106 protein-coding genes and 1 pseudogene (1 of these 107 cut by a window edge) are annotated in these 114,518 nt (G+C 61.7%); 68 read left to right on the plus strand and 39 right to left on the minus strand.

Annotated features, from left to right (window positions below; all coding sequences use genetic code 11):
• Positions 1-87: 87 nt before the first annotated feature.
• On the plus strand, positions 88-510 hold the full coding sequence (trxC, locus tag HQ912_RS26190; protein WP_173407460.1) for a thioredoxin TrxC: 423 nt from the start codon (positions 88-90) through the stop codon (positions 508-510).
• A gap of 122 nt (positions 511-632) precedes the next feature.
• On the opposite strand, the gene HQ912_RS26195 is transcribed toward trxC, so the two are convergent.
• Entirely contained in the window at positions 633-1,403 is a 771-nt protein-coding gene (locus HQ912_RS26195; RefSeq protein ID WP_047225935.1) for a ParA family protein, read from the minus strand.
• Positions 1,404-1,761: 358 nt separating this feature from the next.
• Here HQ912_RS26195 and HQ912_RS26200 point away from each other — a divergent pair, with 358 nt between their 5' ends.
• From HQ912_RS26200 to HQ912_RS26300, 21 genes are all read left to right on the plus strand, one after another.
• Positions 1,762-2,481 carry a beta-ketoacyl synthase chain length factor gene (locus tag HQ912_RS26200; RefSeq protein WP_047226187.1) on the plus strand — a complete coding sequence of 240 codons (720 nt, stop codon included), beginning with the start codon at positions 1,762-1,764 and terminating at the stop codon, positions 2,479-2,481.
• Positions 2,457-3,266, plus strand: a complete 810-nt coding sequence (locus tag HQ912_RS26205; protein ID WP_047225936.1) for a lysophospholipid acyltransferase family protein — start codon at positions 2,457-2,459, stop codon at positions 3,264-3,266. The genes HQ912_RS26200 and HQ912_RS26205 overlap by 25 nt, the downstream gene beginning before the upstream one ends.
• Positions 3,247-3,507 carry a phosphopantetheine-binding protein gene (locus tag HQ912_RS26210; RefSeq protein WP_047225937.1) on the plus strand — a complete coding sequence of 87 codons (261 nt, stop codon included), beginning with the start codon at positions 3,247-3,249 and terminating at the stop codon, positions 3,505-3,507. Before HQ912_RS26205 ends, HQ912_RS26210 begins: the two co-directional genes overlap by 20 nt.
• 9 nt (positions 3,508-3,516) lie before the next feature.
• Positions 3,517-3,771, plus strand: coding sequence for an acyl carrier protein (locus HQ912_RS26215; RefSeq protein WP_030140951.1), 255 nt, complete (start codon positions 3,517-3,519; stop codon positions 3,769-3,771).
• The gene (locus HQ912_RS26220) at positions 3,768-4,313 is read left to right on the plus strand and encodes a membrane protein (RefSeq protein ID WP_047225938.1); all 546 of its coding nucleotides are present in this window, start codon (positions 3,768-3,770) and stop codon (positions 4,311-4,313) included. Before HQ912_RS26215 ends, HQ912_RS26220 begins: the two co-directional genes overlap by 4 nt.
• Positions 4,310-5,989 (plus strand): AMP-binding protein, encoded by a 1,680-nt coding sequence (locus tag HQ912_RS26225; RefSeq protein ID WP_107321424.1) that lies wholly within the window; start codon positions 4,310-4,312, stop codon positions 5,987-5,989. The genes HQ912_RS26220 and HQ912_RS26225 overlap by 4 nt, the downstream gene beginning before the upstream one ends.
• Positions 5,990-6,150: 161 nt before the next feature.
• Positions 6,151-6,885 carry a glycosyltransferase family 2 protein gene (locus HQ912_RS26230; protein ID WP_047225940.1) on the plus strand — a complete coding sequence of 245 codons (735 nt, stop codon included), beginning with the start codon at positions 6,151-6,153 and terminating at the stop codon, positions 6,883-6,885.
• A complete protein-coding gene (locus tag HQ912_RS26235; RefSeq protein WP_047225941.1) occupies positions 6,882-7,826 on the plus strand; it encodes a glycosyl transferase in 945 nt (314 codons plus the stop codon). The genes HQ912_RS26230 and HQ912_RS26235 overlap by 4 nt, the downstream gene beginning before the upstream one ends.
• Positions 7,807-9,351 (plus strand): histidine ammonia-lyase, encoded by a 1,545-nt coding sequence (hutH, locus tag HQ912_RS26240; protein ID WP_047225942.1) that lies wholly within the window; start codon positions 7,807-7,809, stop codon positions 9,349-9,351. The genes HQ912_RS26235 and hutH overlap by 20 nt, the downstream gene beginning before the upstream one ends.
• Positions 9,344-9,769, plus strand: coding sequence for an acyl-CoA thioesterase (locus tag HQ912_RS26245; RefSeq protein WP_076382963.1), 426 nt, complete (start codon positions 9,344-9,346; stop codon positions 9,767-9,769). Before hutH ends, HQ912_RS26245 begins: the two co-directional genes overlap by 8 nt.
• Positions 9,766-10,359, plus strand: coding sequence for an outer membrane lipoprotein carrier protein LolA (locus HQ912_RS26250; protein ID WP_047225944.1), 594 nt, complete (start codon positions 9,766-9,768; stop codon positions 10,357-10,359). Before HQ912_RS26245 ends, HQ912_RS26250 begins: the two co-directional genes overlap by 4 nt.
• A complete protein-coding gene (locus tag HQ912_RS26255) occupies positions 10,343-12,682 on the plus strand; it encodes an MMPL family transporter (protein WP_173407461.1) in 2,340 nt (779 codons plus the stop codon). The genes HQ912_RS26250 and HQ912_RS26255 overlap by 17 nt, the downstream gene beginning before the upstream one ends.
• A gap of 8 nt (positions 12,683-12,690) precedes the next feature.
• Positions 12,691-13,836, plus strand: a complete 1,146-nt coding sequence (locus tag HQ912_RS26260; protein ID WP_370695184.1) for a sodium:proton antiporter — start codon at positions 12,691-12,693, stop codon at positions 13,834-13,836.
• On the plus strand, positions 13,823-15,070 hold the full coding sequence (locus HQ912_RS26265) for an NAD(P)/FAD-dependent oxidoreductase (RefSeq protein WP_047225947.1): 1,248 nt from the start codon (positions 13,823-13,825) through the stop codon (positions 15,068-15,070). The genes HQ912_RS26260 and HQ912_RS26265 overlap by 14 nt, the downstream gene beginning before the upstream one ends.
• A 10-nt stretch (positions 15,071-15,080) precedes the next feature.
• Entirely contained in the window at positions 15,081-15,809 is a 729-nt protein-coding gene (locus HQ912_RS26270; RefSeq protein WP_047225948.1) for a class I SAM-dependent methyltransferase, read from the plus strand.
• The gene (locus tag HQ912_RS26275) at positions 15,806-16,288 is read left to right on the plus strand and encodes a DUF3261 domain-containing protein (protein ID WP_173407463.1); all 483 of its coding nucleotides are present in this window, start codon (positions 15,806-15,808) and stop codon (positions 16,286-16,288) included. Before HQ912_RS26270 ends, HQ912_RS26275 begins: the two co-directional genes overlap by 4 nt.
• The gene (locus tag HQ912_RS26280) at positions 16,285-17,481 is read left to right on the plus strand and encodes a beta-ketoacyl-[acyl-carrier-protein] synthase family protein (protein WP_173407464.1); all 1,197 of its coding nucleotides are present in this window, start codon (positions 16,285-16,287) and stop codon (positions 17,479-17,481) included. The genes HQ912_RS26275 and HQ912_RS26280 overlap by 4 nt, the downstream gene beginning before the upstream one ends.
• Positions 17,478-17,945, plus strand: a complete 468-nt coding sequence (locus HQ912_RS26285; RefSeq protein WP_092395582.1) for a hotdog family protein — start codon at positions 17,478-17,480, stop codon at positions 17,943-17,945. The genes HQ912_RS26280 and HQ912_RS26285 overlap by 4 nt, the downstream gene beginning before the upstream one ends.
• Positions 17,942-18,670 carry a 3-oxoacyl-ACP reductase FabG gene (gene fabG, locus HQ912_RS26290; RefSeq protein ID WP_107321417.1) on the plus strand — a complete coding sequence of 243 codons (729 nt, stop codon included), beginning with the start codon at positions 17,942-17,944 and terminating at the stop codon, positions 18,668-18,670. The genes HQ912_RS26285 and fabG overlap by 4 nt, the downstream gene beginning before the upstream one ends.
• Complete coding sequence (locus HQ912_RS26295; RefSeq protein ID WP_047225953.1) at positions 18,670-19,896, plus strand: beta-ketoacyl-ACP synthase; 1,227 nt, start codon at positions 18,670-18,672, stop codon at positions 19,894-19,896. The genes fabG and HQ912_RS26295 overlap by 1 nt, the downstream gene beginning before the upstream one ends.
• A 240-nt stretch (positions 19,897-20,136) precedes the next feature.
• Positions 20,137-24,189, plus strand: coding sequence for a dermonecrotic toxin domain-containing protein (locus HQ912_RS26300; RefSeq protein ID WP_173407465.1), 4,053 nt, complete (start codon positions 20,137-20,139; stop codon positions 24,187-24,189).
• A gap of 91 nt (positions 24,190-24,280) precedes the next feature.
• Here the strand turns inward: HQ912_RS26300 and HQ912_RS26305 are convergent, their stop codons facing one another.
• A complete protein-coding gene (locus tag HQ912_RS26305; protein ID WP_107321415.1) occupies positions 24,281-24,574 on the minus strand; it encodes an addiction module antidote protein in 294 nt (97 codons plus the stop codon).
• Positions 24,575-24,836: 262 nt separating this feature from the next.
• Between HQ912_RS26305 and HQ912_RS26310 the strand changes: the two genes are divergently transcribed.
• Positions 24,837-25,778, plus strand: a complete 942-nt coding sequence (locus HQ912_RS26310) for a lipid II-degrading bacteriocin (RefSeq protein ID WP_173407466.1) — start codon at positions 24,837-24,839, stop codon at positions 25,776-25,778.
• A gap of 455 nt (positions 25,779-26,233) precedes the next feature.
• Here the strand turns inward: HQ912_RS26310 and HQ912_RS26315 are convergent, their stop codons facing one another.
• Positions 26,234-27,136, minus strand: coding sequence for a LysR family transcriptional regulator (locus HQ912_RS26315; protein WP_173407467.1), 903 nt, complete (start codon positions 27,134-27,136; stop codon positions 26,234-26,236).
• A gap of 140 nt (positions 27,137-27,276) precedes the next feature.
• Between HQ912_RS26315 and HQ912_RS26320 the strand changes: the two genes are divergently transcribed.
• Positions 27,277-28,530, plus strand: a complete 1,254-nt coding sequence (locus HQ912_RS26320; RefSeq protein ID WP_256677059.1) for an MFS transporter — start codon at positions 27,277-27,279, stop codon at positions 28,528-28,530.
• A gap of 35 nt (positions 28,531-28,565) precedes the next feature.
• Here HQ912_RS26320 and HQ912_RS26325 read toward each other — a convergent pair whose 3' ends face one another.
• The 12 genes from HQ912_RS26325 to HQ912_RS26380 form a co-directional block, all read right to left on the minus strand.
• On the minus strand, positions 28,566-28,922 hold the full coding sequence (locus HQ912_RS26325; RefSeq protein WP_260990056.1) for a type II secretion system protein M: 357 nt from the start codon (positions 28,920-28,922) through the stop codon (positions 28,566-28,568).
• Positions 28,923-29,099: 177 nt separating this feature from the next.
• Positions 29,100-30,167, minus strand: coding sequence for a uroporphyrinogen decarboxylase (gene hemE, locus HQ912_RS26330; RefSeq protein WP_047225959.1), 1,068 nt, complete (start codon positions 30,165-30,167; stop codon positions 29,100-29,102).
• Positions 30,168-30,406: 239 nt separating this feature from the next.
• On the minus strand, positions 30,407-31,825 hold the full coding sequence (locus HQ912_RS26335; protein WP_047225960.1) for an FAD-dependent oxidoreductase: 1,419 nt from the start codon (positions 31,823-31,825) through the stop codon (positions 30,407-30,409).
• Positions 31,826-31,858: 33 nt separating this feature from the next.
• Positions 31,859-36,307, minus strand: coding sequence for a glutamate synthase large subunit (gltB, locus tag HQ912_RS26340; protein WP_047225961.1), 4,449 nt, complete (start codon positions 36,305-36,307; stop codon positions 31,859-31,861).
• Between the two features lie 349 nt (positions 36,308-36,656).
• Positions 36,657-38,219, minus strand: a complete 1,563-nt coding sequence (locus tag HQ912_RS26345; RefSeq protein WP_173407468.1) for an AAA family ATPase — start codon at positions 38,217-38,219, stop codon at positions 36,657-36,659.
• Between the two features lie 10 nt (positions 38,220-38,229).
• Positions 38,230-39,330, minus strand: coding sequence for a 3-dehydroquinate synthase (aroB, locus tag HQ912_RS26350; protein ID WP_047225963.1), 1,101 nt, complete (start codon positions 39,328-39,330; stop codon positions 38,230-38,232).
• A 147-nt stretch (positions 39,331-39,477) separates the two neighbouring features.
• Entirely contained in the window at positions 39,478-39,996 is a 519-nt protein-coding gene (aroK, locus tag HQ912_RS26355) for a shikimate kinase AroK (protein WP_003196983.1), read from the minus strand.
• 4 nt (positions 39,997-40,000) lie between these two features.
• Entirely contained in the window at positions 40,001-42,073 is a 2,073-nt protein-coding gene (pilQ, locus tag HQ912_RS26360) for a type IV pilus secretin PilQ (protein ID WP_047225964.1), read from the minus strand.
• The gene (locus HQ912_RS26365; RefSeq protein WP_173407469.1) at positions 42,070-42,615 is read right to left on the minus strand and encodes a pilus assembly protein PilP; all 546 of its coding nucleotides are present in this window, start codon (positions 42,613-42,615) and stop codon (positions 42,070-42,072) included. Before HQ912_RS26365 ends, pilQ begins: the two co-directional genes overlap by 4 nt.
• On the minus strand, positions 42,612-43,235 hold the full coding sequence (pilO, locus tag HQ912_RS26370) for a type 4a pilus biogenesis protein PilO (protein ID WP_047225966.1): 624 nt from the start codon (positions 43,233-43,235) through the stop codon (positions 42,612-42,614). The genes HQ912_RS26365 and pilO overlap by 4 nt, the downstream gene beginning before the upstream one ends.
• Entirely contained in the window at positions 43,232-43,798 is a 567-nt protein-coding gene (locus tag HQ912_RS26375) for a PilN domain-containing protein (protein WP_047225967.1), read from the minus strand. Before HQ912_RS26375 ends, pilO begins: the two co-directional genes overlap by 4 nt.
• Positions 43,798-44,862, minus strand: coding sequence for a pilus assembly protein PilM (locus tag HQ912_RS26380; RefSeq protein ID WP_173407470.1), 1,065 nt, complete (start codon positions 44,860-44,862; stop codon positions 43,798-43,800). The genes HQ912_RS26375 and HQ912_RS26380 overlap by 1 nt, the downstream gene beginning before the upstream one ends.
• A gap of 206 nt (positions 44,863-45,068) precedes the next feature.
• Here HQ912_RS26380 and HQ912_RS26385 point away from each other — a divergent pair, with 206 nt between their 5' ends.
• Positions 45,069-47,513 carry a penicillin-binding protein 1A gene (locus tag HQ912_RS26385; protein WP_173407570.1) on the plus strand — a complete coding sequence of 815 codons (2,445 nt, stop codon included), beginning with the start codon at positions 45,069-45,071 and terminating at the stop codon, positions 47,511-47,513.
• A 256-nt stretch (positions 47,514-47,769) separates the two neighbouring features.
• On the opposite strand, the gene HQ912_RS26390 is transcribed toward HQ912_RS26385, so the two are convergent.
• The 3 genes from HQ912_RS26390 to rpmE form a co-directional block, all read right to left on the minus strand.
• Entirely contained in the window at positions 47,770-49,038 is a 1,269-nt protein-coding gene (locus tag HQ912_RS26390; RefSeq protein ID WP_047225970.1) for a malic enzyme-like NAD(P)-binding protein, read from the minus strand.
• 181 nt (positions 49,039-49,219) lie between these two features.
• Positions 49,220-50,005, minus strand: a complete 786-nt coding sequence (locus HQ912_RS26395; protein WP_173407471.1) for a thermonuclease family protein — start codon at positions 50,003-50,005, stop codon at positions 49,220-49,222.
• 41 nt (positions 50,006-50,046) lie between these two features.
• On the minus strand, positions 50,047-50,268 hold the full coding sequence (rpmE, locus tag HQ912_RS26400; RefSeq protein ID WP_047225972.1) for a 50S ribosomal protein L31: 222 nt from the start codon (positions 50,266-50,268) through the stop codon (positions 50,047-50,049).
• 292 nt (positions 50,269-50,560) lie between these two features.
• Here rpmE and HQ912_RS26405 point away from each other — a divergent pair, with 292 nt between their 5' ends.
• From HQ912_RS26405 to HQ912_RS26450, 10 genes are all read left to right on the plus strand, one after another.
• Positions 50,561-52,780 (plus strand): primosomal protein N', encoded by a 2,220-nt coding sequence (locus tag HQ912_RS26405; RefSeq protein WP_047225973.1) that lies wholly within the window; start codon positions 50,561-50,563, stop codon positions 52,778-52,780.
• Between the two features lie 196 nt (positions 52,781-52,976).
• Positions 52,977-54,713 carry an arginine--tRNA ligase gene (gene argS / locus HQ912_RS26410; protein ID WP_107321407.1) on the plus strand — a complete coding sequence of 579 codons (1,737 nt, stop codon included), beginning with the start codon at positions 52,977-52,979 and terminating at the stop codon, positions 54,711-54,713.
• Position 54,714: 1 nt separating this feature from the next.
• Positions 54,715-55,410: an SPOR domain-containing protein gene (locus HQ912_RS26415; RefSeq protein WP_047225975.1), complete on the plus strand. Its 696-nt coding sequence runs from the start codon at positions 54,715-54,717 to the stop codon at positions 55,408-55,410.
• Positions 55,411-55,691: 281 nt separating this feature from the next.
• Positions 55,692-56,222, plus strand: a complete 531-nt coding sequence (gene hslV / locus HQ912_RS26420; RefSeq protein ID WP_003186641.1) for an ATP-dependent protease subunit HslV — start codon at positions 55,692-55,694, stop codon at positions 56,220-56,222.
• Positions 56,223-56,271: 49 nt separating this feature from the next.
• The gene (gene hslU / locus HQ912_RS26425) at positions 56,272-57,609 is read left to right on the plus strand and encodes an ATP-dependent protease ATPase subunit HslU (protein ID WP_047225976.1); all 1,338 of its coding nucleotides are present in this window, start codon (positions 56,272-56,274) and stop codon (positions 57,607-57,609) included.
• Positions 57,610-57,778: 169 nt separating this feature from the next.
• Positions 57,779-58,156, plus strand: a complete 378-nt coding sequence (locus HQ912_RS26430) for a gamma-butyrobetaine hydroxylase-like domain-containing protein (protein ID WP_047225977.1) — start codon at positions 57,779-57,781, stop codon at positions 58,154-58,156.
• A gap of 275 nt (positions 58,157-58,431) precedes the next feature.
• Positions 58,432-60,111, plus strand: a complete 1,680-nt coding sequence (gene phaC, locus HQ912_RS26435) for a class II poly(R)-hydroxyalkanoic acid synthase (protein WP_047225978.1) — start codon at positions 58,432-58,434, stop codon at positions 60,109-60,111.
• A 258-nt stretch (positions 60,112-60,369) separates the two neighbouring features.
• Complete coding sequence (gene phaZ / locus HQ912_RS26440) at positions 60,370-61,227, plus strand: poly(3-hydroxyalkanoate) depolymerase (RefSeq protein ID WP_047225979.1); 858 nt, start codon at positions 60,370-60,372, stop codon at positions 61,225-61,227.
• Positions 61,228-61,339: 112 nt separating this feature from the next.
• On the plus strand, positions 61,340-63,022 hold the full coding sequence (gene phaC / locus HQ912_RS26445) for a class II poly(R)-hydroxyalkanoic acid synthase (protein WP_107321406.1): 1,683 nt from the start codon (positions 61,340-61,342) through the stop codon (positions 63,020-63,022).
• Positions 63,023-63,082: 60 nt separating this feature from the next.
• The gene (locus HQ912_RS26450) at positions 63,083-63,703 is read left to right on the plus strand and encodes a TetR/AcrR family transcriptional regulator (RefSeq protein WP_047225981.1); all 621 of its coding nucleotides are present in this window, start codon (positions 63,083-63,085) and stop codon (positions 63,701-63,703) included.
• A 245-nt stretch (positions 63,704-63,948) separates the two neighbouring features.
• Here the strand turns inward: HQ912_RS26450 and HQ912_RS26455 are convergent, their stop codons facing one another.
• The 3 genes from HQ912_RS26455 to HQ912_RS26465 all read right to left on the minus strand — a co-directional run bounded on the left by HQ912_RS26455 (position 63,949) and on the right by HQ912_RS26465 (position 65,782).
• Entirely contained in the window at positions 63,949-64,821 is an 873-nt protein-coding gene (locus HQ912_RS26455; RefSeq protein WP_076383008.1) for a phasin family protein, read from the minus strand.
• 10 nt (positions 64,822-64,831) lie between these two features.
• On the minus strand, positions 64,832-65,254 hold the full coding sequence (locus HQ912_RS26460) for a phasin family protein (protein ID WP_076383010.1): 423 nt from the start codon (positions 65,252-65,254) through the stop codon (positions 64,832-64,834).
• Between the two features lie 252 nt (positions 65,255-65,506).
• Positions 65,507-65,782 carry a polyhydroxyalkanoic acid system family protein gene (locus HQ912_RS26465; protein ID WP_076383012.1) on the minus strand — a complete coding sequence of 92 codons (276 nt, stop codon included), beginning with the start codon at positions 65,780-65,782 and terminating at the stop codon, positions 65,507-65,509.
• Between the two features lie 155 nt (positions 65,783-65,937).
• Between HQ912_RS26465 and ubiE the strand changes: the two genes are divergently transcribed.
• The 10 genes and pseudogenes from ubiE to HQ912_RS26515 all read left to right on the plus strand — a co-directional run bounded on the left by ubiE (position 65,938) and on the right by HQ912_RS26515 (position 74,017).
• Entirely contained in the window at positions 65,938-66,708 is a 771-nt protein-coding gene (ubiE, locus tag HQ912_RS26470; protein WP_047225985.1) for a bifunctional demethylmenaquinone methyltransferase/2-methoxy-6-polyprenyl-1,4-benzoquinol methylase UbiE, read from the plus strand.
• Positions 66,708-67,332 (plus strand): annotated as a pseudogene (locus HQ912_RS26475) (SCP2 domain-containing protein). Before ubiE ends, HQ912_RS26475 begins: the two are co-directional and overlap by 1 nt.
• On the plus strand, positions 67,329-68,933 hold the full coding sequence (ubiB, locus tag HQ912_RS26480; protein WP_047225986.1) for a ubiquinone biosynthesis regulatory protein kinase UbiB: 1,605 nt from the start codon (positions 67,329-67,331) through the stop codon (positions 68,931-68,933). Before HQ912_RS26475 ends, ubiB begins: the two are co-directional and overlap by 4 nt.
• Before the next feature lie 81 nt (positions 68,934-69,014).
• Entirely contained in the window at positions 69,015-69,413 is a 399-nt protein-coding gene (gene hisI / locus HQ912_RS26485) for a phosphoribosyl-AMP cyclohydrolase (protein ID WP_003196931.1), read from the plus strand.
• Positions 69,406-69,738, plus strand: a complete 333-nt coding sequence (locus HQ912_RS26490) for a phosphoribosyl-ATP diphosphatase (protein WP_003186671.1) — start codon at positions 69,406-69,408, stop codon at positions 69,736-69,738. The genes hisI and HQ912_RS26490 overlap by 8 nt, the downstream gene beginning before the upstream one ends.
• A gap of 24 nt (positions 69,739-69,762) precedes the next feature.
• A complete protein-coding gene (locus tag HQ912_RS26495) occupies positions 69,763-70,050 on the plus strand; it encodes a twin-arginine translocase TatA/TatE family subunit (RefSeq protein WP_047225988.1) in 288 nt (95 codons plus the stop codon).
• Between the two features lie 10 nt (positions 70,051-70,060).
• Positions 70,061-70,480 carry a Sec-independent protein translocase protein TatB gene (tatB, locus tag HQ912_RS26500; protein WP_047225989.1) on the plus strand — a complete coding sequence of 140 codons (420 nt, stop codon included), beginning with the start codon at positions 70,061-70,063 and terminating at the stop codon, positions 70,478-70,480.
• Entirely contained in the window at positions 70,477-71,271 is a 795-nt protein-coding gene (gene tatC, locus HQ912_RS26505) for a twin-arginine translocase subunit TatC (RefSeq protein ID WP_076383016.1), read from the plus strand. Before tatB ends, tatC begins: the two co-directional genes overlap by 4 nt.
• The gene (locus tag HQ912_RS26510) at positions 71,268-71,975 is read left to right on the plus strand and encodes a 16S rRNA (uracil(1498)-N(3))-methyltransferase (RefSeq protein WP_047225991.1); all 708 of its coding nucleotides are present in this window, start codon (positions 71,268-71,270) and stop codon (positions 71,973-71,975) included. Before tatC ends, HQ912_RS26510 begins: the two co-directional genes overlap by 4 nt.
• 134 nt (positions 71,976-72,109) lie before the next feature.
• A complete protein-coding gene (locus tag HQ912_RS26515; RefSeq protein ID WP_409936852.1) occupies positions 72,110-74,017 on the plus strand; it encodes a methyl-accepting chemotaxis protein in 1,908 nt (635 codons plus the stop codon).
• A gap of 147 nt (positions 74,018-74,164) precedes the next feature.
• Here HQ912_RS26515 and HQ912_RS26520 read toward each other — a convergent pair whose 3' ends face one another.
• The 6 genes from HQ912_RS26520 to HQ912_RS26545 all read right to left on the minus strand — a co-directional run bounded on the left by HQ912_RS26520 (position 74,165) and on the right by HQ912_RS26545 (position 84,430).
• Entirely contained in the window at positions 74,165-74,632 is a 468-nt protein-coding gene (locus HQ912_RS26520) for a chemotaxis protein CheW (RefSeq protein WP_047225993.1), read from the minus strand.
• The gene (locus HQ912_RS26525; RefSeq protein WP_173407473.1) at positions 74,625-80,543 is read right to left on the minus strand and encodes an Hpt domain-containing protein; all 5,919 of its coding nucleotides are present in this window, start codon (positions 80,541-80,543) and stop codon (positions 74,625-74,627) included. Before HQ912_RS26525 ends, HQ912_RS26520 begins: the two co-directional genes overlap by 8 nt.
• Before the next feature lie 221 nt (positions 80,544-80,764).
• Positions 80,765-82,825: a methyl-accepting chemotaxis protein gene (locus HQ912_RS26530; protein ID WP_173407474.1), complete on the minus strand. Its 2,061-nt coding sequence runs from the start codon at positions 82,823-82,825 to the stop codon at positions 80,765-80,767.
• A 213-nt stretch (positions 82,826-83,038) separates the two neighbouring features.
• Positions 83,039-83,578, minus strand: a complete 540-nt coding sequence (locus tag HQ912_RS26535) for a chemotaxis protein CheW (RefSeq protein ID WP_047225996.1) — start codon at positions 83,576-83,578, stop codon at positions 83,039-83,041.
• A 10-nt stretch (positions 83,579-83,588) separates the two neighbouring features.
• Entirely contained in the window at positions 83,589-83,954 is a 366-nt protein-coding gene (pilH, locus tag HQ912_RS26540) for a twitching motility response regulator PilH (RefSeq protein WP_047226188.1), read from the minus strand.
• Between the two features lie 47 nt (positions 83,955-84,001).
• The gene (locus HQ912_RS26545; RefSeq protein WP_047225997.1) at positions 84,002-84,430 is read right to left on the minus strand and encodes a PleD family two-component system response regulator; all 429 of its coding nucleotides are present in this window, start codon (positions 84,428-84,430) and stop codon (positions 84,002-84,004) included.
• A 223-nt stretch (positions 84,431-84,653) separates the two neighbouring features.
• On the opposite strand from HQ912_RS26545, the gene gshB reads away from it, so the two are divergent.
• The 7 genes from gshB to HQ912_RS26580 all read left to right on the plus strand — a co-directional run bounded on the left by gshB (position 84,654) and on the right by HQ912_RS26580 (position 90,655).
• The gene (gene gshB / locus HQ912_RS26550) at positions 84,654-85,607 is read left to right on the plus strand and encodes a glutathione synthase (RefSeq protein ID WP_047225998.1); all 954 of its coding nucleotides are present in this window, start codon (positions 84,654-84,656) and stop codon (positions 85,605-85,607) included.
• A 77-nt stretch (positions 85,608-85,684) separates the two neighbouring features.
• Positions 85,685-86,581 (plus strand): energy transducer TonB, encoded by an 897-nt coding sequence (locus HQ912_RS26555; RefSeq protein WP_047225999.1) that lies wholly within the window; start codon positions 85,685-85,687, stop codon positions 86,579-86,581.
• A gap of 178 nt (positions 86,582-86,759) precedes the next feature.
• On the plus strand, positions 86,760-87,329 hold the full coding sequence (locus tag HQ912_RS26560) for a YqgE/AlgH family protein (protein WP_047226000.1): 570 nt from the start codon (positions 86,760-86,762) through the stop codon (positions 87,327-87,329).
• Positions 87,329-87,766: a Holliday junction resolvase RuvX gene (gene ruvX, locus HQ912_RS26565; RefSeq protein ID WP_047226001.1), complete on the plus strand. Its 438-nt coding sequence runs from the start codon at positions 87,329-87,331 to the stop codon at positions 87,764-87,766. Before HQ912_RS26560 ends, ruvX begins: the two co-directional genes overlap by 1 nt.
• Positions 87,767-87,851: 85 nt before the next feature.
• A complete protein-coding gene (gene pyrR, locus HQ912_RS26570) occupies positions 87,852-88,358 on the plus strand; it encodes a bifunctional pyr operon transcriptional regulator/uracil phosphoribosyltransferase PyrR (RefSeq protein ID WP_047226002.1) in 507 nt (168 codons plus the stop codon).
• A gap of 24 nt (positions 88,359-88,382) precedes the next feature.
• On the plus strand, positions 88,383-89,387 hold the full coding sequence (locus HQ912_RS26575; RefSeq protein ID WP_047226003.1) for an aspartate carbamoyltransferase catalytic subunit: 1,005 nt from the start codon (positions 88,383-88,385) through the stop codon (positions 89,385-89,387).
• The gene (locus HQ912_RS26580) at positions 89,384-90,655 is read left to right on the plus strand and encodes a dihydroorotase (RefSeq protein WP_076383024.1); all 1,272 of its coding nucleotides are present in this window, start codon (positions 89,384-89,386) and stop codon (positions 90,653-90,655) included. The genes HQ912_RS26575 and HQ912_RS26580 overlap by 4 nt, the downstream gene beginning before the upstream one ends.
• A 121-nt stretch (positions 90,656-90,776) precedes the next feature.
• Here the strand turns inward: HQ912_RS26580 and HQ912_RS26585 are convergent, their stop codons facing one another.
• Positions 90,777-91,205 (minus strand): NINE protein, encoded by a 429-nt coding sequence (locus tag HQ912_RS26585; RefSeq protein ID WP_047226005.1) that lies wholly within the window; start codon positions 91,203-91,205, stop codon positions 90,777-90,779.
• Positions 91,206-91,454: 249 nt separating this feature from the next.
• Between HQ912_RS26585 and HQ912_RS26590 the strand changes: the two genes are divergently transcribed.
• Positions 91,455-92,066 carry a C40 family peptidase gene (locus tag HQ912_RS26590; protein ID WP_173407475.1) on the plus strand — a complete coding sequence of 204 codons (612 nt, stop codon included), beginning with the start codon at positions 91,455-91,457 and terminating at the stop codon, positions 92,064-92,066.
• Between the two features lie 144 nt (positions 92,067-92,210).
• Here the strand turns inward: HQ912_RS26590 and HQ912_RS26595 are convergent, their stop codons facing one another.
• Positions 92,211-93,245, minus strand: coding sequence for a type IV pilus twitching motility protein PilT (locus tag HQ912_RS26595; protein WP_107321399.1), 1,035 nt, complete (start codon positions 93,243-93,245; stop codon positions 92,211-92,213).
• Positions 93,246-93,299: 54 nt separating this feature from the next.
• Between HQ912_RS26595 and HQ912_RS26600 the strand changes: the two genes are divergently transcribed.
• The 9 genes from HQ912_RS26600 (at position 93,300) to HQ912_RS26640 (ending at position 100,047) form a co-directional block, all read left to right on the plus strand.
• The gene (locus HQ912_RS26600) at positions 93,300-93,986 is read left to right on the plus strand and encodes a YggS family pyridoxal phosphate-dependent enzyme (RefSeq protein ID WP_047226008.1); all 687 of its coding nucleotides are present in this window, start codon (positions 93,300-93,302) and stop codon (positions 93,984-93,986) included.
• Positions 93,987-94,028: 42 nt separating this feature from the next.
• Positions 94,029-94,847, plus strand: a complete 819-nt coding sequence (gene proC / locus HQ912_RS26605; RefSeq protein WP_047226009.1) for a pyrroline-5-carboxylate reductase — start codon at positions 94,029-94,031, stop codon at positions 94,845-94,847.
• 10 nt (positions 94,848-94,857) lie between these two features.
• Positions 94,858-95,448 (plus strand): YggT family protein, encoded by a 591-nt coding sequence (locus HQ912_RS26610; RefSeq protein WP_047226010.1) that lies wholly within the window; start codon positions 94,858-94,860, stop codon positions 95,446-95,448.
• Positions 95,449-95,689: 241 nt separating this feature from the next.
• Complete coding sequence (locus HQ912_RS26615) at positions 95,690-96,829, plus strand: homoserine O-acetyltransferase (RefSeq protein ID WP_047226011.1); 1,140 nt, start codon at positions 95,690-95,692, stop codon at positions 96,827-96,829.
• Between the two features lie 7 nt (positions 96,830-96,836).
• Positions 96,837-97,457, plus strand: a complete 621-nt coding sequence (gene metW, locus HQ912_RS26620) for a methionine biosynthesis protein MetW (protein WP_047226012.1) — start codon at positions 96,837-96,839, stop codon at positions 97,455-97,457.
• A gap of 25 nt (positions 97,458-97,482) precedes the next feature.
• Positions 97,483-97,917, plus strand: coding sequence for a DUF4426 domain-containing protein (locus tag HQ912_RS26625; protein ID WP_047226013.1), 435 nt, complete (start codon positions 97,483-97,485; stop codon positions 97,915-97,917).
• Positions 97,914-98,510 (plus strand): RdgB/HAM1 family non-canonical purine NTP pyrophosphatase, encoded by a 597-nt coding sequence (gene rdgB, locus HQ912_RS26630; RefSeq protein WP_173407476.1) that lies wholly within the window; start codon positions 97,914-97,916, stop codon positions 98,508-98,510. Before HQ912_RS26625 ends, rdgB begins: the two co-directional genes overlap by 4 nt.
• A complete protein-coding gene (gene hemW / locus HQ912_RS26635) occupies positions 98,507-99,706 on the plus strand; it encodes a radical SAM family heme chaperone HemW (RefSeq protein ID WP_260990057.1) in 1,200 nt (399 codons plus the stop codon). The genes rdgB and hemW overlap by 4 nt, the downstream gene beginning before the upstream one ends.
• A 17-nt stretch (positions 99,707-99,723) precedes the next feature.
• Entirely contained in the window at positions 99,724-100,047 is a 324-nt protein-coding gene (locus HQ912_RS26640; RefSeq protein WP_047226016.1) for a DUF3392 domain-containing protein, read from the plus strand.
• Positions 100,048-100,193: 146 nt separating this feature from the next.
• Here the strand turns inward: HQ912_RS26640 and trmB are convergent, their stop codons facing one another.
• The 4 genes from trmB to HQ912_RS26660 form a co-directional block, all read right to left on the minus strand.
• A complete protein-coding gene (trmB, locus tag HQ912_RS26645; protein WP_047226017.1) occupies positions 100,194-100,919 on the minus strand; it encodes a tRNA (guanosine(46)-N7)-methyltransferase TrmB in 726 nt (241 codons plus the stop codon).
• A gap of 9 nt (positions 100,920-100,928) precedes the next feature.
• Positions 100,929-101,723 (minus strand): thiazole synthase, encoded by a 795-nt coding sequence (locus HQ912_RS26650; protein ID WP_003177480.1) that lies wholly within the window; start codon positions 101,721-101,723, stop codon positions 100,929-100,931.
• A gap of 54 nt (positions 101,724-101,777) precedes the next feature.
• Positions 101,778-101,978, minus strand: coding sequence for a sulfur carrier protein ThiS (gene thiS / locus HQ912_RS26655; protein ID WP_160893822.1), 201 nt, complete (start codon positions 101,976-101,978; stop codon positions 101,778-101,780).
• 90 nt (positions 101,979-102,068) lie between these two features.
• The gene (locus tag HQ912_RS26660; protein WP_047226019.1) at positions 102,069-102,440 is read right to left on the minus strand and encodes a DUF423 domain-containing protein; all 372 of its coding nucleotides are present in this window, start codon (positions 102,438-102,440) and stop codon (positions 102,069-102,071) included.
• A 73-nt stretch (positions 102,441-102,513) separates the two neighbouring features.
• On the opposite strand from HQ912_RS26660, the gene mtgA reads away from it, so the two are divergent.
• Positions 102,514-103,236 carry a monofunctional biosynthetic peptidoglycan transglycosylase gene (gene mtgA, locus HQ912_RS26665; protein WP_047226020.1) on the plus strand — a complete coding sequence of 241 codons (723 nt, stop codon included), beginning with the start codon at positions 102,514-102,516 and terminating at the stop codon, positions 103,234-103,236.
• A gap of 199 nt (positions 103,237-103,435) precedes the next feature.
• Here mtgA and rpoH read toward each other — a convergent pair whose 3' ends face one another.
• The 4 genes from rpoH to ftsY all read right to left on the minus strand — a co-directional run bounded on the left by rpoH (position 103,436) and on the right by ftsY (position 107,538).
• Positions 103,436-104,290, minus strand: coding sequence for an RNA polymerase sigma factor RpoH (rpoH, locus tag HQ912_RS26670; protein WP_003177476.1), 855 nt, complete (start codon positions 104,288-104,290; stop codon positions 103,436-103,438).
• A gap of 112 nt (positions 104,291-104,402) precedes the next feature.
• The gene (gene ftsX / locus HQ912_RS26675) at positions 104,403-105,425 is read right to left on the minus strand and encodes a permease-like cell division protein FtsX (protein ID WP_047226021.1); all 1,023 of its coding nucleotides are present in this window, start codon (positions 105,423-105,425) and stop codon (positions 104,403-104,405) included.
• On the minus strand, positions 105,422-106,093 hold the full coding sequence (gene ftsE / locus HQ912_RS26680; protein ID WP_024778908.1) for a cell division ATP-binding protein FtsE: 672 nt from the start codon (positions 106,091-106,093) through the stop codon (positions 105,422-105,424). Before ftsE ends, ftsX begins: the two co-directional genes overlap by 4 nt.
• A complete protein-coding gene (gene ftsY / locus HQ912_RS26685; protein ID WP_173407477.1) occupies positions 106,090-107,538 on the minus strand; it encodes a signal recognition particle-docking protein FtsY in 1,449 nt (482 codons plus the stop codon). The genes ftsE and ftsY overlap by 4 nt, the downstream gene beginning before the upstream one ends.
• 344 nt (positions 107,539-107,882) lie before the next feature.
• Between ftsY and HQ912_RS26690 the strand changes: the two genes are divergently transcribed.
• From HQ912_RS26690 to HQ912_RS26705, 4 genes are read left to right on the plus strand one after another with little or no spacing between them, the layout of a single operon-like run.
• Complete coding sequence (locus HQ912_RS26690) at positions 107,883-109,238, plus strand: M16 family metallopeptidase (RefSeq protein ID WP_047226023.1); 1,356 nt, start codon at positions 107,883-107,885, stop codon at positions 109,236-109,238.
• Entirely contained in the window at positions 109,231-110,721 is a 1,491-nt protein-coding gene (locus HQ912_RS26695) for a M16 family metallopeptidase (RefSeq protein ID WP_047226024.1), read from the plus strand. Before HQ912_RS26690 ends, HQ912_RS26695 begins: the two co-directional genes overlap by 8 nt.
• Entirely contained in the window at positions 110,721-111,332 is a 612-nt protein-coding gene (rsmD, locus tag HQ912_RS26700; RefSeq protein WP_047226025.1) for a 16S rRNA (guanine(966)-N(2))-methyltransferase RsmD, read from the plus strand. Before HQ912_RS26695 ends, rsmD begins: the two co-directional genes overlap by 1 nt.
• 29 nt (positions 111,333-111,361) lie before the next feature.
• Positions 111,362-112,363, plus strand: a complete 1,002-nt coding sequence (locus HQ912_RS26705; RefSeq protein WP_047226190.1) for a hydrolase — start codon at positions 111,362-111,364, stop codon at positions 112,361-112,363.
• Positions 112,364-112,402: 39 nt separating this feature from the next.
• Here the strand turns inward: HQ912_RS26705 and HQ912_RS26710 are convergent, their stop codons facing one another.
• Both HQ912_RS26710 and HQ912_RS26715 read right to left on the minus strand, forming a co-directional pair.
• Positions 112,403-113,257 carry a sulfurtransferase gene (locus tag HQ912_RS26710; protein WP_047226026.1) on the minus strand — a complete coding sequence of 285 codons (855 nt, stop codon included), beginning with the start codon at positions 113,255-113,257 and terminating at the stop codon, positions 112,403-112,405.
• Between the two features lie 33 nt (positions 113,258-113,290).
• Positions 113,291-113,962 (minus strand): TetR/AcrR family transcriptional regulator, encoded by a 672-nt coding sequence (locus HQ912_RS26715; protein WP_047226027.1) that lies wholly within the window; start codon positions 113,960-113,962, stop codon positions 113,291-113,293.
• 148 nt (positions 113,963-114,110) lie between these two features.
• Between HQ912_RS26715 and HQ912_RS26720 the strand changes: the two genes are divergently transcribed.
• Positions 114,111-114,518, plus strand: the beginning of a protein-coding gene (locus HQ912_RS26720) for a coniferyl aldehyde dehydrogenase (RefSeq protein ID WP_173407478.1). It continues 1,023 nt past the right edge of the window; the window shows 408 of its 1,431 coding nt (coding positions 1-408); it begins with the start codon at positions 114,111-114,113; its stop codon lies off the right edge, out of view.

Here is a 114,518-nt window from a genome sequence, read left to right on the forward strand (position 1 = left end):
GCGAGCAGGCTCGCTCCCACAAGTGTTTGCGGTGTGCTCTACACGGTGGTCAAATCTTTACCAATGATCTTTTCTGGAGTTGTCCCAATGCTGATCCCCTGCCCCCACTGCAACGGGCTCAACCGCATCCCCGCCGAACGCCTGGGCGATGAGCCCAAGTGCGGGCGCTGCAAGGCCCAGGTGCTGTTGAGCAAACCGTTCGAACTCAAGCAAGGCGACTACGCCAGCCAGATCAAGGGTGACCTGCCGTTACTGGTGGATGTGTGGGCCGATTGGTGCGGGCCATGCAAATCCTTCGCGCCCGTGTTCGAACAGGCCGCCATGCAACTGGTGGGTAAATGCCGCCTGGCCAAGCTCGACAGCGAAGCCAACCAGCAGCTATCGGCACAGCTGGGGATCCGCTCGATACCCAGCCTGATCCTGTTCAAGGACGGCCGCGAAGTGGCGCGCCAGAGCGGGGCATTGCCGTTGCCGCAGTTGATGAGTTGGTTGCGCGGCCAGGGGATTTGACCTCAGCACTGTGGGAGCGAGCCTGCTCGCGATAGCGGACTGCCTGGCTACCTCTATGTTGAATGTGCCACCGCAATCGCGAGCAGGCTCGCTCCCACAGTGGACTTGTATACGCCAGTCAATCAGGCGCTTTCCAGCAAGCTATGCAACTCCATGAACTGCTGGGTCAGCTTGTGCCGCGGGTCCAGATGGATCAGGGGCAAGCTCGCCTGATGGGATTCTCGCATGCGCACCGAACTGCTCAGGTACACCGGCAAAACCGGCAAGCCTTCGGCAATGAGTTCGTCAAGGATCTGCTGCGGCAGGCTGGCCCGCGCCTGGAACTGATTGACGACGATGCCTTCGACTTCGAGCCCTTCGTTGTGGTCGTCCTTGAGTTCTTCTATTTCCGCCAACAGACCGTACAACGCCTGACGTGAAAAGCTGTCGCAATCGAAGGGAATCAGCACACGATCAGCGGCGATCAGTGCCGAAACCGCATAGAAGTTCAAGGCGGGCGGGGTATCCAGATAGATCCGGTCGTAATCCTCGCCCAGCTCTTCGAGCAACTTGCGCAGTTTGTTGATCTTGTGTTTCGCCTCAAGCTTGGGTTGCAGATCCGTCAGCTCGGCGGTGGCAGTGATGACGTGCAGGTTGTCGAACGGTGTTTCGTAGATATCCACCTTGTTCTTTTTCGAGAAGGGCCCGGACGACAGGGTTTGCTTGAAGAAATCGGCGATACCCATGGGGATGTCGTCGCCGGTAAGGCCCGTCAGGTATTGAGTCGAATTGGCCTGGGCATCCAGGTCCACCAACAGCGTGCGATACCCCTCGCTGGCACTGACCGCTGCCAGATTGCAGGCGATGCTGGACTTGCCCACGCCACCTTTCTGATTGAATACCACGCGCCGCATGTCAAAACCTCCGTGTATCAAAGATTCCCGAGTGTAGTAGGCCTCGATACCCCTTCGCTACCTTCGCTGCGGATGGACTACGACGCCGGAGGTTTTTTCCACCCCTGAAGCATCAACTTGGCGCGAGAGTGACAGAAACGTCCGACAGACATACTCGTCATAATCGCGACAATGGCTCTTGTCTGCGCCTGGACGAACGAACCGGTACATTTCGCTGAGCAAAATGTAACCAGCATTTGCTACAAGCCAACCGCACCCTGATAATGCGCGCCACTTGGGTCGCAAGACCATGCAGGGTTGGACGCGGGTCAAACCACTGAACCGTGACAATAAAAGCCCGCAGGGGTGGGGTGTATTTGTGATCAATTTCAACATCGCCCAATGGCGCGCGTGGGCCCCTGGGCTCGAAAGCGTGGACGACTGGCAGGCATGGAGCCGACAGCCGGTCGTGTTGCCCGCCAGCGATGCCGCCCCTGACGTTTCGTTTCTGCCGGCCATGCAGCGCCGTCGCCTCAGTCGCCTGGCGCGGATGGCCTTCAGCGTGGGCTGGCCGCTGGCCGAAGGCCGGTCGAACCTGCCGTTGGTCTTTATTTCCCGTCACGGCGAAACCCCGCGTACTTTTGAGATTCTCAAGGACCTGGCAGCCAACCAACCGTTATCGCCGACTCAATTCAGCCTGTCGGTGCATAACGCCGTGATCGGCCTGTGGTCGATCCTGCGCGGCGAAACCAGCGAAATGACCGCCCTGGCGGCCACGGGCGACGGGCTGGAACACGGGATCCTGGAAGCCGTTGCGCTGCTGAACGAGGGAGCGGCGGCGGTGCTGCTGGTGATCACCGAAGAGCAGCCGCCCCAGGTCTACGCTCCCTGGGTCAACGATGTGCCCTTCCCCTATGCAGTGGGCTTGCTGTTGACTCCAGGCGACGATTGGCAACTGGACCTGTCCACCCAGGCCGATCAAAGGCCCGCCAGCGACTGGCCCCATGCCCTGGGTTTGTTGCGTACGCTGCTGAACAACCTATCCACCTGCCAACATGCCTGGAAGAATCGTGTATGGACCTGGCAACGCAACCGGTGAACGGCAAACATCGCGACGCCTACTACTGGCGCCTGATCGCGACTGCGGCAAGCTTCGTCCTGTTCGGGCTAGGCGGGCTGTGCCTGCGATTGCTGGTGTTTCCATTGCTGGCCTGGCTGCCCGGCGACGCCCAGGCCCACCGCCTGCGAGCCCGCCGCACTGTGGGGCGACTGTTCTGGTTCTTTATCCGTTTCATGGCCCGCACCGGCGTGCTCACCTATCAGATCGACGGCGCGGAGAAACTCGGTCGCCCCGGGCAAATGATCATCGCCAACCATCCGTCGCTGATCGACGTGGTGTTCCTGATCGGCCTGGTGCGCGACGCCAACTGCGTGGTCAAGCAGAGCCTGTGGGAAAACCCCTTCACCCGCGGCCCGCTGCGTTCGACCCAATACATCAGCAACGACGGCAGCATGGACATGCTTGATGCCGCCAGCGACGCCCTGCAGGACGGCCAGAGCCTGATCGTGTTCCCCGAAGGCACCCGTACTCGGCCAGGCCAACCACCGGCCTTTCATCGGGGCGCAGCGGCCATCGCGCTGCGAGGTGCGAAAATCCTCACTCCGGTGACCATCAAGGTCAGCCCCACCACTTTGACCAAGGCCGAACCCTGGTATCGCATCCCTCAGCGCCGCGTGCACTTCAGTTTCCACGTGGGGGCCGATATAGATCCACAGGCGTTCGCCGCGCTCGGCCCTGCGCCGCAGGCTTCGCGCAGGCTCAACGATTTTCTGCATCACTATTACATCAAGGAGCTCGCCGAAGATGAGCGATCTGCACCATGACATCAAACAGCTGATCATCGACGCCCTCGGCCTGGAGGACATCAGCACCGACGATATCGGCGACCATCAGACCCTGTTCGGCGAAGGCCTGGGCCTGGACTCGGTGGATGCCCTGGAGCTGGGCCTGGCGATCCAGAGGGAGTACGGGATCAAGATCGATGCCGACGCCAAGGACACCCGCAACCATTTCAGCAATGTGGCAAGCCTTGCGGCCTTCGTCACTGCAAATCGCGTAGCCTGAGACCGGACCATGCAAACTCGTGACGACATTTTCAATACCCTGCGCGATGCTCTGGTCGAGCTTTTCGAGCTGGACCCTGAGCGCGTAACGCTGGAGTCGAACCTGTACCAGGACCTGGAAATCGACAGCATCGACGCGGTCGACCTGATCGACCACATCAAGCGCCAGACCGGCAAGAAGATCGCCGCCGAAGAATTCAAGTCGGTGCGCACCGTCAACGACGTGGTCGAGGCGGTCTATCGACTGGTTCAACCGGCCGCATGACCCGGCTGATTGGCCTCGGCCTGCTGCTGGTGGGCCTGTTGTACCCCTTTGCGGTGTATTTCGGCATGGAGCATTTCGCCCCATGGCAGTTCGGCCTGCTGCTGGGTAGCCTGTGGCTGGCCCGGGCATTGCTCGGTAAAAGCGGGCCCGGCAGCCGCTGGATGGCGGTTACGGCAATTGCCTTCAGTGTTTTGCTCGCGCTGTTCGACAGCCCGCTCCTGCTGCGCTGGTATCCGGTGCTGATCAGCGCCTTCATGCTCGGGCTGTTCGCCCTGAGCCTGAAATACGGTCCGCCGATGGTCGAGCGCCTGGCGCGCCTGCGCGAACCGCAGCTACCGGCCAACGCGGTGGTGTATACCCGCCAGGTCACGGTGGTCTGGAGTGTGTTTTTCCTGTGTAACGGCTTGCTCGCCGCCGCCCTCACCCTCTGGGCGCCGCTGAGCTGGTGGATGTTGTACACCGGCCTGATTTCCTACGGATTGATGGGGCTGCTGTTTGCCATTGAATGGCTTATACGACAACGGGTAAGAGGCCGCCCATGAATTGGATAACACTTGAGCAGATGTTGCTCAGCGCCCAGCCGGACCGTGCTGTGGCCGTCGACCCGGCGCTGAGCCACTCGCAACTGCGGGACGCGGCGCTGGGCCTGGCCGCCGGTCTGCAGGCCCGCGGCGTACGGCGCATAGCGGTGCACCTGGAAGACGCCGCCGACCTGGCGGTGGCCCTGCTCGGTGCCTGGCGCGCCGGGGCCAGCGTCTTGCTCCCGGCCGACCTGCAAGCCCAGACCCGCCAGCGCTGGTCGGCGGACGTCGACCTGTGGTTGACCGATCAACCCACGGACATCCGTCTCGACGACCTGCGACAAGCCCCCCTTGAGGCCACTGAACTGGACCTCGATCAGTGCTGGCTGAGCCTGTGCACCTCAGGGTCAAGCGGCGAGCCCAAGCGCATCGAGAAAAATCTGCGTCAGTTGAGCAACGAAGTCCAGGCCCTGGAACAATTGTGGGGCACCGACCTGGGCCCGGCCTGCGTGATCGGCAGCGTCGCCACCCAGCACATCTATGGCCTGCTGTTTCGGGTGCTGTGGCCGCTGTGTGCCGGGCGTACATTCGTGCGCCGGCAACTGGCTTTTCCCGAAGACCTGCAACGCGCCAGCCGTCAGTACCCGGCTTTTGCCTGGGTCGCCAGCCCGGCCTTGCTCAAGCGCATGGGCGATAACCTCGACTGGCCAGCCTTGAGCTGCGTACGCCGGGTATTCTCCTCCGGTGGTGCCTTGCCGACCGAGGCCGCCCAAAGCCTGCACCAGCGGCTGGGGCAATGGCCGACGGAAATCTTTGGCAGTTCGGAAACCGGCGGCATCGCCTGGCGTCAGGGCGCAGGCTTATGGCAGCCCTTCGCCGACGTAAAGCTGAGCCAGGACAGTGACGGCGCCTTGCTGATCGCCTCGCCTTATCTGCCGGCCGGCCATGTGGAACACACCGCCGACGCGGCGCGGATCGCCGGGGATGGACGCTTCGAACTGCTCGGGCGGCTGGATCGCATCGTCAAGCTTGAAGAGAAACGCATCTCCCTGCCCATGCTGGAACAGGCGTTGATCGCCCACGACTGGGTCAGCGAAGCCCGACTGGGGGTGGTCCAGGAAAATCGCGCCTCCCTCGGGGCGCTGCTGGTGCTGAGCGAAAGCGGCCTGCACGCCTTGCGCAACCTGGGTCGACGCGCCGTGACCGAGGCCTTGCGCCGTCACTTGAGCGAACACTGCGAAACCCTCGCCTTGCCTCGGCGCTGGCGCTGGCTGCGGCAGTTGCCGCTCAACGCCCAAGGCAAGCTGCCCCAGGCCGAAGTCGAAGCCCTGCTGATGGCTGCGCGCCCCAAAGCCCCGCAAGTGCTCGAACAGGTCGAAACCGACGGGCAATGGAGCCTGCAACTGCTGGTGCCCCCGGACCTGGCGTATTTCAGCGGCCACTTTCCCACCGCACCGGTCCTCCCCGGCGTGGTGCAGGTCGACTGGGCCTTGAGCCTGGGCCGACAACTGATGGACCTGCCGCCGCGGTTCGTCGGCATGGAAGTGCTGAAGTTCCAGCAACTGATGCGCCCCGGCGATGAAATCCAACTGCACCTGCGTTTCGACCGCGAGCGCGGCAAGCTGTACTTCGCTTATCGCAATGACACGGCGGCCTGTTCGAGTGGGCGGATTGTCCTGGGGGTGGCCGATGATTGATTGCACCGCCCTCCTGTGGCGAGGGAGCTTGCTCCCGCTGGGCTGCGAAGCAGCCCCAAGTGTTTCAAATCGCCGGGCGAGTGCTGCGCACTCGAGCGGGAGCAAGCTCCCTCGCCACAATAAGCGCCCTGTTCACAATGGATCGGTGGAAGGCGCAAACCATGCATAACCCCTGCGCCGTCATCCCGGTCTACAACCACGAAACCGCCGTCGCGACCGTGGTGCAGGCACTGCTCGCCAACGGCTTGCCCTGCGTGCTGGTGGACGACGCCAGCAGCCCGGCCTGCGCGGCGGTATTGGAGCAGCTGGCCGAGGGCGAGCAGGTTCATCTGGTCAGGCTGGCGGTCAATCAAGGCAAGGGTGGCGCGGTGATGACCGGTCTGCGGGAAGCGTCGCGCCTGGGCTTCAGCCACGCCCTGCAGGTCGATGCCGACGGGCAACACGATCTTGGCGACGTAAGGAACTTCATCGAGCAATCCCGCGCTCACCCGGAGGCGGTGATCTGCGGTTATCCCCAATACGATGAGAGTGTGCCCAAAGGCCGCTTGTATGCACGCTACCTGACGCATGTCATGGTCTGGATCAACAGCCTGTCCCTGCAAATCCGCGACTCGATGTGCGGGTTTCGGGTCTACCCCCTGCCACCGGTCCTGACGCTGATCAATTCGGCGAACATTGGCAAGCGCATGGATTTCGACTCCGACATCCTGGTGCGCCTGGCCTGGCGCAATCAACCGATGCGCTGGTTGCGTACCCGGGTTCACTACCCCTTGGACGGGGTTTCGCACTTTCGCCTGTTCCACGACAACGTACTGATTTCCAGCATGCACACCCGGTTGTTCTTCGGCATGCTGGTGCGCTCCCCCCTGATTCTCTGGCGACGGTGGCGAACATGAGCCTTGAGACAGACAAGCAGCACTGGGCTGATCGCCAGGAGCGCGGCAGTTTCTGGCTGATGAAACTCACCGCGTTCGCCGCCAAGGTATTGGGCCGCCGCTTATTGAGCCCGCTGCTCTACGGCATCGTCCTGTACTTCTTCATTTTCGGCCGCAGCGCCCGACAGGCAGCCTGGCAATACCAACAGCGCCTGGCCGACTGGAGCGGCCGCACCGAGCTGCGCCCAAGCCATTGGCGAGTGTTCGGGCAGTTCATGGCGTTTGCCGACTCCCTGCTGGACAAGCTCGACGTCTGGAACGGCAAGCTGAGCCTGGAACAGATCGAAATCGTCGATCCGGCATTGCTGCGCAATCACTTGCGCGACGGCCGTGGGCAGATGCTGGTGGGCGCACACCTGGGCAACCTGGAAATGTGCCGGGCCCTGGCCGAGCTGGGCGAGAAAGTGACCATGAACGTGCTGGTGCACACCAAGCACGCCGAACAGTTCAATCGTTTGCTGGGGGAAGCCGGCGCCACGCATCTGCGGCTGATCCAGGTCAGCGAGCTGGACCCGGTGATCATGCTGCAACTGAGCGAACGCCTGGAACGCGGCGAGTGGCTGGCGATAGCCGGCGACCGCATACCGCTGCACGGCGCACGCACTGTGACCGTGGACTTCATGGGTCGCCCGGCGGCATTTCCCCAAGGGCCCTGGCTGCTGGCCGGGCTGCTCAAATGCCCGATCAACCTGCTGATGTGCCTCAAGCACGAGGGACGCTATCGGGTCACCCTCGAACCCTTCGCCGAGGCCGTGGTGTGGAAACGCAGCGACCGCGAGCAGGTCATCACCCATTGGGCCGGCCTCTACGCCCAGCGCCTGGCGCACTATTGCCTCCAGGCACCGCAACAGTGGTTCAACTTTTACCCTTTCTGGAAGACCGATGACGATGCCCACTCTTGAGCCGGTAACCTTCGGCGAACGCCCCTTGCGCATCGAGGACGTACTGGCCCTGGCCAATCGTCAGGTGCAGACGCGGTTGCAGGATGATCCGGCATTCCGCCAGCGCATCGCCAAGGGTGCGCAATTCCTCGACTCTTTGCTGGACAAGGAAGGCGTGATCTACGGCGTGACCACCGGTTACGGCGACTCCTGCGTGGTGGCCGTGCCGTTGCACCACGTCGAGGCCCTGCCCCGTCACTTGTATACGTTCCACGGTTGCGGCCTGGGCAAACTGCTGGACCCGCAGGCCACCCGCGCCGTGCTGGCCGCGCGTTTGCAGTCGCTGTGCCACGGCGTGTCCGGGGTGCGCGTGGAACTGCTGGAGCGGCTCCAGGCCTTTCTCGAACATGACATCCTGCCGCTGATTCCGGAAGAAGGCTCGGTGGGCGCCAGCGGGGACCTGACGCCCCTGTCTTACGTCGCCGCCACTCTCTCCGGCGAGCGGGAAGTGATGTTCGCTGGCGAACGCCGCCTGGCCGCCGACGTGCACCGCGAACTCGGTTGGACTCCGTTGGTGCTGCGGCCCAAGGAAGCCCTCGCGCTGATGAACGGCACCGCCGTGATGACCGGCCTGGCCTGCCTGGCCTTCGCCCGCGCCGACTACCTGTTGCAACTGGCAACCCGCATCACCGCGCTGAACGTGGTCGCGCTGCAAGGCAACCCGGAGCACTTCGACGAGCGCCTGTTCGCCGCCAAGCCGCATCCGGGGCAAATGCAAGTGGCCGCGTGGCTGCGCAAGGACCTGGCGATCGACGCCCCCACCGCGCCGCTGCATCGCCTGCAGGATCGCTACTCCCTGCGCTGCGCCCCCCACGTGCTTGGCGTGCTGGCCGACAGTCTGAACTGGCTGCGTTCATTCATCGAAATCGAGCTCAACAGCGCCAACGACAACCCGATCATCGACGCCGAAGCCGAGCGCGTACTGCACGGCGGACATTTCTACGGCGGGCATATCGCCTTTGCCATGGACAGCCTCAAGAACCTGGTGGCCAACGTCGCCGATCTGCTGGACCGCCAGCTCGCGCTATTGGTCGACGAACGCTACAACCACGGCTTGCCGAGCAACCTGTCCGGCGCCAGCGCCGAGCGAGCGATGCTCAACCATGGCTTCAAGGCGGTGCAGATCGGCACCAGCGCCTGGACCGCCGAAGCCTTGAAAAACACCATGCCGGCCAGCGTGTTCTCGCGCTCCACCGAATGCCACAACCAGGACAAAGTGAGCATGGGCACCATCGCTGCCCGGGATGCGATCCGCGTGCTGGAACTGACCGAACAAGTGGCCGCCGCGACGCTGCTGGCCGCCAACCAGGGCGTGTGGCTGCGCAGCCGTGCCGAAGATGCCCGACCGCTGCCGCCGGCCTTGGCCGACATGCACGAACAGCTGGCCGTGGATTTCCCGCCAGTCATCGAGGATCGCGCTCTGGAAGGCGAATTGCGCCTGTGCCTGCAACGCATCGCCGAACAACACTGGAGGCTGCATGCGTAGCCAAGGGGTGTTGCACGTCGAAACGCAGATCGTGGTGCCGTTTTTCGATGTCGATTCGATGAACGTGGTCTGGCATGGTCATTACGTCAAGTACCTGGAAGTGGCCCGCTGCGCCTTGCTCGACCTGATCGGCCACAACTACAACGACATGCTCGCATCCGGCTATGCGTGGCCGGTGATCGACCTGCAACTGCGCTACGTGCGCAGCGCCGTGTTCGGTCAGACCCTGACCGTGCGCGCCAGCCTGGTGGAATGGGAGAACCGCCTGAAGATCAATTACCTGATCAGCGACGCAGCCACGGGTGAACGTCTGACCCGCGCCAGCTCGGTGCAAGTGGCGGTGGACGTCGCGAGTCGCGAAATGCTGCTGGCCTCGCCGCGGGTCTTTGTCCAAGCCGTCGAGAGGAAACTACCGTGAAACGCCTGTTCATCTGGCTGCTGCTGTGGGGCCTGGCGCCCTTTGCCCAGGCGTTCGACTTGCAACAGTTGAGCGAACAACTGGCGCGCCCGGACGTGATCCACGGCCAGTTCATCCAGGAAAAACACCTGCGCGCCCTGCCCCAGCCGCTCACCAGCAAGGGCCGTTTCGTATTGGCAAAAAACCATGGCCTGCTGTGGCTGCTGCAAACCCCGCTGCAGCAGGATTACCGCATCACCCCCCTGGGAATCGCCCGGCGCGATGGCGGCACCTGGCAGACACTGCCGAACAAGAGTGCCGGCGCCGAGCAGAATCGTTTGTTCCTTGCGGTGTTACAGGGCGACAGCAGCGGCCTGCAACGGGACTTCGACCTCAGTCTGTCGGGCCAACCGCAGCAGTGGAAGCTCACCTTGACCCCGCGCTCGGTGCTGCTCAAACAAATCTTCAACCAGATCAACATCGATGGCGGCGAACTGGTGCAGCGTATCGAACTGCTGGAAACCCAGGGTGACCGTACCGTGCTGCGCATGCAAAACAGCACCAGCGCGAAAGCCTTGAGCGAAGCGGAGCAACATGACTTTGCCGAGTGAACACAAGCTGCCGCGACTGTTCCTGATTCTGCTGTTGGCGGTGATGGCGCTGGCCGGTTGGCAGTGGCGCAATGGCGCGCCGCTGTCGGCCAACCTCATGGAGCTGGTGCCCGGTACCGCTCCTGATGCGCTTGAACTCATCGCCGAACAACGCATGCAAGAACCCCTCAACCGCGAGGTGCTACTACTGGTCGGGCACACCGAGCGCCAACAGGCGATCGCTTTGGCGCAAACCCTTGGCGAGCAATGGCAGGCCAGCGGTTTGTTCGACAAGGTCCAGTGGACGTTGCAGGCCGACCTGCCGGCCTTGCGCGCGCAATTGCTCAAGGGGCGGCTGGCAATGCTCTCGGCCGCGGATCGGCAACAACTGATCGATCAGCCCCAGGCCTTCATCCAGCAACGGGTGCAGGCGCTCTTCGATCCGTTCAGCGGCTTCAGCCTGGTGCCGAGCCAGGACGACTGGCTGGGCCTGACCGGGCGCATCCAGAACAGCCAGCCCCAACGCGGTGCGATACAGCTGGACGTGGGCAGCGGCGCGCTGATTGCCGAAGCCGACGGCAAAAACTGGGTGATGCTGCGGGCCCGCACCCATGGCAACGCTTTCGACATGGACCTGCCGCTGCAAGTGGCCGACCTGCTGCAACGCAGCCGTGATCAGGCGGGCCTGGCCCAAGGGCAATTGCTGGCGGCCAGCGGCCTGCTGTACGCCGCCAGTGGCCAACAACAGGCTTCGCGGGAAATCACCTGGGTGGGCGGCGGGGCGACAATCGGCATTTTGCTGTTGCTGTTGCTGGCCTTCCGACGCTTGCGAGCATGGCTGGCATTCGTGCCGGTACTGGTGGGTATCCTGTTCGGCGCGGTGGCCTGCGTGGCGCTGTTCGGTCGCATGCATGTCATGACCCTGGTGCTGGGTTCCAGCCTGATCGGTGTGGCGGTGGATTATCCGCTGCACTACCTGTCCAAAAGCTGGAGCCTCAAACCGTGGCGCAGTTGGTCGGCCCTACGCCTGACCCTGCCGGGACTGAGCCTGAGCCTGGCGACCACCTGCATCGGCTACCTGGCCCTGGCCTGGACGCCGTTCCCGGCCCTGACCCAGATCGCGATCTTTTCCGCCGCCGGTTTGATCGGTGCTTACCTGACAGCGGTTTGTCTCTTGCCGGCACTGCTCAAGGGCGTGGACTTACACCCGGCCCAGTGGCCGCTGCGGCTGTGCGAACACCTGCTCAGGGCGCGCGAAGCGTTGCTGGCGCGGGTGCGAACACCGGTCTTGTTAGGGCTCTTGCTGATCTTCTGCGCCGGCGGCCTCTGGCAACTGACCACGAAAAACGACATTCGCCAATGGATCGGCACGCCTGAGCAGTTGACCGACGAAGCCCAGGCCATCGCCCGTATCACCGGCTTCCAACCCACCAGCCAATTCTTCCTGATCCGCGCCGATAATCAGTCACACCTGCTGGAACGTCAGACGGTGCTCAACGAGCGGCTGGAGCAGTTGATTGGCCTGGAGAAGCTGGAGGGCTACCTGTCGCTGAACCAACTGGTCAGCCCGCCCGCCGAACAGCAGAAAGTGCGTGACGCCCTGGCCCGGTTGCCGGCGTTCTGGCAACCGCTGCTGGACCTGGGAGTGCCGGTCGCCGCACTGCAAGCCGAACTGACGCAATTGCAGGCCTTGCCGGTGACCGACATCGATACCGCACTGGCCGGCCCCCTGGCCGAACCGTACCGCACACTCTGGCTCGGCCCGACGGCGGAGGGCGTGGCGGCGGTGGTCAGCCTGCAAGGCTTGAATGATGCAGCGCTGCTCAGGGTGCAGACGCTGGATCTGCCCGGCGTACAACTGGTCGATCGTCTGGGGGACCTGAACCGGGTCTTTGCCGCCACGCAAGTCAGCGCCGCCGAATTGAAACTGGCCTCCTGCGTGCTCATCTTGCTGTTATTGACCTGGCCGTTCGGTGTCGGCGGCGCCCTTCGCGTCGTCGCCCTGCCGTTGTTGGCGGCGCTGTGCAGCCTGGCGAGCCTCGGCTGGCTGGGCCAGCCACTGACCCTGTTCGGTCTGTTCGGTCTGTTGCTGGTCACCGCCATCGGTGTCGATTACGCGATCCTGATGCGCGAACAGATAGGCGGCGCCGCGGTGAGCCTGCTGGGCACCCTGCTGGCGGCAGTCACCACCTGGTTGTCGTTCGGCCTGTTGGCAGTTTCCAGCACGCCGGCGGTGAGCAACTTCGGCCTGGCGGTCAGCCTGGGGCTGGCCTTCAGTTTCATGCTGGCGCCGTGGGCCGGGCATCAGACCCACGCGGCAGCGGTTACGGAGCCGGCCCAGTGATCATCCTGATGTTCTGGCTCATGGCCCTGGGGCTGTTCGCGGTGGCGACAGTCATCGGTCGTCGCTTCGGACTGATCCCGATTGTCAGCCAACTGCTGTTTGCGACGCTTGGCCTGCCGTTGCTGATGTACTTCTGGATCGAACCAGGCTGGCAGCTCAACGGCGCGCAACTGGTGGCGCCGGTGTGGCTGAGCAATCTCTACAGCCTCGCCTTCGCCCTGTTGCTGGGGCACATCCTCAGCGACGTGATCGACCTGCGGCTGGACCGCCAGAGCGTGAAAGTCGCCCTGCCCAGCTTCGGCGTTCCATTCGCCTGCGGTTTGGCGACCGCGCTCTGGCTGCTGCCGCCCCAGCCCTGGATCAGTTCCCTGGCGGTGGGGCTGCTGTTTGCGATCACCGCCATTCCGGTGCTGTACCTGTACCTGCGTCACATCGACTACCCGCCCGCCGCCACACGGCGCCTGGTGCAAACCGCGATTCTGATCGACTTGATCTGCTGGAGCCTGTTCGCCCTGGCCCAAGGCAGCCTGCACCTGGCCAGCCTGTTGCTGCCGTTGGCCGGTGCCTGTGTGCCGCTGCTGTTGCGACTGCTTGGCCTGCGCCAGCCGCTGCTGCACAGCGGGATCTTTTTCGCCCTGCTGGTGGTGGCCGAACACTACCGGCTCAACGCGCTGATTGTCGGCATCGGCTATCTGCTGTGCATGGCCGCGCTCAAGGTGCCGCTGGTGTTGCCGCTCAACACGAACTGGATGCAAGGTTTGCAGACCTACCTGGCGATCCCGCTGATCCTCACCTTCGGCATCGTGCAGATCAACGTCCACAGCGCCCTGAGTCGCCTCGACTGGCTCCAGATCGGCGCATTGCTGCTGTTACCCATCGCCAGCAAACTGCTGGGCAACTGGCTGGGACTGGGCTGGGCCGGGGCCTCGTTCCCCGGCGCCAGTCGCTGGCGCGAAAGTGTCTTGCTGAATATTCGCGGCTTGAGTGAAATCGTGTTCCTCAACCTGCTGTTACAACAACAGCTCATCAGCCCGGCGGTGTACTTTGCGCTGATGCTGATGGGCCTGATCGCGACATTGCTGCCGGCCCTGGCCGGCTTCCACCGTATTCCCTCGATTGCCGTCCCGGCCAGGAGCTCCAGTGCCAACAGTTGAAATGGAACGTCGACAGGTCGTCGTCATCGGCGCAGGTCCCTCTGGCGCTATCGCCGCCGCGCTGCTCAAGCGCAAGGGCCACGATGTGCTAGTCATCGAGCGCCAGCATTTCCCACGGTTTTCCATCGGCGAAAGCCTGTTGTCCCATTGCCTGGACTTCGTCGAAGAGGCCGGCATGCTCGAGGCGGTGAATGCCGCCGGGTTTCAGCGCAAGAATGGCGCGGCGTTCGCCTGGGGCGAGCGCTACAGCGCCTTCGATTTCGGCGATACCTTCAGCAAAGGCAAGCCCACCACCTTCCAGGTGCAGCGCGCCGACTTCGACAAGCTGCTGGCCGATCAGGCGGCGTTGCAAGGTGTCGAGATCCGTTATGGACAGGCCATCACCGGCGCCGACTTCTCACTTGCCAAACCACAACTGGGCGTCCAGCGCGAAGACGGCAGCGCGTATCTCGTCGAGGCCGATTTCGTCCTCGACGCCAGCGGCTATGGCCGGGTCTTGCCACGCCTGCTGGACCTTGAGGCGCCCTCGAACTTTCCGCTGCGCCAGGCGGTGTTCACCCACATCGAAGATTGCATCGATGCCCCAACCTTCGACCGCGAAAAAATCCTTATCACCACTCACCCGACCCAACGCGATGTGTGGTTCTGGACCATCCCGTTCAGCGACGGGCGCTGTTCAGTCGGCGTGGTCGCGGCGGCGGAACATTTCGCCGGTCGCACTGACGATCTTGACGCTTGCCTGCGCGGCTTCATCGACGAAACGCCAAGCCTGGCCGGTGTACTCAGCAACGCGATATGGGACACCCCGGCGCGAACCATCGGCGGCTACTCGGCCAATGTCAAAACGCTGCATGGCCCAGGCTTCGCCCTGCTGGGCAACGCCGCGGAGTTCCTCGACCCGGTGTTCTCTTCCGGCGTGACCATCGCCATGCGCTCGGCCAGCATGGCCGCTGGGGTGCTGCATCGGCAGTTGCAAGGAGAAAGCGTGGACTGGCAAAGCGAATTCGCCGAGCCACTCAAACGTGGCGTCGACACCTTCCGCTGCTACGTCGAGGGCTGGTACGCCGGCACCTTCCAGGACGTGATTTTCTACACCGACGGCTCGCCAGACATTCGCCGCATGATCAGCGCGATCCTGGCCGGTTACGCCTGGGATGAGCGCAATCCGTTCGTTAGCGAACCCAAGCGGCGCCTGCGCATGCTGTCGGAAATCTGTGCGAGCCCGGCACCATGAGAAAGCAGCCATGAGCTACCTGAGCGACAACTACGTCGAAGAGACCCGCTTCGGTTTCTGGTTCCTGCGCAGCCACACCTGGCAGCACCATGTCTTGCGGGTGGCGATCAATGACCTGCGCAACCTTTTCAGCGGCCCGTTGCCGGTGGCTCCGGTGCTGCTCGATGCCGGTTGCGGCCAGGGCAAGTCGTTCCAATACTTGCGCCAGGTGTTCGCGCCACAACGCCTGATCGGCGTCGACGCCGACCCTCACAGCCTGGACCTGAGTCTTGCGGAAGCCGCACGCCAAGGCATGGCCGTGGAACTGGTCGGCAGCGATTGCGCGACGTTGACGGTGCCTGATGACAGCGTCGACCTGCTGTTCTGCCATCAGACCTTTCATCACCTGGTGGAGCAGGAAAAAGCCCTCGCCGAGTTCTATCGCGTGCTCAAGCCCGGCGGCTATCTGATGTTCGCGGAGTCCACGGCGGCCTACATCGATACCTGGGTGATCCGCTGGCTGTTCCGTCATCCCATGCACGTGCAAAAAAGTGCCGCGCAGTACCTGGAGATGATCCGCGATCAGGGTTTCCAGTTCGAAGCCGCCAACGTCTCGTATCCCTATCTGTGGTGGAGCCGCGCCAGGGATTTCGGCCTTCTCGAACGCTTCGGCCTGCGCCGCCCGCGGCCCTTTGGCGAGCGGGAGGAAACCCTGATCAATGTAGTGGCCCGTAAACCCGTTGAAGGGACTGTCGAATGATTCGTGCGCTGCTTTTTGGCTGCTTGCTGTTGCTCGGTGCCTGCGCCAGTCAGGCGCCGCTGCCGGAACGCACACCAACCCTGGCACTGCCGCTGCAGTTGCATATCGAGCGGCAACTGGCCGGACAGCGCCAGGATTGGCTGCTGGTGATCCAGCGCGAAGGCGCCGGTATCCGCTGGTCGATGCTGGACCCGCTGGGCATTCCCCTGGCCCGCCAACGCCTGGTGGACGGCCAGTGGCAAGCCGACGGACTGCTGCCACCCAATGCCGAAGCCCGTGAGCTTTTCGCCGCGCTGTTGTTTGCCCTGACGCCTGAAACCGAGCTGCCGGGCAACTACCCCACCGCCCGGCAAGAGGCTCGGCAACGAACCCTGGGCCAACGCTGGCAAGTGCGCTACAAGCAACCGCTGGATTTTGAACTGGGCCTGCACGAAGGCCCGCACTACCGCATCATGCCGTTGACCGAGAGTACCCCATGACCGCTTATTTGAATGCCCTGGGGGTAATTTGCGCCCTGGGCCGGGGTAAAGATGAAGTGGCGCGCAACCTGTTTGCCGGCGACTGCGGCGGCGTGCGCGTGCAGGATGGCTGGGTGGCCGAACGTAAATTGCCGGTGGCCTCGGTGCCCGGTGAACTCGCTTGCATACCGCAATCTTTGATCGCGCACCGCAGCCGCAACAATCAGTTGCTGCTCGAAGCGGGGATGCAGATTCGCGATGAGATCGATCAGGCCATCCAGACCTACGGTCGCGCTCGCATCGGTGTCGTGCTGGGCACCAGTACCTCGGGCATCGAAGAAGCCAGTCAGGGCATTGCCCATTACCTGCATGAGCAGCACTTCCCCGACGGCTACGACTACCAGCAACAGGAGCTGAGCGCACCGGCCAACTTCCTTTGCGACTGGCTGGAGCTGAGCGGCCCGTCCTATGTGATATCCACCGCCTGCACATCCAGCGCCCGGGCCTTGATGAGCGCCCGACGCCTGCTCGACCTGGGCCTGTGCGATGCGGTGCTCTGCGGCGGCGTGGACAGCCTGTGCAAACTGACCCTCAACGGCTTTTCGGCCCTGGAAGCGGTATCGGGCGAGCGCTGTAATCCGTTTTCGGTCAACCGCAGCGGCATCAACATCGGCGAGGCCGCGGTGCTGTTTCTCATGAGCAGGACGCCGGGACATCCGGCACCGATCGCCTTGCTGGGTGACGGCGCCAGCTCCGATGCCCACCATATTTCAGCGCCGGAGCCCAGTGGTCGCGGCGCTCGCCAGGCCATGGAAAAAGCCTTGCGTCGCGCCGGCCTGCAACCCGGCCAGATCGATTACCTGAACCTGCACGGCACCGCCACGCAACACAACGACGCCATGGAAAGCCAGGCAGTGGCCGGGCTGTTTCCAGCGGGAGTGCCCTGTTCGTCGACCAAGCCCATGACCGGCCATACCCTCGGGGCCGCCGGGGCGCTGGAAGCGGCGTTCTGCTGGTTGAGCCTGAGTACGCAAAACACCGCCCAGGCCTTGCCGCCGCATGTCTGGGACGGCCAGGCCGATCCTGCACTGCCGGCATTGAAGTGGATCACTACCGACACCCGCCTGAACCCGACATCACCGCGCCGCCTGATGAGCAACTCGTTCGCCTTCGGCGGCAACAACGTCAGCCTGATTATCGGAGACGCCCCATGATTGACTGGCCGCTCGCCGAACTCCTGCCCCACGCCGGCGACATGATTCTCATCGACCGCGTCCTGGCGTTCGATGATGAACAGATCCACACCCTCGCCACTGTCAAGCCCGACGGGTTGTTCAGCCGCGACGACGGCGGGCTGCCGGCCTGGGTCGGCATTGAATTGATGGCCCAGAGCGTCGCCGCGTTTGCCGGTTGTCATGCACGCCGCCGCGGCGACGCCGTGGAGCTGGGTTTTTTGCTCGGCACCCGCAAGTTCGAATGCAATGTCGAATTTTTCCCGGCCGGGACCGAATTGACCATCCACGGTTTGCGCTCGCTGGAAGACGACAACGGCATGGGCGTGTTCGAATGCCACATCAACGCCCCGGGCATTCATGCCATGGCCCGGTTGAATGTGTTCCGGCCACCTCAGCCAGCCCACTACCTTCATGAACCGTCCGCAACAGGAAATACGCCATGACTGAATCCGTACTGGTCACCGGCTCCAGCCGTGGCATCGGCCGTGCCATCGCCCTGCGCCTGGCCCAGGCCGGGCACGACATCGTGCTGCATTGCCGCAGCGGGCGCGCCGAGGCTGAGGCCGTCCAGGTCGAAATCCAGGCGCTGGGCCGCAATGCCCGGGTGCTGCAATTCGACGTGTCGGACCGCAGCGCGTGCAAAACCATTCTCGATGCTGATGTTGAAACCCACGGTGCCTATTACGGCGTGGTGCTCAACGCCGGCCTGACCCGCGACGGCGCATTCCCGGCCTTGAGCGAGGACGACTGGGATGTGGTGATGCGGACCAACCTGGACGGTTTCTACAACGTCCTGCACCCGGTGATGATGCCGATGATCCGTCGGCGCGCCGCTGGGCGAGTTGTTTGCATCACCTCCGTTTCGGGGCTGATCGGCAATCGCGGCCAGGTCAATTACAGCGCGTCGAAAGCCGGCCTGATCGGCGCGGCAAAGGCGTTGGCAATCGAGTTGGGCAAGCGCAAGATCACTGTCAATTGCGTCGCGCCCGGACTGATCGATACCGCCATGCTCGATGAAAACGTGCCCGTGGAAGAACTGATGAAAATGATCCCCGCCCAGCGCATGGGTACCCCGGAAGAAGTCGCGAGCGCGGTGAATTTCCTGATGTCCGCCGAGGCCGGCTACATCACCCGGCAGGTCCTGGCCGTCAACGGAGGCCTGTGCTGATGAAGCGCGTCGTCGTTACCGGCATGGCCGGCATCACCTCTCTGGGCAGCGACTGGGAAACCATCGCCGCCAACTTCGCCGCCAACCGCAGCGGCATACGACGCATGGATGAATGGGACCGGTTCACCGAGCTGAACACTCGCCTGGCCGGGCCAGTCGATGATTTCCAGGTCCCGACCCACTGGACGCGCAAGCAACTGCGCAGCATGGGTCGTGTATCGCGCCTGGCCGTCGGCGCCGCCGAGCAGGCCCTGGCCGATGCGGGGCTGTTGGGCGATGAGTCGATCAAGGACGGTCGCATGGGCGTGTCCTGTGGCTCGTCTACCGGCAGTACCGACGAGATCAAGGCGTTCGGCAACATGCTGCTCAACAGCGTGGCCGAAGGGTTGAACGCCAACTCCTATGTACGGATGATGCCCCACACCACGGCGGCCAATATCAGTATCTTCTTCGGGCTTACCGGACGGCTGATCCCCACCTCCAGCGCCTGCACCAGCGGCAGCCATGGCATCGGCTATGCCTATGAGGCAATCAAGTTCGGTCGCCTGCCGCTGATGCTCGCCGGCGGCGCGGAAGAGCTCTGCCCGACCGAAGCGATGGTCTTCGATGCGCTGTACGCCACCAGCCTGAAAAACGACGCCCCGCAGACCAGCCCACGGCCCTATGACAAGGACCGCGATGGCCTGGTGATCGGTGAAGGCGCCGGCATGCTGGTACTCGAAGAACTGGAGCACGCCCTGGCCCGAGGAGCGCGAATCCATGCCGAAATCGTCGGCTTCGGCAGCAACGCCGACGGTCAGCACGCTACCCGTCCCGAACTGAGCACCATGCGCCGGGCCATGGAACTGGCCCTGGAAGATGCGGGCCTGGAACCTGCCGCCATCGGCTACGTCAACGGCCACGGCACCGCCACCGAACAGGGCGACATCGCCGAAACCCTGGCCACCAGCAGCCTGTTTGGCGAGCACATGCCCATCAGTTCGCAGAAAAGCTTTCTCGGTCATACCCTCGGCGCCTGCGGTGCGCTGGAATCGTGGTTCAGCATCGAAATGATGAACCGCGATCTCTACGTGCACACCTTCAACCTCGATGAGGTCGATCCCCAGTGCGGCAAGCTCGACTACCTGTGCAATGAGTTCAGGTCCATGAGCAACGAGTACGTGATGAACAACAACTTCGCTTTTGGCGGGGTCAACACCTCGTTGATTTTCCGCCGCTGGCGCTGAGCTGGATTGATATCCCTGTTACCCGTGATCAAGGAATGAGGGGCTGCGACCGGCATTGATCGGCTTGCACCTGGCAGCCAAAACAATCTGTGGGCGCAAAACTTGCTCCCACAGATGCAGTGGCTTCGACCGTTTCGTTCGTACACCGCCTGACGCCGCTGCAGGCGGTATCTATCTACCACCCTGCCTCCATTCTTCTCCCATAGGTTGCTCCTTCCGAAAATTTCTCAGGAAGAGAACATGCTGGAAGACAACCCGTTACAGACCGACAGTGCCATGGCCCCAAGCGCTGCGCTGATAAACCGGCTCAATGCCTCGCAGCAGCAGATGATCCACCTGAACGGCGCCGTTCCGCGTGCGTCGAAGGTGACAGCCCAACATATGGAGTACTGGCTGGCGAAAGCCTTTCCCAGCCTGGCGAACACTCTGGTAGCCAAAGACATACTGGTGTGCCGGCGGCAGGACGAGCCGACTTCAAAACGAACGGTGGTGCAGACTGTTCCCCTCGATACGCTTTTCTGGCGCGCGATCGCCGGCGAGATCAACGCGCACGAGTTCTTCCTCGAATTGAACAACATCGACATCGTCACGGGTAAGGACGATGCCACGCAAATGCCGGCAGTCCTCAATAGTCGTGACGCAAAGGAAGAGATCAAGCGGCGGATAAGCGTCACGCCCGCGTCTCATGCACGACTGCTGGAGCGGGCGCTGGAGCATTTTTGGGATAAACCTGCCGAGTTCAGCCAAAACCGCAGTGTCAGCGACTGGCTGGCCGATGAGTTCGGCACGCAACTCAAGGCACAGGCGGATCTCCACCGGCAGGACGCTGTGTTGAGCCTGCCAATGCACAAAGCGGTGGCGGACTTCGCCCTGTCGGCGCCGGACGGCGCGTCCCGTGCCAAGCTGGCGGAGCGTGTCCGGCCCGGGGTCTACGGTTTGAATCTGACCCCCGAAGGGTGGGGGTTCAGCGTACCGATGCCGGGGGCGGTTGCGCTGACGCAGCACGATAATGCCGATCATCCGGGGGGCGCGGTGCTATGCAGCCCGGGTAGCCCACTGGAGGTTTACGCTGACTTGACGGCGTTGAAGGCCCGCCTGGTGGAAGACGGCACTCAGGATACGGTGAGCACGGCGTCAATGGCGCAGAACTTTCTCGCTCGCCTGGTCACTGACCTGCGAGCGGCGCAGAAAACCGCCGTGAGCGAGGTTCTATCCAGCGGCCCGGCAGAGGGAGAAAGTCTCACCACCTGGATGGCCAGGATAGATGCGGCGGCGGACCTCAGGCACAAGCTGGATCTGGCTGGCGCCATGGACGAGCGCGAGTTACGGCTGAACCGGAAAAAACTGCACGACTGGCTGCACCGCGACCCTAACGTTATCGGCAGCGACCGTCTGGCCTGGTGGAAGGCCGTGCAGGACTTGCAGCAAACCCTGACAGATTCGCCACCACCGCCGGATCCGGTCACCCTGGCAACCCCTGACGCCCTTCATGACCGGACTCGCACCCTGCTTGCCAGGTTCATCAAGGAGAAGTACCCACCAGTCGATCCTGACCAGGTCTCTCTGAGTATCCGCAAGCATCTGCTCGATCCGCGCGCCCCGACAGGCGAGTCGCCATTCGGCTCCGGGCTCTCGTCGGGCAAGGTGAAGGGCCTATTTGATGACCGCCGCTCCCTGACGCAGTGGGCAATGTCCAACCTGACGCCGGAGGAACGCACGGCCAGCGACACCACGGTGGAAGGTCCGCTGAGTTTTGCGCAGATTGTAGAAGTCATTGAACGGGCAAACATCGGTGCCCGGCTCTCGCCCGCGTTGCAGCTCGCAGCCCGGGAGCAGCAAGCACAGTGGATGTCCCTGAAGGCCAAACAGATGCGGGCGCAGGCGTGGGCCGCCCATATCTCGGGCGACTTTACCCACGACAAGGACAATACCGGGCTGAACCTGGTGCTGGCGGCACTGGACAGCCCGACGCCGCAGGGGCGCAGCAAGGTCAACGGACACGAGGTGGTGGTCCGTCAGATCCAGTGGGGCGACAGCGTACTCAAGGAGTTGTTGGCCTTTGGGGTGAAGACCCTTGGCAGCCGGCCTTCGTTGACCCTGTACACACCAGAAGCACCGGACGGCAAGCAGTTCAGGGACGTCGATGCCGGAAGCGACCGGGAGCTGGAGGCGGCCCTGGTGCGGACGCTCACCGCCACGCCGGAAATGACCCGCTGGCTGATTTCGCACCTGCCGCTGCTCAAGCAAGCCGATCAGCTTGCCAGCCTGGTGCCGTCCGCGGAAAACCTGACCCTCAACGAGAAGATCAAGAAAGTGACGCAACCCACGTTCTCCTGGATCAAGCACAGGGTTCAGGACGACTTCGCATTGAAAGTCTATTCGCCCGTGGTTAAAGGCAACCTTTTCAAAGCGCTGCATGAGACGCAGATCACCCAAGCGATCCAGACGGCGGACCTGCTGACCGTGACCAACGCCGAGCGCGACAGCACAGCGGCACAAGATGGGCGCAGGACTGCAGTCATGCTACTGACGGGGGCGATGTCAATGTTCTATGCAGGCCGGCTGGGTGGGGTACTGGGCCGCGCGATTCTGCCCGTGATGACCGGCGGCGCTGCGGTGTCGGCGATAAAGGATGAAGGGGGCAGCTTCAGCCAGTGGACGAGTGATCTTATCAGCGGGCTCGGTGAGGTACTGGCAGAGGGCGGTCAGGACCTGATCATGTCCCGCGCGGCACGGCGCCGAGGTAAGCCTCGCCCGGCGCTCTCAGCCTTGCCCCGCATGCCGGACCCGGAGCTCGAACCGTTCATCCTCAAAGGGTTCGACGGCAAGGGACTGGTGCCCGAGGGGCGCAATCGGTACAGGGACGCCGGTGGGCAGGGCTATCTGAAGCTGGGCAAGGACTACTGCAAAACCGCCATACAAGCAGGCGAACGAATCATCTACGGGCCGAACAACCGTACCGACCAGCGGACGGTAACCTGGGAAAATGGCCGCTGGCAGATCGAAGAACCAAAACGGCTGCTCGGTGGTGGAGTCATACAAAGCCTGTTCGGTCGGACTCCGGAAACCCCGCAACAGAAAACCTATAACGCGTTGGTAGAGGGCGTCCTCGTCGACCATCAGTGGCCGTCTCGGGCAGTGGTGAATACGGCAAAAAAAGTCATCTACTCGATGCCCGAGGAACTGGCAGAGCGTATCGTGCGCGAGAGCATGAATGACATCCACGTACGCGACATAGACACTTATCGCTCACGAATAAACTGGATAAACAAAGGACACCAGGACCTCACGCAACATAAAAAGGCCCACGACAGCCTGCTGTATAAATACAACGTATGGCAGGCCGTCGACTACTGCACCAGAGACATCGACTCCCAGGCAAGAGGGATCCAGCTGACGGCCGCTCAAAAGATAAAAGTATTCGACATGACCCTGCCGCTGAAAAGGGAGCTTTTCGACAGCGAAGGCAACTTCAAGATGATGATGTCCTCCTTGCCCGACAATCTCACCGGCGCGTCATTCATTACCATCATCCCTGAACAGGGGAAAAAGAAAGCCGCCATGACTAAAATCCAGGACGATATTCATGACGTGGTCGAGGCAGCGGAAAAGCGCGTCTGGGTCGATCTGGGCGAACGGTACTCAGGGACGGGACCCGAGGTGGAAGCGGCCAGGGAACAATATAAACAGAACCCTGAAAATTTCCGGGCGTATAAAAGTAACAAACTCAGCGCGTTCAGGGACGAGATGAAAAAAAGACACAAGCCCGGCCTCCTGACCGAAATCCGCAACCATAAGATTCCTTATGTCATCGTCAACAAGGGCAAGTCGCAGCGGAAAACGTTATTGGTCACCGGCGAGGACATCACGAACTTCAGTAAAAACCTCTCGAACTACGACACGTTTGATATCGAGGTCGTGACCCAAGTCCCGACGAAGAAAGTCACCGGCAAGCCTGCGGCCGCGACCGCCCCCCTCGCTGTTGCGGAAGGCCCGGTTGTCGCAGACAAATTTTCGACAAGCACCAGCCTGCTGGCCGAGTCACAGATGTCATATGACACTTTTACTGAGGCAGCCAAAACGAAAATAACGGAAATCATGGCTGACATTCGTGCAGGCCGGGTCACCACCAAGCGCATCAACCGGTATTACTGGTACGACATGGCGCAACTGTCACCCGGGAGTGGCAGAGGCGCATGGCGCGCTGCCTTTGAACGCAAGGGCGATACCTGGACCCTTCAAGGGTTTTATGACTATCACGTCAATAGGCCTGCGACGGTTTGGGAGGGTTAAGGAATACGGTAAATAGTTGGGCCGATGCTGAGGCTGTAACGAAGAAGGGCGCCTTATGGCGCCCTTCACAAACAGACTGGCTTGTCATTCATCATGCTGACCTGTTCAGGTGCTGGCATGCAGTTTCAGTCCCAACGCTTTGACAACTTTTCAAAATAGTGCCGAACTCAGGATTTCCTTCCCCCGACAAGGCGCGGTAAAGATTTTCCCGGGACAGCCCGGCATCACGGGCCAATTCCGCGAGCTCGTGCAATGGTTCCCAAGGCTTTGCGATGAATGCAGGATCGTCTCCTGCCTCCTCCATGCATGCGTCCAGGTAGTTAGCCATGTCCTCTTCGGTCTTGAGGTACTCGGCAGAGTCCCAGCGAGTGAGTTGTTCGGTCATGGGTTTTGCTCCTGCCAGGATTTCGCTGCGCCTGGTCTGTTTCTCAGGAGGGTACTGAATTCGTCGCCAAGCCTAGGCAGGCAACTTCCGCAACTTTCGTAATCCATTTCCCAAGCGGCCATTAGGTCATTGAGCCAACTCCTGCCCTATGCTTAAGTAAAAGTCCAGACAAACATACAAAACTACAAAACTACAAAACTACAAAACTACAAAACTACAAAACTACAAAACCTCAGACTTTAAACTCAAAAGGATTTGAACCATGAAACAGAAAGAAATCACTTTACCCGCCACTGATATCACGGGCACTTGGAGAGGTTCCTTAGGTGGATACTGGTCTACGGACGGAATTATCATTGACGGAACTTATATATATCCACCTCCTCAACCCGACGTATTGACAGAAGATGATGACCTCTACATAACCGACCTTATAAAAACTCAAACGGGACTGGATGATTTCACCTTCAACCTTAGAATCCTCGACAAAGCCATAAACCATAAAAACGCCTACGGCGCAATAAAAGACATATGGCGAATTGTCGAAAAAGAGCGCGGCTGGGTAGCACCTTACTGGCGTATAAATGATGTATTTTTTAAAAACAAAATGATTAGCTTCAGCCTGGCTGATGCGCTTGAAAGAAGCGGCTTTACGTCTAGAGAAGCCATCATCGCTGTGGCCAACTCAAAATACGCCCGCAGTACAACATTCAAACTCGAAACACCAAAATTATCTGGAGGCACATTCAGCCCAGTAAAAGCATTAGCACACTATTTATGGGGGAAGGGTGAGAAGCTCGAAGTCGACATAAATAGCATTGGCTTACAAATAAAAGAACACAACCTGTCTTTATTAAAACAGACCATTGAACATACCAAGACACCCGGAAAGTATCACCTCGTGGATCCAAAGGTGGGTTATGACACCGGTAGAGACAGTTGGATCAGTGGTGCTTATCTGGGGCGAATCACTCTTCGCGTCGAAGGTGACTTCATTCGCCACAAGGACACCTCCTGGCAATTTCTGGGAACAGTCAAGGCCTACCATGATTTTTATGATTTCAATAAAAGCAATAGACCGCTGGCACTGGAACAATTAACTACCGCCGGCAGGGTTCTACCAGGAAAAAGTTACGAAATCGATATATCAGGCGAACACAAAATACACTTGATAGGGAAGGGTTTCCAGACCCCGAATTTTTAAGCGAAACGCCATGACCATGGGCAACACTTTGTTATCGACAATGAGATAAATCATGAAAACCCACAACTATTTATCGCTCTATTTAATCAGCCTTTCAACCACTCCATTCATCGGCGGCTACAATTTATACTCGAACTTCACAAACAATCTTTACGCTGCCGACCATGATATTATCGCCATCCCATTTTCAGCGATTATTGGCACCCTACTCATATCACTACTATGCCTTCTCTTCCAGCACCCTTATCGCTTGAAAAAAATAAACAATTCGCCCAGCAACCTCCTCACAAAGCTCGCGAGCTACGTCTCCACCGCTTTAACCGTAGCCATATTGGTCCACCATGTAAGCTACTGGACATCCCCACACCACTTGCAGATTTTCAGCATATTCTTAATCACTCTCTGCCTTTACATTTATTACCAACTTCAACTTTATGGAGTCATCGGTACCTACTCTAAGAAACAGACAAATCCACGACATTAGTCAACAACTCCACAAACGCCCTTGCCATCGGCGAGCACTGATCCTTGCGTTGCACCAGCCACACCGCCGACATTGCCGCCGGATCAAGCAGTGGCCGGTAGACCACGCCGTCAATACGCATGCGCTGGTAGGACGCCGGCAGGACCGAGACGCCCAGCCCCGCCGCCACCAGGCCGATGATGGTCATGGCCTCACCGGCCTCCTGGGCGAAGTTCGGGCTGAAGCCGGCGTCGCGGGCCAGGCTCAGGAGTTGTGCATAGAGGCCGCTGCCGTAGCTGCGGGGGAAGAACACGAACGGTTCCTGGGCCAGTGCAGAGAGGAACAGGCCCCCTTCGCTGCCCTGGGCCAGTGGATGCTTGGAACTGAGCACGGCCACCAGCGGCTCGCGGCTCAATTCGATCTCCCGCAGGGAGTCGGGCAGCGGCAAGGGCCGCATGATGCCCACCTCGATTGCCTCGTCCACCAGGGCGTCAGCCACTTGGGTGCTGCTCATTTCCCGAAGGTTCAGGTGTACAGCGGGAAAGCGCTGGCGAAACGTGAAAATCGCCTGGGGGATGGTGGAGTTGAAAGGCGCCGATGATGTGAAGCCGATTTTCAGCTCGCCCAGTTCGCCCAACTCTGCGCGGCGGGCGACATCGGCGGCCTTGTCGACCTGGGCCAGCACCTGTCGGGCCTCCTCGAGAAACAAACGTCCGGCTTCACTCAGTTCGACGCGACGATTGGTGCGATTGAACAGCCGCGCGCCGATCTCTTGCTCCAGTGCCTGGATCTGCTGGCTAAGGGGCGGCTGGGAGATGCCCAGCGCCAGCGCGGCGCGACCAAAATGCAGTTCTTCGGCAACGGCTATGAAGTAACGCAGATGACGCAGTTCCATAAGAAATCCAATAGGTCGTAGAACGTCTTAAACAGGTCGAACAATATATTGGATAGAAACATTAACCGGCTATATGCTTTTTCCATTGCCTGCCTGGTCGTGCTCCTGCGAGGTTCACCGTGAAAACTGCTGTCGCTCCACTGGCCCATGAGATCCCTCCGCCTGCCGATGATGGCGTCACCGGACGCAAAGACATCTACATCGAAAAAGGCACACCGTTGTTCATGCGTACGGTGCTGGCGTTGTTTTGTGGCGGTTTTGCGACCTTCGCCCTGTTGTATTGCGTGCAACCGATGATGCCGCTGCTCTCCGAAGAGTTTTCCATCAATGCCGCCCAGAGCAGTTTGATCCTGTCGGTGGCGACCGGCCTGCTCGCCGTCGGGCTGCTGATCACCGGCCCGATTTCCGATCGCATCGGCCGCAAGTCAGTGATGGTCGCGGCGCTGTTTGCCGCGGCGTTGTGCACCATTGCCAGCGCGATGATGCCGACCTGGCAGGGTGTACTGGTGCTGCGTGCCCTGGTGGGGCTGTCATTGAGCGGCGTGGCGGCAGTCGCGATGACTTACCTGGGTGAAGAAATCCATCCCAAGCACATTGGCCTGGCGATGGGCTTGTACATCGCCGGCAACGCCATTGGAGGCATGAGCGGCCGCTTGATCGCCGGGGTGCTGATTGACTTCGTCAGCTGGCACGCCGCGATGCTGGTGGTCGGTGGCCTGGCCTTGATCGCGGCGGCGGTGTTCTGGAGGATTCTTCCCGAGTCACGCAATTTCCGCCCCCGCTCGCTGCATCCGCGCAGCTTGCTGGACGGTTTCACCATGCACTTTCGCGATGCCGGGTTGCCGCTATTGTTTCTCGAAGCTTTCGTATTGATGGGTGCATTCGTGACGCTGTTCAACTACATCGGCTATCGCCTGCTAGCCGGGCCTTATCACTTGGACCAGGCCTTTGTCGGGTTGCTCTCGGTGGTCTACCTGTCGGGTATCTACAGCTCGGCGAAAGTCGGCGCACTGGCCGACAAACACGGCCGTCGCAAAATGCTCTGGGCGACCATCGCGCTGATGCTGGCCGGTCTTGCGCTGACCATGACCACGCCGCTGTGGCTGGTGATCCTGGGCATGCTGGTGTTCACCTTCGGCTTCTTCGGCGCTCACTCGGTCGCCAGCAGTTGGATCGGCCGCCGCGCAACCAAAGCCAAGGGACAGGCCTCGTCGTTGTACCTGTTCAGCTACTACGCCGGCTCCAGCGTCGCAGGTACGGCTGGCGGGTTAGCCTGGCATCTGGGCGGATGGAACGGTGTCAGCCTGTTCATCGGCGGCTTGCTGGTGGTGGCGTTGCTGGTGGCGGTGAAACTGGCGAAGTTGCCGGTGTTGCCGGGCAACGCTCAGGTTTGAGCGGACACTGTTCAGGCGCTGGCCCGCCGCTCAAGTCATTGCCCCAACACCATCCGCGCGTCCAGGACACCGTTGCGCACTTCCAGGCTCAGCACCTGCAAGGTGGCGCCGTCCCGCTCGTGTCGGTCCAGCCAGTCGAGCAGTCGATTGGCATCGCCACTGACGGCAAGCCGTAACGAATCACCGTCGATCTCCAGCTCCGCCAGCTCCAGCCCCGCGGCCGTCGCACTGTCGTTGATCCTGACGGACAAAGAGCTCGTGGCGGTCGTAGCGCCGGTGGGTTCCTGGCGCTGGATCCGGGCAGCGAGTTCGGCCTGCTGCCAATACTGACGCTCGGCCAGGTCGAGCCGATGTCGGGTGGGCTGCCAGATCGAGGTAAATAGAAGGAACAATCCCTGAATCTATTTTTCCGAGTTCAGAAGAAAAACTTCTTACAGGCAAAGTTAGTTATTAAACAAAAGAAAACAGGCAAACCGATAAAGATAACCAACTTGTTTCATTGAATAATTAACAGGCAAAAAAAAGCCTGCCTGGAACGAATCCCGACAGGCTGGATGAGCGAGCTACGATCAGTCGTGGTATTGCGCCGACAACTCATGCACCGCGCGCAGGAAAGCACCGGCGTGTTCCGGATCGACTTCCGGCGTAATGCCATGGCCAAGGTTGAACACATGACCGCTGCCCTTGCCATAGCTGGCGAGGATGCGCCCGACTTCGGTGCGGATGGCTTGCGGTTTGGCGTAAAGCACAGTCGGATCCATGTTGCCTTGCAGAGCGACTTTGCTGCCGACACGCTCGCGGGCGTTGCCAATGTCGCAGGTCCAATCCAGGCCCAGGGCGTCGGCACCGGCATCGGCGATGCTTTCCAGCCACAGGCCGCCGTTCTTGGTGAACAGGATCACCGGTACTTTACGACCTTCATGTTCGCGGATCAGGCCGCTGACGATCTTGCGCATGTAGGCCAGGGAAAACTCCTGGTACGCCGCCGCCGAGAGATTGCCGCCCCAGGTGTCGAAGATCTGCACCGCTTGCGCACCGGCCAGGATCTGCCCGTTGAGATAGGACGTCACCGACTGGGCCAGCTTGTCCAGCAGCAGGTGCATGGCTTGCGGGTTGTCGTAGAGCATCGCCTTGGTCTTGCGGAAGTCTTTCGACGAGCCGCCTTCGACCATGTAGGTGGCCAGGGTCCAGGGGCTGCCGGAGAAGCCGATCAGCGGCACGCGACCGTTGAGTTCTCGACGGATGGTGCTGACCGCGTCCATGACATAACCCAGGTCCTTCTGCGGATCGGGGATCGGCAGGGCTTCGATGTCGGCCAGAGTGCTGACGACTTTCTTGAAGCGCGGGCCTTCGCCGGTCTCGAAGTACAGACCCTGGCCCATGGCGTCGGGAATGGTGAGAATGTCGGAAAACAGAATCGCCGCGTCCAGCTGCGGGTAACGATCCAGCGGCTGCATCGTGACTTCGCAGGCGAACTGGGGATTCATGCACAGGCTCATGAAGTCGCCGGCCTTGGCCCGACTGGCGCGGTATTCCGGCAAGTAGCGACCGGCCTGACGCATCATCCACACGGGGGTGACGTCTACGGGTTGCTTGAGCAAAGCACGGAGGAAACGGTCGTTCTTCAGGGCAGTCATGTCGGCATCCGGAAAAAAAGTGCGGGCATTTTCTCAGAGCGCGACGCAAAAGGCACGGCAAGAGCCGTGCCTTTTATCTATCGGGGCAATTTGTCGCGGTATCAGGCAACACCTAAACCACTGTGGGAGCGAGCTTGCTCGCGATGAGGGCATCACATTCAACATTTTCGTCGACTGATTCGCCGCTATCGCGAGCAAGCTCGCTCCCACATTTGATTGCATTCCCATTCAGGAAATGATCAGACCCCCAAGTAATCCAGAATCCCTTCCGCCGCATTGCGGCCTTCGAAGATCGCCGTCACCACCAGATCGGAACCCCGAACCATGTCGCCGCCGGCGAAGATCTTCGGGTTGCTGGTCTGGTGCTTGTACTGGCCCTGTTCCGGGGCCACGACGCGGCCCTGGCTGTCGGTCTGGATGCTGAACTGCTCAAACCACGGCGCCGGGCTTGGGCGGAAGCCGAAGGCGATGACCACGGCATCGGCCGGGATGATCTCTTCGGAACCGGGGATCGGCTCAGGGCTGCGGCGGCCACGGGCGTCCGGTTCGCCGAGACGGGTCTCGACCACCTTCACGCCCTCGACCTTGTCTTCACCGACAATGGCGATCGGCTGGCGGTTGTAGAGGAACTTCACGCCCTCTTCCTTGGCGTTCTTCACTTCTTTGCGCGAGCCGGGCATGTTCGCTTCGTCACGACGATAGGCGCAGGTCACCGACTTGGCGCCCTGGCGAATCGAAGTGCGGTTGCAGTCCATCGCCGTGTCACCGCCGCCCAGCACCACGACCTTCTTGCCTTTCATGTCGACGAAATCTTCCGGCGACTTTTCAAAGCCCAGGTTGCGGTTGACGTTGGCGATCAGGAAGTCCAGCGCGTCGTAGACGCCCGGCAGGTCCTCGCCGGCAAAGCCGCCCTTCATGTAGGTGTAGGTGCCCATGCCCATGAATACGGCATCGTACTCTTCGAGCAGTTGCTCCATGGTCACGTCCTTGCCTACTTCGGTGTTCAGGCGAAACTCGATGCCCATGCCGGTGAAGACTTCGCGACGATTGCTCAGCACGGTCTTTTCCAGCTTGAACTCGGGGATGCCGAAGGTCAGCAGGCCGCCGATTTCCGGGTTCTTGTCGAACACCACCGGGGTCACGCCACCGCGCACCAGCACATCGGCGCATCCCAGGCCCGCCGGGCCGGCCCCAATGATCGCCACGCGCTTGCCGGTCGGCTTGACCTTGGACATGTCCGGGCGCCAGCCCATGGCGAACGCGGTGTCGGTGATGTACTTCTCCACCGAACCGATGGTCACCGCGCCAAAACCGTCGTTGAGGGTGCATGCACCCTCACACAGGCGGTCCTGCGGACACACCCGGCCGCAGACTTCCGGCAGGGTGTTGGTCTGGTGGGACAACTCGGCGGCCTGGAGGATGTTGCCCTCGGCCACCAGCTTCAGCCAGTTGGGAATGAAGTTGTGCACCGGGCACTTCCATTCGCAGTACGGGTTACCGCAGCCCAGGCAGCGGTGGGCCTGGTCGGCCGACTGCTGGGGTTTGAAAGGCTCGTAGATTTCCACGAACTCTTTCTTGCGTTGACGCAACAGTTTCTTCTTCGGATCCTTGCGCCCGACATCGATGAACTGGAAGTCATTACTCAGACGTTCAGCCATTGTTAAAACCTCATCAAACTCTTCAGGCGCATATCACTGCGGGTTGGCACGGGTGCTGGAAAGCAACGATTTCAGGTTGGCAGCCTTGGGCTTGACCAGCCAGAAACGACGCAGATAGTCATCGAGGTTTTCGGCGAGTTCACGACCCCACTCGCTGTCGGTTTCCTCGACGTATTCGTCCAGCACGCGCTGCAAGTGGCTGCGGTAGGCTTCCATCGCCTCGCCGCTGATCCGCTGGATTTCCACCAGTTCGTGATTGACCCGGTCAACGAAGGTGTTGTCCTGGTCGAGCACGTAGGCGAAACCGCCGGTCATGCCAGAGCCGAAGTTGTAACCGGTCTTGCCCAGGACACAGACGAAACCACCGGTCATGTACTCGCAGCAATGATCACCGGTGCCTTCCACCACAGTGTGGGCCCCGGAGTTACGCACGGCGAAACGCTCGCCCGCGGTGCCGGCGGCGAACAGCTTGCCGCCGGTAGCGCCGTACAGGCAGGTGTTGCCGATGATGGCACTGTCCTGAGTCTTGTAGACGCTGGCCTTGGGCGGAACGATGACCAGTTTGCCGCCGGTCATGCCCTTGCCCACGTAATCGTTGGCATCGCCTTCCAAGTACATATTCAGGCCACCGGCGTTCCAGACGCCGAAGCTCTGGCCTGCGGTGCCCTTGAAGCGGAAGGTGATCGGCGCCTTGGCCATGCCCTGGTTGCCGTGCTTGCGCGCGATTTCGCCGGAGATCCGCGCGCCGATGGAACGGTCGCAGTTGCAGATATCCAGGTCGAACTCGGCACCACTGAGGTCGTTGATCGCCGAAGCGGCCATGTCGACCATCTTCTCGGCCAACTCACCCTTGTCGAACGGCGGGTTGCGATCAACCTGGCAGAACTGTGGCTTGTCCGCCGGGATGAGATCGCTGCCCAGCAACGGCGTCAGGTCCAGGTGATGCTGCTTGGCGGTCTGGCCCTCGAGCACTTCCAGCAGGTCGGTACGGCCGATCAGCTCTTCGAGCGAGCGCACGCCCAGCTTCGCCAGCCACTCGCGGGTTTCCTCGGCGACGTAGGTGAAGAAGTTCACCACCATGTCGACGGTGCCGATGTAGTGGTCCTTGCGCAGCTTTTCGTTCTGGGTCGCCACACCGGTAGCGCAGTTGTTCAGGTGGCAGATGCGCAGGTATTTGCAACCCAGGGCGATCATCGGCGCGGTGCCGAAGCCGAAGCTCTCGGCGCCGAGGATGGCCGCCTTGATCACGTCCAGGCCGGTTTTCAGGCCGCCGTCGGTCTGCACCCGGACCTTGCCGCGCAGGTCGTTGCCGCGCAGGGTCTGGTGGGTCTCGGCCAGGCCCAGTTCCCACGGCGCGCCGGCATATTTGATCGAGGTCAGCGGCGATGCGCCGGTGCCGCCGTCATAGCCGGAGATGGTGATCAGGTCGGCATAGGCCTTGGCCACACCGGCGGCGATGGTGCCAACGCCGGCTTCTGCCACCAGCTTCACCGAGACCAGTGCCTTCGGGTTCACCTGCTTGAGGTCGAAGATCAGTTGCGACAAGTCTTCGATCGAATAGATGTCGTGATGCGGCGGCGGTGAGATCAGGGTCACGCCGGGTACTGCGTAACGCAGCTTGGCGATCAGGCCGTTGACCTTGCCGCCGGGCAGTTGGCCGCCTTCGCCGGGCTTGGCGCCCTGGGCAACCTTGATCTGCAGCACTTCAGCGTTGACCAGGTACTCCGGTGTCACACCGAAGCGGCCGGTGGCCACCTGCTTGATTTTCGAACTCTTGATAGTGCCGTAGCGCGCCGGGTCTTCACCGCCTTCGCCGGAGTTGGAACGCGCGCCGAGGCGGTTCATGGCTTCAGCCAGGGCTTCATGAGCTTCCGGAGACAAGGCACCCAAGGAGATACCGGCGGAATCGAAGCGCTTGAGCACCGATTCCAGCGGCTCGATTTCGCTGATGTCCAGCGGCGTGTCCAGGGTCTTGACCTTTAGCAGGTCGCGAATCATCGACACCGGACGGTTGTCCACCAGCGAGGTGTATTCCTTGAACTTGCCGTAGTCGCCCTGCTGCACGGCGGCTTGCAAGGTGTTGACCACGTCCGGGTTATAGGCGTGGTATTCGCCACCGTGGACGAACTTCAGCAGGCCGCCTTGCTGGATCGGCTTGCGCGGGCTCCAGGCTTCGGCCGCCAGGGCTTTCTGTTCGGCTTCGATGTCGACGAAACGCGCACCCTTGATGCGGCTCGGCACGCCACGGAAGCTCAGCTCGCAGACTTCTTCGGACAGGCCGATGGCCTCGAACAGTTGCGCACCGCGGTACGAAGCGATGGTCGAGATCCCCATCTTCGATAGGATCTTGAGCAGGCCCTTGGTGATGCCTTTGCGGTAGTTCTTGAACACCTCATAGAGGTCGCCCAGCACTTCACCGGTACGGATCAGGTCACCCAGCACTTCATAGGCCAGGAACGGATACACCGCCGAGGCACCGAAACCGATCAGCACCGCAAAGTGATGCGGATCGCGAGCGGTGGCGGTTTCCACCAGGATGTTGGAATCGCAACGCAGGCCTTTTTCGGTCAGGCGATGGTGCACCGCACCGGTGGCCAACGACGCGTGGATCGGCAACTTGCCCGGGGCGATGTGACGGTCGGTCAGCACGATTTGGGTGCGACCGGCGCGCGCGGCTTCTTCAGCCTGGTCGGCAACGTTGCGGATCGCCGCTTCAAGGCCGACGCTTTCGTCGTAGTTCAGGTCGATGACCTGACGCTGGAAACCCGGGCGGTCGAGGTTGGTCAGCGAGCGCCATTTGGCCGGGGAAATGACCGGCGAACTGAGGATGACACGCGAGGCGTGTTCCGGCGACTCCTGGAAGATGTTGCGCTCGGCACCGAGGCAGATTTCCAGGGACATCACGATCGCTTCGCGCAGCGGGTCGATCGGTGGGTTGGTCACCTGAGCGAACTGCTGGCGGAAATAGTCGTACGGCGTACGCACGCGCTGGGACAGCACGGCCATCGGCGTGTCGTCGCCCATGGAACCGACCGCTTCGTAGCCCTGCTCACCCAACGGACGCAGCACCTGGTCACGCTCTTCGAACGTCACCTGGTACATCTTCATGTACTGCTTGAGCTGATCGACGTCGTAAAAAGCCGAACCGTGATCGTTGTCCTCCATGGTCGCCTGAATGCGCAGGGCGTTCTTGCGCAGCCATTGCTTGTACGGATGACGGGACTTGAGACGGTTGTCGATGGCGTCGGTGTCGAGGATCTGGCCGGTTTCGGTGTCCACGGCGAAAATCTGGCCCGGGCCCACACGGCCCTTGGCGATGACGTCTTCGGGCTGGTAGTTCCAGACACCGATTTCCGAAGCCAGGGTGATGAACCCGTTGGTGGTGGTTACCCAGCGCGCCGGACGCAGACCGTTACGGTCGAGCAGGCACACGGCGTAGCGGCCGTCGGTCATGACGATACCGGCCGGGCCGTCCCACGGTTCCATGTGCATGGAGTTGTATTCGTAGAACGCACGCAGGTCCGGGTCCATGGTCTCGACGTTCTGCCAGGCCGGCGGCACCAGCATGCGCACGCCACGGAACAGGTCGATGCCGCCGGTGACCATCAGTTCCAGCATGTTGTCCATGCTCGAGGAGTCCGAGCCCACACGGTTGACCAGCGGGCCGAGCTCTTCCAGATCCGGCATCAGATCGTTGGCGAACTTGGTGCGACGGGCCAGCGCCCAGTTGCGGTTGCCGGTGATGGTGTTGATCTCGCCGTTGTGGGCGAGGAAGCGGAATGGCTGGGCCAGCGGCCATTTCGGCAGGGTGTTGGTGGAGAAGCGCTGGTGGAACACGCAGATCGCGGTTTTCAGGCGCTCGTCGCTCAGGTCCGGATAGAAGGCGGTCAGGTCCGCCGGCATCATCAGGCCTTTATAGATGATGGTCTTGTGGGAAAAGCTGCAGATGTAGTGATCGGTGTCGGCGGCGTTGGCCACGGACGAACGACGACGGGAGCTGAACAGCTTGATCGACATGTCCTGGTCGCTCAGACCTTCGCCCGCGATGAACACTTGTTCGATCTGCGGCAGACGCTCAAGGGCCAGGCGGCCGAGGACGCTGGTGTCGATCGGCACCTTGCGCCAGCCCACCAATTGCAGGCCGGCGGCCAGGATCTCGCGATTCATGTTTTCGCGAGCCGCTTGGGCCTTCACCGGGTCCTGATTGAAGAACACCATGCCCACCGCGTACTGCTTGGGCAGGGTCACGCCAAACGTTTCCTGGGCAATGGCACGCAGGAACTCGTCAGGCTTTTGAATCAGCAAGCCACAACCGTCACCGGTCTTGCCGTCGGCGTTGATCCCACCACGGTGGGTCATGCAGGTCAGGGCCTCAATGGCCGTTTGTAAAAGGGTATGGCTGGGTTCGCCCTGCATATGAGCAATCAGGCCGAAACCGCAGTTATCCTTGAATTCATCTGGTTGGTACAGACCTGCTTTCATAGACACTTTCTCACCAGGCTGCCTCTTATCGAGGCAAATTTCTTTTCAATTCAGCCAGTTGCGTGCCGCGCCGAACGTACGCCAGCTTTGCGGGGGCAAAAGGGAGGTCATTGTACACACCGACACAAGGGCTCACAAATTTGACGACGAAACGTCGCAAATCCATGTCGCATTTGTGAAAGGTTTAAAGCTATACGCTGTGCTAGTCAAAACTTTTTTGGGTTCGACCGCTGCGACTCAAACGCTACTGTGACGCAGACACCACAAGGCGCGCGGCCTGAAAGGTCGCTCGCCCTTGCGGAAATTTTGAGGTGCCGGGAGAGGCGGCCTGGGTAAGGCCGCCGAATCTTCAGCGAGTTGCTGCCAGTTCCTGTTGGACGCTGGCGACAGTGCGAGGCCAAGGTTTACCAGCCTGAACCTTCGCTGGCAAGGCCTTGATGGCGGAAACGGCTGCATCACGGTTGGCGAAATTGCCGTAGGTGATGACATAAAGCGGTTTGCCGTTGAGCATTTTCTTGAAATAACGGTACTCGCCGCCCTGCTCCTTGACGAACTTTTGCGCAGACGCTTCGGAGCTGGTGCCGAGGATCTGTACCACGTAGCTGCCTGGAGCCTGACCGGCGTACCAGTTACCGCCAGCGGCCTGAGTGGCCGGCTTGGCGGCCGGGGCTGGAGCAGGTTTGGCGGTGGCCACCTGGGCGGGAGCCGGCGCAGGCTTGGCAGCCGGAGCGGGCGCCGGGGCTGGGGCTGGAGTTGGAGTTGGCGCCGGGCCAGCCGGCACACCCGCCGGTGGGGCGCTGGTGGTCACGGTTGGCGGCGTATCGCTGGTGTCATCGATCGGTGGTGGCGCGCCGTCATCACCCTCGGTGATACCGCCAGCGGCCTCAGCCAAGGGACTGCGCATGACCGGTTGCGACTGGCCGACCAGCGGCAGCGGCATCGGCTGGGTGTTACCCGCGAACTCCACCTCCGGGGCAGCGCCATTGGGCTGCGCGGCGTCCTGGCCCAGCGGCAGTTGTGCCTGCTCGTTGGCGGGTGCGCCGGTGGTCGGCGCCTTGCTGCGACCCGGCATCAGCCAGGCGGCGGCGATCGCGACCACGACGACGGCGGAAATCGCCAATACGTGTTTCTTCGGCATGTTGAACCCCATACTTGGACGCTTTACCGCTGAGCGGCTGGCAATCATGACTTCGATGAGAGCATCGCGGGCCACCTGGTTAATATTTCCAGGCCAGCCATCGGAGCTTTCGTGAATCTCAGAGATCTGATCCGCGGTGAAAAGTTCGATGCCCCGACCGGCGCCTTCAAGGCGTTGGGCCAGGTATTCACGGGTTTCTTCTTCGGTGTAGGGCGCCAGCTCAATGACGTGGAAGCGCTCTTGCTCAAGATTCAGCTGCTCCAGATCGGCGATCAGCGACGACTCACCAAACAGGAAGACGTGGGGACGGCCTTCCGGCGCACCGGCAGCCAGAGCCAGCAAGGCTTCCAGGGCCGACTCGTCGAGTTGCTCGGCGTCGTCCACCAGCAGATAGACTTCCTGCCCGGTCAGCGCCAGTTGCACGATCTGATCCAGAATCGCACCGACTTCAGCCTGGGCGACATTCAGCGCCTGGGCCACCTGACGCAACACACCGGCTGCATCACCGGCGCCGCGAGCCGACACCACCACGCTTTGCACCGACTGCTTGTTGGTGCTGGCCACCAGGGCCTGGCGCAGCAAGGTCTTGCCGCTGCCTTGAGGGCCGGTGACCACCAGCAACAGCTGGCTGTAACGCGCCAGGTGATGCAACTGGCCCAGAACCGGTTTGCGTTGGGCGGGGAAAAACTTGAAGCCTGGAACCCGTGGCGCGAAAGGGTCATGACTCAACTGGAAATGGCCGAGGAAAGCCTCGTCGGCATGCAAACTAGTCATCGGAATCTTATTAACCTTTAAGCTGAGCCAGGGCGCGATAATCCGCTCCCAGCGTGGCCTGTAGAACCTCTTTCGGATAATCGTCGGTCACCACAGCTTCGCCCATGTGGCGCAGCAGCACCAGACGCAGGCGACCGTCGATCACTTTTTTGTCGATTGCCATGTGTTCGAGAAAATCGGCTTCGGTCATTTCTTCGGGCGGGATCACCGGCAACCCGGCGCGCTGGAACAGAGCAATACCGCGATCGCGCTCCTGTTCACTGATCCAGCCCAAACGCGCGGACATCTCCAGGGCCATGACCGTACCGGCCGCAACCGCTTCGCCATGGAGCCAGACACCATAGCCCATGTGGGTTTCGATGGCGTGGCCAAAGGTATGCCCCAGGTTGAGCGTGGCGCGCACGCCCGACTCGCGCTCATCGGCACCGACCACCGCAGCCTTGGCCGCACAGGAACGTTCGATAGCGTAGGTCAGCGCAGCCTGATCCAGCGCACGCAGGCGGTCGACGTTTTCTTCCAGCCAGCCCAGGAACGGTTCGTCGCAGATCAGCCCGTACTTGATGACTTCAGCCAGCCCCGCAGACAGCTCGCGGGCGGGCAATGTATTGAGGGTCGCGGTGTCGATCAGCACCACGTTGGGCTGGTAGAAAGCACCCACCATGTTTTTGCCCAGCGGATGGTTGATCCCGGTCTTGCCGCCCACCGACGAGTCCACCTGGGACAACAGGGTCGTGGGGATCTGGATGAAATCAACACCGCGCTGATAGCAAGCGGCGGCGAAACCGGCCATGTCGCCGATCACGCCGCCGCCCAAGGCCACCACCGTGGTGCGGCGGTCATGCCGCGCGGTCAGCAGGCCATCGAAAATAAGCTGCAGGGTTTCCCAATTCTTGAAGGCTTCGCCGTCAGGCAGCACCACGGAAATGACCGAGAAAGCCGACAGGCTGCGGGTCAGACGCTCCAGATACAAAGGTGCGACGGTTTCGTTGGAGATAATCGCCACTTGCCGTCCGGCGATATGCGGCGCCAGCAAGTCGGGCCGGTCCAGCAAACCTTCGCCAATGTGAATCGGGTAGCTGCGCTCGCCCAGGTCGACCTTAAGTGTCTGCATGTGTCCCCACAGTGAAGATGGAATCAGGCGTCCTGCCTGCAATTAACGAAAGTCCACGGTGCCTGTTGTGATGTCAATCGATGGCCATCGGCCACGTCCCGGCGAGCCATGACGGGACGCCGAGGATAGCGCATTTCCCGCGACGCATTAACGGGGTGGCAGTTGCTGCAGGCGATCAAGAATGTCCAGCACCACCATTCGCGGCGGCCGCTCGTCGGTTTCCACCACCAGATCAGCGATCTCCCGGTACAGCGGATCACGCAGCTCCAGCAGGTCGCGCAAGGTCTTGGCCGGGTCGGCGGTACGCAACAGCGGACGGTTACGATCCCGAGCGGTGCGACCCACCTGCTGCTCGACGGAGGCGTGCAGATAGACCACTCGTCCGCCGGCATGCAATGCCCGACGATTGGCCTCGCGCATCACCGCGCCGCCACCGGTGGCCAGCACCACACCGTCGAACGCGCACAGTTCGGCGATCATCGCCTGCTCACGGTCACGAAAGCCGGGCTCGCCTTCCTTATCGAAGATCCATGGGATATTGGCACCCGTGCGCAATTCAATTTCCTTGTCGGAATCTTTGAATGGCAGGCGCAGCTCTTTGGCCAGCAAACGGCCGATGGTGCTTTTTCCAGCGCCCATCGGCCCAACAAGAATCAAATTTCGCACAGAATCAACGACTCACAGCAATCGCCTGGTTATTCATGATACGCGGAGTGAGGAACACCAGCAGCTCGGATTTTTGCTCCGAAACCACATCACGCCGGAAAAGGCGGCCAAGATACGGCACATCGCCAAGAAATGGCACCTTATCTACGACCTTGCTCTGAGTATTTGAGAAAACCCCGCCAATCACAATGGTCTCGCCGTCATTGACCAGCACCTTGGCGTTGACCTCGTTTTTCTTGATTGGCGGCACATCATTCACCTTGTTCAGGTAATCCGGCTCATCCTTGGTGACCTTGACCTCCATGATGATGCGGTTGTCCGGGGTGATCTGCGGGGTCACCTCCAAGGACAGCGAGGCCTCCTTGAACGACACCGAGGTGGCACCACTGGAACTGGCTTCCTGATAGGGAATCTCCGTGCCCTTGAGGATTTTTGCCGTCTCTTTGTCGGACGTCACCACCTTGGGCTGAGAGACGATTTCCCCGTTGCCGGTTTTCTCCATGGCCGTCAATTCCAGGTCCAGCAGTACATTGTCGGTGATGAAGGCGATGCCGATGCCGGAGGTATTGCCCGACGCGCCCAGATCGACAAACGGCTGGTTGGTGCTGGTGCTGCCCGGCGTGCCGATGGTGGTGGAGTCGCCGGTGGTGACCCCTGAAGTGTTCCAGTTGCCTTTGTTCTGGATCGATCCACCCCAGCGCACGCCCAGGCTCTTGTCGTAGTCAACGTTGGCCTCGACAATCCGCGCCTCGATCATCACCTGGCGCACCGGGATATCCAGCTGCGCCACGATCCGGCGCAGTTCGTCGAGCCGGTCCTGGGTCTGGTAGGCAATGATGTTGTTGGTTCGCTCATCGACCGTGATCGTACCGCGCTCATCGGCCTTGGCTTCGGCGCTGGTCACCGACTGGAACAGCTTGGCGATGTCCGCAGCCTTCGCATAGTTGACCTGCAACAGCTCACGCCGTAGCGGCGCCAGGTCGGCAATCTGCTTCTGGGATTCGAGTTCCTGGCGCTCACGGGCCGCGATTTCGTCGGCGGGGGCGACCAGCAGCACATTGCCGACCTTGCGCTTGTCCAGCCCTTTGGTCTTGAGCACCAGGTCCAGCGCCTGGTCCCAAGGCACATTTTGCAGGCGCAGGGTAATGCCGCCCTGCACCGTGTCACTGGCCACCAGGTTGAGGTTGGTGAAATCGGCAATCAGTTGCAGGACCGAGCGCACCTCGATGTCCTGAAAGTTGAGGGACAGCTTTTCACCGCTGTAGGCCTCGCGACTGGCATCGCGTTTTTGCAGATCCTCGACAGTCATGGGTCGGACACTGACGGTCAGTTTGTTGTCCGTCTGGTAGGTGGAGTAATCGAAAGTACCGCTGGGTTCGATGCTGATGGTGGCCCGGTCGGCGCCGGCACTGGCATTGACGAACTGCACCGGGGTGGCGAAGTCCTTGACGTCCAGACGCACGCGCAGCGGTTCGGGTAACCGGGTCTTGGCGAAGTTGAGGATGATCTTGCCTTCACGCTCCTGGATGTCCGGGGCGATCGAGGGGTCCGACAGATCGATCACCACGTTGCCTTCGCCCTGGGTGCCGCGCTGGAAATCTACCCCTCGGATCGCCTTGCCCACCGGCGCACTGGCTCTGGTGGGCACAGCGCTGGGAGCCGCCGGGCGTGGCGCCTGGGCAGTAGCGCTGGCAACCGCTCCCTTGCCGACCACCACGAGCAGGCTGTTGCCCTCCACCCGCGCGGTATAGGGCGCAAGCTGGGTAAGGCCAATGATCAGACGGGTACGATCAGCCGCCTCGACCACCGTGGCGCTTCGCGCATTGCCAGCACCAAGATCATGTCTCTTGTGGGCCAACTGGCTGGTCACCCCCGGCAGATCCAGAGCGATCCGGGCCGGCTGCTCGGTCGTGTAGCCCCGAGGCGCAGGGGGCGGCCCGTCGAAGGTGAGTTTCAACTCGATGCGGTCCCCCGGCAGCGCCGCGACATCCAGCGTTTTCAGATTGACCGCATGAACCATCGGCGACAACAGCGCTATCCATAGCGAAATACCGAGGGCTGAAAAAAACCTGTTCATTGTTCGAGTTCCACTATTGAGTGCTCTTTCAGAGGAATGGTCCGTGGCCGTTCCAGCCAGGCGCCCTCGCCATCAGGAACGATTTCGACCACCTCGACCTGGGTGGCGCTAATGCCGACGATCCGCCCGTCGTTGCGTCCCAGATAGTCACCGATCTTGAGCCGGTGCACCCCGCCCGCGCCGCGCAGCAGCGCGAAGGAGCCGCTGACGTTGGAAATCGTCCCGACCATTTCAAACTGCTCGATGTTGAAGCCTTCCAGGTATTGCTTGACCCGAGTCGGGTCGGGCCGGACGTTGCGTGCACCCTTCTGGCGGCCGGCCTGATCCACCCTGACCTGCCGTGAAAACGGGCTGCGCAGGTCGGCGGCGCTGTAAGTGAAGGTTTCGTAAGGCCTGAACGTCGGCGTTGGCTCGATCTTGCCGGGCGGGCGCAGCCGCACTTCGTTCATGTAGGCGTCCAGGTCGCTGAAGCCGTTATCGTTGTTGCAGCCCGCCAGCACGACCAGCCCCGCCAGCAGGATAATGCGCCAAGCCGGCTTCATGGCTGCACCTCCTGCTCGTTGTACCGGTAGGTCTTGGCCTGGATGCTCATGCGCAGTTTCGCTCCTGCGTCGGGCTCCATCGGGGCGATGTCGAAATCGTGCAGCGTGACGATCCGTGGCAGTCCGGCAACGCCGCTGACGAAGGTTGCCAGGTCATGATAGTCGCCGGTCACAGTAATCTGGATCGGCAGTTCGATGTAAAACGGCTGGGTGACCTCCGGTAACAGCTTGATCTCCTCGAACTCCAGACCACTGCCCAGACCGGTACGGGTGATGTCCTCCAGCAGGCCTGGCACTTCGGTGTCACTGGGCAATTGCCGCAACAGCACGCCGAAGGAGGCTTCCATCTGCTTCATCTGTTCGGTGTAGCGCTCCAGGTTCGCGGCCATGTGAGCTTTGCCCGCAAACTGTGCCTTGAGGGTGTTTTCTTCTCCGCGCACTTGCTGCAGTTGGTTCTCCAGGTCACTCAAGGCAAAGTTGTAGCCCAACCCCAGCACCAGGATGACCAACAGGATGCCGCTCAACCATTTGACCGGCATCGGCCAGGAGCCAATGTTGTTGGTATCCAGCTCACTGATGTCGATCTTGCGCAGCGCTTCGAACCACTCTCCCGGCTTCATTGGGCGTCCTCGACAATGGCCGGACGGGTCTGGCGAACCGTCAGCTGGAAGACGTTGGCCTGATCGAGCTGACCGGCCGTGGTGGCCTTGACTTCCGTCAGGCTGGGCGCATCGAACAGGTCCGATGAGTCCAGGTTACGCATCAGGTCCGAGACCCGGTTGTTCGATTCCGCCGCGCCCTTGATGGAGAGGGTCTTGTCTTCCATCTTCACTTCGGTGAAATACACCCCGTCAGGCAGGGTGCGCGCCAGTTGATCGAAGATGCGCCCGCTCACCGGCCGGTTACCCTGCAAGTCCTGGATGATGCGCATGCGCTCCAGCAGTTGCTGGCGGCGGGCCTTGAGTTCGCTGATCTGCTTGATGCGCTCGTCCAGCACGGCTATCTGCTCGCTGATATGACTGTTGCGAGCCATCTGGTGGTCAATGGCACTGTCCAGGTAGCGGACCGCAATCAGCGTCAGGCCCACCGCACCGACCAATGCGCCCACCAATGCCAGCAAAAAGCGTTTGCGACGCTCCTCACGCAGCTCCTCTCGCCAGGGAAGAAGGTTGATCCGCGCCATCAGTCGAAGCTCCTGAGGGCCAGCCCGCAGGCAATCATCAAGGCCGGTGCGTCACTGGCCAGGGCACCGGCGTTGACCTTGCTGCCCAGGGCCATGTTGGAAAACGGGTTGGCCACCTGGGTCGACGTGCCCAGGCGCTGTTCGATCAGCCGGTCCAGGCCCGCGACCGAGGCGGTGCCTCCAGCCAAGAGGATGTGGTCCACCGCACTGTACTGGCCCGAGGCGAAGAAAAACTGCAAGGACCTCGATACCTGTTGCACCAGGGCCTCGCGAAAAGGTTGCAGGACCTCACCGAGGTAATCGTCCGGCAGGCCACCCTGCTTCTTTGCCTGCCCGGCCTGCTCGGGTGACAGGCCGTAGCGGCGCTGGATTTCTTCGGTGAGCTGGCGACCGCCGAACAATTGTTCGCGGGTATAGATGATGCGCCCGTTATGCAGCACGCTCAGGGTGGTCATGGTGGCGCCGATGTCGATCACCGCCACCGTCAGCCGCTCCTGGGACGCGGCCAGTTGCGTGGCAAGCAGCCCGAAGGCGCGCTCCAGCGCGTAGGCCTCCACATCGACCACCTTGGCCGTGAGCCCGGCGAGCGCCAGCGCAGCCTCGCGAACTTCGACGTTTTCCTTGCGACAGGCGGCCAACAGCACCTCGACCCGCTCGGCGCTGCGCGGTGAAACGCCCAGGACTTCGAAGTCGATGGCCACCTCGTCCAGCGGATAAGGAATGTATTGATCGGCTTCGATCTTGAGCTGGTTTTCCATGTCGTCGTCGGAAAGTCCGGCGTCCATCTCGATGGTCTTGGTGATCACCGCCGACCCCGCTACAGCCACCGCCACGTTACGCAAGGGTGTTCTGGCCTTGGCGAGCACCCGTGACAATGCCTGGCCCACGCCCTCGAGCTCGGCGATGTTCTTTTCGACCACGGCGTTGGCCGGCAACGGCTCGACCGCGTAAGACTCGACACGGTAGCGGTCACCCTGGCGGCTCAACTCGAGCAGCTTCACCGACGTGGAACTGATGTCTATCCCCAAAAGCGTATGGGCTTTTTTATTGAAGAGTCGTAGCACTACCAATTCCCTATGACTATCCGTGAGTTACGGACTCTCTAATATGCGTTGCGTTCAATCACTCCGGCCCGACGGACGTCCGGGTGGCGTTACCGACGAAAAAAAATGCTTATAATGCCCAGCGTTTTTTTCGCTTTGTTGCAAGCACGGGTCCTTCCCTGCACCTGGCGCCTTTTCATTCTTTGCCTGGATATCCAAAAGCCTTGATTCGTCTGCTGAAATTTTTCGGATGGTCCATCCTCGCCGTTTTCTGCGGACTGCTCCTGGGTCTGAGCGGTGCGTTTCTTTACCTTAGTCCGGGATTGCCGTCCGTGGAGGCGCTGAGAAGTATTCAGTTGCAGATTCCATTGCGGGTGTACAGCAGCGACGACAAGTTGATCGCAGAGTTTGGCGAAATGCGCCGCACGCCGATCCGTTTCGCCGACATTCCCCCCAATTTCATCAATGCGTTACTAAGTGCTGAAGACGACAACTTCGCCAATCACTACGGCGTCGATCCGGGCAGCCTGATGCGGGCGGCTAGCCAGCTGATCAAAAGCGGCCATATCCAGTCCGGTGGCAGCACCATCACCATGCAGGTGGCGAAAAACTTCTTCCTGACCAGTGAGCGCAGCTTCTCGCGCAAGACCACCGAGATCCTCCTGGCCCTGCAAATCGAGCGACAGCTGACCAAGGACGAGATCCTGGAGCTGTACGTCAACAAGATCTACCTGGGCAACCGCGCCTACGGTATCGAGGCGGCGGCGCAGGTGTATTACGGCAAGTCGATTCGTGATGTGAGCCTGGCGCAAATGGCGATGATCGCCGGCCTGCCCAAGGCACCGTCGCGCTTCAATCCACTGGCCAACCCGGCGCGCAGCAAGGAACGTCGCGACTGGATCCTGGGGCGCATGTACAAGCTGGGCAAGATCAGCGAGGCCGAATACACCGCAGCGATCAATGAGCCTCTGAACGCCAGCTACCACGTGCCGACCCCCGAGGTGAACGCGCCGTACATCGCCGAAATGGCCCGTGCCGAGATGGTTGGGCGTTATGGCAGCGACGCCTACACCGAGGGTTTCCGCGTGGTCACCACGGTGCCGAGCAATCTGCAGGAGATGGCCAACACCGCGCTGCACGAGGGTCTGATCACCTACGATCAGCGCCACGGCTACCGCGGGCCTGAATCGCGCCTGCCAGGCAAGACCAAAGAAGCCTGGGCCGAGGAATTGACCAAGCAGCGCACCATCAGCAGCCTGGAACCGGCGATCGTCACCCAGGTGGACAAGGACGGCATCATGGTGCTGACCCGCAATGGCGAGCTGGAAGAGCACGTGAGCTGGGAGACCATGAAATGGGCCCGCCCATTCCTCAACACCAACAGCATGGGCGCCAACCCCCGACAACCGTCGGACGTCGCCCAGGTCGGTGATCTGATCCGGGTACAGCGCCAGCCGGACAACACCCTCAAGTTCAGCCAGATCCCGGCCGCCCAAGGCGCCCTGGTGTCGCTTGACCCGCAGGACGGCGCCATCCGGTCGCTGGTCGGTGGCTTCGCCTTCGAGCAGAGCAATTACAATCGCGCGATGCAGGCCAAGCGCCAGCCGGGTTCAAGCTTCAAACCGTTCGTGTACAGCGCCGCCCTGGATAACGGCTACACCGCCGCCAGCCTGGTGAACGACGCACCGATCGTGTTTGTCGACGAATACCTGGACAAGGTCTGGCGCCCGAAGAACGACACCAATACCTTCCTGGGTCCGATCCGCATGCGCGAAGCGCTGTACAAGTCGCGTAACCTGGTATCGATCCGTTTGCTGCAGGCGCTGGGTGTGGACCGTACCATCGACTACATCAGCAAGTTCGGCTTCAACAAGCAGGACTTGCCGCGCAACCTGTCCCTGGCCCTGGGCACCGCAACCCTGACCCCGATGGAAATCGCCACGGGCTGGAGCACGTTCGCCAATGGCGGATACAAAGTCACCCCGTACCTCATCGACAAGATCGAAAGCCGCAACGGCGACACGTTGTTCCTCGCCAACCCACCACGGGTGCCTTCAGGCGAACAGGCCAGCGACGGCGTCGCCGCACCGGCCAGCGAGACGTTCACGGTAGAGGCAACACCAGGTGAAGCCACGACAGCGCCAGCCGTACCGCAAGCGCCGGTCATCGCCGAGCGCATCATCGATGGCCGCACCACCTACATTCTCAACAGCATGCTGCAGGACGTGATCAAGCTCGGCACCGGCCGCCGCGCCCTGGCCCTGGGCCGTACCGACCTGGCCGGCAAGACCGGCACCACGAACGAATCCAAGGACGCCTGGTTCTCGGGCTACAACGGCGATTACGTCACCACCGTCTGGACCGGGTTCGACCAGCCTGAAAGCCTCGGTCGGCGCGAATACGGCGGCACCGTGGCGCTGCCGATCTGGATGAGTTACATGGGCGCTGCCCTCAAGGACAAACCGCCACACACCCAACCGGAACCCGAAGGCATCCTCAGCCTGCGGGTTGACCCGGTCAGCGGCCGAGCAGCCACCCCAGGCACTCCGGGAGCGTACTTCGAGCTGTTCAAGAGCGAAGACACCCCACCGTCAGTCAACGAGCTGGGCAACGGCGTAGCGCCAGGCAGCCCGCTACCGGCGGATGAGGCGGCGCCGATCGATTTGTTCTGATCGGGCTTCTCGCAAAAAGCCCCGCCTTCGAAAGAAGCGCGGGGCTTTTTTCAGGCCCTCAAATTACACACCCCCCTGTAGGAGCCGAGCTTGCTCGCGATGGCGGCAGGTCAGCTTGCATCCATGCTGAATACCAGACTGCAATCGCGAGCAAGCTCGGCTCCCACAGGATTTGCGGTGGTCACACAAAATCGGCAGGTACAAAAAAGCCCCGACTCAAAGAGAGCCGGGGCTTTTTATTGAACGCTACAACGGCTTAACCGTTGAACACGTCATCCACGCTCTTGAGCGGGTAGTTCTTCGGATACGGCAGGGTAGCCACGCCGGTCTCGATCGCGGCCTTGGCCACGGCGTCGGAGATCAGGGTGATCAGGCGGGCATCCATTGGCTTGGGAATGATGTACTCACGACCAAATTCCAGCTTGATGCCGCCGTAGGCATCGCACACTTCCTGAGGCACTGGCAGCTTGGCCAGTTCGCGCAGGGCGTTGGCGGCCGCGACTTTCATTTCTTCGTTGATGCGCTTGGCGCGAACGTCCAGGGCACCACGGAAAATGAACGGGAAGCCCAGTACGTTGTTGACCTGGTTCGGGTAGTCCGAACGGCCGGTGGCCATGATCACGTCGCTGCGGGTAGCGTGAGCCAGTTCCGGGGAGATTTCCGGATCCGGGTTCGAGCAGGCGAACACGATCGGGTTCGGCGCCATGCGCAGCAGGTTTTCCGGGCTCAGCAGGTTCGGACCCGACAGGCCAACGAATACGTCGGCACCGTCCAGCGCGTCGGCCAGGGAGCGCTTGTCAGTGGCGTGGGCAAACACGGCCTTGTACTGGTTCAGGTCGTCACGGCCGGAATGAATCACGCCGGTACGGTCAACCATGAAAATGTTTTCGATCTTGGCGCCCATGCTCACCAGCAACTTCATGCAGGAGATGGCCGCAGCGCCGGCACCCAGGCAGACGATCTTGGCTTGTGGCAGGGTTTTGCCAGCGATTTCCAGGGCATTGATCATGCCGGCCGCGGTCACGATCGCGGTGCCGTGCTGGTCATCGTGGAACACTGGAATGTCGCACTGCTCGATCAGGGCACGTTCGATCTCAAAGCACTCAGGCGCCTTGATGTCTTCCAGGTTGATGCCACCGAAGGTAATGGAGATACGCTTGACGGTGTCGATGAAGGCTTGCGGGCTTTCGGAGTCGACTTCGATGTCGAACACGTCAATACCGGCGAAACGCTTGAACAAAACGCCCTTGCCTTCCATGACCGGCTTGGAGGCCAATGGGCCGAGGTTACCCAGGCCGAGAATCGCGGTGCCGTCGGAAATGACTGCCACCAGGTTGCCCTTGCCGGTGTATTTGTAGGCCAGCTCAGGGTCGCGAGCGATTTCGCGTACTGGTTCGGCTACGCCGGGGCTGTAGGCCAGCGACAGATCGCGGGCAGTAGCGGTGGCCTTGGTGAGCTCGACACTCAGCTTCCCTGGACGAGGATTAGCGTGATATTCGAGAGCGGCAGTTTTCAGATCAGACATGTGGGCATTCCGCTTTTTACTGTGTTGGACAGACGGACCGCCGAGGATACGCGCCTCGCAAAGTCCCTACAAGACTGACCAGTCACCCCTGTCAAGCGCGCCCCCCTACGACTTTGGGCCAAGAGCCGCAGAACACAAGGCCTATATGCATACAATCCGAAGCATAAATGTCTACAATTTTTTATCGAGACGCGCGACTCAACATCCCTGGATCGGTCAACGGCAGTAACCAGCGCGCCTGCCCCGGCTCAAGCCCGCCGCGACGCGAACGGTCGACCACCCAGCCACGCGCTTCGATCCGCTTGCCTTTGAGTCGCTCGAGCGACGCCATATCGAAGCGACTCACCAGATTGGGGGCAACGCGCAATACAACCGGCCCCTCCAACTGGAGCCAAATACCGCCGCGATTGCGCGAGACGTCGATCACGCGACCAGTGAGCACGGCAAAGCCTGGTGCCTTGATATTGTGCGCCTCAAGCACAGGCGAACGCTTCCACACCCCGACGCCCGCTTCCCGCGCCTGGCGTTCGGCAGCGCGCTGACAATGCGCCAGATCGACATTCGGCGCGACCACCACGTGAAATCCCAAGCCCTCGGCGAGCAACTGCGCTTCCAGATTCTGACCGTCGGCGCTGTAGACATGGGCCAGCGTGCGACCGTAGCGATCCTTGCCTTCCTTGCCGGGCACCAACCCCACGCGCCCCGCACTGGCGCCCACCAATGCCTCAAGGCGCCGGCGTGCAGCGACGGCGAACGGCTCATCGGAACGCCCTCGACGCCCCAGTTCAGGACTGTTGAGACCGATCATGCGCACGCTGCGGCCATCAGCCAGGCGCAGGGTATCGCCGTCCACCACCTTCTGGACCGTCACATGGGCCAGGCCAGGTGGCGCCGGGCAGAAGGCCTGCGCGCTGCTCAGCCAAATCGCGGACACAAAAAAGGCGCCCGCAAGGGACGCCTTCTTCATCAGTCTGGAGCAGCCGAAACGACCATCCAAAATGATTAGCCTCAGGCTTTTTTGGTAGCGCCAAAAGCACCGAAACGATCGGCGAACTTCTGAACGCGGCCGCCGGTATCCAGAGTCTTTTGCTTACCGGTGTAGAACGGGTGGCATTCGTTGCAAACGTCGATCGACAGGGCTTTGCCGTAGGTCGAACGAGTTTCGAACTTATTGCCGCAGCTGCAGGTCACGGCAATTTCTGGGTATTCCGGATGGATATCGGTTTTCATGGGGTTTTCCTCAGGCTAGCGTGCCGCCACCCAACACTATTGTTGAATACCGCACGTAATTAGGCCGCGGATTCTACCAGACAACATCAATCACGCAAGCTATGACTTGTACCAACCGTCTGCTAGGCTCCCCGCCTCATGCGCAAGCTCTTCTGTGGGAGCGAGCCTGCTCGCGATGGCGGTGGATCAGCCGCATGGGTATTGGTTGACACTCCGCCATCGCGAGCAGGCTCGCTCCCACAAGGGTTGTGCCAAGCCTTCTGAATTTGTCTGTATATCGAGACCCTCCCGCGTGCCCGACGCCATCCTGCGCCTCGCCCTGCCTTCGCCTCTGCGCCGCCTGTTCGACTACCGGGCCCCGGCCGGAGTCCTGCGTGAGCAGTTGCATCCGGGCATGCGCCTGCGGGTGCCGTTCGGCCGACGGGAGATGATCGGGATTCTGGTCGAGGTCGCCGACCACAGCGAAGTCCCGGCCGACAAACTGAAGCCGGCCCTGGCCTTGCTCGATGCGACGCCGCCGCTGCCCGCCTCGCTGTTCAAGCTGTGCCTGTGGACCTCCCAGTACTATCAACACAGCCTCGGCGACACCCTGAGCTGGGCGCTGCCGGTATTGTTGCGCCAGGGCGAACCGGCCGAGGCACGCCAGGAGCGGTTCTGGTCGGTAGCACCGGGCGCCTCGCTGGACGACCCGCGCATCGCCCGCGCCCCGCGTCAGCGTGAGGCCCTGGCGACCCTGGCCCAGCATCCCCACGGCGTGGCCCATCAGCTATTGAGCAAACTGATGCTCAGCAAGGACAGCCTCGACCTGCTGCTGGCCAAGGACCTGGTCCAGGTAGACATCCGCCGGCACGCTCCGGGTGTTCGCCATGAGCATTGGCTGGCCCAGCCGGAACTGCCGCTCAATGCTGAACAGCGGGCCGCCTGCGAGGCGATTCGCGCCGGTTTCGACAGCTATCACGCCTTCTTGCTGGCCGGCGTCACCGGCAGCGGCAAGACCGAGGTCTATCTGCAACTGATCCGCCAGACCCTGGAAGCCGGCAAGCAGGCCCTGGTACTGATTCCGGAAATCAACCTTGGGCCACAGACCCTGGCGCGCTTCGAACAACGCTTCAACGCGCGGATCGCCCTGGTGCATTCGGCGGTCAACGACCGAGAACGCCTGGAAGCCTGGCTCGCCGCCCGGGACGGTGAGGCCGACATCATCATCGGCACCCGCTCGGCCCTGTTCACACCGATGAAAAACCCCGGCCTGATCATCATCGACGAAGAACATGACGGCTCTTATAAGCAGCAGGAAGGCCTGCGCTACCACGCCCGCGATCTGGCCCTGGTGCGGGCGCGCCAGGAAAACATTCCCATTGTTCTCGGTTCAGCCACGCCGTCCCTGGAAAGCCTGCACAATGCCTACACCGGACGTTACGGGCTCCTGCGCCTGAACGAACGGGCCGGCGGCGCCAAGCAGCCACGGTTTCTGCGCCTGGATGTAAAGAGTCGTCCGCTGGACAGCGGCATTTCCGGGCCGATGCAACAAGCCATCGGCCAGACCCTGGCCGCCGGGCAACAGGTCTTGGTGTTCCTCAACCGCCGGGGTTTCGCCCCGACCCTGCTGTGCCATGACTGCGGCTGGATGTCGGGCTGCGAACGCTGCGACGCACGCATGACCGTGCACCAACGCCACGGCGAGCTGCGCTGCCATCATTGCGGCCACGCCGAACGAGTGCCGAGGCACTGCCCGCAGTGCGGCAAAGTGGACCTGCGCCCGGTGGGGGCCGGCACCGAACGCGCTGAAGAACGGCTGGGCATCCTGTTTCCCGATTACCCGGTACTGCGGGTCGATCGCGACAGCACTTCGCGCAAGGACGCCATGAATCAGTTGTTCGCTACCATTCAGAAAGGCCAGCCGTGCATCCTGGTGGGCACGCAGATGCTCGCCAAGGGGCATCACTTTCCTCGGGTCACGCTGGTGTCGATCCTTGATGCCGACGGCGGACTGTTCTCCGGCGACTTCCGTGCCAGCGAGCGCATGGCGCAGTTGATCGTTCAGGTCGCAGGCCGGGCCGGACGGGCCGAGGAGCCGGGCAAGGTAATTATCCAGACCCACCTGGCCGACCATCCGCTGCTGATACAACTGACCGAACAAGGCTACTTCGCCTTCGCCGAGCAGGCCTTGAGCGAGCGTCGCGGCGCCGGCCTGCCGCCGTTTGCTCACCTGGCATTGTTGCGGGCCGAAGCCCATAAGCCCGGGCAGGCCGAAGCGTTCCTTGACGAAGCCTGCAGCGAGGCCGAACGCTTGCTGGGGCAACAGAACCTCACCGGCATCGAACTATTGGGCCCGGTACCGGCTCCGATGGAACGACGGGCCGGGCGTTACAGGGCTCAACTTCTACTACAGGCCAATGCCCGGGCCCCTTTGCATCGGCTATTAAGTACCTGGCTGCTGGCGCTGGAGCAGATGCCCAGCGGGCGGGCGGTGCGCTGGTCGCTGGATGTGGATCCGGTGGATTTGTATTGATCCAGACATCCTCATCGCGAGCAGGCTCGCTCCCACATTGGAATGCAATTTCCTGCTCGCGATGAGGCCCGAATAGCCACCACACATCCCCACCCGACCCGCTACAGTTGGCAAGCTTGCCTTCGCCACGGATAATGCCCAGTTTTTCCACCAGCGCATCGAAGCGCCGCCGCGCCTGCGGTTGAAAGAGAAGACCATGAAAGACACCATTCGCCAGCTCATCCAGCAAGCCATCGCCCAACTCGTCGCTGAAGGTGTGCTGCCAGAAGGCCTGTCGCCGGCGATTCAGGTCGAAAACACCCGTGACAAGACCCACGGCGATTTCGCCAGCAACATCGCGATGATGCTCGCCAAACCGGCCGGCATGAAACCGCGGGACCTGGCCGAAAAGATCATCGCCGCGCTGCCGGCTGACGAAAACGTCAGCAAGGCTGACATTGCCGGCCCAGGCTTCATCAATTTCTTCCAGAACACCCAGGCCCTGGCCTCACGCCTGGACGCGGCCCTGGCCGACGAACGCATCGGCGTGCGCAAGGCCGGTCCGCTGCAACGCACCGTGGTCGACCTTTCGGCCCCCAACCTCGCCAAGGAAATGCATGTCGGCCATCTGCGCTCGACCATCATTGGTGACGGCGTGGCCCGGGTACTGGAGTTTCTCGGCGACACGGTGATCCGCCAGAACCACGTCGGCGACTGGGGCACCCAGTTCGGCATGCTGATGGCCTACCTGCAGGAAAACCCGATCACCAGCGATGAGCTGTCGGACCTGGAGAACTTCTACCGCGCCGCCAAGCAACGCTTCGACGAGTCGCCCGAATTTGCTGACCGCGCCCGTGGCCTGGTGGTCAAGCTGCAGGCCGGCGATGCCGAGTGCCTGGCGCTGTGGACCAAGTTCAAGGACATCTCCCTGTCCCACTGCCAGAAAATCTACGAACTGCTGAACGTCAAATTGACCATGGCTGACGTGATGGGCGAAAGCGCCTACAACGACGACCTGATCAACGTGGTCAACGACCTCAAGGCCAAGGGCATGCTGGTGGAAAGCAACGGCGCCCAGTGCGTATTCCTCGAGCAGTTCAAGACCGCTGACGGTGAGCCGCTGCCGGTGATCATCGTCAAGGCTGACGGCGGCTACCTCTACGCCACCACCGACCTGGCGGCCGTGCGCTACCGCAACAACGTGCTCAAGGCCGATCGAGTGCTGTATTTCGTCGACCAGCGCCAGGCCCTGCACTTCCAGCAAGTGTTCGAAGTCGCACGCCAGGCCGGTTTCGTGAGCCATCCGATGGAGATGGAACACATGGGCTTCGGCACCATGAACGGCGCCGACGGTCGTCCGTTCAAGACCCGCGACGGTGGCACGGTCAAGCTCATCGACCTGCTGAGCGAAGCCCAGGACCGCGCCTACACCCTGGTCAAGGGCAAGAACCCGGACCTGGCCGAAGACGAACTGCGCCAGATCGCCAAGGTCGTGGGCATCGACGCGGTGAAATACGCCGACCTGTCCAAGCACCGCACCAGCGACTACAGCTTCAACTTCGACTTGATGCTCAATTTCGAGGGCAACACCGCGCCGTACCTGCTGTACGCCTACACCCGCGTGGCCGGTGTGTTCCGCAAGCTCGGCAAGAACTTCGATGAGGTCGACGGCCGGATTGTGCTTCAAGCCCCTCACGAACAGGAGCTGGCAGCCAGACTGGCGCAGTTCGGCGAAGTGCTGAACAACGTCGCAGACAAAGGCACCCCACACACCCTGTGCGCGTACCTGTACGATGTGGCCGGTCTGTTCTCCAGCTTCTACGAGAACTGCCCGATCCTCAACGCCGAAACGCCAGAGCAAATGCAGAGTCGCCTGCGCCTCGCCGCACTGACCGGGCGCACCCTCAAGCAAGGCCTGGAACTGCTGGGCCTGGAAACGCTGGAGCGCATGTAAGTTGGCCGCCAAGAAAAAACCTGCACCCAAACGCGGCGCCAGTCGTTACCAGCCCCCAGCCAAACAGCCGATTCCCGGCTGGTTGTGGATGGCTATCGGCCTGACCGTCGGCGCTTTCATTGTGTTTCTGATGAAGCTGGAGCCGGGCCAGGGCGATGACGTCAAGCGCGTGCGCCAAGAGCAACAGAAAGCCACGCGCATCGCCGAGGCCAACAAGACCCCGCCGAGCCCGACGCAACCGGTCAAGCCCAAGTACGACTTCTACACCCTGCTGCCGGAATCGGAAGTCATCGTGCCGCCCGATGCCGTGCCGGAGAAAACCCTGCCGACGCCACAGGTGCCCACCACGCCGGTAACTCCGGCCGAAGCGGCGAAGATCGACACCGCTCGCGCTCAGGCAGCCCTGGCCGGCATCACGCCGCCGCCGGCTCCGCCCGTGCAGAAAGCCGCTCCGGTGACGAAGTTCTTCCTGCAGGCCGGCTCGTTCCGCAAGGAAGCCGACGCCGACAAGGTACGCGCGCAGATCATTCTGCTGGGCCAGTCCGTGGCGGTGGAGTCCGGCACGGTGAAGGAAGAAACCTGGTATCGGGTGCTGGTCGGTCCGTTCAGCAACCGCGAAGAACTGACAAAAGCCCAAAAACAATTGGCCGGCAGCGGTTTCAGCAACCTGTTGTTACAACAGCGCCAGAGCCGCTGAAGCAGGTGAACGCAGCCCTGTGGCGAGGGGATTTATCCCCGCTGGGCTGCGCAGCAGCCCCTAAAGGCTTGATGCGATAGACCTGCCATACCGCATCGCAGATCTTAGGGGCGCTGCGCGCCCCAGCGGGGATAAATCCCCTCGCCACAGGGGCCGTGATCAGCCCTCAAAGCAAAACAAGCCACTCGTCCCCTCTCCCACCCCACAGTTGAAAAAACCCACGCCACCCCCATATGAGTTCCATCCGGGCATTTTCGCCCCGCTGCGTGGAGACTCTTCCCTTGACCACCATCGTTTCAGTCCGCCGTCATGGCAAAGTCGTCATGGGCGGCGACGGCCAGGTTTCACTAGGCAACACCGTGATGAAAGGCAATGCGAAGAAAGTCCGCCGCCTGTACCACGGCCAGGTCATCGCCGGCTTCGCCGGGGCCACCGCCGATGCTTTCACCCTGTTCGAGCGTTTCGAAGGCCAGCTTGAGAAACATCAGGGCCACCTGGTGCGTGCCGCCGTGGAACTGGCCAAGGAATGGCGTACCGACCGCTCCCTGAGCCGCCTCGAAGCCATGCTCGCGGTCGCCAACAAGGACGCCTCGCTGATCATTACCGGTAACGGTGACGTCGTTGAACCCGAGGATGGCCTGATCGCCATGGGTTCCGGCGGCGCCTACGCCCAGGCCGCAGCCAGCGCCCTGTTGAAAAAGACCGATCTGTCGGCCCGCGAAATCGTCGAGACTGCCTTGGGCATCGCCGGCGACATCTGCGTCTTCACCAACCACACCCAGACCATTGAGGAGCAGGATCTCGCGGAATAAGCCTGGCCCTGTGCCACGGCTCATTCCTGCTTGAGGACCGCCAAATACTATGTCCATGACTCCCCGCGAAATCGTCCACGAACTCAACCGCCACATCATCGGCCAGGACGATGCCAAGCGCGCCGTCGCCATCGCCCTGCGTAACCGCTGGCGTCGGATGCAGCTGCCTGAAGAGCTGCGCGTCGAAGTGACCCCCAAGAACATCCTGATGATCGGCCCGACCGGTGTCGGTAAAACCGAAATCGCCCGTCGCCTGGCCAAACTGGCCAACGCGCCGTTCATCAAGGTCGAAGCCACCAAGTTCACCGAAGTCGGTTATGTCGGTCGCGACGTCGAGTCGATCATCCGCGACCTGGCCGATGCCGCCATCAAGTTGCTGCGCGAACAGGAAATCACCAAGGTCCGTCACCGCGCCGAAGATGCCGCCGAAGAGCGCATCCTCGACGCGCTGCTGCCGCCAGCGCGCATGGGCTTCAACGCCGAATCCGCTGCGACCCAGGACTCCAACACCCGCCAGCTGTTCCGCAAGCGCCTGCGCGAAGGCCAGCTCGACGACAAGGAAATCGAGATCGAAGTGGCCGAAATGGCCGGCGTCGACATCTCCGCGCCGCCCGGCATGGAGGAAATGACCAATCAATTGCAAAGCCTGTTCGCCAACATGGGCAAGGGCAAGCGCAAGAACCGCAAGCTCAAGGTCAAGGAAGCGCTGAAACTGGTTCGCGATGAAGAAGCCAGCCGCCTGGTCAACGAAGAAGAGTTGAAGGCCAAGGCCCTGGAGGCCGTCGAGCAGCACGGCATTGTGTTCATCGACGAAATCGACAAGGTCGCCAAGCGCGGCAATGTCGGCGGCGCCGACGTGTCCCGCGAAGGCGTGCAACGCGACCTGCTGCCGCTGATCGAAGGCTGCACGGTCAACACCAAGCTGGGCATGGTCAAGACCGACCACATCCTGTTCATCGCCTCCGGTGCGTTCCACCTGAGCAAGCCCAGCGACCTGGTGCCCGAGCTGCAAGGTCGCCTGCCGATCCGCGTCGAGCTCAAGGCCCTGACGCCGGAAGACTTCGAACGCATCCTGAGCGAACCCCACGCGTCCCTGACCGAACAGTATTGCGCCCTGCTCAAGACCGAAGGCCTGAACATCGAGTTCGCGCCGGAAGGCATCAAGCGCCTGGCGCAGATCGCCTGGCAGGTCAACGAGAAGACCGAGAACATCGGTGCCCGGCGCCTGCACACCCTGCTCGAACGCCTGCTCGAGGAAGTCTCGTTCAGTGCCGGCGACCTGGCCAGCGCCCATAACGAAGCGCCGATCCTCATCGATGCCGAGTACGTCAACAGCCACCTGGGTGAACTGGCAGAGAACGAAGACCTGTCGCGGTATATCCTGTAAGTCACCGACAGGTTTCCTCGGACCTGTGGGAGCGAGCTTGCTCGCGATGGCGGCGTATCATTCAACCAATGCGTTGACTGTCAAACCGCTATCGCGAGCAAGCTCGCTCCCACATGGACCTTTGTCGTTTTTGCAGATCAAGGCTCCCTTCAGAAACGGATCAGAGGCCATGACCAAACTCCCCAGCGCCATCAACCTGCACAAAGCCTCCAAGACCCTGACGCTCAAATACGCGCCGGACGAGGAGTATCACCTGCCCGCCGAATTCCTGCGGGTGCACTCGCCTTCCGCCGAGGTCCAGGGCCACGGCAAACCGATCCTGCAATACGGAAAAATCGGCGTCGGCCTGACCAAGGTCGAACCGGCCGGCCAGTACGCACTGAAATTGACCTTCGACGACGGTCACGACAGCGGACTGTTCACCTGGGACTACCTGTACCAGTTGGCGGTACGCCAGGAGGACCTGTGGAACGATTATCTTGCCGAACTCAAGGCGGCCGGAAAAACCCGCGACCCGAACGAGTCGGTCGTCAAGCTGATGCTCTAACTCAAGGGCTGGCGCTTTAGGGCGAATTTTCTAGACTCATCTGCTTGAATGCCCCCGCGGCAACGTCAATGACTGGCCTGCTTGCGAAAAAAATTAAACTCGGGTAACCAATGGAGCTGGCAAGTTCCCTGCAAAGGAATCGGCGAATTCCTTGCACATGTTTCCTCATTGCCTCGATGCGGAATTAACGGTCACACGAGCAGCGTACCTGGCATTGGCTATGGGCTTTCTGGCATGGCCCAGGTACTCGTCTGAAGGACAATGGAGCGTCGTAGATGAGCAACAAGAACAACGATGACCTGAAGTACCAAGCCTCGGAAAATACCCTGGGGTTGAATCCTGTCGTCGGCTTGCGCAGAAAAGATCTGCTGGCCTCTGCCCGAATGGTGCTGACCCAGGCCATCAAACAACCGCTGCACAGCGTCAAGCACGTCGCCCATTTCGGCGTCGAACTCAAGAACGTCCTGTTCGGCAGATCCGAGCTGCAACCTGCGGGCGATGACCGTCGCTTCAACGACCCGGCCTGGAGCCAGAACCCGCTCTACAAACGCTATCTGCAAACCTACCTGGCGTGGCGCAAGGAGCTGCACGCCTGGATCGACGAGAGCAACCTTTCGCCCCAGGACATCAGCCGCGGGCACTTCGTGATCAACCTGATGACCGAGGCCATGGCCCCGACCAATTCGGCAGCCAACCCGGCGGCGGTCAAACGCTTTTTCGAAACCGGCGGCAAGAGCCTGCTGGACGGCCTTTCGCACCTGGCCAAGGACCTGGTGCACAACGGCGGGATGCCGAGCCAGGTCGACATGGGCGCATTCGAAGTCGGCAAGAGCCTGGGCGTGACGGAAGGCGCCGTGGTGTTTCGCAACGACGTGCTGGAGTTGATCCAGTACCGCCCCATCACCGAACAGGTCCACGAGCGCCCACTGCTGGTGGTGCCGCCGCAGATCAACAAGTTCTACGTCTTCGACCTGAGCCCGGACAAGAGCCTGGCGCGCTTCTGCCTGCGCAGCAATGTGCAGACGTTCATTGTCAGCTGGCGCAACCCCACCAAGGAGCAGCGCGAGTGGGGCCTGTCGACCTACATCGAGGCACTCAAGGAAGCGGTGGACGTGGTCACGGCCATCACCGGCAGCAAGGATGTGAACATGCTCGGAGCCTGCTCGGGCGGCATCACTTGCACCGCGCTGCTGGGGCATTACGCCGCTCTGGGCGAGAAGAAGGTCAACGCCCTGACCCTGCTGGTGAGCGTGCTCGACACCACCCTGGACACCGACGTGGCGCTGTTCGTCGACGAGCAGACCCTGGAGGCGGCCAAGCGTCACTCCTATCAAGCCGGCGTGCTTGAAGGTCGCGACATGGCCAAGGTCTTCGCCTGGATGCGTCCCAACGATCTGATCTGGAACTACTGGGTCAACAACTATCTGCTGGGCAACGAGCCGCCGGTGTTCGACATTCTGTTCTGGAACAACGACACCACCCGGCTGCCGGCGGCATTCCATGGCGACCTCATCGAGATGTTCAAGAACAACCCGCTGATCCGGCCCAATGCACTGGAAGTGTGCGGCACACCGATCGACCTCAAGCAGGTCACCGCCGACATCTTCTCCCTGGCCGGCACCAACGACCACATCACCCCTTGGAAGTCCTGCTACAAATCCGCACAGCTGTTTGGCGGCAAGGTGGAATTCGTGCTGTCGAGCAGCGGTCACATCCAAAGCATCCTCAACCCACCAGGTAACCCCAAGTCGCGCTACATGACCAGCGAGGACATGCCGGCCAAGGCCGAGGACTGGCAGGAGAACTCCACCAAGCACACCGATTCCTGGTGGCTGCATTGGCAGGCCTGGCAGGCAGAACGCTCGGGCAAACTGAAAAAGGCACCCACGGTGCTGGGCAACAAGACTTATCCGGCGGGAGAAGCGGCGCCGGGCACGTATGTGCATGAGCGGTAACTGGTGCAACTCGTCTGTTGCAGCCGTGAGGTTACTCACGAAAGCATGTCAACAGCCGACATTAATGCAAGGCCCACGCCGCTGGTGAACGCAAACTTGCGTTAACAGCAGATCCAATGTGGGAGCGAGCCCGCTCGCGATAGCGGTGCGTCAGGCAACAGTGATGTTGAATGCAACGGCCTTATCGCGAGCAGGCTCGCTCCCACAGGGATCGGGGGAAAAATGAAAGACAGCGACCCAACCCACAGGGCTTGAAGCATGCCGCAACCGTACATCTTCCGTACCGTCGATCTGGATGGCCAGACCTTGCGCACCGCGGTACGCCCCGGCAAGCCTCATTTGACGCCCCTGCTGATTTTCAACGGCATCGGCGCCAACCTTGAGCTGGTGTTCCCGTTCATCCAGGCCCTGGACCCGGACCTGGAAGTCATCGCCTTTGACGTTCCCGGCGTCGGCGGCTCGTCGACGCCCAGCCGGCCGTATCGCTTTCCCGGCCTGGCAAAACTCACCGCGCGGATGCTCGATTACCTCGATTACGGACAGGTCAACGTGATCGGCGTGTCCTGGGGCGGCGCCCTGGCCCAGCAATTTGCCCATGACTACCCTGAGCGCTGCAAAAAGCTGGTGCTGGCGGCCACCGCCGCTGGCGCAGTGATGGTGCCGGGCAAACCGAAAGTGCTGTGGATGATGGCCAGCCCCCGGCGCTACGTGCAACCGTCCCACGTTATGCGTATCGCCCCACTGATCTACGGCGGCTCGTTCCGCCGCGACCCCAGCCTGGCGGCCAGTCATGCGGCCAAGGTGCGTTCGGCCGGCAAGCTGGGTTATTACTGGCAACTGTTCGCCGGCCTGGGCTGGACCAGCATCCACTGGCTGCACAAGATCCACCAGCCGACCCTGGTGCTCGCCGGCGACGACGATCCACTGATCCCGTTGATCAACATGCGCATGCTGGCCTGGCGCATCCCCAACGCCCAGCTGCACATCATCGACGACGGCCATCTGTTCCTGATTACCCGGGCCGAGGCTGTGGCGCCGATCATCATGAAGTTTCTGGAGGAAGAACGTCAGCGCGCGGTCATGCACCCGCATCCCGCGCCGCTGGGTGGCGGCTGACACCGCCCAAAAGCGCCTGGCAGGACGCCGGATCGCGCAACTACCCGGAACAGCGACTATGTTGTCTGGTTCGGTGTGTTTGTTTTTAGCCTGATGACGAAGGAGTTGACTCATGCGCGACAAACCGGCGAAGGGTTCCATGCCCGCCCCTGCCAACTTCATCAACGCACAAAGTGCGGTCACCGGCCTGCGGGGCCGGGACCTGCTTTCCACCCTGCGCAGTGTTGCCGTACACGGCTTGCGCAACCCAGTGCACAGCGCCCGGCATGCGTTGAAGTTGGGCAGCCAGTTGGGCCGCGTGCTGCTAGGGGAAACCCTGCACCCCACCAACCCCAACGACAAGCGTTTCGCCGATCCCACCTGGGAGCTCAATCCGTTCTATCGTCGCAGCCTGCAGGCCTACCTGAGCTGGCAGAAACAGATGAAGAGCTGGATCGACGAATGCGACATGAGCCCCGATGACCGTGCCCGGGCTCACTTCGCTTTCGCCCTGCTCAACGATGCCGTATCGCCTTCCAATACCTTGCTCAACCCGCTGGCGGTCAAGGAGCTGTTCAATTCCGGCGGTACCAGCCTGATTCGTGGCATCAGCCACTTGGTGGACGACCTGCTGCACAATGACGGGCTGCCGCGGCAAGTCACACCTCATGCCTTCGAAGTCGGCAAGACCCTGGCGACTACACCGGGGGCGGTGGTGTTTCGCAACGAAATGCTCGAGCTGATCCAGTACAAGTCCATGAGCGAAAAGCAATACGCCAAGCCGTTGCTGATCGTGCCGCCGCAGATCAACAAGTTCTACATCTTCGACCTGAGCCCTTCCAACAGCTTCGTCCAGTACGCCCTGAAAAACGGTTTGCAGGTGTTCATCATCAGTTGGCGCAACCCCGATGTACGTCATCGCGAATGGGGCCTGTCCAGCTATGTCGAGGCAACGGAAGAAGCCATGAATGTCTGCCGGGCGATCACCGGCGCTCGTGAGGTCAACCTGATGGGCGCCTGCGCGGGCGGCATGACCATCGCCGCCCTGCAAGGCCATCTGCAAGCCAAGCGCCAACTGCGCCGGGTCGCCAGCGCCACTTACCTGGTGAGCCTGCTGGACAGCCAGATGGAGAGCCCCGCCACGCTGTTCACTGACGAGCAGACCCTGGAAGCCGCCAAGCGCCGCTCCTATCAGAAAGGCATCCTCGATGGCCGCGACATGGCCCGGGTGTTTGCCTGGATGCGCCCCAATGACCTGATCTGGACTTATTTCATCAACAACTACCTGCTGGGCAAGGAGCCGCCGGCGTTCGACATCCTCTACTGGAACAACGACTGCACCCGACTGCCGGCGGCCTACCATGGCGACCTGCTGGACTTCTTCAAGCACAATCCCTTGACCCACCCCGGCGGCCTGGAAGTGTGCGGCACACCGATCGACCTGCAAAAAGTGACGGTGGACAGCTTCAGCGTGGCGGGCATCAATGACCACATCACGCCATGGGACGCGGTCTATCGCTCAACGCTGTTGCTCGGTGGCGAGCGGCGCTTCGTGCTGTCCAACAGCGGTCACGTCCAAAGCATTCTCAACCCGCCGGGCAACCCCAAGGCCAACTACGTCGAAAACCCGAAACTGAGCAGCGACCCGCGGGCCTGGTATTACGACGCCAAGCACATCGAGGGCAGTTGGTGGACCCAGTGGCTGGGTTGGGTCCAGGAACGCTCCGGCGCCCAACGCGAAACACAGATGACCCTGGGCAACGCGAACTACCCGCCCCTGGAAGCGGCGCCGGGAACCTATGTGCGCGTGCGCTAAGGGCTCACTCCACGGCCAGACACTGGGCCGTGGCACGATTTCCATCACTAAGAAGACCGGATGAAAACCCGCGACCGCATTCTTGAATGCGCCCTGCAGTTGTTCAATGAGAAGGGCGAACCGAACGTTTCCACCATGGAAGTCGCCAACGAAATAGGCATCAGCCCAGGCAATCTCTATTACCACTTTCATGGCAAGGAGCCCCTGATCCTCGGGTTGTTCGAGCGCTTCCAGGGCGAACTGGCACCGCTGCTGGACCCACCGGCAGATGTACAACTGGCGCCGGAAGATTATTGGCTGTTCCTGCACCTGATCGTCGAACGGCTGGCTCAATACCGGTTTCTGTTCCAGGACCTGTCGAACCTGGCCGGACGCCTGCCAAAACTGGCCAAGGGCATCCGCCAGTTGCTCAACGCCCTGAAACGCACCCTGGCCTCGCTGCTGGCGCAACTCAAGGCCCAGGGGATGCTGGTCAGCGATACCCAGGCATTGGGGCAACTGGTGGAACAGATCACCATGACCTTACTGTTCTCGCTGGACTATCAGCGAATCCTCGACCGCGAGGGTGAAGTTCGACTGGTGGTCTATCAGGTCATGATGCTGGTAGCGCCGCATCTGCCGCCGGCGGCAAAGGTTGCCACCGAGCAACTGGCGTTGCGGTACCTGGAAGAGCACGACTAACGACCAGCAGAGGAAGATCCCTTGTGGGAGCGAGCCTGCTCGCGATGGCGGACGCACATCCAACATCAATGTGGCTGACACACCGCTATCGCGAGCAGGCTCGCTCCCACAATGTTTTCTGGGTGATTTCAGTATTTGCATCACCGCCCCCCTGTAGGAGCAAGCCCACTTCTGCGGTGCATCAAATGAATACGCATAAAAAAACCCGACCTTCACAGGCCGGGCGTTTTTGTTTGCCCTGGATATCAGGACTGGGTGGTAGGCGTCGATGGAGCCGGCGCAGCGGTCGGGGTAACCGCCGGAGTCGGAGCCGAAGCGGAGTTCGCGGGGCTCGTCGGGGCGGCCGGTTTGGCGGCAGCAGTCGGCGCCTTCGGTGCGGCAGCTTTTGGCGCAGCCGGTTTTTTCACCGCAGGCTTTTTCGCCGCGGCGGGTTTGGCCGCCGCTTTTGCCGCAGGCTTGGCAGCAGGTTTGGCGGCCGCGGTTTTGGCAGCCGGCTTGGCCGCTGCTTTGGTCGCGGGTTTGGCTGCTACCGGCTTGGCCGCTGCCTTGGCGGCAGGTTTGGCGGCTGCGGTTTTCGCCGCCGGCTTGGCCGCTGCTTTTGCCGCAGGCTTAGCGACGGCTTTCGCCGCGGCCTTGACCAATGGCTTGGCTGCCGTCTTGGTGGCAGGTTTGGCTGCCGCAGTCTTGGCCGCCACTGGCGCGACCTTGGCGCCGGTGAGTTTTTCGATCTGCTTGGTCAGGGTGTCGACCTTGCTGTGCAGCGCCTTGACTTCATTGCGGCTCGGCACGCCCAGCCGAGAGATCGCGCTGTTCAGGCGCTTGTCGAAAGCCCCTTCCAGTTCGTCCCACTTGCCCAGTGCGCGATCCTTCACACCGCCGATTCGCGACTTGGCGGACTCGACGGAGTCCTTGGTGGCATCGACTTGTTTGCCGACCGCCGTCTTGGTGAGTTTTTCGGCCTTCTCGCCGTCCTTAACCAGGGACTCGAAGAGTTTGCTGCCGTCAGTGTCAATCTTCGAGTACACGCCTAAACCAGCAAGCCAGATTTTGCGGGAGTATTTTTCAATCTTCCCGGCCCACGAGCTGCCTTCTTTTTCGGTGATTTTTTTGCCAGCCATCCCGTTCTCCTTAATGTTTACGCGCGACACGTTCAAGCAATGCCGTCAGCTCATCGAGCTTAGCAGAGAGTGTCTCAACGTCATGTTTAGACGGAATGCCGATACGATTCAAGGCACTTGCAACACGGGCGTCGAATACCTTCTCGACTTTATCGAGTTGTACTTCAACCCGGGCCTTGAACGTGTTGACGTCAGTCTTGGCTTCAATCAGTTCGCTGTTGGCCGCCTCGAGTTTTCCGGCAATGTTCTTTTTGCCTTTGGTTTCAACAACTTCACCGGCTTTTACCAACTCCTGGAAGTACTCGCTGCCTTCCTGGCCGACCTTGGTGTAGGCGCCCAGGCCCGCCAGCCAGATCTTGCGCGCGTACGTTTTCACGTCGCTGAGCGTGGAAGATTCAACGTCGGTTTTTTTCTTCAAAATAACTTTGGCCATGGTGCACCTCACTCGATAACAGGTTTGAGGAACTGCCCGTACACGGTCGGGCTCAGGAACAAAGTAGTGACAATAATTAGAAACGGCACCCTAACTACTGCCACAGAATCCGAGGTGATGACTTCCCCTGTGGGAGCGAGCCTGCTCGCGATGGCGATAGACCGGCAACATTGATGTTGAATGACACGCCGCTATCGCGAGCAGGCTCGCTCCCACAGGTGAATGAGTGATGAACTTGAGTCATCTCTTCAATCAAGCCAATGCTTTATCCAACGCCTTTTCAATTTCCGTCTTGATCGTGCCGCTCATGGCCGACATCAACATGCCCAGTTCGACATCGACGCGGATCGAGTCCTCGCCCACATGCACCTCGCCTTTGACCCCGGAGCGCTTGAGCTTCAGCGTGTCGCCCGACCACTGCGGCTCCAGGCCATAGCTGTCGGACAGTTTCTGCGCCAACTGGTCGGCTTTCGCGCGGGCCGCTTCCTTGCCCAGGCCATGGGCACGCTCAACTGTTATACGGGCCATCTGATGACTCCTGTTTTATCGGGACTTGCCTGCACGTTTCTGACCCTGGCTGCGTCAAAACGTCCCGGCGGTCGCTCATCTTACCTTCAGGCTTGCCAAGACAAAGCCCTCCACCGGGATTAGAATGTCCCGCATTCTTTTTTGGTGACAGCGATATGACTGATCAGCGCAAAGGCAGCGATGCCGAACCCACCACTCACTTCGGCTTCAAGAACGTGCCGGAAAGCCAGAAGGCGGAAAAAGTCGCTGAGGTTTTCCACTCGGTAGCCGCCAAATATGACTTGATGAACGATCTGCTCTCGGGTGGCATGCACCGTCTGTGGAAGCGTTTCGCGATCGAACTGTCGGGTGTGCGCAGCGGCAATCGGGTGCTGGACATCGCCGGTGGCACCGGCGACCTGACGAAGAAGTTTTCTCACATTGTCGGGCCGACCGGTCAGGTGGTGCTCGCTGACATCAACGAGTCCATGCTCAAGGTCGGTCGTGACCGCCTGCTGGACCTGGGTGTGGCCGGCAATGTCGAGTTCGTCCAGGCCGACGCCGAGAAGCTGCCCTTCCCGGACAACCATTTCGATTGCGTCACCATCGCCTTCGGCCTGCGCAACGTCACCCACAAGGAAGACGCCCTGCGCTCGATGCTACGAGTCCTCAAGCCCGGTGGTCGCCTGCTGGTGCTGGAATTCTCCAAGCCGACCAACGCGCTGATGTCCAAGGCCTACGACGCCTACTCGTTCGCCTTCATGCCACTGATGGGCAAGCTGATCACCAACGACTCGGAAAGCTATCGCTACCTGGCCGAATCGATCCGCATGCACCCGGATCAGGAAACCCTGAAGTCGATGATGGTCGAGGCCGGTTTCGACCGCGTGACCTACCACAACATGACCTCGGGCATCGTGGCCCTGCACCGCGGTATCAAGCCCTGATGCTGCTCACCGGCCTGCTCGCCAGCGTCGAACTCGGCGTCAATCGCGTCCTGCGCCTGGACAGTACGGCGCTGGCGCGCTTGGCGCACTTAAGCGGCAAGGTGATTGCGGTGGATTGCCGCAGCCCCGCATTGCGGCTGTTCATCCTGCCCAGCGACGAAGGCCTGATGCTCGCCGCACACTGGGAAGCCGAGGCCCACTGCACCCTGCGTGCCCCGGCATCGAGCCTGGTGAACCTGGCCCTGAGCAAGGACAAGACCGCCGTGCTGCATGGCCCTGAGGTGGAACTGGACGGCGACAGCGGCGTGCTGCTGGAGCTGGCGGCGATTCTCCAGGACCTGGAGCTGGACTGGGAATATGAAGTATCCCGCTGGCTCGGGCCGGTGGCCACTCAGCTACTCAGTGGCCATCTGCGCAGCCGCACTCGCTGGTATCGCCAAGGCTTCGCCAGCCTGGGGCAGAATCTGAGTGAATACCTGGCTGAGGAATCGCGTACTCTCGTAGGCCAACGCGAAGCCGACGCCCGCTTTAATGAACTGGACCAGATCAAACTTGACCTGGAACGTCTCGAGGCGCGTTTCGAGCGCCTTTCCCGCTCCCTTGAAACCAAGCGATAACGCATGAAGCTGCTTGCCGTCCGCCGTTTGTTGCGCATCCAGCGCGTCGTGATCCGCTATCGCCTCGATGACCTGCTGTTCGCCCTGCCGCTGCCCTGGTTTTTGCTGGCGCTGCGCTTCGTGCTGCCGTGGCGCTGGTTTCCCCGGCGAACGCTGGACCTGAGTCGTGGCGCACGCCTGCGCCTGGCCTTGCAGGACCTGGGACCGATCTTCATCAAGTTCGGGCAGATCCTCTCGACTCGCCGCGACCTGTTGCCCGAAGACATCGCCGATGAATTGATGATGCTTCAAGACCGCGTGCCGCCGTTCGATTCAAAGGTCTCGGTGGCCCTGATCGAAGAGCAACTGGGCAAGAAGATCAGCGAAGTGTTCAGCCGTTTCGACGTCGAGCCGTTGGCCTCGGCCTCCGTGGCCCAGGTTCACGCTGCGCAGCTCAAGAGCGGCGAAGAAGTGGTGGTGAAGGTTATCCGCCCGGGTCTCAAGCCGATCATTGCCCAGGACCTGGCGTGGCTGTTCATTCTCGCCCGGGCCGCCGAGCGGCTGTCGGCCGATGCGCGCCTGTTGCACCCGGTTGACGTGGTCCTGGATTACGAAAAAACCATTTACGACGAACTCGATCTGCTGCGCGAAGCCGCCAACGCCAGCCAACTGCGGCGTAACTTCGAAGGCTCGCCGCTGCTCTATGTGCCGCAAGTCTATTGGGACTGGTGCCGTCCGAAAGTGTTGGTGATGGAGCGTATCTACGGCATCCAGGTCACCGACCTGGCGACCCTGGCCGACCAGCGCACCGACATGAAACTGCTGGCCGAGCGCGGCGTGGAAATCTTCTTCACCCAGGTGTTCCGCGACAGCTTCTTCCACGCCGACATGCACCCGGGGAATATCTTTGTCAGCACCGTGCAACCGTGGAGCCCGCAATACATTGCCATCGACTGCGGCATCGTCGGCAGCCTGACTCCCGAAGACCAGGACTATCTGGCCCGCAACCTGTTCGCCTTCTTCAAGCGCGACTACCGCCGCGTCGCGCAACTGCACATCGACTCCGGCTGGGTGCCGGCCGAGACCAAACTCAACGAATTCGAAGCGGCGATCCGCACGGTATGCGAACCGATCTTCGAAAAACCGTTAAAAGATATTTCATTCGGCCAGGTGCTGATGCGCCTGTTCCAGACCGCGCGTCGCTTCAATATGGAGGTTCAGCCGCAGTTGGTACTGTTGCAGAAAACCTTGCTGAACATCGAAGGCCTTGGTCGCCAGCTATACCCGGACCTGGACCTGTGGAACACCGCCCAGCCGTTCCTCGAACGCTGGATGCGTGAGCGCGTGAGCCCCAAAACCTTGCTGGGCAACGTGCAGAGCCAGTTCGAGCAGCTCCCGCATCTGGCCAACATGACCCGCGACCTGCTCGAACGCATGTCCCAACCCCACGCCCACGATCCCGCGCCGCCGTGGAAAGAACGCGGGGACGACTGGTTCATGCGCCTGCTCGGCGCCGCTCACCTGGGTGGCGGTGCAGTACTGGCGAGCGGGGGCCCGTTGAGTCAGCTGGGCCACTGGCCCGCCGGCATCATGGTCATCGTTGGTTTGTATCTGGTCGTTCGTCGATAGCCAGCACCGGTTCACGCTGGCACACTGTTTCAAGGCTGGGCCCGTCGACTTGAGATGCGCGGCCCATTGTCGGAGTCGAAGATGAAAAACTGGCAGGACGAGATCAAATGGGACGCTGACGGCCTGGTGCCGGCCATCGCCCAGGATCACAAGACCGGGCGCGTGCTGATGATGGCCTGGATGAACCGTGAAGCGCTGGCCCTGACCGCCGCTGAGAACCGCGCCATCTATTGGTCACGTTCGCGTGGCAAGCTGTGGCGCAAGGGTGAAGAGTCCGGGCACGTGCAGCACCTGCACGAGATGCGCCTGGACTGCGACGGCGACGTCATCATCCTGATGGTCGAGCAGGTCGGTGAGATCGCCTGCCACACCGGCCGTCAAAGCTGCTTCTATCGCGTCTTCGAGAACGGCGACTGGAAAACCGTCGACCCGGTGCTCAAGGACCCGCACGCCATTTATTCAGGACATACCCATGAGTGACACCCTGACCCGCCTGGCCCAGGTGCTGGAAGAGCGCAAAGGCGCAGCGGCCGACAGTTCCTATGTCGCCAGCCTGTACCACAAGGGTTTGAACAAGATTCTGGAAAAGGTCGGTGAAGAGTCGGTCGAGACCATCATCGCCGCCAAGGACGCCGCCATCAGCGGCGACTGCAGTGACGTGATCTACGAGACCGCCGACCTGTGGTTCCATAGCCTGGTCATGCTTGCCCAACTGGGGCAGCACCCGCAGGCTGTACTGGATGAACTGGACCGTCGTTTCGGTCTGTCCGGGCACGTCGAGAAAGCCTCGCGTCCGTCCGCCTGATCAACTTACGAGAGGAATAGCCACATGGGTATTTTTGACTGGAAACACTGGGTCGTCATTCTGGTGGTCGTGGTACTGGTGTTCGGCACCAAGAAACTCAAGAACCTGGGCACTGACGTTGGCGAGTCGATCAAGGGCTTTCGCAAGGCCATGAACGACGACGAAAAACCGGCCGACCCGGCAGCGACGCCCGCTCAACCAGCGCAGCCGAGCCAACCGGTTCACCCACAGGCCACTCAACCTGTGAATGCCCCGCACACCATCGATGTGCAGGCACAGAAAGTCGAAGAGCCGGCCCGCAAAGACTCGTGAGCACTGACTAATGTTTGGGATCAGCTTCACTGAACTGCTGCTCGTCGGCCTCGTCGCCCTGCTGGTACTGGGCCCCGAGCGGCTGCCGGGCGCTGCGCGCACCGCAGGTCTATGGATCGGGCGGCTCAAGCGCAGCTTCAATGCGATCAAACAGGAAGTTGAACGTGAAATCGGGGCCGACGACATTCGTCGGCAACTGCACAACGAACACATTCTGTCTCTGGAGCAGGAAGCGCGGAAAATCTTCACCCCGACCCAGCAGGAGCCGACACCGGTTCAGCCGGCGGTCGAGCCGACGATTGCCCCCCAGGCGCCGGTGGATGACACGCCGCCTGTAGCAGCCGCGCCCGCGAACCCCGTGGAGCCCGCCCCGACAGTGGCGGCACCAGCCGTTCCTAACGACCCTACTTTGCCGCCGCGAGCCCCATGAGCGATATTCCTGAAAACGACCAGCCGATGCCGCTGGTATCGCACCTCACCGAGTTGCGCACCCGCCTGTTGCGTTGCGTGGCGGCGATTTTCGTCATCTTCGCCGGGCTGTTTGCCTTCACCCAACAGATCTACACCTTCGTTTCCACACCGCTGCGCCAGTACCTGCCGGAAGGCGCGACGATGATCGCCACCGACGTGTCGTCACCGTTCCTGACGCCGCTCAAGCTGACGATGATGGTCTCGTTGTTCCTGGCGATCCCGGTGATCCTGCACCAGATCTGGGGCTTCATCGCGCCAGGCCTGTACAAGCATGAAAAACGCGTTGCCGTGCCGCTGCTGGTGTCCAGCATTCTGCTGTTCTACACCGGCATGGCCTTCGCCTACTTCTTCGTATTCCCGTTGATCTTCAAGTTCTTTGCCGCCGCCACTCCCGCGGGCGTGGAAATGATGACCGACATCACCAGCTACCTGGATTTCGTCATGACGCTGTTCTTCGCCTTCGGCGTGGCGTTCGAAATCCCAGTAGCCGTGGTACTGCTGGTGTGGATCGGCGTGGTCGACGTTGCGTACCTGAAGAAAATTCGTCCGTACGTGATCATCGGCTGCTTCGTGGTCGGCATGATCCTGACCCCGCCGGACATCTTCTCCCAGACCCTGCTCGCCGTGCCGATGTGGCTGCTGTTCGAGATCGGCATCCTGTTCGGCGGTCTGGTGCGCAAGCGCCGGGAAGAAGCAGACGATCAGCCGGTCGACGACCATAACGACCAGCCGCCAGCGACCCAAGCGTGAACCTGCTGCTGCTTGAAGAGGCCGACTTCATCGGGCCTGACCGCGTCGTGCTGAGCGATCGCCGCTTGACCCACATGCAGCAAGTGCACCGTAGCGCCGTCGGTGACAGCCTGCGGGTCGGGCGTATCGGCGGGTTGATGGGCACGGCCCAGGTGCTGCGCCTGGAAGCCCATGAAGCCGAACTGCAAGTGACACTCGACCAACCTGCGCCGGTCAAGCTGCCACTGACACTGGTGCTGGCCCTGCCTCGACCGAAAATGCTCCGGCGAGTGCTCCAGACCATCGCCAGCATGGGCGTGCCGCGCGTGGTACTGGTCAACAGTTACCGCGTGGAAAAGAGCTTCTGGCAGACCCCGTTCCTGGAGCCCGAGGCCATTCGCGAACAACTGATCCTTGGCCTGGAGCAGGCGCGCGACAGCGTGCTGCCGGAGATCATCATCGAAAAGCGCTTCAAGCCCTTCGTTGAAGACCGCCTGCCGGCCATGGCGAACGGCACCTGCGGTCTGGTCGGCCATCCGGGGAACTACCCCCCCTGCCCTCGCGCGCTGGACGAACCCGTGACCCTGGCCATCGGCCCCGAAGGCGGCTGGATTCCTTACGAAATCGACCTGCTGGCCAAGGCCGGACTGCAACCGGTACAACTGGGCGAACGCATCCTGCGCGTCGAAACCGCCGTTACCGCGCTGCTCGCACGGTTGTTCTGACCCCCTGCCGCTTGCCCGTTTTTTGTGGCGAGCGCCAGGATTCTCAGTTCATTTCTACAGATCCCTCCCGCCCCGCCGATACAGCTCCCATAAAACCAATTCAGTGCAGCAAGGGAGAAATCAGCATGTTCCGAATGCTTACCCAGAGTCTGGGAAACGTAAGCGTCAATCACAAACTCGGCTTCGGCTTCGGTCTGGTGCTATTTCTAACCTTGATGATCGCTTTCACCGGTTGGAGCGGCCTGGGCAATGTCATTAGCCGTGGCGACAAGCTGGGCTACATTTCCAGCCTGAACGAGTTGAGCAAGGACCTGCGCCTGGCACGCCTGGACTACTACACCACGCGGGGTGAAAACGGTCCGCAGGAAGTCAACGATCTGCTTGCCAAACTCGAGACCGGCCTGACCGCAGCCCGCCAGATGATCGAGCAGCCGGCCGACGTGGCGCTGATCGACAAACAACTGGCCGCTGTGGCCGAGTACAAAAGCGCCTTCGCCGAGATGGCCAGCGCCACCGTCAGTCGCGAAGATGCCCGCAGCAAACTCGGCGCCAGCGCCGACAACGCCGTGGCCCGCGTCGCCGAGGTTGAAAAAGCCACGCTGCAAAGCGAGAACGTCGCCCAATTCAACAGCGTGGTATCCCTGAGCAAGGCGATCCAGCAAGCGCGTTATCAGGTTCGCGGCTACACCTACAGCGGTAAGAACGAAGCCCAGCAACCGGCCCTTGACGCCATTACCGATGCCCTCAAACTTCTCGCACGCCTACCGGCGCAGTTGCCTGAGGAGCACTCCGCCAACCTGCAGCAAGCCAGCGATTCGATCAACGCCTACCGTGCGGCGGTCAGTCAGTTTCGCGATTCCCAGCTTGATACCGCCGCGGCGCTCAAGCGCATGACCGAGCAAGGCGAAGTATTGCTTGAGTCCAGCAAAAGCCTGACCGTGTCCCAGACCGCCGTGCGCGACCAGGACGCCGCCCAGGCCAAGACCGTCCTGGTATCGGCTGCCGTGCTGGCCATGTTGTTCGGCGTGATCGCAGCATTGGTCATCACCCGGCAGATCGTCGGCCCGCTGGACCAGACCCTCAAAGTCGCCGAGCGCATTGCCGCGGGCGACCTGACCCACAACCTCACCTCCGAGCGCCGCGACGAACTCGGTCAATTGCAGCGCGCCATGCAGAGCATGACCGTGGGCCTGCGGCAGTTGATCGGCGGCATCAGCGACGGCGTTACACAAATCGCCAGCGCCGCCGAACAACTCTCGGCCGTGACCGAGCAGACCAGCGCCGGGGTCAACAGCCAGAAAGTGGAAACCGACCAGGTCGCCACCGCCATGCACGAAATGACCGCCACGGTGCAGGAAGTGGCGCGCAATGCCGAGGAAGCTTCCGAAGCGGCCGTCGCGGCTGACCAGCAGGCACGCGAGGGTGAAAAAGTGGTCGGCGAAGCCATCGCCCAGATCGAACGCCTGGCCCTCGAAGTGGGTAACTCCACCACAGCCATGGGCGACCTCAAGCGCGAAAGCGACAAAATCGGCAGCGTGCTGGACGTGATCAAGTCCGTAGCCCAGCAAACCAACCTGCTGGCCCTCAACGCGGCCATCGAAGCGGCCCGTGCGGGCGAAGCCGGACGTGGTTTCGCGGTGGTGGCTGACGAGGTCCGCAGCCTGGCCCAGCGCACCCAGAAGTCCACAGAAGAAATCGAAGAACTGATCGTCGGCCTGCAGTCAGGCACCGAGCAGGTCGCGACCATCATGGACAACAGCCGCAGCCTGACCGACAACAGCGTCGAACTGACCCGCCGCGCCGGTGGATCCCTGGAAAACATCACCCGCACGGTCTCGGCCATTCAGTCGATGAACCAGCAGATCGCCGCTGCGGCCGAGCAGCAGAGTGCCGTGGCCGAGGAGATCAACCGCAGCGTGCTGAATGTGCGCGATGTGTCGGAGCAAACTGCGTCGTCCAGTGAAGAGACGGCCGCTTCGAGCGCTGAATTGGCCCGGTTGGGGGTTCATTTGCAGACGTTGGTGGGGCGGTTCAGGGTTTGATGACTTGGGACTGCTTACTTGAGTTTTGTGTGTATATCCGTTGCTGCGGTAACGGCGGCAATGGATATGTACTCAGTCAACAAAACCCTGGCCGGCTATCAGCCCGACTTCGCGAGCAAGCCCGCCCCCACAGGTACCGTGTCTGACCTAGCTTTTTGCCAACCCCGAGGCAACGACCAACTCTTCCAGGGCCAACAAATCCGGCACCTTCGCCACATGCTCGCCCACTTGTACCGCCGCCTGTTCCAGCCCACACAGCGGTACATCGACGTAGCTCAGCTGGGTGTCGAGTTTGTAGGAACGCGGGATACCCTGGACCAGCAGCGCAATGAACCGCAACTCCGGGCGCCCGCCCAGTGCATTGAGCACGACGATGCGCGCACGCTCGCCGATCACGGTTTTCTGGCCGCAGGCCGACTCGAAACTCAGCAACGGGATTTGCCGTTCGCGCCAGCTCACCCAACCCAGGAACCACGGCGGAGTGTCCATATCGAACGCGCTGCTCTGGTAGTCGATCAGCTCGGCCACGGCCACGTTGGGTAAAATCAGGTGCCGGTCGGCCAGGGGTAGCAGCAGCCCAGTGATGTGCCCGGTACGCGGGTGAAGGTCATGCATGGGTTTTGCTCCAGCGGGCGATGCTGTCGAGCAGCACCGATTCCTGGTACGGCTTGCCCAGGTAGTCGTTGACGCCGATGGCCATGGCGCGGTCGCGGTGTTTCTGGCCGGTGCGGGAGGTGATCATGATGATCGGCAGGTGGGCCAGGCGCGGGTCATTGCGTACTTGCGTGGCCACTTCGAAGCCGTCCATGCGCGGCATTTCGATGTCCAGCAACATCAGGTCGGGGGAGTGTTCGGCCAGCAGCGCCATGGCATCCACGCCATCCTTGGCGGTGAGCACGTGCATGCCGTGGCGCTCCAGCAGGCGGCTGGTGACCTTGCGGACCGTCACCGAGTCGTCCACCACCAGCACCAGCAATGCTCGCGGGTGTTCGCCCTCGCCTTGCGCCGCTGCCGGGCGGCGTGGGACCTGATGAGGCAAGGCGCGGATCGGCGCCAACAGGTCGAGAATCAACACCACCCGGCCATCGCCCAGGATCGTCGCCCCCGACAAGCCCTGCACCGCCGAAAATTGCGGGCCGAGGCTCTTGACCACGATCTCCCGGGTCCCAGCGGTAGCGTCCACTTGCACCGCGATATGCCGCTCGCTGCATTGCATCAGCAGCACCGGCAACGGTTGGCTCTGGCCCAACAGTTTCGGGCGAGCGCCGGTTTTCAATAGCTCACCCAGGTAGCACAGCTCATAGCGTTGCCCGGCGTAGGTGTAGGTCGGCGGGTCGAGCTGGTAATAGCCATCCAGTTCAGCGGGCAACACCCGGACGATACTTTCGATGGTGTTCAGTGGGATCGCGTACTGGTCTTCGTGACATTGCACCATCAACGCCCGGTTCACCGCCACGGTAAACGGCAGGCGAATGCGGAAATGCACGCCCTGCCCCGGCGTAGAGTCGATGACCATACTGCCACCCAGTTGCCGCACCTCTTCATGGACCACGTCCATGCCGACGCCGCGCCCGGAAATCTGGGTGATTTTTTCGGCGGTGGAAAAGCCCGGCTGCAAGATGAATTGCAGCACGTCGCGGTCGCTGATGTCGCTGTCCGGTGCCAGCAGACCACGCTTGATCGCCTTGCTGCGCACCGCCTCCAGCGGCACGCCGGCGCCGTCGTCGCGAATGTCGAAAATGATGTCGCCACCTTCCCGGGACAGGTCGAGGCTGATGCGCCCCCGGGCCGGTTTCCCGGCAGCGATGCGCACGTCGGCTGGCTCCAGGCCGTGGTCGACGGCGTTGCGCAGCATATGCTCCAAGGGCGCGGCCATGCGCTCCAGCACGCTACGGTCCATTTCGCCTTCAGCATTGCCAACCACGAACTCCACGTCCTTGCCCAACTCCTGCGCCACTTGCCGCACGATGCGTTTGAGGCGCGGCAACATGCGCTCGAACGGCACCATGCGCGTGCGCATCAACCCTTCCTGAAGTTCGGTATTGACCCGCCCCTGCTGTTGCAGCAGGTTCTCAGCGTCGTGATTGCTGCGTTCGAGGGTTTCCTTGAGATCGAGCAAGTCCGAGGCCGATTCGAACAGCGCCCGGGACAATTGCTGCAACTGGGAATGCCGGTCCATCTCCAGCGGGTCGAATTCTTCGTAGCCCAGGCGCTCGGCCTCGACCTGCTGGCGACTGAGGATCCGGCCCTGGGTTTCGGTATCAAGACGGCGCAACTGGTCGCGCATGCGCTCGATGGTGGTTTCCATCTCGCCCAGGGCCACGCGCGCGTCGTTGACCTGCTGTTCGATACGCCCACGGAAAATCGAGGTTTCCCCAGCCAGGTTCACCAGGTCGTCAAGCAGTTCGGCGGAGACCTTGACCATGTCCGCGCCGTCGCTCGGGGTGCCGGTCTCAGGCCTTGTGGGCGCAGGCGGCGGGGTCGGGGCCGGTTCCGGCGCGGGGACGACTTTGGGCGTCTCGCTGTCCTGCGGATGATTCACCGCCTGGATCTGCGCGATCAGCCGGTCGGCAACGGGGCAGGGGTGGCCGGCGCGTACCGCATCGAGCATCTGCGCCAGCCGGTCGTGGCTGCTTTGCAGCAAGGCGAACAGCGCTGGAGTCGGTTGGAGCAGCCCCGCCGACAAGCCTTCATAGAGATTTTCCAGCTCATGGGCCAGGTCGCCGATGGGGACGATTTCCACCATCCGCGCTCCACCCTTGAGGGTGTGCAAATCCCGCAACAGCGTTTCCAGGGCCTGACGGTTCGATGGTTCGTCCTGCCAGCGCAGCAGCGCTGAGCCTGCGCTGTCGAGAATGTCGAAACCTTCTTCGAGGAAGATTTCCAGCAGCTCCGGGTCATGTCCGGCCCCCTCGCCCTGGATCGCCCCTGCCGAATCGATTGGGTTCGGCTTGTCCTGACGGAACCGGCGAATGGCGTCGATCAGCGCAACGGGATCGCCCAACGGCTGGCCCTGCTGCAACTGCCCGAGCAGCAGATCGAGGCGTTCGTGACTGCTGCTGAGCAGTTGCTCGAGTTCCTCGCTGTGGCTGTAACGGCGGTCCACCAGCCCTTCGTAGAGATTTTCCAGCTCCTGGGCCAGGTCGCTCACCGGCCGGATATCGGCCATTCGTGCGCCGCCCTTGAGGGTGTGCAAGTCGCGTTGCAACGAGGACAGCGGCGCTGCGTTGTCCGGGTCGGCCAGCCAACGTTGCAGGGCCTGGGCGGCGCTTTCGAGGATGTCCTGCGCCTCTTCGAGGAAGATCGAGGCAATGTCGTCGTCCACTGAGGTCTCAGCAGGGGCGCTGCGCTGCAGTTCCGCTGTCGCGTTACCCAGTTCGCGGATGCTCAGGGTGCGGCTGCCATCGCTGCGGATCAGGCCGGTGGCGGATGGGTCCAGGCTCTCTTGGAGCAAGCCGCGCAGGGCCTGCACCCGCTCGGGCTGCGAGTGCACGTGTTGCCCGGCGGCCAATTCATCGAGCATGTCGATCAAGGCTTCATGGGCGCGCTGCGCTTCCTGGAAAAACACGTCGCTGACTGCCAGGCTGCTTTCCTCCACTGCGCCATAGAGATCGAGCAAGGCTTCACAGAGCTCGTCCACCGGGTGCAAGTCGGCCAAGTGCGCGCCTTCGCCGAGGGTGGTCAGCTCGTCCAGCAGTGCACTGAGTTCCTGGCCTTCGCCGGGGTGCTGCTGCCAACGGCGCAACAGGTTTTCGGCATCGAGCAGGATGTCCATGCCCTGGGCGAGGAAGTTGTTGATCAGTTGGGGATCGCGCTTGGTCCGCAAGCCTTTGTCCGGTGCACTGAGGGCCGTTTGCAGGCGCTCGGCCAGCAGCGTTTGGGTTCGCTGGATCAGCTCTTCTGCGCCGGGGATCGGCGCCAGGGGGGCACCGTGCAACTGACGCAAGCCCAGGCGCAACAGGCCCTCGGCCTCCAGCAGCAATTCAGTTTCATCAAGGTCGAGGGCGATCAGGTGCGCCTTGTATTCCCGGGCCAACTGGTCCATCGCGCCGGCCAGCTCGGCAATCGGCAACACGCCGGCCATTGATGCGCTGCCCTTGAGGGTATGCAAGGCTCGCTGCAATTCGTCGTTGGCCTGCAGCGGCAAGTGTTCGGCGGCCTGGTCGAGAAAGCGATTGAGGCTGGCAAGGTGACCCTGGGCTTCGTTGTCGAATATCTTCAGCAACAACGGGTCGAGGGCGGCGACATCCTGGGCGTCTTCATCGTCATCGACGCCCTTTGCCAGCGCATGGGCACGGGCGGCCAGACGGTCGACATCGTCGCGCTGACGCTGGCGGTTGTCTGCAAACTCGCTCACCAGGGCCGGTAGCAACTGCACCGTGTCATCGAGCAACTGCCGGACCGCAGCACCCGGCTCAACACTGCGCTCCAGCACCCGGTTGAGCAGGTTTTCCACAGCCCAGGCCAGCTCACCCAAGACCAGCGCCCGCACCATCCGACCGCTGCCCTTGAGGGTATGGAAGGCCCTGCGCAATTCGGCCAGGGCGCCATGGTCGTCAGGGTGAGCGGCCCAGCGCGGCAGGTATTCGCGCAAAACGTCGAGCACCTCGTCGGCTTCTTCAAGGAAGACCTCGCGCAGCTCGTCGTCCACCGGATGCTCGTCCAACGGCGGCGGCAACAGGCTACCCGGCGTGCTCCGGGCCGGCGGGTTGACCGCCGAGACCGGGCTGGCCAGCATTTGGGCCAAGGACTGCACGGTCTGCGGGTCATCCAGCTCCTGCAAGTCCTGCATGACCTGGGCCTCGTTCGGGCTCAGCACATCGTCAAGCAACGGCACCCGGGCTTCGTCGGGGAAATAACCGAGGGCACCCAGGCTGCGCTCGACCACGTCCAACAAGGGTTCGCCGGGCGTTTCCGGGTCTTCGCTCAAACGTTCCAGGTAATATTCGAGGCCGGTGATTACGTCGGCCAGGTGATCGAGTTCTTCCCAGCCCGGCTGGGCGTGATCCAACAGCAGATGCTCGCGAATGAAACCATTGCACGCCTCCACAAGGCTGGCGGCGCGGCTCAAGGGGATCATCGCCAGCGCGCCGCGCACCTGGGTCAGCAACGCCGGTAGCGCTTGCAGTTGTTCGCTGTTCCAGTCGGCGTCGATGTAGTCGACGATCATGTCCTTGGCCTGTTGCAGGCAGGTGTGGGCTTCCTTGATAACAATCTGGTGGATCTGGGTCAGGTCTGTGGTGGGCAGGTGGCTGTCTTCAGGGCTCTCGGGCTCGACGGTGCCGACCATGCCGGCCAGAGTGGCCTCGACGTAGAGCAAGGCCCCGGCGACATCCATGAGCGTCGCGTCATCCGGCTCGCGATGACCTTGGGCGAGGCTCAGGACCACCGCCAATTGATCGATGATCACTTTTCGCGGCTGACCGAAGCCGAGCACCGCCAGGGTGTCGGCGATCTGTCGCAGGGGCGCCAGCAGGCTGTCCAGCTCCGAGGCGTGCTGGCGGTCACTGCGCACGAACAGGTCGAGCCGCTCCTTGACCCGCACCAGCTCTTCGCAGAGTGCGGCGAGCACCGAGCGCATGGCATCGCGGTCCGGTCCGGCCAGGCGTGCGCGTTCTTCGTCGACCATGGCGCTGTCGGGCAGCGCGTCGTCCAGTGAGTAGCGTTCTTTCATGATCTGCATCTGCCCGCTGGGATGTTCGGCCTTGGCAATATAGAACAACAAACTCGTCAGCAACTGTGGCGGCGCCGGTTGATTGATGCCTTGCAGGCCCTGGTCCAACAGGCGCTTGAGTTCCTTGTCCGCTTCCTTGAATAAGCTGCGCAGGGCCGGGCTATTGGCGATACGCCCCTCGCGCATGCCTTCGACCAGGGCCGACGCCACCTGCCACAGCGCATTGAGCGGTGCGCCGGCGCACAGCCCTTCCAGGCGGTGGAAGACCTTGGCCAGATAGCCGAGATGGGTGGCGTCGTCTTGTTCGCGCAACAGCCCCACCAGGGCCACTTGCAGGGTCTGGCGCAGTTTGCGCAAGGTGTTGGGCAGGTCAGGCGGTTCGAGTCGCTTCAAGGCCTCGTCACTGAGCGGCGCGATCAGCGGTAACTCTGGACTGAACAGGCTGGTCTCCGACAACAGGCTCTCGCCCCGGGCGCTGCGCAAATCATTGATCAATGGCAGCACCACCAACGGCAGGTCGCGGCGGGCACCTTGGATGCGGTCCAGATAGATCGGCAACTGCCCAAGGGCCTGGCTCAACAGACTGATGGCTTCGTCGCGATGGGCGATGCGGTTGTCCTGCAGGGCGACGCACAGCTGTTCCATCTCCTCGGCCAGCAGCGCCGCACCATAGAACTCGACCATCTGCAGGCCGCCGTGCACCTGATGAATGCACGCCAGGCAATGCGCGAGGGCATCCGCCGCCTGCGGGTCGTCCACCAGGCGATTGAGCGCCAGATGGGCCTGCTTCAGCGTTTCGGCAATCTCGCCCTTGACCCACTCCAGGGCCACATAGTCGTGCCGATCACCCATAACCACTCCAAATCAACAGTCTAAGACGCAGGAACATCAGCCCTTGTGGCGAGGGGATTTATCCCCGCTGGGCTGCGAAGCGGCCCCCTGCAATGCAGAATCCAACATCTATGTCCCAGACTGGCTATTTTGGGACTGCTTCGCAGTCCAGCGGGGATAAATCCCCTCGCCACAAAAGCTTCCTCGCCACATGACCCTTCTCAATATACAGATCCAGCCAGTTACGCCTTGTTCTCATCCGCCGCAGCCGCCGCCGGCAAAGTAAACCCCGACACCGAACGACGCAGCTGACTGGCCATTTTCGCCAGGTTGCCGATGCTCTCGGCGGTGGCGGTGGAGCCGGAAGAGGTTTGCGTGGTGATCTGCTGGATCACGTTCATGGTCAAGGAAATCTGCCCCGCCGACGTGGTCTGTTGCTGCGCCGCGTTGGAAATGCTCTGGATCAGCGCCGCCAGGGTCTTGGACACGCCTTCGATTTCTTCCAGGGCCACCCCGGCATCCTGGGCCAGTCGGGCGCCGCGCACCACTTCGGTGGTGGTCTGTTCCATGGAAATCACCGCCTCGTTGGTGTCAGCCTGAATCGCCCGCACCAGGGTCTCGATCTGCCGGGTCGCCGCCGAAGAGCGCTCCGCCAGCCGCTGCACTTCATCGGCCACCACCGCGAACCCGCGCCCGGCGTCACCGGCCATGGACGCCTGGATAGCGGCGTTGAGGGCCAGGATGTTGGTCTGGTCGGCAATGTCATCGATCAGGCTGACAATGTCGCCGATTTCCTGAGACGACTCCCCCAGGCGCTTGATGCGCTTGGCCGTGTCCTGGATCTGCTCGCGAATGTTGTCCATGCCATGAATGGTGTTGTGCACCACCTCGTTGCCTTTGTTGGCGATCTCCACGGAGCGCTCGGCCACCGCCGACGACTCGGCGGCATTGGCCGAGACCTGATCGATGGACTGGGCCATTTCATTGATTGAAGTCGAAGCTTCGGATATCTGCTGGGCCTGATGTTCGGAAGCCTGCGCCAGGTGCATCGCCGTAGCCTGGGTTTCCTGCACCGCAGCGGCGACCTGGCCGGCGGTGAGGTTGATGGTGGCCACAAGGTCACGCAGTTGGTCCACCGAATAGTTGATGGAATCGGCGATGGTGCCGGTAAAGTCTTCGGTAACCGAGGCGGTCACGGTCAGGTCGCCATCGGCCAGGTCTTCGATCTCGTCCAGCAGACGCATGATCGCGTTCTGGTTGCGCTCATTCTTTTCTGCGGTTTCACGCAACTGCCGGTTGGTTTCGCGGACCATCACCAGCCCGATCAGGATGATCGACATCAGCGCCAACAGACCCAGCACATAACCACCGATGGCGTTTGCGGAACGCCCGCCGGCCAGGTTTTCGAACGCGGTGGCCAGGTGCGACGCTTCGTCCAGCAAGGTTTGCGACAGGTTGAAGATGTTGCCTGCCGACTCGCGGACCTTGAACAGCTCAGGAGAGGTTTCGAGGATTTCGTCCACCGAGCCGGAGACGAATTCGAAGAGTTCGCTGATCTCACTCAGGCGAGCCCGGGCATCGCGGTCCTGTACTTGGGAGATCTTCAAGGCCGGGTCACCTTGCGACATGCCATTGAGCACCTGACCAAAACGTGCGGCATCGCGGCCAAAGGTATCGGCGGCCTGACTGGCGTTTTCATCCCCCGCCAGCACGGTGTTCACCGCCCCGAGAATCCGTTCGGCCAGCAACGACTGGCGCTGGGCCATGGCGACCTGCGCGGCGGGCGCGCCGCGCTGCAGGAGAATTTCGACGACCTTTTCGTACTCGACCTGCAATTGCGGCACGGTTTCGGCGAGGGTCGCCGCCACCTGATGCAGCGACAGCACAGTCTGTTCGCTGGACAGGATGGCATCGGTGTTCTTGAGCAGGCGTTCCCAGTCCAGCTGTACGGCACGCATCTGCGGGCGCAGGGCAGCAGGTGCCGGTGGCAGGCCGGTCACCGGGTCGCCTTGCTTCAGGTAGCCCCAGCGCTGGGCGAAATCATTGCGCGCCTCGCTCAGCAACTTGAACGCCGCGGCCTTGCCGGCGGCCGCCTCGGTGGCGTTCTTCGCGATGCGCTGGGACAGCACCCGCAACTCACCGGCGTGGCCGATGTACTGCTTGTCGTAGTTGGACTGGGTGTTGAGGTAAGCGAAGTTGGCGAACAGCAGCATGATGAAGACAATCAGCGCGACGAACAGCACGATGATCTGCGAACGACTACGCGACGCTTCCAGAGGCTTACCTGTATTTGCTTTGATCATCGGTTCTCGCCTGTACTGCCCAATCCAACCCACTCACCACTGCCAACTGTAAGCAAGCCCTTGTAGTGCAGCCTGCTCAATCAGTGTGACTCTGTGGGAGCAAGGCTTGCCTGCGATGAAAACAACACGGTTTCCCGCCTACCGAGGCGCCGCCATCGCGAGCAAGCTTTGCTCCCACTGGCTCGTTCCCACAAGGGACCGTGTGGCATCTCGTCAAACAGCTACATCCATGAACCCCGGCGAGCGCGTCAGCGCAAACGGGCTGAACACCTGCCACTGCCGTTCACCGCGAAACCGGCCCTTGACGAAGGCCGACTCCGGGCCGTCAAGGTCGTCCATCAGCGTCGGCTCCAGGCTGTCCTGGGCAAAATGCTGCAATCCGAGGACTTCATCCACCAGCAACCCGGTAAAGACCTCGTCATGATCCACCACCAGCACCCGCCGCTGCTTGCGCACGCTCGACAGCTCATGGCCGAAGAAACCGCACAAATCCATCAACGGCAATAAGCGCCCGCGCAGATTAGCCACACCACGAACCCATGGCTTGACCCCGGGCAAATGTGTGTAGCGCGGTTCGTGCAGCACTTCGCTGACTTCGCCCATGGGCGCCACGTACCAGTGTTCGCCGAGGCGAAAACCGATGCCGCTCCAGCTGTCGCCGTGGGTCGGTTGTGACGGCAGGTCCGCCCCCAGCAGCCGGCAACGCCGGTCGATCTGCAGGAGCAGTTCGAAAGCGGTCAGGGATTGGCTCATGGCCGTGTCATCAACCCGCCAGCACGTTGTTCAGGGTCTTGATCAGGGTTTCTTCGTCCACCGGTTTGGTCAGGTAGTCCTTCGCGCCTTGGCGAGTGCCCCAGACCTTGTCGGTGTCCTGGTCCTTGGTGGTGATGATGATCACCGGGATGTGCCCGGTGTCCGGATCCTTGGTCAACTGGCGCGTGGCCTGGAAACCGTTGAGGCCGGGCATGACGATATCCATCAGGACCGCGTCGGGCTTTTCCTGGCGAGCCAGGGCCACGCCGTCGGCGCCGTTTTCGGCCTTCAGGACCTGGTGGCCGTGCTTTTCCAGCATGCCGGTCAGTTTGTACATTTCGGTCGGCGAATCATCGACGATCAGAATTCGTGCCATGGTGTTCCCCATTTTTTGTTGACCCCAGGCCCGATGGCCGAGTGTCATTAATGTGCCTGGTGCGGCTGGACAGCGGCAAAGCCCGGAACATGAGCCCGTATCGCGCCCAGCAGTTCTTCCTTGCTGAAAGGCTTGGTCAAAAACTGATCGGAGCCGACGATGCGCCCCTTGGCCTTGTCGAACAAACCGTCCCGGGACGACAACATGATCACCGGCGTGGCCTTGAAAACGCTGTTGTTCTTGATCAGGGCACAAGTCTGGTAACCGTCCAGGCGCGGCATCATGATGTCGACAAAGATAATGCCCGGATGATGGTCGGCGATCTTGGCCAGGGCATCGAAGCCATCGACCGCCGTGATGACCTCGCAACCCACGTTGCGCAACAAGGTCTCGGCGGTGCGGCGGATGGTCTTCGAGTCGTCGATGACCATGACCTTCAAGGCGCTGGGTTGCTGCTGCGTAAGATGCTCTGCCATTGCCACTGCAAACCGGTTTTTAACGCGTAAGTGTGAACGACAGCGCAAACCCTTGATGTTCAAGGCCCGCACGTCACATGCCAGCCTTTTTAGCACAGTCTCCATCGCCGATCTATCGGCCGCTCGGTACAGTGGTTTTTCCTTGACCGCCAATCTTCCGGGCGCCACTCTGACGCCACTTTTTCACACCATTTGTGCCCATCAATTTTCGAGGAACCAAGCCATGAGCGTACGCGTCGGCATTGTCATGGACCCTATCGCCAGCATTTCCTATAAAAAGGATAGCTCGCTGGCCATGCTGCTGGCCGCTCAGAAGCGCGGCTGGGAGCTGTTCTACATGGAACAGGGCGACCTCTACCAGGCCGAAGGTCAGGCACGGGCGCGGATGAAGCCGCTGAACGTCTTCGCCAACCCCGAAAAATGGTTTGAGCTGGGCGCCGAACGCGATGCGCTGCTCAGCGACCTGGACGTGATCCTCATGCGCAAGGATCCGCCCTTCGACATGGAGTTCGTGTATTCCACCTACCTGCTGGAGCAGGCCGAAAACGCCGGTGTGCTGGTGGTCAACAAACCCCAGAGCCTGCGCGACTGCAACGAAAAGCTGTTCGCCACGCTGTTCCCGCAATGCACGCCGCCCACCATCGTCAGCCGTCGCCCGGACGTGCTGCGTGAATTCGCCGACCATCACGGCGACGTGATCCTCAAGCCCCTGGACGGCATGGGCGGCTCCTCGATTTTCCGTCACACCGCCGGCCACCCCAACCTGTCGGTGATCCTGGAAACCCTGACCCTGCACGGTCAGCAGCAGATCATGATCCAGGGATACCTGCCGGCCATCGTCGATGGCGACAAGCGCATCCTGATGATCGACGGCGAACCGGTGGACTATTGCCTGGCGCGCATTCCCGCAGCCGGCGAAACCCGCGGCAACCTGGCGGCCGGCGGGCGTGGCGAGGCGCGTCCGTTGACTGAAAAGGACCGCTGGATCGCGGCCCAGGTCGGCCCGACCCTGCGGGAGAAGGGTCTGCTGTTCGTGGGCCTGGACGTGATCGGCGAGCACCTGACGGAAATCAACGTCACCAGCCCGACCTGCATCCGCGAGATCGACAACGCCTTCGGCACCGACATCGGCGCGATGCTGATGGATGCCATCGATCAGAAGCTCAAGGCTCGTTGATCCAGATCCTGCTGAAGGAAACCCACATTGCGTTATCATGCCCGGCCTGAAAAAAACGCGATGTTGGTTTCCTTGCCATGACCCTCCCGTCCGATCTGCCCCAAGAGCTCGCCCATCGCGGCGTGCGCCCGGCTGATCGTCTCGGTTTTACCCTGTTCCTGGCGGCATTGATCCACTTGGCACTGCTGCTGGGCGTCGGGTTTGCCACGGTAGAACCCAAACAGATCAGCCAGACCCTGGAAATCACCCTGGCCACCTTCAAAAGCGAAGCCAAGCCACAAAAAGCGGACTTCCTCGCCCAGGAAAACCAGCAAGGCAGTGGCACCCTGGAAAAAAAGGCGACGCCCAAGACCACCCAGATCGCGCCGTTCCAGGACAATAAAGTGCAGAAGGTCACACCGCCGCCAGCGGCCAAGCCCGAGGTCCGGGAGACGGCGCCCAAGGCAGCCGTGACCACCGTGGCGCCGAAGCCAAAAAAAGCCCCGGTCAAGGAAGAGGTCAGGCCCGACCCCAAACCCAAGGCCCCGGTGCCCACCTTCGACAGCGCCCAACTGTCCAGCGACATCGCCAGCCTGGAAGCCGAGCTGGCCCAGGAACAGCAGTTGTATGCCAAACGCCCGCGTATCCACCGCCTGAGCGCCGCCTCGACCATGCGCGACAAGGGCGCCTGGTACAAAGATGAGTGGCGCAAGAAAGTCGAGCGCATCGGCAATCTCAACTACCCCGACGAAGCCCGGCGCAAGCAGATCTATGGCAACTTGCGGCTGCTGGTCTCGATCAACCGCGACGGCTCGTTGTATGAAGTGCTGGTGCTGGAGTCCTCCGGCCAGCCATTGCTGGATCAGGCCGCTCAGCGGATCGTGCGCCTCGCCGCGCCGTTCGCACCGTTTACCGGGGACCTGTCGGACATCGACCGCCTGGAAATCATCCGCACCTGGAAGTTCGCCCGGGGCGATCGTCTCTCCAGCAACTGACCCCATCCCCTTGTGGGAGCGAGCCTGCTCGCGATAGCAATCGAACATTCAGCATGATGTCGCCTGACACACCGCATCGCGAGCAGGCTCGCTCCCACAAGGGTTTCGTGACAGTCTCCGGCATTTGCTGCACATCCCCAGCTTGTCAGTTCGCCCCTGCGCCGCCACACTAGCGCCTATGAAAAACGTCAGCCCCACCTACCTCAAGCATCACTTCCTGATTGCCATGCCACACATGGCCGATCCGAACTTTGCCCACACCTTGACCTACATCGTCGAGCACACGGCCAATGGGGCCATGGGGCTGGTGATCAATCGGCCGCAGGAACTGAACCTGGCGGACATTCTTGAGCAGTTGCGCCCGGATGTAGAACCGCCACTCTTGTGCCAGCACGTCCCGATTTTCATCGGCGGCCCGGTGCAGACCGACCGAGGCTTCGTGCTCCACCCGACGGGGCCGTCCTACCAGGCCACCGTGGACCTGGATGGCGTATCGCTGTCCACCTCCCAGGATGTGCTGTTCGCCATTGCCGACGGCGTAGGCCCGGAAAAAAGCCTGATCGCCCTAGGCTATGCCGGTTGGGAAGCCGGGCAACTGGAAGCCGAGCTGGCCGATAACGCCTGGCTGACCTGCCCGTTCGACGCCGACATCCTGTTCAACACCAGCAGCGAACTGCGCCTGGAAGCGGCGGCCAGCCGGTTGGGGGTCAACCTCAGTCTGCTCACCAGCCAGGCAGGACACGCCTGATGGCCCTGCGCTTGCTGCTGGGCTTCGATTACGGCACCAAACAGATCGGCGTGGCGGTCGGCCAGGTGATTACCGGCCAGGCCCGCGAGCTGTGCACCCTCAAGGCGCAGAACGGCGTTCCCGACTGGAACCAGGTCGAAGCGCTGATCAAGGAGTGGAAACCCGACGCCGTGGTGGTCGGCCTGCCCCTGAACATGGACGGCACGCCCAGCGAGATGTGCGTTCGTGCGGAGAAATTCGCCCGCAGGCTCAACGGCCGCTACAACCTGCCTTTCTATACCCACGACGAGCGTCTGACCACGTTCGAGGCCAAGGGCGAACGCCTGGTACGTGGCGGGCAGAAAGGCAGTTACCGCGACAACCCGGTAGACGCCATCGCGGCCGCCCTGCTGCTGCAAGGCTGGCTCGACGCCAACGCCGCCCTGTTCGAAACCTGATTTTTTTGAAAGCGCCGCCAGGGCGCTTTCTTTTAGCGATAAACCGGGCCTCTGACCACCGGCCCGGGAACCTGAAGGAGCCAGCATGAGCCTGCCCAATCCCGCCGAACTGATCAGCCAGATGGCGATTCGTCTCACGGCGCATCTGGAACAACGCGGCATCAGCGAACCGCGCTACATCGGCATTCGCACCGGTGGCGTCTGGGTCGCCCAGGCCTTGCTCGAAGAACTGGGCAGCGATGCGCCGCTGGGCACCCTCGATGTGTCGTTCTACCGCGACGACTTCAGCCAGAACGGCCTGCACCCGCAAGTGCGCCCTTCGGCCCTGCCGTTCGAGATTGAAGGCCAGCATCTGGTACTGATCGACGATGTGCTGATGAGCGGCCGGACCATCCGCGCCGCCATGAACGAACTGTTCGATTATGGCCGCCCCGCCAGCGTGACCCTGGTGTGCCTGCTGGACCTGGACGCCGCCGAGCTGCCGATCCGCCCGAACGTGGTCGGCGCGACGCTGACGCTGGCCGCCCACGAGCGAGTCAAGCTGTCCGGCCCCGCGCCGCTGCAACTCGAACTGCAAGACCTTGCCCTTTAACTGCCCTTGTAAGAGTCCATTGCGATGACGCCTCTCGAAACCAAGCGAGCGCTACAGCTCAACGATCAGGGCCAGCTGCGGCACTTCCTGTCCCTCGACGGCCTGCGCCGCGAGCTGCTGACGGAAATCCTCGACACCGCCGATTCGTTCCTCGAAGTCGGGGCCCGGGCGGTCAAGAAAGTCCCGTTGCTGCGCGGCAAGACCGTGTGCAACGTGTTCTTCGAAAACTCCACCCGCACCCGCACCACCTTCGAACTGGCGGCCCAGCGACTGTCGGCGGACGTGATCACCCTGAACGTGTCCACCTCCTCGGCGAGCAAGGGCGAAACCCTGCTCGACACCTTGCGCAACCTCGAGGCCATGGCGGCCGACATGTTCGTCGTGCGTCACGGTGATTCCGGCGCGGCGCATTTCATTGCCGAGCATGTATGCCCGCAAGTGGCGATCATCAACGGCGGCGACGGCCGTCACGCCCACCCAACCCAGGGCATGCTGGACATGCTGACCATCCGTCGGCACAAGGGCAGCTTCGAGAACCTGTCGGTGGCTATCGTCGGCGACATCCTGCACTCGCGGGTGGCCCGTTCGAACATGCTCGCCCTCAAGACCCTCGGCTGCCCGGACATCCGCGTGATCGCGCCGAAAACCCTGCTGCCCATTGGCGTCGAGCAGTATGGCGTGAAGGTCTACACCGACATGACCGAAGGCCTCAAGGACGTGGACGTGGTGATCATGCTGCGCCTGCAGCGCGAACGCATGACCGGCGGCCTGCTGCCGAGCGAAGGCGAGTTCTACCGCCTGTTCGGCCTGACCACCGCGCGCCTGGCCGGGGCCAAGCCGGACGCCATCGTCATGCACCCGGGGCCGATCAACCGCGGGGTGGAGATCGAGTCGGCAGTGGCCGACGGACCACATTCGGTGATCCTCAACCAGGTGACCTACGGCATCGCCATCCGTATGGCCGTGCTGTCCATGGCCATGAGCGGGCAAACGGCCCAGCGCCAATTCGACCAGGAGAACGCCCAGTGAAGCTCAGCATTCTCGGCGCACGCGTGATCGATCCGGCCAGCGGCCTGGATCAAGTGACTGACATCCATATCGATGCCTGCAAAATTGTCGCCCTTGGCGCCGCTCCGGCCGGTTTTACCGCCGTTGATACCCTCAACGCCCAAGGCTTGGTGGCCGCTCCGGGGCTGGTGGACCTGAACGTCGCCCTGCGCGAACCCGGTTACAGCCGCAAAGGCAGTATCGTCAGCGAAACCCAGGCTGCCGCCGCCGGTGGCGTGACCAGTTTGTGCTGCCCGCCGCAGACCAAGCCGGTACTGGACACCTCGGCCGTGGCCGAGCTGATCCTCGATCGCGCCCGCGAAGCCGGCAACACCAAGGTCTTCCCTATCGGCGCCTTGAGCAAAGGCCTCGATGGCGAGCAATTGGCAGAACTCATTGCGCTACGCGACGCCGGTTGCGTGGCGTTCGGCAATGGCCTGAACAGTTTTCGCAATACCCGCACCCTGTGCCGCGCCCTGGAATACGCCGCGACCTTCGGCCTGACGGTGATCTTCAACTCCCAGGATCACGATCTGGCTGAAGGCGGGCTGGCCCACGAAGGCCCGACCGCCAGTTTCCTCGGCCTGCCGGGCATTCCGGAAACCGCCGAGACCGTGGCCCTGGCCCGGGACCTGCTGCTGGTGGAACAAAGCGGCGTGCGCGCACACTTCAGCCAGTTGACCAGCGCCCGCGGCGCCGCACTGATCGCCCAGGCCCAGGCTCGCGGCCTGCCCGTCACCGCCGATGTGGCACTGTACCAACTGATCCTGACCGACGAAGCGCTGATCGACTTCAACAGCGTCTATCACGTCCAACCGCCGCTGCGCACCCGCGCCGACCGCGATGGCTTGCGCGAGGCTGTGAAGTCCGGGGTGATCTCGGCCATCTCCAGCCATCACCAGCCCCACGAGCGCGATGCCAAGCTGGCACCATTCGGCGCCACGGAACCGGGCATCAGCAGTGTCGAACTGTTGCTGCCACTGGCCATGACACTGGTGGAAGACGGATTGCTGGACCTGCCGACCCTGCTCGCACGCCTGAGCAACGGCCCGGCCGACGCGCTGCAATTACCGGTGGGTAAACTGGCAGTGGGCGCGGCGGCGGACTTGGTGCTGTTCGACCCGGCGGCGTCCACTGTGGCGGGTGAAGCCTGGCGCTCCAAGGGTGACAACTGCCCGTTCCTTGGCCACAGTTTGCCGGGGGTGGTGCGTTATACGCTGATGGATGGGCGGATTACTCACCAGGCCTGACATCGCGTCGCTCTTATCGCGAGCAGGCTCGCTCCCACAGGGATCTTCGGTGAACACATAACCTGTGAACACCTTGATCCAGTGTGGGAGCGAGCCTGCTCGCGATGCAGGCGACTCGGTCTTAGTGAAAAGCCCCGCGCTTCTGCGCATTGCGAATCGAGACCTGATCGTTCAGCGTCCAGAAGTCATACAGCACCCCCAGGAAAAACACCCCGCCAGTCAGCAGGTAAAGGATGCCGGTGAGCCATTTGCCCTGGTACATGCGGTGCACACCCAGCACACCGAGAAACGTCAGCAGAATCCACGCCACGCTGTACTCGAGGGGACCCGGGGTGAAGCGCAGATCGGCCTCCCGATCCATGGCCGGAATCAGGAACAGGTCGATCAGCCAGCCGATGCCCAACAGGCCGAAGGTGAAAAACCAGATCGTGCCGGTGACCGGCTTGCCGTAGTAGAAGCGGTGGGCGCCGGTAAAGCCGAAAATCCACAAGAGATAGCCGATCACTTTGCTGTGGGTATCGCGTAAAGCGTCCTGCTGATAGCTGTTCATGAATCGCCTCTTTTGCCTCGATAGATAAATTTGTTCGGATTATTTGTGACTTTTTTATGGATTGCCGACAAGCGGTCTCCAGCGTCAGGAACCCGGTAAACCCCCGTGCTGTCTGGGTTCTGTCAGACAATCAGGTCAATATGTCGCAATTATGCGGGTTTCACCTGGGGTTGCGATTCGACAAACGGCCTCGGAACAGTAAAAAAAGCTGTTATAAAGTTGCGCGCTTACCTTCAAGAGCCCTGCCTAATGCGTCCATTTATCAAGACATGGCTAACCATTTGCCTATTATTGCCCCTGGCCGCCCACGCCACCAATCGTGAGCAACGTCTTCCCAACGTCAACGGCTACACCCCCAAATCCCATGTTTCTGCTCCTTCGAGCAAGAACAAGCGAAACGCCCAGCGTTTGAGCACCGCCAATAGCAAGCTGGTTCCGGTCATGACCGCCAAGACAAGCAGCAACGTCTTGAGCCGTGCCGTGAACGTACTGGGAACACCTTACCGTTGGGGCGGCAGTAGCCCAAGCAAAGGTTTCGATTGCAGCGGCCTGGTGAAGTACGCCTTCAACGATGCCACCTTCGACCTGCCGCGCACTTCCAATGCGATGGCCAGCGGTCACGGCCAGAAGGTCGATCGCAAGGACCTCAAGCCCGGCGATCTGATCTTCTTCAAGCTCAAGAGCCGCCGGGTCAACCACGTGGCCATCTACCTGGGTAACGACCGCTTCATCCACGCCCCGCGCCGTGGCAAGTCGGTGACCATCGACACCTTGAACAAGCCGTACTGGAACAGCCACTACGTCCTTGCCAAGCGAGTGCTGCCCAAAGAGTCGAAAGGGATGCAGCTGGTTCAGCGCTGATTTGAAAGTGGCACATTTGCCAGTTCAAGCAAACTGTGGGAGCTAGCCTGTTCGCGATAGCGGTACATCCGTCAACTTCAATGTTGGCTGATCCAACGCTATCGCGAGCAAGCTCGCTCCCACAGGAGGTTTTGTGGCCGATCCTCAGAAGTTATCCGGCGTACGCGCCCGCTCCCGCGCATGTTCGCGACTGATCAGCCCCTTGTTCAGCAAATCCTTCAAACACATATCCAATGTCTGCATCCCCAGCGACCCACCGGTCTGGATCGCCGAGTACATCTGCGCCACCTTGTCCTCGCGGATCAGGTTACGGATCGCCGACGTTCCCAGCATGATTTCATGAGCCGCGACCCGGCCGCCGCCAATCTTCTTGACCAGCGTCTGTGAAATCACCGCCTGCAAGGATTCGGACAACATCGAACGAACCATGGATTTCTCATCCCCCGGGAACACGTCCACCACCCGGTCGATGGTCTTGGCCGCCGAGGTGGTGTGCAAGGTGCCAAACACCAGGTGACCGGTTTCGGCGGCGGTCAGGGCAAGGCGGATGGTCTCCAGGTCACGCATCTCCCCCACCAGAATCACGTCCGGGTCTTCGCGCAGGGCTGAGCGCAGGGCCGTGGAGAAACTTTGGGTGTCGCGGTGCACTTCGCGCTGGTTGATCAGGCATTTGCGCGGCTCGTGGACAAACTCGATGGGATCTTCGATGGTGAGGATGTGATGGTGTTTGTGGGTGTTGAGGTAGTCGATCATCGCCGCCAGGGTGGTGGACTTGCCGGAGCCGGTCGGCCCGGTCACCAACACCAGCCCGCGAGGCGCCTCGGTCACCTTGCGAAACACATCGCCCATCCCCAGGTCTTCCATGGTCAGGACTTTCGACGGGATGGTCCGGAACACCGCACCTGCACCGCGATTCTGGTTGAACGCATTGACCCGGAACCGTGCGACGCCCGGCACGTCGAAGGAAAAGTCGGTTTCCAGAAACTTCTCGTAATCTACCCGCTGCCGGTCGTTCATGATGTCGTAGATCAGCTCATGGACCTGCTTGTGGTCCAGGGCCGGCAGGTTGATCCGCCTCACATCGCCATCGACACGGATCATCGGCGGCAGCCCGGCGGACAAGTGCAGGTCCGATGCGCCCTGTTTGGCGCTGAACGCCAGTAGCTCAGTGATATCCATAGCGCTCCTCAATTCCAGTAGAATGCCGCGAACCTCACCGCTGGCGCTTCTTTAATGTCCACGATAGCAGACAACATTGCTCAGGTTAGATCGCGTATCCGCGCAGCCGAACAAGCCGCCCACCGCGACGAACACAGCGTGCAGCTGCTGGCGGTGAGCAAGACCAAGCCCGCCCAGGCCCTGCGTGAAGCCTATGCCGCCGGCCTGCGGGACTTTGGCGAGAACTATCTGCAGGAGGCGCTGGGCAAACAGGCCGAACTGACCGACCTGCCCTTGATCTGGCACTTCATCGGCCCCATTCAATCGAACAAGACGCGCGCTATCGCCGAACATTTCGACTGGGTGCATTCCGTGGATCGTTTGAAAATTGCACAACGCCTGTCCGAGCAGCGCCCGGCCGACCTACCGCCGCTGAATATCTGCATCCAGGTCAACGTCAGCGGTGAAGACAGCAAATCCGGCTGCACCGCGGCGGACCTGCCCGCTCTGGCCAGCGCCATCAGCGCGTTGCCACGCCTGAAGCTGCGTGGGTTGATGGCGATTCCCGAACCGACCGAGGAGCGTGCCGCCCAGGATGCCGCCTTCGCAGCGGTTCAACGCTTGCAAGCCGATCTGAAGCTACCGCTGGACACCCTTTCCATGGGCATGAGCCATGACCTCGAGTCGGCCATTGCCCAGGGCGCCACCTGGGTGCGGATCGGTACCGCGCTGTTTGGTGCGCGCGACTATAGCCGTAGCTAGCCGTACGCCATGCTGACTCAACTCTCTAATCAAGGACCTGTCATGAGCAACACACGTATTGCCTTCATCGGCGCCGGCAACATGGCCGCCAGCCTGATCGGCGGCCTGCGGGCCAAGGGTCTGGACGCTTCGCAGATCCGCGCCAGCGATCCGGGGGCCGAGACTCGCGCCCGGGTGAGCACAGAGCACGGCATCGAAACGTTCGCCGACAACGCCCAGGCCATCGAGGGCGCGGACGTCGTCGTGCTGGCGGTCAAGCCACAGGCGATGAAAACTGTCTGCGAGGCCATTCGTCCAAGCCTCAAACCCCATCAGATGGTGGTGTCGATCGCCGCCGGCATTACCTGCGCCAGCATGAACAACTGGCTCGGGTCCCAGCCGATCGTGCGCTGCATGCCCAACACCCCGGCGCTGCTGCGCCAGGGCGTCAGTGGGCTGTTCGCGACCGCACAAGTGACCGCCGAACAGCGCCAGCAGGCCGAAGAGCTGCTCTCGGCCGTAGGCCTGGCACTGTGGCTGGAAACCGAGCAGCAACTGGATGCGGTGACGGCCGTGTCCGGCTCGGGCCCGGCATACTTTTTCCTGCTGATCGAAGCCATGACCGCCGCCGGTGAAAAACTCGGCCTGCCGCGCGAAACCGCCGCCAAACTGACGTTGCAGACCGCCCTGGGCGCCGCCCACATGGCAGTGTCCAGCGATGTCGATGCGGCCGAACTGCGGCGCCGGGTGACTTCGCCAGCCGGCACCACCGAAGCCGCCATCAAATCGTTCCAGGCCGGGGGCTTCGAAGCCCTGGTGGAAAAAGCACTCGGCGCCGCCGCGCACCGCTCGGCCGAAATGGCCGAACAACTGGGCCAATAAGGAGCCATTCATGATCGGATTGAACACTGCAGCGGTCTACGTGCTGCAAACCCTCGGCAGCCTGTACCTGCTGATCGTACTGCTGCGCTTTGTGCTGCAACTGGTGCGCGCCAACTTCTACAACCCGCTGTGCCAGTTCATCGTCAAGGCCACCCAGCCATTGCTCAAGCCACTGCGCCGGATCATTCCGAGCGTGTTCGGCCTGGACATGTCGTCACTGGTACTGGCGATCATCGTGCAACTGGCGCTGATGGCCCTGACCCTGCTGCTGACCTACGGCACCACCGGCAACCCGCTGCAACTGCTGATCTGGTCGATCATTGGCGTGACCGCGCTGTTCCTGAAGATTTTCTTCTTCGCCCTGATCATCAGCGTGATCCTGTCCTGGGTCGCTCCCGGCAGCCACAACCCGGGCGCCGAACTGGTGAACCAGATCTGCGAGCCGGCGCTGGCACCGTTCCGCCGCATCGTGCCGAACCTCGGCGGCCTGGATATCTCGCCGATCCTGGCGTTCCTGGTGCTCAAGCTGATCGACATGCTGGTGATCAACAACCTGGCGGCGATGACCATGATGCCGGAAATCCTGCGGTTGCTGATCTAAAACGCTGCAGCCTTTCCTGTGGCGAGGGAGCTTGCTCCCGCTGGGCTGCAAAGCAGCCCCAAAGCGGGCGCCACCGTATCCCGGACAGTCACGGGCAGCAGCTTTCAGGGCCGCTTCGCGCCCCAGCGGGAGCAAGCTCCCTAGCCACGGGTAAAGCGGCGGACAATCAGCTCCGCCCTTTGCTTGCCGCTTGCCACAGCGGTCTTTAGACTTACGCCTCATTTCAACGAGAGCAGGGTCGATGCCAGCTGCCTTTCCCCCCGATTCCGTTGGTCTGGTGACGCCGCAAATGGCGCATTTCAGCGAGCCCCTGGCCCTGGCCTGCGGTCGTTCGTTGCCAGCCTATGACCTGATTTTCGAAACCTACGGCACCCTCAATGCCACGGCGAGCAATGCCGTGCTGATCTGCCATGCCTTGTCGGGGCATCACCACGCCGCCGGCTATCACAGTGTCGACGACCGCAAGCCGGGCTGGTGGGACAGTTGCATCGGCCCGGGCAAGCCCATCGACACCAACAAGTTCTTCGTGGTCAGCCTGAACAACCTCGGCGGCTGCAACGGCTCCACCGGCCCCAGCAGCGTCAACCCGGACACCGGCAAACCCTTCGGCGCCGACTTTCCGGTGCTGACCGTGGAAGATTGGGTCCACAGTCAGGCACGCCTGGCGGACCGCCTCGGTATCGCCCAGTGGGCCGCAGTGATCGGCGGCAGCCTGGGCGGCATGCAAGCCCTGCAATGGACCATCACTTACCCGGACCGTGTCCGCCACTGCCTGGCAATCGCCTCTGCCCCCAAGCTGTCGGCGCAGAACATCGCCTTCAACGAAGTGGCGCGCCAGGCGATCCTCACCGATCCGGAATTCCACGGCGGCTCGTTCCAGGAACACGGCGTGATTCCCAAGCGCGGGCTGATGCTGGCGCGGATGGTCGGGCATATCACCTACCTGTCCGATGATTCCATGGGTGAGAAATTCGGCCGCGGTCTCAAGAGCGAAAAGCTCAACTACGACTTCCACAGCGTCGAATTCCAGGTGGAAAGCTACCTGCGCTACCAGGGCGAAGAATTCTCCGGACGCTTCGATGCCAACACCTACCTGTTGATGACGAAAGCCCTGGACTACTTCGATCCGGCGGCGAACTTCGACGATGACCTGGCAAAAACCTTTGCAGGCGCCACCGCCAGGTTCTGCGTGATGTCGTTCACCACCGACTGGCGCTTCTCCCCGGCCCGCTCACGGGAGCTGGTGGACGCGCTGATGGCTGCCCGCAAGGACGTCTGCTACCTGGAAATCGACGCGCCCCAGGGTCACGACGCCTTTCTGATCCCGATCCCGCGCTACCTGCAGGCGTTCGGCAACTACATGAACCGTATAACGCTGTGAGGACGTCATGAGAGCCGATCTGGACATCATCCAGGAATGGATCCCCGCCGGCAGCCGCGTGCTCGACCTGGGCTGCGGCAACGGCGAACTGCTGACCTGGCTGCGCGACCACAAGCAAGTCACCGGCTACGGCCTGGAAAACGACCCGGACAACATCGCCGAGTGCGTGGCCAAGGGCATCAACGTGATCGAGCAGGACCTGGACAAGGGCCTGGGCAACTTCGCCAGCAACAGCTTCGACATCGTGGTCATGACCCAGGCGCTGCAAGCGGTGCACTACCCGGACAAGATCCTCGACGAAATGCTGCGGGTCGGGCGCCAGTGCATCATCACCTTCCCCAACTTCGGTCACTGGCGCTGCCGCTGGTACCTGGCGAGCAAGGGCCGCATGCCGGTGTCGGAGTTTCTGCCCTACACCTGGTACAACACGCCGAACATCCACTTCTGCACCTTCGAGGATTTTGAGGCGTTGTGCCGCGAACGCCAAGCCAAGGTCATCGATCGCCTGGCGGTGGACCAGCAGCACCGCCACGGGTGGGCCAGCAAGCTATGGCCTAATCTGTTAGGTGAAATAGGCATCTATCGGGTCAGCAGCCCAGGCCTTGCCGATCATCAGGTCGCGGTGTGAAGCCCGGCCTTACCAGGAGCACGACATGAAACGTCTAGCGTTGTTTCTCATCACCGCCTGCCTGAGCGCCGGAGCCATGGCCGCGGATGTCATCAAGAGCGATCGCAAGGAAGTGTTCGGCGACATCACCGTGCACTACAACACCTTCAATTCCACCTTCCTGACGCCGGATATTGCCGACGCCGCCGGATTGATCCGCGACAAGACCCAGGGCGTGATCAACGTTTCGGTACTCAAGGATGGCAAACCCTTGAAGGCCGAGGTCAGCGGGACAGTCAAGGACCTTACCAGCAGCAGTGTCACGCTGAACTTCAAGGAGGTGGCCGAACCCAACGCGACCTATTACATCGCCCAATACCCGGTGAAACAGCAGGAAACCCGCACCTTCAACATCCAGGTGAAAACGGGCGATAAGATCAACACCCTCAACTTCAACCAGGAACTGTTCCCCGGCGAATGATGAATTTCACCCAACTCGTACTGGCCAGCCACAACGCCGGCAAACTCAAGGAACTCCAGGCCATGCTCGGCGGGTCGGTGCAACTGCGCTCGATTGGCGAGTTCAGCCAGGTCGAACCTGAAGAAACCGGCCTGTCGTTCGTCGAGAACGCCATCATCAAGGCCCGCAACGCCGCGCGCATTTCCGGCCTGCCGGCGCTGGCCGACGACTCCGGGCTGGCGGTGGACTTTCTCGGCGGTGCGCCGGGCATCTATTCAGCCCGCTACGCCGATGGCAAAGGCGACGCGGCGAACAACGCCAAGCTGCTCGAGGCCCTCAAGGATGTGCCCGAAGCCGAGCGCGGCGCACAGTTCGTCTGCGTCCTGGCCCTCGTCCGTCATGCCGACGATCCACTGCCGATCCTCTGCGAAGGCTTGTGGCACGGGCGCATTCTCACCGAAGCCAGCGGCGAGCACGGTTTTGGCTACGATCCGCTGTTCTGGGTGCCAGAGCGCAACTGCTCCAGCGCCGAACTGGGCCCGGTGGAAAAAAACCAGCTGAGCCACCGCGCCCGCGCCATGGCTTTGCTGCGCCAACGCCTGGGCCTGCAATGATCGATGAGTCCCCCGCACCTCTGATCCATGGCGGTGCGCAAACGCCTCGGGCACCGCTGCCAGTGCTGCCGCCTTTGGCGTTGTACATCCACATTCCGTGGTGTGTACGCAAATGCCCGTATTGCGATTTCAATTCCCATGCCGCCAGCCCGCAGTTGCCGGAAGAAGAATACGTCGACGCCTTGCTGGCCGATCTCGACCAGGACCTGCAGGCGGTGTATGGCCGGGAACTGAGCTCGATCTTTTTCGGCGGCGGTACTCCAAGCCTGTTCAGCGCCCAGGCCCTGGGCCGGCTGCTCAAAGGTGTCGAGGCGCGAATCCCCTTCGCCTATGACATTGAAATCACCCTGGAAGCCAACCCAGGGACCTTCGAGCAAGAGAAATTTGTCGCTTACCGGGCACTGGGCATCAATCGCCTATCCATTGGCATCCAGAGCTTTCAGGACGCCAAGCTCAAGGCTTTGGGCCGGATTCATAACGGTGACGAAGCTGTGCGCGCCGCCGGCATGGCCCGTCAGGCCGGGTTCGACAACTTCAACCTGGACCTGATGCATGGCCTGCCCGATCAGTCCCTGGACGACGCCTTGAGCGACTTGCGCCAGGCCATTGCGTTGAAGCCCACGCATCTGTCCTGGTATCAGTTGACCCTGGAGCCAAACACGGTGTTCTGGAACCAGCCGCCGACCTTGCCGGAAGACGACACGCTGTGGGACATCCAGGAAGCCGGGCAAGCGTTGCTGGCCGAACATGGCTACAGCCAATACGAAGTCTCGGCCTACGCCCAGCCCGGGCGACCGGCGCGGCATAACCTCAATTACTGGAGTTTCGGCGACTTCATCGGCATCGGCGCGGGCGCCCACGGCAAGCTCAGCCATCCGGACGGGCGTATTGTGCGCACCTGGAAAACCCGCCTGCCCAAGGACTACCTCAACCCAGCCAAACGCTTCCTGGCCGGCGAGAAAACCCTGAGCAATGAAGAACTGCCCTTCGAGTTCCTGATGAACGCGCTGCGCCTGACCGAAGGTGTGGACGCGCGGCTTTACCCAGAACGCACCGGCCTGCCTTTGCAGAGTCTGGCTGAAGGCCGACGCGAGGCCGAACAAAGCGGGTTGTTGCGGGTCGAACCGGCACGTCTGGCAGCCACCGAGCGCGGACAGTTGTTTCTCAATGACCTGTTGCAGAAATTTTTGAGCTAATCACACAAGGAAACCCCATGGATCTGGTACTCGACCTGCTCGCCACCGTGTCCCGCTGGAGCCGCAGCAACCTGTCGGAAATCTCCCTGGCATTGGTAGGCTGCCTGCTGGTGCTGTTTGGTGCCGACATCAAGGGTTGGGTCGAACAACGCCTTGGCAATATTGCCGGGGCCTTGCGCGTCCCGCTGATCGCCCTGCTGTGCATGATCGGCAGCGGCGCGGCCTTGATCTACGCCACGCCGTGGGTCGTCCGGGGCTTGAGCCAGTTCAACAACTACAGCCTGGCACCGGTGCTGTTGGTGGTGCTGGTGTTGATTGGGGTGGTCGCTGACCGTCGCTGATTTTCGATGTAGCACAGAACGAAATGTGGGAGCGAGCTTGCTCGCGATGGCGGCCTGACAGTCAACATTGATATTGAATGTTATGGCCTCATCGCGAGCAAGCTCGCTCCCACAGGGGATCCCATTTCAGCAGGATCTTCTGGTGTTTAAGCCACCTTCTCGAACTTCAAATCCCAAACCCCATGCCCCAAGCGTTCGCCACGGCGTTCGAACTTGGTGATCGGTCGTTCGGCCGGGCGCGGTACGCACTTGCCATCTTCGGCCAGGTTACGGTAACCCGGGGCGACGTTCATCACTTCCAGCATGTATTCGGCGTAGGGTTCCCAGTCGGTGGCCATGTGCAGCACACCGCCGACCTTCAACTTGCTGCGCACCAACTCAGCGAACGACGCCTGGACGATACGGCGCTTGTGATGGCGGCTCTTGTGCCATGGGTCCGGGAAGAACAGCATCAGCCGGTCGAGGCTGTTGTCGGCCACACAGCGGTTGAGCACTTCGATGGCGTCGCAGTCGTAGACCCGCAGGTTGGTCAGTCCTTGGGTCAGTACGCCGTTGAGTAGCGCGCCCACACCGGGACGATGAACTTCCACACCGATGAAATCCTGTTCCGGCGCCGCGGCGGCCATTTCCAGCAGCGAGTGGCCCATGCCGAAGCCGATTTCCAGCGAGCGCGGCGCCGAGCGGCCGAACACCTGGTCAAAGTCCACCGGCGCATCGGCCAGGGGCAGGACAAACAGCGGCGTGCCCTGTTCCAGGCCGCGTTGCTGGCCTTCGGTCATGCGCCCGGCGCGCATCACGAAACTCTTGATGCGGCGGTGTTGGCGCTCTTCGCCTTCTTCCGGGAGGACAGGCGTGTCGTTCGATTCAGTCATCAATGGCTCTTACTTGATCAGACCATCCAGCGGCGAAGAGGCGCTGGCGTAGAGTTTTTTCGGCATGCGGCCGGCGAGGTATGCCAGGCGACCGGCCACAATGGCGTGTTTCATGGCTTCGGCCATCAGGATCGGTTGCTGGGCATGGGCGATGGCCGAGTTCATCAGCACTGCTTCACAGCCCAGTTCCATGGCGATGGTGGCGTCGGAGGCGGTGCCAACACCGGCATCCACCAACACCGGAATCTTGGCTTCTTCCAGGATGATCTGCAGGTTGTACGGGTTGCAGATCCCCAGACCCGTGCCGATCAGGCCAGCCAGCGGCATCACCGCGATGCAGCCGATTTCCGCCAGTTGACGGGCGATGATCGGGTCATCGCTGGTGTAGACCATCACGTCGAAACCTTCCTTGACCAGGGTTTCGGCAGCCTTGAGGGTTTCGATCACGTTGGGGAACAGGGTTTTCTGGTCCGCCAGCACTTCCAGCTTCACCAGGTTGTGGCCGTCGAGCAGCTCACGGGCCAGGCGGCAGGTGCGCACGGCCTCAATGGCGTCGAAGCAACCGGCGGTGTTGGGCAGGATGGTGTAGCGATCTGGCGGCAGGATATCCAGCAGGTTCGGTTCGCCCGGGTTCTGGCCGATGTTGGTGCGGCGCACGGCAACGGTCACGATTTCAGCGCCCGAGGCTTCGATGGCCAGGCGGGTTTCTTCCATGTCGCGGTATTTGCCGGTGCCAACCAGCAGACGCGACTGGTAGGTACGACCGGCCAGGACGAAGGGCTTGTCGCTACGAACGATGCTCATGGGAAATCCTCTGTTGGGGTGAGGTTCTGGCGAAATACTGGAAAACCGCAGGGACTAGCCGCCGCCGATGGCGTGGACCACTTCGACGCTGTCGCCATCGTTCAACGTGGTGTCGGCGTGCTGGCTGCGCGGGACGATATCCAGATTGAGCTCCACCGCGACGCGGCGTCCGGTCAGTTCCAGACGGGTCAGCAGGGCCGCAACGGTTTCACCGTCGGGCAGATCAAGGGGTTCGCCGTTCAATTGAATGCGCATGCCGGATGCCGCCATCATTTTTAGGGGCTGGCATTCTAGCCCGATCAGTCTGGACGACCCAAGCCATTCGTCATGAATTGGACCGTGCGGTCAGCCCAACCGCCAGGCGGCAAGCCCCAGGCACAACCAGCCGATCAGGAACGCCACCCCACCGAACGGCGTGATAATGCCCAGTTTGCTGATGCCCGTGAGCGTCAGCAGATACAGACTCCCGGAGAACAGCAGGATACCGATGACAAACGAAATCCCGGCCCAGGTGACGATACGTCCGGGGATGTGCGTGGCCAGCAGCGCGACGCCCAGCAACGCCAGGGTGTGTACCAACTGATAGGTGACGCCGGTATGAAAGATCGCCAGGTAATCGGCGCTCAGGCGATTTTTCAGGCCGTGGGCGGCAAACGCTCCCAGTGCCACGCCGGTGAAGCCGAAAAAAGCAGCCAGCATCAGAAAACTACGCAGCATGAGAACTCCAGTCAGACTCGGTGGACAGGGTCTGTATAATGGCCCGCTCGACGGGTTCGGCCAAGCCATCTCTATGTTGCGTTCATTGTTTCGACGATTCGTTAAAGCCCTGCTCTGGTTCGCCGTCGGCAGCGTTGTGCTGGTGCTGTTGTTTCGCGTGGTGCCGCCGCCGTTCACCGCGCTGATGATCGAGCGCAAGGTTGAGTCCTGGTTCGGTGGCGAGCCGATCGACCTGCAGCGTACCTGGCAACCCTGGGATCAGATTTCCGACAACCTCAAAATCGCGGTAATCGCAGGTGAGGACCAGAAATTTCCAGAGCACTGGGGCTTCGACTTCGGTGCGATCCAGGCCGCGCTTACCCATAACGGACGTGGCGGCTCGATTCGCGGCGCCAGCACCCTCAGCCAGCAAGTGTCCAAGAACTTGTTCCTGTGGCCGGGCCGCAGCTGGCTGCGCAAGGGCCTGGAAGCTTGGTTTACCGCGCTGATCGAAATACTCTGGCCCAAGCAGCGGATCCTCGAGGTGTACCTCAACAGCGTCGAGTGGGATGACGGTGTGTTCGGTGCCGAAGCCGCAGCGCGGCATCACTTTGGGGTAAGCGCCGATGCATTGTCCCGGCAACAGGCCAGCCTGCTGGCGGCGGTCCTGCCCAACCCCCGGGTATGGAGCGCCGCACGCCCAAGCCCTTATGTACTGCGGCGCGCGAACTGGATCCGCCGGCAGATGAGCCAGTTGGGGGGTGACAGCTACCTGCTGGGGCTCAATGACTCGCGGCGGGCGCCTTGGGCCCAGTAGCCGAGGCGCTGAAGATCCCCTGTGGGAGCGAGCCTGCTCGCGATGGCGTCGGATCATTCGACATCGTCATCGACTGACCCGACGCCATCGCGAGCAGGCTCGCTCCCACATCAGGGATCTGCGTGGCGTCAAACATTGGCGCACAAAAAAACGCCCCGATCATCACTGATCGGGGCGTTTTTTATGGCTGTTGCGCAGGTCAAGCCGCAATCGACACCTTGAGCTTGTTCATCGCGCTCTTCTCAAGCTGGCGAATCCGCTCGGCCGACACGTTGTACTTCTGCGCCAGGTCGTGCAGCGTGGCTTTTTCCTCGGCCAGCCAGCGCTGGTAAAGGATGTCACGGCTGCGCTCGTCCAGCACTTCCAGAGCTTCGTGCAGGTTGGTGTTGGAGTTGTCGCTCCAGTCGGCGTCTTCCAGTTGACGCGCCGGGTCATACCGGTGGTCTTCCAGGTAGTTGGCCGGCGACTGGAAAGCGCTGTCGTCGTCCGCTTCGGCGGCCGGGTCAAAGGCCATGTCATGGCCGGTCAGGCGACTTTCCATCTCGCGCACTTCCCGCGGCTCGACGCCCAGGCTCTCGGCCACACGATGGACTTCTTCATTGTTCAGCCAGGCCAGACGTTTCTTCTGGCTGCGCAGGTTGAAGAACAGCTTGCGCTGGGCCTTGGTGGTCGCGACTTTCACGATGCGCCAGTTGCGCAGGATGAACTCGTGGATTTCCGCCTTGATCCAGTGCACTGCAAACGACACCAGGCGCACACCCATTTCCGGGTTGAAACGCTTGACCGCCTTCATCAGGCCGACGTTGCCTTCCTGGATCAGGTCGGCCTGGGCCAGCCCGTAGCCGGAATAGCTGCGGGCGATATGTACAACAAAACGCAGGTGGGCGAGCACCATCTGCCGAGCCGCCTCAAGATCCTGCTCATAATAGAGACTCTCGGCCAGTTCACGCTCCTGCTCGGGCGTCAGCAAAGGGATGCTGTTCACCGTGTGCACATAAGCCTCCAGGTTCGCACCCGGGACCAGAGCATAAGCAGGTTGCAAAGAAGTGGTCATACGAAAAAACCTCCGACTCACATAACTCGTGCAGTTCAGCACTGCGAAAATTGACCGGGAACCGTAGGACAAGTTCCCACAAAAACCGAAAGGTCAATACGCGCAAAAAACACTATTTTGGAGCAAGCTCACGCAAGTGGCGTGCTACCGCAATCCATGCACCGATATAACCCAACAGCACCGCGCCAAGCAAGAGCGACAGACCGTCGGCGGCTGGCACTCCGGCCAGGGAAAAATCACTGCCGTACAAACCGGCCAGCCCCACTACCGCGTCATTCAGCCAGTCCAGGCCAAACGCCAATACGCCCCAGGACAGAATCCCCGCACCGAAGCCATACAGCGCTCCCATATAAAGGAAGGGCCTGCGTACATAACTGTCCGTACCGCCGACGAGTTTAATCACTTCTATCTCGGTGCGGCGGTTTTCAATATGAAGACGAATGGTATTGCCTATCACCAAAAGTAATGCAGAAACCAGAAGCACCGTCAGACCGAAGACAAATCGGTCGCCGAGCTTGAGGATCGCCGCAAGACGCTCGACCCAGACTAGATCAAGTTGCGCCTGTTGTACCTTCGGCAACTCGGAAAGTCTTTGTCTTAATGCTTCAAGGGTCGGCTTGTCGACTTCGTCGGGTGTCACCAGTACCACACCTGGCAGCGGGTTTTCCGGCAGTTCCTTGAGGGCATCGCCCAGGCCGGACTGCTGCTGGAATTCTTCCAGCGCCTGCTCGCGACCAATGTATTCGGCGTCGGCCACGCCCGGCATGGCCTTGATCTGCTCGCGCAACGCCTGGCCTTCGGCAGGGCTCGCTTCCAGCTGCAAATACAGGGAAATCTGCGCGGCACGCTGCCAGGAGCCACCCAGGCGCTCCACATTACTTAGCAATAATGACAGGCCCATGGGCAAACTCAGGGCCACCGCCATCACCATGCAGGTAAAAAAGCTGCCGATCGGCTGCTTGCCCAGACGCTTGAGGCTGTCCAGCAGGCTGGCGCGATGGCTTTCGACCCAGGCGTGAAACAGTGTCGCGAAATCCGGGCCGTCGTCATCGTCGCGCTTCTTCTTTGGCGGCTGCGGATCGGAGGCTTTCGGAGCCACGCGCTCGGCCACCTTGGGGCTGCGGGTCGCACTCATACGCCAGCCTCCCCGTCACCGATCAGTCGACCGCGTTGCAAGGTGAGCATGCGGTGACGCATGCGCGCGATCAGGGCCAAGTCGTGACTGGCAATCAGCACGCTGGTGCCCAAGCGATTGATGTCTTCGAATACGCCCATGATTTCCGCCGCCAGACGCGGGTCCAGGTTACCGGTAGGTTCGTCCGCCAACAGCAAGGCCGGGCGATGAACGATGGCGCGGGCGATGCCCACGCGCTGTTGCTGGCCGGTGGACAGGTCGCCGGGGTACAGATCGGTCTTGTCCGACAGCGCCACACGCTCCAGGGCCGAATCCACGCGCTTGTTGATCTCGGCCTTGGACAGGCCAAGGATCTGCAAGGGCAACGCCACGTTGTTGAACACCGTGCGATCGAACAGCAACTGGTGATTCTGGAACACCACGCCGATCTGCCGACGCAAGTAAGGAATCTGGGCATTGCTGATGGTGCTCAGGTCCTGGCCGGCCAACAGCAATTTGCCGGTGGTGGGCCGTTCCATCGCCAGCAGCAGGCGCAGCAAGGTACTTTTACCGGCGCCAGAATGGCCGGTGACAAACAGAAACTCGCCACGACGGACCCGAAAGCTCAGCTCATGCAAGCCGACGTGACCGTTCGGATAGCGTTTACCGACCTGTTCGAAACGAATCATGAGTGCTCCCGCTCGGCAAACAGTGCCTGGACAAAGGGCTCGGCTTCAAAGGTGCGCAGATCGTCGATGCCTTCACCCACGCCGATGTAGCGAATCGGCAGGCCGAACTGCTTGGCCAGGGCGAAAATCACCCCGCCCTTGGCGGTCCCGTCGAGCTTGGTCAGGGCCAGTCCGGTCAGTTGGACGGTCTGGTTGAACTGCTTGGCCTGGTTGATGGCGTTCTGGCCAGTGCCGGCGTCCAGCACCAACAGCACCTCATGGGGTGCGTCGGCATCGAGCTTGCCGATCACCCGGCGAACCTTCTTCAGCTCTTCCATCAGGTTGTCTTTGGTGTGCAGGCGACCGGCCGTGTCGGCAATCAGCACATCGATGCCACGGGCCTTGGCGGCCTGCACGGCGTCGAAAATCACTGAAGCGGAGTCGGCGCCGGTGTGCTGGGCGATTACCGGAATCTTGTTGCGCTCGCCCCACACTTGCAGCTGTTCGACCGCAGCGGCGCGAAAGGTGTCGCCGGCGGCGAGCATGACTTTCTTGCCCTCCAACTGCAGCTTCTTCGCCAGTTTGCCAATGGTCGTGGTCTTGCCGGCGCCGTTGACGCCCACTACCAGGATCACGAACGGCTTGTTCTGCGAGGCAATCACCAGCGGCTGTTCCACCGGTTTGAGCATGTTGGTCAACTCGCCCTGCAAAGACTTGTACAAAGCGTCGGCGTCGGTGAGCTGCTTGCGCGCCACCTTTTGAGTCAGGCTCTGGATGATCACCGACGTCGCCTCGACGCCGACATCGGCGGTCAGCAAGCGCGTTTCGATGTCTTCCAGCAATTCGTCGTCGATGACTTTCTTGCCCAGAAACAGGCTGGCCATGCCTTCGCCGATGCTGGCGCTGGTCTTGGACAGGCCTTGCTTGAGGCGGGCGAAGAAGCCGACCTTGTTCTCTTCGGCGGCAGGCGCGGGCTCTGCGAGAGCTGGCAATTCAACTGCAACAGGCTCCGGTTCAGGGGCGGCTGGGACAGCGACAGGCATGATGGCAGGCGCTGGCACTTCGACAATCGGCTCCACGGCCGGGGCCGCGACAGATGGGGTCAGTGCCGGAATCGGCGGGGCGGTATGCGACGCCTGCGCGTCCTCCACCAACGCTACCGGCTCTTCCGCCACGGGCAAGGTCAGCCAGGGGGTTTGCCCTTCGGGTGGGGTCAGCGGTTGCTCGGCCACCGGTTCAGCGCTCGACTCCGGCTCGGGCTCGGCCGGTTGCAATACCGGCTCGGCAATCGGCAGGACAATCGGGGCAGCTTGTTCGGCCACCGCCTCGGCATCGGGCTCAGGCAGCGGTTGCGGTTGCGGCTGTTCGACGACAGTTTCCTGCGGCTTCTTGCGCAGCCATCCGAACAGGCCTTTTTTCTCGCCAGCCGCAGCTGGGGTCTTCTTGTCGTCGTTGGAACCAAACATGGAGGACGGCTATCTCACGGTAGCGACGCGCCACCAGGGCGCCTCGGTGATAAATATTCGATGCTGAACAGACTGCGTTTCACCCAGCTTGTTCACGCGCAACATTTTGTCGAGTTGTCCCCAGGACACCTCAAGGTCGATTTTTTCGAAGGACTGGCAGGGCATCATCGGCGAAAACGCTGGGATCAACGAACAAACCCAGGGCTTCTTCCGAGAACCCAAACAACCCCGGACCGAGAAAAGGCCCGATAGGCGTGGCCGCCAGTAAAACGGATCAGTATCCTAGCACCCTCTCGCCCGCCGACGCTAAGACCTAGCGGGCAGCCCAACAGGTTTAAACACGAATGAATGCTCTTGCCCGCCGTGCTGCAGGCCTGCTGCTCAGCACAGTTTGTCTGCCTTTTTCAGCCTTGGCTGCCGATCCACAACCTACCCATGAATTTACCCTCGACAACGGCCTGAAGGTCGTGGTGCGCGAAGATCATCGCGCACCAGTGGTGGTGTCCCAGGTCTGGTACAAGGTTGGCTCCAGTTATGAAACCCCGGGCCAGACCGGTTTGTCCCACGCGCTGGAACACATGATGTTCAAGGGCAGCTCGAAAGTCGGCCCCGGCGAAGCTTCGCTGATCCTGCGCGACCTTGGCGCCGAAGAAAACGCTTTCACCAGCGATGACTTCACCGCTTACTACCAGGTGCTTGCCCGCGATCGCCTGGGCGTTGCCTTCGAACTGGAAGCCGACCGCATGGCCAGCCTGCGCCTGCCGCCGGAGGAGTTCAGCCGCGAAATCGAGGTGATCAAGGAAGAGCGCCGCATGCGCACCGACGACAAGCCGATGTCCAAGGCCTATGAGCGCTTCAAGGCCATGGCTTACCCGGCCAGCGGCTACCACACGCCGACCATAGGCTGGATGGCCGACCTGGAGCGGATGAAAGTCGAGGAACTGCGCCACTGGTACGAATCCTGGTACGCGCCGAACAACGCGACCCTGGTGGTGGTCGGCGACGTCACGCCAGACGAGGTCAAGACGTTGGCCCAGCGTTACTTTGGTCCGGTTGCCCGGCGCGACGTACCGCCAGCGAAGATCCCCTTGGAACTGGCCGAACCTGGCGAGCGGCAGATTACCCTGCATGTGCAGACCCAACTGCCAAGCCTGATGCTGGCCTTCAACGTACCGAGCATCGCCACCGCGACCGACAAACGCTCGGTCAATGCCCTGCGGCTGATCTCGGCCTTGCTGGATGGCGGCTACAGCGGGCGGATCCCGACCCAGCTGGAACGCGGCGAAGAGCTGGTGTCCGGCGGTTCGTCGAGCTACGACGCTTATACCCGTGGCGACACGCTGTTCACCTTGTCGGCCACGCCCAACACCCAGAAAAACAAGACAATGGCCCAGGCCGAGGCCGGTCTGTGGCGCTTGCTCGAACAGTTGAAAACCACTGCCCCGACCGCCGAGGAACTGGAGCGCGTCCGCGCCCAGGTCATCGCTGGCCTGGTGTACGAGCGCGATTCGATCACCAGCCAGGCCACCGCCATCGGCCAGCTGGAGACGGTCGGTTTGTCCTGGAAACTGATGGACACCGAACTCGCCGAACTGCAAAGCGTGACCCCGCAAGATATCCAGAAGGCAGCCCAGCTGTATTTCACCCGCTCGCGCCTGAGCGTCGCGCACGTCCTGCCCGAGGAGAAAGCTCATGAGTGAGCGCAAATCATCGCGTCTGGTGCTGATCGGTGTGGTGTTGATCGCCCTGATCGGCGCCTTGGCCTTTTACCTGTCGCCATCCAATGACACCAACGCCAGCCAGGCGCTGGACAAAGCCAAGGCCAGCAACAAGCTGCAATCTTTGGCCGAACTTGACGGCAAGGCACCCAGCCGTCGCAAGCTCGACGTACAAACCTGGACAACCGCTGACGGCGCCAAAGTGTTGTTCGTCGAAGCCCGGGAATTGCCCATGTTCGACCTGCGCCTGACATTCGCCGCCGGCAGCAGCCAGGACGGCGATACACCCGGCCTGGCGCTGTTGACCAACGCCATGCTCAATGAGGGCGTAGCGGGCAAGGATGTCAGCGCCATTGCCCAAGGGTTCGAAAGCCTCGGCGCCGACTTCGGCAACGGTGCCTTGCGGGACATGGCCCTGGCGTCACTGCGCAGTCTCAGCGCGGTGGACAAGCGCGAGCCGGCGCTGAAGCTGTTCGCCGACGTCGTTGGCAAACCGACCTTCCCCGCCGACTCCTTTGCGCGCATCAAGAATCAGCTGCTGGCAGGTTTCGAGTACCAGAAGCAGAACCCCGGCAAACTGGCGGGGCTGGAACTGATGAAGCGTCTGTACGGTGATCATCCGTATGCCCATTCCAGTGACGGCACCGCGCAAAGCATTCCTGCGATCACGCTGGCCCAGGTCCAGGCTTTCCACGCCAGGGCCTATGCCGCCGGCAACGCGGTGATTGCGCTGGTGGGGGACCTGTCCCGTGCCGAAGCCGAAGCGATTGCCAATCAGGTGTCCGCCGCACTGCCGAAGGGCCCGGCGCTGGCAAAGACCGTGCAACCGGTTGAACCGAAGGCGAGCATCGGTCACATCGAGTTCCCATCCAAGCAGACCAACCTGATGCTCGCGCAACTGGGCATCGATCGGGACGACCCGGACTATGCGGCCGTGTCCCTGGGCAACCAGATCCTCGGCGGTGGTGGTTTCGGCACGCGACTGATGACAGAGGTCCGGGAAAAGCGTGGCTTGACCTACGGCGTGTATTCCGGCTTCTCGCCGATGCAGGCCCGTGGCCCGTTCATGATCAACCTGCAGACCCGCGCCGAAATGAGCGAAGGCACGCTGAAACTGGTGCAGGAGGTGTTCGCCGATTACCTGAAGAACGGCCCGACCCAAAAAGAGCTCGATGACGCCAAGCGTGAGCTGGCCGGCAGTTTCCCGCTGTCCACCGCCAGCAACGAAGACATCGTCGGCCAGCTCGGGGCCATGGGTTTCTATGACTTGCCGCTCAGCTACCTGGAAGACTTCATGCGTCAGTCCCAGGAACTGACCGTCGAACAGGTCAAGGCCGCGCTGAACAAACACCTGAGCACGGATAAAATGGTCATCGTCACCGCCGGCCCGACCGTGCCGCAAAAGCCGCTGCCGGCACCCACTGAAAAACCTGCCGAGCAACCGCTCGGGGTTCCGGAGCACTAATGGCCCGCCCATCCAATTCCAGCAAGAAACCCGTGCATAACGGTGTGAATCAATTGCGCATCATCGGCGGCCAATGGCGCAGCCGGCGCTTGAGCTTCCCCGACGCGCCGGGCCTGCGCCCAACCCCGGACCGGGTACGCGAAACCCTGTTCAATTGGCTCGCGCCCTACGTGGCCGGTGCTCGGGTACTCGACCCGTTTGCCGGCAGCGGTGCATTGTTTCTTGAGGCGTTGTCTCGTGGCGCCGCCATGGGGCAGGCGCTGGACGCCAGCAGCCTGGCGGTCTCCAGCCTGAAAGAGCACCTGGGCACACTGCGCTGCACCGTCGGTCAGGTGCAGACCGCCGACGCGCTGCGTTATCTGGACAGCCAGCCAGCGACGCCTTTCGACTTGGTGTTCCTCGACCCGCCTTTCAATCAGAACCTGCTGCCAGCCGTTTGCACCCTGCTCGAAGAACGTCATTGGCTGGCCGACGATGCCTGGGTCTACACTGAAAGCGAAGCCGCCCCGTCCACATTGGGGTTGCCGGGCAACTGGCGCCTGCATCGTGAACAGAAATCCGGACGGGTGTATTACGCGTTGTGGCAACGTGTGGCCGAGGCCGTTGGCTGAACGGCTGGCCAGTGCATCGAGAAATGATCGTGTCTGCTGCATCTGAACACTTCGTCCCGGCCCTGGGCCTTGGCAACCCGCACTTGCAAACCTTGTGGGGACCGCTGTGGCGCAAGACCATCCATATCGCTCGGGAACGTGAGCGCCTGTGGCTGGAAGACGGCGACTTTCTCGATCTCGACTGGCATGGCCCCCACCGAGTCGACGCGCCACTGGTGCTGGTGCTTCACGGGCTGACCGGCTCTTCCAACTCGCCCTACGTGGCCGGCCTGCAACAGGCTCTTGGCAATCAGGGCTGGGCCAGCGTGGCGTTGAACTGGCGCGGTTGCTCGGGAGAACCGAACCTGTTGCCCCGCAGCTATCACTCGGGGGCCAGCGAAGACCTGGCCGCCGCCATCGCCCATCTGCGGTCCCGCCGCCCCTTGGCACCGCTGTTTGCGGTGGGCTATTCACTGGGCGGCAACGTGCTGCTCAAGCACCTGGGGGAAACGGGGGGCGACAGTCAGTTGCAAGGAGCGGTCGCGGTGTCGGTACCGTTTCGCCTCGACCAGTGTGCCGATCGCATCGGACAGGGATTTTCCAGGTTTTATCAGGCCCATTTCATGCGCGAGATGGTGGCCTACGTGCGCAACAAGCAGCGCCAGTTCCAGCACGACGGACGCCACGAGGGTCTGGCGACCCTCACAGCACTGGGCCCCCTGGAAAACATGCGCACCTTCTGGGACTTCGATGGACGGGTGACGGCGCCGCTGCACGGCTTCTCTGACGCGGCGGACTATTACCGCCGCGCCTCCAGTCGCTACTTTCTGGGCGAGATCAGTACGCCGACCCTGGTCATCCAGGCCTGCGACGATCCTTTCGTATTCCCCCACAGCGTGCCCGAACCTGGCGAGCTGTCCGCCTCTACCCAGCTTGAACTGCATGCACAAGGCGGGCATGTGGGCTTTGTCGACGGGAGCTTGCGCCGCCCAGGGTATTATCTGGAGCGGCGAATCCCCGGTTGGCTGGCGGGCCTGTCCTGTAGGAGCTGAGGAGCGTAACGAGGCTGCGATCTCCTGCGGGGCCTGCGTTCAGTCACCGACCGCCACTTGCCTTTGGGGATCGGTGATCCACTCACTCCATGAACCGGCGTACAACCTCCCCAACGGATACCCCGCCAGGCACAAGGCAAACAGGTTATGGCATGCCGTCACGCCAGAGCCGCAATAGGCCACCAGTTCCGTCGGCGAGCGTCCTCCCAATTTCTCGGCAAAGCGCTGCTTGAGCTGGTCGACTGGCAGGAAGCACCCATCAGCACCCAGGTTCTCGGTGAACGGTGCGCACTGCGCGCCCGGAATATGTCCGGCCACCGGATCGATCGGCTCGACCTCACCCTTGAAACGCGGCAACGCCCGGGCATCGAGCAAGGTCATGTCCGGCTCACCGAGACGCTGCTCAAGCGCCTCGGCACTGAGCAACAGGGTCGCGTCCGGCGAACCACTGAAGGTCCCGGGACCGTTGACCGCTGGATCCAGACTCAAGGGCAAACCGGCGGCATGCCAAGCCTTGAGCCCGCCATCGAGGATATAAACGCCATCGCGCTTACCCAGCCAGGCCAGCAACCACCAGGCCCGGGCGGCATAGGCGCCAGGGCCGTCATCGTACAAAACGATGTCACTGTCGTTGCCGATCCCCCAGGCCCGCAAACGCTTCATCAGGGCCTCAGGCTCCGGCAGCGGATGGCGGCCCGTCACGCCTTTGGTGACCGGCCCACTCAGGTCCCGTTCGAGGTCAGCGAAGGACGCCCCGGCAATATGGCCTTCGGCGTAACTGCGCTGGCCGTAGTCCGAGTCCTCCAGGGCAAAACGACAATCGAGGATCACCAGCCCGGGCTGCGACCGCCTGTGTTCCAGGGCTTGAGGACTGATGAGTTGCGCAATGGGCATAACGGGCTCCTGTGGCTCGATCGAATTTGAATCTTACGCCCCTTCTTCCAGGGTCTGGGCCAGGGGGACATAGAACTCCTTGAACAGCGCATCCACCGCTTCGCGGGCCTGCTCAGTCACGAAACCGGCCTCCAGCACCAGCACTTGATAGACCCCACGCTTGATGGCCTGCTCGCTCAAATGGTTGGAGTTTTCCCGTGTGGTGCAGAGGAAACGAACCCAGGACGTGAGGATGATCCAGGCATTGAGGGTGAGAGACTCGATTTGCACCCGGTCCATTTTCAGGATACCGGCGGCCACAAAGCCCTCGTAGATAGCGGTGCCGTGAATCAGACTACGCTGGGAAAACCGACGATAGCGCGCGGCAAGGTCCGGGTCGCTGTCGAGCAGATGCTCCAGGTCTCGGTGCAGGAAGCGGTAGCGCCACATCGCCGAGAGCAACTCCTGCAGATAGAAACGCTTGTCCTCGACAGTAGCCGCACGGCCTTGGGGCGGACGCAGGAAACTGTCCACCAGGTTTTCGTATTCACTGAACAATACGGCGATGATCGCCTGCTTGTTGGGGAAGTGGTAGTAGAGATTGCCCGGGGACATGTCCATGTGGGCGGCGATATGGTTGGTGCTGACGCTGCGCTCACCCTGCTGATTGAACAGCTCAAGGCTGTTCTGCACGATGCGCTCGCTGGTTTTTATTCGTATGGCCATGGCTTGAGCTTTAATTCGACGAAAGCATTGAACGGCATCTTACGACCTATCGGTCACGGGACAAACCCAAAGGCGTCACGGATGTCGGTTGACTTTTTAGAGCACAAGCTCTAGAAAACACTCACTCTAATACTATCGGTGCCCGCCCATGCCTGCCGACGTTGCTTACCTGCGCGAATCTCAACAGCACCTGGGCGAACTGCAAGCGCTTTTCGACACCCAGCGCCAGGCCTTTGCCGCCCACCCCATGCCACCTGCCGAGCAGCGGCGGCAATGGCTCAAGGCGTTGCGCGAGTTACTGAGCAACGAGCGACAAGCACTGATCGACGCTATCAGCCAGGACTTCAGCCACCGCAGCGCGGACGAAACGCTGCTGGCCGAGCTCATGCCGAGCCTGCACGGCATCCATTACGCCAGCCGACACCTCAAGGGCTGGATGAAACCTTCCCGGCGCAAGGTAGGCGTGGCCTTCCAGCCGGCGTCAGCCAAAGTGGTGTACCAACCGCTGGGCGTGGTCGGGGTCATCGTGCCTTGGAACTACCCGCTGTTCCTGGCT

Origin of the sequence: Pseudomonas sp. MPDS (assembly GCF_013283895.1) — a bacterium.
Taxonomy (GTDB): Bacteria; Pseudomonadota; Gammaproteobacteria; order Pseudomonadales; family Pseudomonadaceae; genus Aquipseudomonas; species Aquipseudomonas rhizophila.

Excerpts from the sequence above, each read along its gene's own strand:
- trxC (WP_173407460.1), top strand. The coding sequence starts at position 88 with ATGCTGATCCCCTGCCCCCACTGCAACGGGCTCAACCGCATCCCCGCC.
- HQ912_RS26195 (WP_047225935.1), bottom strand. The coding sequence starts at position 1,403 with ATGCGGCGCGTGGTATTCAATCAGAAAGGTGGCGTGGGCAAGTCCAGC.
- HQ912_RS26205 (WP_047225936.1), top strand. The coding sequence starts at position 2,457 with ATGGACCTGGCAACGCAACCGGTGAACGGCAAACATCGCGACGCCTAC.
- HQ912_RS26210 (WP_047225937.1), top strand. The coding sequence starts at position 3,247 with ATGAGCGATCTGCACCATGACATCAAACAGCTGATCATCGACGCCCTC.
- HQ912_RS26215 (WP_030140951.1), top strand. The coding sequence starts at position 3,517 with ATGCAAACTCGTGACGACATTTTCAATACCCTGCGCGATGCTCTGGTC.
- HQ912_RS26220 (WP_047225938.1), top strand. The coding sequence starts at position 3,768 with ATGACCCGGCTGATTGGCCTCGGCCTGCTGCTGGTGGGCCTGTTGTAC.
- HQ912_RS26225 (WP_107321424.1), top strand. The coding sequence starts at position 4,310 with ATGAATTGGATAACACTTGAGCAGATGTTGCTCAGCGCCCAGCCGGAC.
- HQ912_RS26230 (WP_047225940.1), top strand. The coding sequence starts at position 6,151 with ATGCATAACCCCTGCGCCGTCATCCCGGTCTACAACCACGAAACCGCC.
- HQ912_RS26235 (WP_047225941.1), top strand. The coding sequence starts at position 6,882 with ATGAGCCTTGAGACAGACAAGCAGCACTGGGCTGATCGCCAGGAGCGC.
- hutH (WP_047225942.1), top strand. The coding sequence starts at position 7,807 with ATGACGATGCCCACTCTTGAGCCGGTAACCTTCGGCGAACGCCCCTTG.
- HQ912_RS26245 (WP_076382963.1), top strand. The coding sequence starts at position 9,344 with ATGCGTAGCCAAGGGGTGTTGCACGTCGAAACGCAGATCGTGGTGCCG.
- HQ912_RS26255 (WP_173407461.1), top strand. The coding sequence starts at position 10,343 with ATGACTTTGCCGAGTGAACACAAGCTGCCGCGACTGTTCCTGATTCTG.
- HQ912_RS26260 (WP_370695184.1), top strand. The coding sequence starts at position 12,691 with ATGTTCTGGCTCATGGCCCTGGGGCTGTTCGCGGTGGCGACAGTCATC.
- HQ912_RS26270 (WP_047225948.1), top strand. The coding sequence starts at position 15,081 with ATGAGCTACCTGAGCGACAACTACGTCGAAGAGACCCGCTTCGGTTTC.
- HQ912_RS26275 (WP_173407463.1), top strand. The coding sequence starts at position 15,806 with ATGATTCGTGCGCTGCTTTTTGGCTGCTTGCTGTTGCTCGGTGCCTGC.
- HQ912_RS26280 (WP_173407464.1), top strand. The coding sequence starts at position 16,285 with ATGACCGCTTATTTGAATGCCCTGGGGGTAATTTGCGCCCTGGGCCGG.
- HQ912_RS26285 (WP_092395582.1), top strand. The coding sequence starts at position 17,478 with ATGATTGACTGGCCGCTCGCCGAACTCCTGCCCCACGCCGGCGACATG.
- fabG (WP_107321417.1), top strand. The coding sequence starts at position 17,942 with ATGACTGAATCCGTACTGGTCACCGGCTCCAGCCGTGGCATCGGCCGT.
- HQ912_RS26295 (WP_047225953.1), top strand. The coding sequence starts at position 18,670 with ATGAAGCGCGTCGTCGTTACCGGCATGGCCGGCATCACCTCTCTGGGC.
- HQ912_RS26300 (WP_173407465.1), top strand. The coding sequence starts at position 20,137 with ATGCTGGAAGACAACCCGTTACAGACCGACAGTGCCATGGCCCCAAGC.
- HQ912_RS26305 (WP_107321415.1), bottom strand. The coding sequence starts at position 24,574 with ATGACCGAACAACTCACTCGCTGGGACTCTGCCGAGTACCTCAAGACC.
- HQ912_RS26310 (WP_173407466.1), top strand. The coding sequence starts at position 24,837 with ATGAAACAGAAAGAAATCACTTTACCCGCCACTGATATCACGGGCACT.
- HQ912_RS26315 (WP_173407467.1), bottom strand. The coding sequence starts at position 27,136 with ATGGAACTGCGTCATCTGCGTTACTTCATAGCCGTTGCCGAAGAACTG.
- hemE (WP_047225959.1), bottom strand. The coding sequence starts at position 30,167 with ATGACTGCCCTGAAGAACGACCGTTTCCTCCGTGCTTTGCTCAAGCAA.
- HQ912_RS26335 (WP_047225960.1), bottom strand. The coding sequence starts at position 31,825 with ATGGCTGAACGTCTGAGTAATGACTTCCAGTTCATCGATGTCGGGCGC.
- gltB (WP_047225961.1), bottom strand. The coding sequence starts at position 36,307 with ATGAAAGCAGGTCTGTACCAACCAGATGAATTCAAGGATAACTGCGGT.
- HQ912_RS26345 (WP_173407468.1), bottom strand. The coding sequence starts at position 38,219 with ATGACTAGTTTGCATGCCGACGAGGCTTTCCTCGGCCATTTCCAGTTG.
- aroB (WP_047225963.1), bottom strand. The coding sequence starts at position 39,330 with ATGCAGACACTTAAGGTCGACCTGGGCGAGCGCAGCTACCCGATTCAC.
- pilQ (WP_047225964.1), bottom strand. The coding sequence starts at position 42,073 with ATGAACAGGTTTTTTTCAGCCCTCGGTATTTCGCTATGGATAGCGCTG.
- HQ912_RS26365 (WP_173407469.1), bottom strand. The coding sequence starts at position 42,615 with ATGAAGCCGGCTTGGCGCATTATCCTGCTGGCGGGGCTGGTCGTGCTG.
- pilO (WP_047225966.1), bottom strand. The coding sequence starts at position 43,235 with ATGAAGCCGGGAGAGTGGTTCGAAGCGCTGCGCAAGATCGACATCAGT.
- HQ912_RS26375 (WP_047225967.1), bottom strand. The coding sequence starts at position 43,798 with ATGGCGCGGATCAACCTTCTTCCCTGGCGAGAGGAGCTGCGTGAGGAG.
- HQ912_RS26390 (WP_047225970.1), bottom strand. The coding sequence starts at position 49,038 with ATGTCTGATCTGAAAACTGCCGCTCTCGAATATCACGCTAATCCTCGT.
- HQ912_RS26395 (WP_173407471.1), bottom strand. The coding sequence starts at position 50,005 with ATGAAGAAGGCGTCCCTTGCGGGCGCCTTTTTTGTGTCCGCGATTTGG.
- rpmE (WP_047225972.1), bottom strand. The coding sequence starts at position 50,268 with ATGAAAACCGATATCCATCCGGAATACCCAGAAATTGCCGTGACCTGC.
- argS (WP_107321407.1), top strand. The coding sequence starts at position 52,977 with ATGAAAGACACCATTCGCCAGCTCATCCAGCAAGCCATCGCCCAACTC.
- hslU (WP_047225976.1), top strand. The coding sequence starts at position 56,272 with ATGTCCATGACTCCCCGCGAAATCGTCCACGAACTCAACCGCCACATC.
- HQ912_RS26430 (WP_047225977.1), top strand. The coding sequence starts at position 57,779 with ATGACCAAACTCCCCAGCGCCATCAACCTGCACAAAGCCTCCAAGACC.
- phaC (WP_047225978.1), top strand. The coding sequence starts at position 58,432 with ATGAGCAACAAGAACAACGATGACCTGAAGTACCAAGCCTCGGAAAAT.
- phaZ (WP_047225979.1), top strand. The coding sequence starts at position 60,370 with ATGCCGCAACCGTACATCTTCCGTACCGTCGATCTGGATGGCCAGACC.
- phaC (WP_107321406.1), top strand. The coding sequence starts at position 61,340 with ATGCGCGACAAACCGGCGAAGGGTTCCATGCCCGCCCCTGCCAACTTC.
- HQ912_RS26450 (WP_047225981.1), top strand. The coding sequence starts at position 63,083 with ATGAAAACCCGCGACCGCATTCTTGAATGCGCCCTGCAGTTGTTCAAT.
- HQ912_RS26455 (WP_076383008.1), bottom strand. The coding sequence starts at position 64,821 with ATGGCTGGCAAAAAAATCACCGAAAAAGAAGGCAGCTCGTGGGCCGGG.
- HQ912_RS26460 (WP_076383010.1), bottom strand. The coding sequence starts at position 65,254 with ATGGCCAAAGTTATTTTGAAGAAAAAAACCGACGTTGAATCTTCCACG.
- HQ912_RS26465 (WP_076383012.1), bottom strand. The coding sequence starts at position 65,782 with ATGGCCCGTATAACAGTTGAGCGTGCCCATGGCCTGGGCAAGGAAGCG.
- ubiE (WP_047225985.1), top strand. The coding sequence starts at position 65,938 with ATGACTGATCAGCGCAAAGGCAGCGATGCCGAACCCACCACTCACTTC.
- ubiB (WP_047225986.1), top strand. The coding sequence starts at position 67,329 with ATGAAGCTGCTTGCCGTCCGCCGTTTGTTGCGCATCCAGCGCGTCGTG.
- hisI (WP_003196931.1), top strand. The coding sequence starts at position 69,015 with ATGAAAAACTGGCAGGACGAGATCAAATGGGACGCTGACGGCCTGGTG.
- HQ912_RS26490 (WP_003186671.1), top strand. The coding sequence starts at position 69,406 with ATGAGTGACACCCTGACCCGCCTGGCCCAGGTGCTGGAAGAGCGCAAA.
- HQ912_RS26495 (WP_047225988.1), top strand. The coding sequence starts at position 69,763 with ATGGGTATTTTTGACTGGAAACACTGGGTCGTCATTCTGGTGGTCGTG.
- tatB (WP_047225989.1), top strand. The coding sequence starts at position 70,061 with ATGTTTGGGATCAGCTTCACTGAACTGCTGCTCGTCGGCCTCGTCGCC.
- tatC (WP_076383016.1), top strand. The coding sequence starts at position 70,477 with ATGAGCGATATTCCTGAAAACGACCAGCCGATGCCGCTGGTATCGCAC.
- HQ912_RS26515 (WP_409936852.1), top strand. The coding sequence starts at position 72,110 with ATGCTTACCCAGAGTCTGGGAAACGTAAGCGTCAATCACAAACTCGGC.
- HQ912_RS26520 (WP_047225993.1), bottom strand. The coding sequence starts at position 74,632 with ATGCATGACCTTCACCCGCGTACCGGGCACATCACTGGGCTGCTGCTA.
- HQ912_RS26525 (WP_173407473.1), bottom strand. The coding sequence starts at position 80,543 with ATGGGTGATCGGCACGACTATGTGGCCCTGGAGTGGGTCAAGGGCGAG.
- HQ912_RS26530 (WP_173407474.1), bottom strand. The coding sequence starts at position 82,825 with ATGATCAAAGCAAATACAGGTAAGCCTCTGGAAGCGTCGCGTAGTCGT.
- HQ912_RS26535 (WP_047225996.1), bottom strand. The coding sequence starts at position 83,578 with ATGAGCCAATCCCTGACCGCTTTCGAACTGCTCCTGCAGATCGACCGG.
- pilH (WP_047226188.1), bottom strand. The coding sequence starts at position 83,954 with ATGGCACGAATTCTGATCGTCGATGATTCGCCGACCGAAATGTACAAA.
- HQ912_RS26545 (WP_047225997.1), bottom strand. The coding sequence starts at position 84,430 with ATGGCAGAGCATCTTACGCAGCAGCAACCCAGCGCCTTGAAGGTCATG.
- gshB (WP_047225998.1), top strand. The coding sequence starts at position 84,654 with ATGAGCGTACGCGTCGGCATTGTCATGGACCCTATCGCCAGCATTTCC.
- HQ912_RS26555 (WP_047225999.1), top strand. The coding sequence starts at position 85,685 with ATGACCCTCCCGTCCGATCTGCCCCAAGAGCTCGCCCATCGCGGCGTG.
- HQ912_RS26560 (WP_047226000.1), top strand. The coding sequence starts at position 86,760 with ATGAAAAACGTCAGCCCCACCTACCTCAAGCATCACTTCCTGATTGCC.
- ruvX (WP_047226001.1), top strand. The coding sequence starts at position 87,329 with ATGGCCCTGCGCTTGCTGCTGGGCTTCGATTACGGCACCAAACAGATC.
- pyrR (WP_047226002.1), top strand. The coding sequence starts at position 87,852 with ATGAGCCTGCCCAATCCCGCCGAACTGATCAGCCAGATGGCGATTCGT.
- HQ912_RS26575 (WP_047226003.1), top strand. The coding sequence starts at position 88,383 with ATGACGCCTCTCGAAACCAAGCGAGCGCTACAGCTCAACGATCAGGGC.
- HQ912_RS26585 (WP_047226005.1), bottom strand. The coding sequence starts at position 91,205 with ATGAACAGCTATCAGCAGGACGCTTTACGCGATACCCACAGCAAAGTG.
- HQ912_RS26590 (WP_173407475.1), top strand. The coding sequence starts at position 91,455 with ATGCGTCCATTTATCAAGACATGGCTAACCATTTGCCTATTATTGCCC.
- HQ912_RS26595 (WP_107321399.1), bottom strand. The coding sequence starts at position 93,245 with ATGGATATCACTGAGCTACTGGCGTTCAGCGCCAAACAGGGCGCATCG.
- HQ912_RS26600 (WP_047226008.1), top strand. The coding sequence starts at position 93,300 with ATGTCCACGATAGCAGACAACATTGCTCAGGTTAGATCGCGTATCCGC.
- proC (WP_047226009.1), top strand. The coding sequence starts at position 94,029 with ATGAGCAACACACGTATTGCCTTCATCGGCGCCGGCAACATGGCCGCC.
- HQ912_RS26610 (WP_047226010.1), top strand. The coding sequence starts at position 94,858 with ATGATCGGATTGAACACTGCAGCGGTCTACGTGCTGCAAACCCTCGGC.
- HQ912_RS26615 (WP_047226011.1), top strand. The coding sequence starts at position 95,690 with ATGCCAGCTGCCTTTCCCCCCGATTCCGTTGGTCTGGTGACGCCGCAA.
- metW (WP_047226012.1), top strand. The coding sequence starts at position 96,837 with ATGAGAGCCGATCTGGACATCATCCAGGAATGGATCCCCGCCGGCAGC.
- HQ912_RS26625 (WP_047226013.1), top strand. The coding sequence starts at position 97,483 with ATGAAACGTCTAGCGTTGTTTCTCATCACCGCCTGCCTGAGCGCCGGA.
- rdgB (WP_173407476.1), top strand. The coding sequence starts at position 97,914 with ATGATGAATTTCACCCAACTCGTACTGGCCAGCCACAACGCCGGCAAA.
- hemW (WP_260990057.1), top strand. The coding sequence starts at position 98,507 with ATGATCGATGAGTCCCCCGCACCTCTGATCCATGGCGGTGCGCAAACG.
- HQ912_RS26640 (WP_047226016.1), top strand. The coding sequence starts at position 99,724 with ATGGATCTGGTACTCGACCTGCTCGCCACCGTGTCCCGCTGGAGCCGC.
- trmB (WP_047226017.1), bottom strand. The coding sequence starts at position 100,919 with ATGACTGAATCGAACGACACGCCTGTCCTCCCGGAAGAAGGCGAAGAG.
- HQ912_RS26650 (WP_003177480.1), bottom strand. The coding sequence starts at position 101,723 with ATGAGCATCGTTCGTAGCGACAAGCCCTTCGTCCTGGCCGGTCGTACC.
- thiS (WP_160893822.1), bottom strand. The coding sequence starts at position 101,978 with ATGCGCATTCAATTGAACGGCGAACCCCTTGATCTGCCCGACGGTGAA.
- HQ912_RS26660 (WP_047226019.1), bottom strand. The coding sequence starts at position 102,440 with ATGCTGCGTAGTTTTCTGATGCTGGCTGCTTTTTTCGGCTTCACCGGC.
- mtgA (WP_047226020.1), top strand. The coding sequence starts at position 102,514 with ATGTTGCGTTCATTGTTTCGACGATTCGTTAAAGCCCTGCTCTGGTTC.
- rpoH (WP_003177476.1), bottom strand. The coding sequence starts at position 104,290 with ATGACCACTTCTTTGCAACCTGCTTATGCTCTGGTCCCGGGTGCGAAC.
- ftsX (WP_047226021.1), bottom strand. The coding sequence starts at position 105,425 with ATGAGTGCGACCCGCAGCCCCAAGGTGGCCGAGCGCGTGGCTCCGAAA.
- ftsE (WP_024778908.1), bottom strand. The coding sequence starts at position 106,093 with ATGATTCGTTTCGAACAGGTCGGTAAACGCTATCCGAACGGTCACGTC.
- ftsY (WP_173407477.1), bottom strand. The coding sequence starts at position 107,538 with ATGTTTGGTTCCAACGACGACAAGAAGACCCCAGCTGCGGCTGGCGAG.
- HQ912_RS26690 (WP_047226023.1), top strand. The coding sequence starts at position 107,883 with ATGAATGCTCTTGCCCGCCGTGCTGCAGGCCTGCTGCTCAGCACAGTT.
- HQ912_RS26695 (WP_047226024.1), top strand. The coding sequence starts at position 109,231 with ATGAGTGAGCGCAAATCATCGCGTCTGGTGCTGATCGGTGTGGTGTTG.
- rsmD (WP_047226025.1), top strand. The coding sequence starts at position 110,721 with ATGGCCCGCCCATCCAATTCCAGCAAGAAACCCGTGCATAACGGTGTG.
- HQ912_RS26710 (WP_047226026.1), bottom strand. The coding sequence starts at position 113,257 with ATGCCCATTGCGCAACTCATCAGTCCTCAAGCCCTGGAACACAGGCGG.
- HQ912_RS26715 (WP_047226027.1), bottom strand. The coding sequence starts at position 113,962 with ATGGCCATACGAATAAAAACCAGCGAGCGCATCGTGCAGAACAGCCTT.